This is a genomic window from Mycolicibacterium austroafricanum (genome assembly GCF_000612725.1).
GTDB classification, from domain to species: domain Bacteria; phylum Actinomycetota; class Actinomycetes; order Mycobacteriales; family Mycobacteriaceae; genus Mycobacterium; species Mycobacterium austroafricanum.
In genome coordinates, this window is the sequence record NZ_HG964450.1 from 342,034 (window position 1) to 457,376 (window position 115,343).

Annotated in this window: 101 protein-coding genes, 1 tRNA gene, 1 pseudogene and 1 riboswitch (1 of these 104 running past the window's edge); of the genes and pseudogenes, 40 read left to right on the forward strand and 63 right to left on the reverse strand. The window is 69.2% G+C overall.

Annotation, left to right across the window (positions count from 1 at the left end; translation table 11 throughout):
• Nucleotides 1-901, reverse strand: a 901-nt coding sequence (locus tag BN976_RS01680; RefSeq protein WP_036367423.1) for a DUF7159 family protein, incomplete at its 3' end; no start/stop codon positions are given.
• A 131-nt stretch (nucleotides 902-1,032) separates the two neighbouring features.
• Between BN976_RS01680 and BN976_RS01685 the strand changes: the two genes are divergently transcribed.
• Nucleotides 1,033-1,932 carry an NYN domain-containing protein gene (locus tag BN976_RS01685; RefSeq protein ID WP_011778287.1) on the forward strand — a complete coding sequence of 300 codons (900 nt, stop codon included), beginning with the start codon at nucleotides 1,033-1,035 and terminating at the stop codon, nucleotides 1,930-1,932.
• 7 nt (nucleotides 1,933-1,939) lie between these two features.
• Here BN976_RS01685 and BN976_RS01690 read toward each other — a convergent pair whose 3' ends face one another.
• From BN976_RS01690 to BN976_RS01700, 3 genes are all read right to left on the reverse strand, one after another.
• On the reverse strand, nucleotides 1,940-2,872 hold the full coding sequence (locus tag BN976_RS01690; RefSeq protein WP_413231280.1) for an AraC family transcriptional regulator: 933 nt from the start codon (nucleotides 2,870-2,872) through the stop codon (nucleotides 1,940-1,942).
• A gap of 111 nt (nucleotides 2,873-2,983) precedes the next feature.
• Complete coding sequence (locus BN976_RS01695) at nucleotides 2,984-3,721, reverse strand: SDR family NAD(P)-dependent oxidoreductase (protein ID WP_011778285.1); 738 nt, start codon at nucleotides 3,719-3,721, stop codon at nucleotides 2,984-2,986.
• A 110-nt stretch (nucleotides 3,722-3,831) separates the two neighbouring features.
• Nucleotides 3,832-5,139, reverse strand: a complete 1,308-nt coding sequence (locus tag BN976_RS01700) for a PE-PPE domain-containing protein (RefSeq protein ID WP_036367425.1) — start codon at nucleotides 5,137-5,139, stop codon at nucleotides 3,832-3,834.
• Nucleotides 5,140-5,486: 347 nt separating this feature from the next.
• Here BN976_RS01700 and BN976_RS01705 point away from each other — a divergent pair, with 347 nt between their 5' ends.
• Both BN976_RS01705 and BN976_RS33715 read left to right on the forward strand, forming a co-directional pair.
• A complete protein-coding gene (locus tag BN976_RS01705) occupies nucleotides 5,487-7,283 on the forward strand; it encodes a PQQ-dependent sugar dehydrogenase (RefSeq protein ID WP_036367426.1) in 1,797 nt (598 codons plus the stop codon).
• A gap of 53 nt (nucleotides 7,284-7,336) precedes the next feature.
• Nucleotides 7,337-7,501 carry a hypothetical protein gene (locus tag BN976_RS33715; protein ID WP_158013659.1) on the forward strand — a complete coding sequence of 55 codons (165 nt, stop codon included), beginning with the start codon at nucleotides 7,337-7,339 and terminating at the stop codon, nucleotides 7,499-7,501.
• Nucleotides 7,502-7,534: 33 nt separating this feature from the next.
• Here the strand turns inward: BN976_RS33715 and BN976_RS31920 are convergent, their stop codons facing one another.
• Nucleotides 7,535-9,925, reverse strand: coding sequence for a cadherin-like domain-containing protein (locus BN976_RS31920; RefSeq protein WP_051558249.1), 2,391 nt, complete (start codon nucleotides 9,923-9,925; stop codon nucleotides 7,535-7,537).
• A 187-nt stretch (nucleotides 9,926-10,112) separates the two neighbouring features.
• Here BN976_RS31920 and BN976_RS01715 point away from each other — a divergent pair, with 187 nt between their 5' ends.
• Nucleotides 10,113-10,895: an acyl-CoA thioesterase gene (locus BN976_RS01715; RefSeq protein WP_036367430.1), complete on the forward strand. Its 783-nt coding sequence runs from the start codon at nucleotides 10,113-10,115 to the stop codon at nucleotides 10,893-10,895.
• Here the strand turns inward: BN976_RS01715 and BN976_RS01720 are convergent, their stop codons facing one another.
• The 10 genes and pseudogenes from BN976_RS01720 to BN976_RS01760 all read right to left on the reverse strand — a co-directional run bounded on the left by BN976_RS01720 (nucleotide 10,896) and on the right by BN976_RS01760 (nucleotide 38,101).
• Nucleotides 10,896-11,318, reverse strand: coding sequence for a nitroreductase family deazaflavin-dependent oxidoreductase (locus BN976_RS01720; RefSeq protein ID WP_011778280.1), 423 nt, complete (start codon nucleotides 11,316-11,318; stop codon nucleotides 10,896-10,898).
• Nucleotides 11,319-11,421: 103 nt separating this feature from the next.
• Nucleotides 11,422-12,738: an alpha/beta hydrolase family protein gene (locus BN976_RS01725; RefSeq protein WP_036367432.1), complete on the reverse strand. Its 1,317-nt coding sequence runs from the start codon at nucleotides 12,736-12,738 to the stop codon at nucleotides 11,422-11,424.
• A 15-nt stretch (nucleotides 12,739-12,753) separates the two neighbouring features.
• Nucleotides 12,754-15,237, reverse strand: coding sequence for an ABC transporter permease (locus tag BN976_RS01730; protein WP_036367434.1), 2,484 nt, complete (start codon nucleotides 15,235-15,237; stop codon nucleotides 12,754-12,756).
• On the reverse strand, nucleotides 15,234-15,926 hold the full coding sequence (locus BN976_RS01735) for an ABC transporter ATP-binding protein (RefSeq protein ID WP_036367436.1): 693 nt from the start codon (nucleotides 15,924-15,926) through the stop codon (nucleotides 15,234-15,236). Before BN976_RS01735 ends, BN976_RS01730 begins: the two co-directional genes overlap by 4 nt.
• A 13-nt stretch (nucleotides 15,927-15,939) precedes the next feature.
• On the reverse strand, nucleotides 15,940-27,042 hold the full coding sequence (locus tag BN976_RS01740) for a type I polyketide synthase (RefSeq protein ID WP_036367438.1): 11,103 nt from the start codon (nucleotides 27,040-27,042) through the stop codon (nucleotides 15,940-15,942).
• Nucleotides 27,039-27,374, reverse strand: a complete 336-nt coding sequence (locus tag BN976_RS01745; RefSeq protein ID WP_051558250.1) for an SCP2 sterol-binding domain-containing protein — start codon at nucleotides 27,372-27,374, stop codon at nucleotides 27,039-27,041. The genes BN976_RS01740 and BN976_RS01745 overlap by 4 nt, the downstream gene beginning before the upstream one ends.
• Nucleotides 27,375-27,392: 18 nt before the next feature.
• A complete protein-coding gene (locus BN976_RS01750) occupies nucleotides 27,393-28,535 on the reverse strand; it encodes a Rieske 2Fe-2S domain-containing protein (RefSeq protein WP_036367440.1) in 1,143 nt (380 codons plus the stop codon).
• Between the two features lie 15 nt (nucleotides 28,536-28,550).
• Nucleotides 28,551-32,957 (reverse strand): non-ribosomal peptide synthetase, encoded by a 4,407-nt coding sequence (locus BN976_RS34240; RefSeq protein WP_235621988.1) that lies wholly within the window; start codon nucleotides 32,955-32,957, stop codon nucleotides 28,551-28,553.
• 33 nt (nucleotides 32,958-32,990) lie between these two features.
• Nucleotides 32,991-35,987: pseudogene (locus BN976_RS34245) on the reverse strand (type I polyketide synthase); the annotation flags it as partial.
• On the reverse strand, nucleotides 35,981-38,101 hold the full coding sequence (locus BN976_RS01760) for an AMP-binding protein (RefSeq protein ID WP_051558252.1): 2,121 nt from the start codon (nucleotides 38,099-38,101) through the stop codon (nucleotides 35,981-35,983). The pseudogene BN976_RS34245 and the gene BN976_RS01760, both read right to left, overlap by 7 nt.
• Before the next feature lie 633 nt (nucleotides 38,102-38,734).
• Between BN976_RS01760 and BN976_RS01765 the strand changes: the two genes are divergently transcribed.
• A complete protein-coding gene (locus BN976_RS01765) occupies nucleotides 38,735-39,721 on the forward strand; it encodes a glycerophosphodiester phosphodiesterase (RefSeq protein WP_051558319.1) in 987 nt (328 codons plus the stop codon).
• 82 nt (nucleotides 39,722-39,803) lie between these two features.
• Here the strand turns inward: BN976_RS01765 and BN976_RS01770 are convergent.
• Nucleotides 39,804-39,886, reverse strand: a tRNA-Tyr gene (locus BN976_RS01770).
• Nucleotides 39,887-40,038: 152 nt separating this feature from the next.
• Between BN976_RS01770 and BN976_RS01775 the strand changes: the two genes are divergently transcribed.
• Nucleotides 40,039-40,530: a YajQ family cyclic di-GMP-binding protein gene (locus BN976_RS01775; protein ID WP_011778270.1), complete on the forward strand. Its 492-nt coding sequence runs from the start codon at nucleotides 40,039-40,041 to the stop codon at nucleotides 40,528-40,530.
• Here BN976_RS01775 and BN976_RS01780 read toward each other — a convergent pair.
• On the reverse strand, nucleotides 40,521-41,003 hold the full coding sequence (locus BN976_RS01780) for a WXG100 family type VII secretion target (RefSeq protein ID WP_011778269.1): 483 nt from the start codon (nucleotides 41,001-41,003) through the stop codon (nucleotides 40,521-40,523). The genes BN976_RS01775 and BN976_RS01780 overlap by 10 nt on opposite strands.
• Before the next feature lie 111 nt (nucleotides 41,004-41,114).
• Here BN976_RS01780 and BN976_RS01785 point away from each other — a divergent pair, with 111 nt between their 5' ends.
• Nucleotides 41,115-42,140: an NAD(P)H-dependent glycerol-3-phosphate dehydrogenase gene (locus BN976_RS01785; protein ID WP_036367443.1), complete on the forward strand. Its 1,026-nt coding sequence runs from the start codon at nucleotides 41,115-41,117 to the stop codon at nucleotides 42,138-42,140.
• A 130-nt stretch (nucleotides 42,141-42,270) separates the two neighbouring features.
• On the forward strand, nucleotides 42,271-43,677 hold the full coding sequence (locus tag BN976_RS01790) for an IS1380 family transposase (RefSeq protein ID WP_036367445.1): 1,407 nt from the start codon (nucleotides 42,271-42,273) through the stop codon (nucleotides 43,675-43,677).
• A gap of 166 nt (nucleotides 43,678-43,843) precedes the next feature.
• Here the strand turns inward: BN976_RS01790 and BN976_RS01795 are convergent, their stop codons facing one another.
• The 3 genes from BN976_RS01795 to grcC1 all read right to left on the reverse strand — a co-directional run bounded on the left by BN976_RS01795 (nucleotide 43,844) and on the right by grcC1 (nucleotide 46,397).
• Nucleotides 43,844-44,374, reverse strand: a complete 531-nt coding sequence (locus tag BN976_RS01795; RefSeq protein WP_011778267.1) for a hypothetical protein — start codon at nucleotides 44,372-44,374, stop codon at nucleotides 43,844-43,846.
• A 46-nt stretch (nucleotides 44,375-44,420) separates the two neighbouring features.
• A complete protein-coding gene (htpX, locus tag BN976_RS01800; protein ID WP_011778266.1) occupies nucleotides 44,421-45,311 on the reverse strand; it encodes a zinc metalloprotease HtpX in 891 nt (296 codons plus the stop codon).
• A 78-nt stretch (nucleotides 45,312-45,389) separates the two neighbouring features.
• Nucleotides 45,390-46,397 (reverse strand): nonaprenyl/(2E,6E)-farnesyl/geranylgeranyl diphosphat synthase, encoded by a 1,008-nt coding sequence (grcC1, locus tag BN976_RS01805; protein WP_199558875.1) that lies wholly within the window; start codon nucleotides 46,395-46,397, stop codon nucleotides 45,390-45,392.
• Between the two features lie 21 nt (nucleotides 46,398-46,418).
• Here grcC1 and menJ point away from each other — a divergent pair, with 21 nt between their 5' ends.
• Entirely contained in the window at nucleotides 46,419-47,675 is a 1,257-nt protein-coding gene (gene menJ, locus BN976_RS01810; protein ID WP_051558253.1) for a menaquinone reductase MenJ, read from the forward strand.
• A gap of 127 nt (nucleotides 47,676-47,802) precedes the next feature.
• Nucleotides 47,803-48,231 (forward strand): hypothetical protein, encoded by a 429-nt coding sequence (locus BN976_RS01815; protein ID WP_036367450.1) that lies wholly within the window; start codon nucleotides 47,803-47,805, stop codon nucleotides 48,229-48,231.
• On the opposite strand, the gene BN976_RS01820 is transcribed toward BN976_RS01815, so the two are convergent.
• Nucleotides 48,224-48,823 carry a TetR family transcriptional regulator gene (locus tag BN976_RS01820; RefSeq protein WP_036367452.1) on the reverse strand — a complete coding sequence of 200 codons (600 nt, stop codon included), beginning with the start codon at nucleotides 48,821-48,823 and terminating at the stop codon, nucleotides 48,224-48,226. The two genes, BN976_RS01815 and BN976_RS01820, sit on opposite strands and share 8 nt — an antisense overlap.
• 77 nt (nucleotides 48,824-48,900) lie before the next feature.
• Between BN976_RS01820 and BN976_RS01825 the strand changes: the two genes are divergently transcribed.
• Nucleotides 48,901-50,487: a phytoene desaturase family protein gene (locus BN976_RS01825; RefSeq protein ID WP_036367453.1), complete on the forward strand. Its 1,587-nt coding sequence runs from the start codon at nucleotides 48,901-48,903 to the stop codon at nucleotides 50,485-50,487.
• On the opposite strand, the gene BN976_RS01830 is transcribed toward BN976_RS01825, so the two are convergent.
• Nucleotides 50,459-51,517, reverse strand: coding sequence for an alpha/beta hydrolase fold domain-containing protein (locus BN976_RS01830; protein WP_011778260.1), 1,059 nt, complete (start codon nucleotides 51,515-51,517; stop codon nucleotides 50,459-50,461). The two genes, BN976_RS01825 and BN976_RS01830, sit on opposite strands and share 29 nt — an antisense overlap.
• Before the next feature lie 284 nt (nucleotides 51,518-51,801).
• On the opposite strand from BN976_RS01830, the gene BN976_RS01835 reads away from it, so the two are divergent.
• From BN976_RS01835 to BN976_RS34250, 3 genes are all read left to right on the forward strand, one after another.
• Nucleotides 51,802-53,202, forward strand: coding sequence for a DUF2254 domain-containing protein (locus BN976_RS01835; protein ID WP_036367455.1), 1,401 nt, complete (start codon nucleotides 51,802-51,804; stop codon nucleotides 53,200-53,202).
• Nucleotides 53,203-53,398: 196 nt separating this feature from the next.
• Nucleotides 53,399-53,740 carry a hypothetical protein gene (locus BN976_RS01840; protein ID WP_011778258.1) on the forward strand — a complete coding sequence of 114 codons (342 nt, stop codon included), beginning with the start codon at nucleotides 53,399-53,401 and terminating at the stop codon, nucleotides 53,738-53,740.
• A gap of 104 nt (nucleotides 53,741-53,844) precedes the next feature.
• Complete coding sequence (locus BN976_RS34250) at nucleotides 53,845-54,399, forward strand: hypothetical protein (protein WP_235621948.1); 555 nt, start codon at nucleotides 53,845-53,847, stop codon at nucleotides 54,397-54,399.
• A gap of 77 nt (nucleotides 54,400-54,476) precedes the next feature.
• Here the strand turns inward: BN976_RS34250 and BN976_RS01850 are convergent, their stop codons facing one another.
• Nucleotides 54,477-55,163, reverse strand: a complete 687-nt coding sequence (locus tag BN976_RS01850) for a demethylmenaquinone methyltransferase (protein ID WP_011778256.1) — start codon at nucleotides 55,161-55,163, stop codon at nucleotides 54,477-54,479.
• Nucleotides 55,164-55,255: 92 nt separating this feature from the next.
• Here BN976_RS01850 and BN976_RS01855 point away from each other — a divergent pair, with 92 nt between their 5' ends.
• Together BN976_RS01855 and BN976_RS01860 are read left to right on the forward strand one after the other, a co-directional pair.
• Nucleotides 55,256-56,080 carry an SDR family oxidoreductase gene (locus BN976_RS01855; protein WP_036367456.1) on the forward strand — a complete coding sequence of 275 codons (825 nt, stop codon included), beginning with the start codon at nucleotides 55,256-55,258 and terminating at the stop codon, nucleotides 56,078-56,080.
• A 9-nt stretch (nucleotides 56,081-56,089) separates the two neighbouring features.
• On the forward strand, nucleotides 56,090-56,275 hold the full coding sequence (locus BN976_RS01860) for a hypothetical protein (RefSeq protein WP_011778254.1): 186 nt from the start codon (nucleotides 56,090-56,092) through the stop codon (nucleotides 56,273-56,275).
• Nucleotides 56,276-56,413: 138 nt separating this feature from the next.
• Here the strand turns inward: BN976_RS01860 and BN976_RS01865 are convergent, their stop codons facing one another.
• Both BN976_RS01865 and BN976_RS01870 read right to left on the reverse strand, forming a co-directional pair.
• Entirely contained in the window at nucleotides 56,414-57,247 is an 834-nt protein-coding gene (locus tag BN976_RS01865; RefSeq protein ID WP_036367457.1) for a class I SAM-dependent methyltransferase, read from the reverse strand.
• Nucleotides 57,248-57,333: 86 nt separating this feature from the next.
• Complete coding sequence (locus BN976_RS01870) at nucleotides 57,334-58,461, reverse strand: glycosyltransferase family 4 protein (RefSeq protein ID WP_036367458.1); 1,128 nt, start codon at nucleotides 58,459-58,461, stop codon at nucleotides 57,334-57,336.
• A 118-nt stretch (nucleotides 58,462-58,579) separates the two neighbouring features.
• Here BN976_RS01870 and BN976_RS01875 point away from each other — a divergent pair, with 118 nt between their 5' ends.
• The gene (locus BN976_RS01875) at nucleotides 58,580-59,269 is read left to right on the forward strand and encodes a DsbA family protein (protein WP_036367459.1); all 690 of its coding nucleotides are present in this window, start codon (nucleotides 58,580-58,582) and stop codon (nucleotides 59,267-59,269) included.
• Here the strand turns inward: BN976_RS01875 and BN976_RS01880 are convergent.
• From BN976_RS01880 to BN976_RS01990, 23 genes are all read right to left on the reverse strand, one after another.
• Complete coding sequence (locus BN976_RS01880) at nucleotides 59,266-59,778, reverse strand: DUF3592 domain-containing protein (RefSeq protein WP_036367461.1); 513 nt, start codon at nucleotides 59,776-59,778, stop codon at nucleotides 59,266-59,268. The two genes, BN976_RS01875 and BN976_RS01880, sit on opposite strands and share 4 nt — an antisense overlap.
• Nucleotides 59,775-61,409, reverse strand: a complete 1,635-nt coding sequence (menD, locus tag BN976_RS01885; RefSeq protein ID WP_084182223.1) for a 2-succinyl-5-enolpyruvyl-6-hydroxy-3-cyclohexene-1-carboxylic-acid synthase — start codon at nucleotides 61,407-61,409, stop codon at nucleotides 59,775-59,777. The genes BN976_RS01880 and menD overlap by 4 nt, the downstream gene beginning before the upstream one ends.
• Before the next feature lie 2 nt (nucleotides 61,410-61,411).
• A complete protein-coding gene (locus BN976_RS01890; protein ID WP_036367464.1) occupies nucleotides 61,412-62,194 on the reverse strand; it encodes an alpha/beta fold hydrolase in 783 nt (260 codons plus the stop codon).
• 77 nt (nucleotides 62,195-62,271) lie between these two features.
• On the reverse strand, nucleotides 62,272-63,012 hold the full coding sequence (locus tag BN976_RS01895; protein ID WP_036367466.1) for a DJ-1/PfpI family protein: 741 nt from the start codon (nucleotides 63,010-63,012) through the stop codon (nucleotides 62,272-62,274).
• A 17-nt stretch (nucleotides 63,013-63,029) separates the two neighbouring features.
• Entirely contained in the window at nucleotides 63,030-63,995 is a 966-nt protein-coding gene (locus tag BN976_RS01900; RefSeq protein WP_036367468.1) for a GlxA family transcriptional regulator, read from the reverse strand.
• A gap of 53 nt (nucleotides 63,996-64,048) precedes the next feature.
• Nucleotides 64,049-65,005, reverse strand: coding sequence for an o-succinylbenzoate synthase (locus BN976_RS01905; RefSeq protein WP_036367470.1), 957 nt, complete (start codon nucleotides 65,003-65,005; stop codon nucleotides 64,049-64,051).
• A 14-nt stretch (nucleotides 65,006-65,019) separates the two neighbouring features.
• Entirely contained in the window at nucleotides 65,020-65,400 is a 381-nt protein-coding gene (locus BN976_RS01910; protein ID WP_036367471.1) for a DMT family transporter, read from the reverse strand.
• Nucleotide 65,401: 1 nt separating this feature from the next.
• Nucleotides 65,402-65,716 carry a DMT family transporter gene (locus BN976_RS01915; RefSeq protein ID WP_013470670.1) on the reverse strand — a complete coding sequence of 105 codons (315 nt, stop codon included), beginning with the start codon at nucleotides 65,714-65,716 and terminating at the stop codon, nucleotides 65,402-65,404.
• A gap of 10 nt (nucleotides 65,717-65,726) precedes the next feature.
• Nucleotides 65,727-65,793, reverse strand: a riboswitch (guanidine-III (ykkC-III) riboswitch).
• A 77-nt stretch (nucleotides 65,794-65,870) separates the two neighbouring features.
• On the reverse strand, nucleotides 65,871-67,433 hold the full coding sequence (locus BN976_RS01920) for a long-chain-fatty-acid--CoA ligase (protein WP_036367490.1): 1,563 nt from the start codon (nucleotides 67,431-67,433) through the stop codon (nucleotides 65,871-65,873).
• A gap of 59 nt (nucleotides 67,434-67,492) precedes the next feature.
• Complete coding sequence (locus BN976_RS01925; protein WP_011896092.1) at nucleotides 67,493-68,080, reverse strand: TetR/AcrR family transcriptional regulator; 588 nt, start codon at nucleotides 68,078-68,080, stop codon at nucleotides 67,493-67,495.
• 4 nt (nucleotides 68,081-68,084) lie between these two features.
• Nucleotides 68,085-69,053 (reverse strand): oxygenase MpaB family protein, encoded by a 969-nt coding sequence (locus tag BN976_RS01930; RefSeq protein ID WP_036368982.1) that lies wholly within the window; start codon nucleotides 69,051-69,053, stop codon nucleotides 68,085-68,087.
• Between the two features lie 148 nt (nucleotides 69,054-69,201).
• Nucleotides 69,202-69,804, reverse strand: coding sequence for a hypothetical protein (locus BN976_RS01935; RefSeq protein ID WP_199558876.1), 603 nt, complete (start codon nucleotides 69,802-69,804; stop codon nucleotides 69,202-69,204).
• Nucleotides 69,804-70,613 carry a mannan-binding protein gene (locus tag BN976_RS01940; RefSeq protein ID WP_036367493.1) on the reverse strand — a complete coding sequence of 270 codons (810 nt, stop codon included), beginning with the start codon at nucleotides 70,611-70,613 and terminating at the stop codon, nucleotides 69,804-69,806. The genes BN976_RS01935 and BN976_RS01940 overlap by 1 nt, the downstream gene beginning before the upstream one ends.
• Nucleotides 70,613-71,260 (reverse strand): Rv1363c family protein, encoded by a 648-nt coding sequence (locus tag BN976_RS01945; RefSeq protein WP_036367495.1) that lies wholly within the window; start codon nucleotides 71,258-71,260, stop codon nucleotides 70,613-70,615. Before BN976_RS01945 ends, BN976_RS01940 begins: the two co-directional genes overlap by 1 nt.
• 19 nt (nucleotides 71,261-71,279) lie before the next feature.
• The gene (locus BN976_RS01950) at nucleotides 71,280-72,530 is read right to left on the reverse strand and encodes an MlaD family protein (protein WP_036368988.1); all 1,251 of its coding nucleotides are present in this window, start codon (nucleotides 72,528-72,530) and stop codon (nucleotides 71,280-71,282) included.
• The gene (locus BN976_RS01955) at nucleotides 72,530-73,765 is read right to left on the reverse strand and encodes an MlaD family protein (RefSeq protein ID WP_407939165.1); all 1,236 of its coding nucleotides are present in this window, start codon (nucleotides 73,763-73,765) and stop codon (nucleotides 72,530-72,532) included. The genes BN976_RS01950 and BN976_RS01955 overlap by 1 nt, the downstream gene beginning before the upstream one ends.
• Entirely contained in the window at nucleotides 73,765-74,883 is a 1,119-nt protein-coding gene (locus BN976_RS01960; protein ID WP_036367499.1) for an MCE family protein, read from the reverse strand. The genes BN976_RS01955 and BN976_RS01960 overlap by 1 nt, the downstream gene beginning before the upstream one ends.
• A complete protein-coding gene (locus BN976_RS01965; protein ID WP_036367501.1) occupies nucleotides 74,880-75,917 on the reverse strand; it encodes an MCE family protein in 1,038 nt (345 codons plus the stop codon). Before BN976_RS01965 ends, BN976_RS01960 begins: the two co-directional genes overlap by 4 nt.
• The gene (locus tag BN976_RS01970; RefSeq protein ID WP_036367504.1) at nucleotides 75,910-76,965 is read right to left on the reverse strand and encodes an MlaD family protein; all 1,056 of its coding nucleotides are present in this window, start codon (nucleotides 76,963-76,965) and stop codon (nucleotides 75,910-75,912) included. The genes BN976_RS01965 and BN976_RS01970 overlap by 8 nt, the downstream gene beginning before the upstream one ends.
• On the reverse strand, nucleotides 76,965-78,587 hold the full coding sequence (locus tag BN976_RS01975; RefSeq protein ID WP_036367506.1) for an MlaD family protein: 1,623 nt from the start codon (nucleotides 78,585-78,587) through the stop codon (nucleotides 76,965-76,967). Before BN976_RS01975 ends, BN976_RS01970 begins: the two co-directional genes overlap by 1 nt.
• Complete coding sequence (locus BN976_RS01980; RefSeq protein WP_036367508.1) at nucleotides 78,588-79,445, reverse strand: MlaE family ABC transporter permease; 858 nt, start codon at nucleotides 79,443-79,445, stop codon at nucleotides 78,588-78,590.
• Nucleotides 79,446-80,303, reverse strand: a complete 858-nt coding sequence (locus tag BN976_RS01985; protein WP_036367510.1) for an MlaE family ABC transporter permease — start codon at nucleotides 80,301-80,303, stop codon at nucleotides 79,446-79,448.
• A 268-nt stretch (nucleotides 80,304-80,571) separates the two neighbouring features.
• Nucleotides 80,572-81,783: a TetR/AcrR family transcriptional regulator gene (locus tag BN976_RS01990; RefSeq protein ID WP_036367512.1), complete on the reverse strand. Its 1,212-nt coding sequence runs from the start codon at nucleotides 81,781-81,783 to the stop codon at nucleotides 80,572-80,574.
• Between the two features lie 266 nt (nucleotides 81,784-82,049).
• Here BN976_RS01990 and BN976_RS01995 point away from each other — a divergent pair, with 266 nt between their 5' ends.
• Both BN976_RS01995 and fadD8 read left to right on the forward strand, forming a co-directional pair.
• Nucleotides 82,050-82,379, forward strand: a complete 330-nt coding sequence (locus BN976_RS01995; RefSeq protein ID WP_234935434.1) for a hypothetical protein — start codon at nucleotides 82,050-82,052, stop codon at nucleotides 82,377-82,379.
• 57 nt (nucleotides 82,380-82,436) lie between these two features.
• Nucleotides 82,437-84,080, forward strand: coding sequence for a fatty-acid--CoA ligase FadD8 (gene fadD8 / locus BN976_RS02000; RefSeq protein ID WP_051558254.1), 1,644 nt, complete (start codon nucleotides 82,437-82,439; stop codon nucleotides 84,078-84,080).
• A 55-nt stretch (nucleotides 84,081-84,135) separates the two neighbouring features.
• Here the strand turns inward: fadD8 and BN976_RS02005 are convergent, their stop codons facing one another.
• Nucleotides 84,136-84,813, reverse strand: coding sequence for a FadR/GntR family transcriptional regulator (locus BN976_RS02005; protein ID WP_036367515.1), 678 nt, complete (start codon nucleotides 84,811-84,813; stop codon nucleotides 84,136-84,138).
• Nucleotides 84,814-84,862: 49 nt separating this feature from the next.
• Here BN976_RS02005 and BN976_RS02010 point away from each other — a divergent pair, with 49 nt between their 5' ends.
• The 5 genes from BN976_RS02010 to BN976_RS02030 are packed head-to-tail and all read left to right on the forward strand — an operon-like array spanning nucleotide 84,863 to nucleotide 89,484.
• Nucleotides 84,863-86,083, forward strand: coding sequence for a CynX/NimT family MFS transporter (locus BN976_RS02010; RefSeq protein WP_036367517.1), 1,221 nt, complete (start codon nucleotides 84,863-84,865; stop codon nucleotides 86,081-86,083).
• A 22-nt stretch (nucleotides 86,084-86,105) separates the two neighbouring features.
• The gene (locus BN976_RS02015; protein ID WP_036367519.1) at nucleotides 86,106-87,356 is read left to right on the forward strand and encodes an aminoglycoside phosphotransferase family protein; all 1,251 of its coding nucleotides are present in this window, start codon (nucleotides 86,106-86,108) and stop codon (nucleotides 87,354-87,356) included.
• Nucleotides 87,357-87,380: 24 nt separating this feature from the next.
• Entirely contained in the window at nucleotides 87,381-88,097 is a 717-nt protein-coding gene (locus BN976_RS02020; protein WP_036367521.1) for an HAD family hydrolase, read from the forward strand.
• A gap of 10 nt (nucleotides 88,098-88,107) precedes the next feature.
• Nucleotides 88,108-88,557: a nitroreductase family deazaflavin-dependent oxidoreductase gene (locus BN976_RS02025; protein WP_036367524.1), complete on the forward strand. Its 450-nt coding sequence runs from the start codon at nucleotides 88,108-88,110 to the stop codon at nucleotides 88,555-88,557.
• Nucleotides 88,558-88,560: 3 nt separating this feature from the next.
• Nucleotides 88,561-89,484 carry a 1,4-dihydroxy-2-naphthoyl-CoA synthase gene (locus tag BN976_RS02030; protein ID WP_036367526.1) on the forward strand — a complete coding sequence of 308 codons (924 nt, stop codon included), beginning with the start codon at nucleotides 88,561-88,563 and terminating at the stop codon, nucleotides 89,482-89,484.
• Nucleotides 89,485-89,532: 48 nt separating this feature from the next.
• Here BN976_RS02030 and BN976_RS02035 read toward each other — a convergent pair whose 3' ends face one another.
• The gene (locus BN976_RS02035) at nucleotides 89,533-90,456 is read right to left on the reverse strand and encodes an AraC family transcriptional regulator (RefSeq protein WP_036367527.1); all 924 of its coding nucleotides are present in this window, start codon (nucleotides 90,454-90,456) and stop codon (nucleotides 89,533-89,535) included.
• A 73-nt stretch (nucleotides 90,457-90,529) separates the two neighbouring features.
• Here BN976_RS02035 and BN976_RS02040 point away from each other — a divergent pair, with 73 nt between their 5' ends.
• The 4 genes from BN976_RS02040 (at nucleotide 90,530) to BN976_RS02055 (ending at nucleotide 94,441) form a co-directional block, all read left to right on the forward strand.
• The gene (locus BN976_RS02040) at nucleotides 90,530-91,516 is read left to right on the forward strand and encodes an SDR family NAD(P)-dependent oxidoreductase (RefSeq protein ID WP_036367529.1); all 987 of its coding nucleotides are present in this window, start codon (nucleotides 90,530-90,532) and stop codon (nucleotides 91,514-91,516) included.
• Between the two features lie 89 nt (nucleotides 91,517-91,605).
• Complete coding sequence (locus BN976_RS02045) at nucleotides 91,606-92,490, forward strand: SDR family oxidoreductase (RefSeq protein WP_036367531.1); 885 nt, start codon at nucleotides 91,606-91,608, stop codon at nucleotides 92,488-92,490.
• A gap of 6 nt (nucleotides 92,491-92,496) precedes the next feature.
• A complete protein-coding gene (locus BN976_RS02050) occupies nucleotides 92,497-94,032 on the forward strand; it encodes a long-chain-fatty-acid--CoA ligase (RefSeq protein ID WP_036367533.1) in 1,536 nt (511 codons plus the stop codon).
• A 22-nt stretch (nucleotides 94,033-94,054) separates the two neighbouring features.
• Nucleotides 94,055-94,441 (forward strand): VOC family protein, encoded by a 387-nt coding sequence (locus BN976_RS02055; RefSeq protein WP_036367535.1) that lies wholly within the window; start codon nucleotides 94,055-94,057, stop codon nucleotides 94,439-94,441.
• A gap of 129 nt (nucleotides 94,442-94,570) precedes the next feature.
• Here BN976_RS02055 and BN976_RS02060 read toward each other — a convergent pair.
• The 4 genes from BN976_RS02060 to BN976_RS02080 all read right to left on the reverse strand — a co-directional run bounded on the left by BN976_RS02060 (nucleotide 94,571) and on the right by BN976_RS02080 (nucleotide 97,885).
• Nucleotides 94,571-95,760, reverse strand: a protein-coding gene (locus tag BN976_RS02060; RefSeq protein WP_109489527.1) for an IS3 family transposase whose coding sequence is annotated in 2 segments (ribosomal slippage) — nucleotides 94,571-95,490 and nucleotides 95,490-95,760 — 1,191 coding nt in all. Because the reading frame shifts where the segments join, the coding sequence is not laid out codon by codon here.
• Nucleotides 95,761-95,899: 139 nt separating this feature from the next.
• Nucleotides 95,900-96,199: a DUF3349 domain-containing protein gene (locus BN976_RS02070; RefSeq protein ID WP_036367537.1), complete on the reverse strand. Its 300-nt coding sequence runs from the start codon at nucleotides 96,197-96,199 to the stop codon at nucleotides 95,900-95,902.
• Between the two features lie 10 nt (nucleotides 96,200-96,209).
• Nucleotides 96,210-96,497, reverse strand: coding sequence for a hypothetical protein (locus BN976_RS02075; protein ID WP_036367538.1), 288 nt, complete (start codon nucleotides 96,495-96,497; stop codon nucleotides 96,210-96,212).
• Between the two features lie 14 nt (nucleotides 96,498-96,511).
• Nucleotides 96,512-97,885 (reverse strand): inorganic phosphate transporter, encoded by a 1,374-nt coding sequence (locus BN976_RS02080; RefSeq protein WP_235621949.1) that lies wholly within the window; start codon nucleotides 97,883-97,885, stop codon nucleotides 96,512-96,514.
• A gap of 226 nt (nucleotides 97,886-98,111) precedes the next feature.
• On the opposite strand from BN976_RS02080, the gene BN976_RS02085 reads away from it, so the two are divergent.
• From BN976_RS02085 to BN976_RS02095, 3 genes are all read left to right on the forward strand, one after another.
• The gene (locus BN976_RS02085; protein ID WP_036367540.1) at nucleotides 98,112-98,438 is read left to right on the forward strand and encodes a DUF3349 domain-containing protein; all 327 of its coding nucleotides are present in this window, start codon (nucleotides 98,112-98,114) and stop codon (nucleotides 98,436-98,438) included.
• A 50-nt stretch (nucleotides 98,439-98,488) separates the two neighbouring features.
• Nucleotides 98,489-99,574: an o-succinylbenzoate--CoA ligase gene (gene menE / locus BN976_RS02090; protein ID WP_084182174.1), complete on the forward strand. Its 1,086-nt coding sequence runs from the start codon at nucleotides 98,489-98,491 to the stop codon at nucleotides 99,572-99,574.
• 228 nt (nucleotides 99,575-99,802) lie between these two features.
• Nucleotides 99,803-101,149: a hypothetical protein gene (locus tag BN976_RS02095; protein ID WP_036367543.1), complete on the forward strand. Its 1,347-nt coding sequence runs from the start codon at nucleotides 99,803-99,805 to the stop codon at nucleotides 101,147-101,149.
• Here BN976_RS02095 and BN976_RS32345 read toward each other — a convergent pair.
• The 5 genes from BN976_RS32345 to BN976_RS02115 are packed head-to-tail and all read right to left on the reverse strand — an operon-like array spanning nucleotide 101,075 to nucleotide 104,592.
• Nucleotides 101,075-101,548: a hypothetical protein gene (locus BN976_RS32345; RefSeq protein ID WP_084182175.1), complete on the reverse strand. Its 474-nt coding sequence runs from the start codon at nucleotides 101,546-101,548 to the stop codon at nucleotides 101,075-101,077. The genes BN976_RS02095 and BN976_RS32345 overlap by 75 nt on opposite strands.
• Complete coding sequence (locus BN976_RS02100; protein ID WP_036367544.1) at nucleotides 101,545-102,648, reverse strand: molybdopterin-dependent oxidoreductase; 1,104 nt, start codon at nucleotides 102,646-102,648, stop codon at nucleotides 101,545-101,547. Before BN976_RS02100 ends, BN976_RS32345 begins: the two co-directional genes overlap by 4 nt.
• Nucleotides 102,648-103,274: a methyltransferase domain-containing protein gene (locus BN976_RS02105; RefSeq protein ID WP_036367546.1), complete on the reverse strand. Its 627-nt coding sequence runs from the start codon at nucleotides 103,272-103,274 to the stop codon at nucleotides 102,648-102,650. Before BN976_RS02105 ends, BN976_RS02100 begins: the two co-directional genes overlap by 1 nt.
• Nucleotides 103,274-103,939 carry a TIGR04282 family arsenosugar biosynthesis glycosyltransferase gene (locus tag BN976_RS02110; protein ID WP_036367548.1) on the reverse strand — a complete coding sequence of 222 codons (666 nt, stop codon included), beginning with the start codon at nucleotides 103,937-103,939 and terminating at the stop codon, nucleotides 103,274-103,276. Before BN976_RS02110 ends, BN976_RS02105 begins: the two co-directional genes overlap by 1 nt.
• Nucleotides 103,936-104,592 (reverse strand): glycosyltransferase family 2 protein, encoded by a 657-nt coding sequence (locus BN976_RS02115; protein WP_036367549.1) that lies wholly within the window; start codon nucleotides 104,590-104,592, stop codon nucleotides 103,936-103,938. Before BN976_RS02115 ends, BN976_RS02110 begins: the two co-directional genes overlap by 4 nt.
• A gap of 103 nt (nucleotides 104,593-104,695) precedes the next feature.
• Here BN976_RS02115 and BN976_RS02120 point away from each other — a divergent pair, with 103 nt between their 5' ends.
• A complete protein-coding gene (locus tag BN976_RS02120; RefSeq protein ID WP_036367551.1) occupies nucleotides 104,696-105,379 on the forward strand; it encodes a response regulator transcription factor in 684 nt (227 codons plus the stop codon).
• A complete protein-coding gene (locus BN976_RS02125; protein ID WP_036367553.1) occupies nucleotides 105,366-106,388 on the forward strand; it encodes a sensor histidine kinase in 1,023 nt (340 codons plus the stop codon). Before BN976_RS02120 ends, BN976_RS02125 begins: the two co-directional genes overlap by 14 nt.
• Nucleotides 106,389-106,458: 70 nt before the next feature.
• On the opposite strand, the gene BN976_RS02130 is transcribed toward BN976_RS02125, so the two are convergent.
• The 4 genes from BN976_RS02130 to BN976_RS02145 form a co-directional block, all read right to left on the reverse strand.
• The gene (locus tag BN976_RS02130) at nucleotides 106,459-107,589 is read right to left on the reverse strand and encodes an NAD(P)H-dependent flavin oxidoreductase (RefSeq protein WP_036367555.1); all 1,131 of its coding nucleotides are present in this window, start codon (nucleotides 107,587-107,589) and stop codon (nucleotides 106,459-106,461) included.
• A gap of 83 nt (nucleotides 107,590-107,672) precedes the next feature.
• The gene (locus BN976_RS02135) at nucleotides 107,673-108,719 is read right to left on the reverse strand and encodes an NAD-dependent epimerase/dehydratase family protein (protein WP_011778155.1); all 1,047 of its coding nucleotides are present in this window, start codon (nucleotides 108,717-108,719) and stop codon (nucleotides 107,673-107,675) included.
• Nucleotides 108,716-109,504 (reverse strand): S-methyl-5'-thioadenosine phosphorylase, encoded by a 789-nt coding sequence (locus BN976_RS02140; RefSeq protein WP_199558877.1) that lies wholly within the window; start codon nucleotides 109,502-109,504, stop codon nucleotides 108,716-108,718. Before BN976_RS02140 ends, BN976_RS02135 begins: the two co-directional genes overlap by 4 nt.
• Nucleotides 109,497-109,709, reverse strand: coding sequence for a hypothetical protein (locus BN976_RS02145; protein WP_036367559.1), 213 nt, complete (start codon nucleotides 109,707-109,709; stop codon nucleotides 109,497-109,499). Before BN976_RS02145 ends, BN976_RS02140 begins: the two co-directional genes overlap by 8 nt.
• A gap of 42 nt (nucleotides 109,710-109,751) precedes the next feature.
• Here BN976_RS02145 and BN976_RS02150 point away from each other — a divergent pair, with 42 nt between their 5' ends.
• The 7 genes from BN976_RS02150 to BN976_RS02180 all read left to right on the forward strand — a co-directional run.
• Nucleotides 109,752-110,621 (forward strand): 1,4-dihydroxy-2-naphthoate polyprenyltransferase, encoded by an 870-nt coding sequence (locus tag BN976_RS02150; protein ID WP_036367561.1) that lies wholly within the window; start codon nucleotides 109,752-109,754, stop codon nucleotides 110,619-110,621.
• 114 nt (nucleotides 110,622-110,735) lie between these two features.
• Nucleotides 110,736-111,740, forward strand: a complete 1,005-nt coding sequence (locus BN976_RS02155; protein ID WP_036367562.1) for an AAA family ATPase — start codon at nucleotides 110,736-110,738, stop codon at nucleotides 111,738-111,740.
• Between the two features lie 13 nt (nucleotides 111,741-111,753).
• The gene (locus BN976_RS02160) at nucleotides 111,754-112,614 is read left to right on the forward strand and encodes a DUF58 domain-containing protein (protein WP_036368995.1); all 861 of its coding nucleotides are present in this window, start codon (nucleotides 111,754-111,756) and stop codon (nucleotides 112,612-112,614) included.
• Nucleotides 112,604-113,077, forward strand: a complete 474-nt coding sequence (locus BN976_RS02165; RefSeq protein ID WP_036367564.1) for a hypothetical protein — start codon at nucleotides 112,604-112,606, stop codon at nucleotides 113,075-113,077. The genes BN976_RS02160 and BN976_RS02165 overlap by 11 nt, the downstream gene beginning before the upstream one ends.
• Entirely contained in the window at nucleotides 113,068-114,012 is a 945-nt protein-coding gene (locus BN976_RS02170; RefSeq protein ID WP_036367566.1) for a hypothetical protein, read from the forward strand. Before BN976_RS02165 ends, BN976_RS02170 begins: the two co-directional genes overlap by 10 nt.
• Entirely contained in the window at nucleotides 114,009-114,920 is a 912-nt protein-coding gene (locus BN976_RS02175) for a vWA domain-containing protein (RefSeq protein WP_036367567.1), read from the forward strand. The genes BN976_RS02170 and BN976_RS02175 overlap by 4 nt, the downstream gene beginning before the upstream one ends.
• On the forward strand, nucleotides 114,917-115,343 hold the 5' portion of the coding sequence (locus tag BN976_RS02180; RefSeq protein ID WP_036367569.1) for a hypothetical protein. It continues 293 nt past the right edge of the window; only the first 427 of its 720 coding nucleotides appear in the window; the start codon lies at nucleotides 114,917-114,919; the stop codon falls past the right edge of the window. Before BN976_RS02175 ends, BN976_RS02180 begins: the two co-directional genes overlap by 4 nt.

Below are 115,343 nucleotides of genomic sequence, written 5' to 3' on the forward strand. Positions count from 1 at the left end.
CCGGTGCCGGGATCTCGACGGCGACCGGCTCGGCCACCGGCGGAGCGGCGGGCGGCGGTGGCGCGGCTTCCGGCTCCGGCGGTGCGGCCTTGACCGGCGCCGGCTTCACGACCGGCTTCTCGACCGGTTCGGGGGTCGGCTCCGTCACCGCACGCGCCATCTGCGGGGCCGGGCTGTCGGGTGTCAGCGTCATCCCCAACGCCACCGACAGGGACACGACGAACGTCACGACCGCCGTGGCCAGCACCGAGGCTAGCGTGGCCGTCGGGGACAGCCTGCGCCGGGCGGGTGTGGCCTGGGCGTCGAGGATCGACACCGCGGAGGCCGACGCCAGCGCCGCTCCCCTGGCCAGGGCAAGGTCGGCCTCGTCGGCGGAGACGACGGGGACCGTGCTGCGCTGCTCGAGCGCGGACACCACGCCGGCGACGTCGCCGGAGCCGAGCACGAAGATCGCGTCGGGGTCGAACCCGTCGACGTCGGTGAGGGCGGCGGGATCGACCCGGTCGGCCGTCACCCCGTCGGGTGTCACGGCGGCGATCACCGAGGTGCCGGGCTCGGCGAGCCCGACCACCACCCGTTCGCAGCCCGCCAGGTCGGCGATCCCGCAGGCCAGGGCTTCGGCGGACTCCACGTCGGAGACGGCGATGACGTTCTCGACCCCGCGGTCGGTCAGGCCCTGCCACACCGCGCTGGCGGTGCGCTCAGCCTCGACGGTCCAGGTCAGGCCGATCGCGTGCACCGGCCGGCCGAGCAGCCGGTCCAGCAGGGCGTCGGCCTGGAAGGCGTCGTCGACGGGGACGGAGCCGCGGTCGATGGTGACGCTCTCTTCACCGGTCGCACCGTCGACGAGGACCCAGCGGATCGATGACGCCGTCATCGACAACCCGAGCACTAGGTCCATGAACAACTACCAATCTTCCCTCGACTGGCCCTCGACATTACCGCGACGGGTCGTCACCGCACAGCCAGCCGTCGGGCCCTCCGGCTGCACCGGGGGGTTCACCTGGCCGTTCATCAGCCAGACTGAGGTGCATGACCGATTCCGGTGCCGCCCGCGTTGCCGTGTACCTCGACTTCGACAACATCGTGATCTCCCGGTATGACCAGGTGAACGGTCGCAACTCCTTCCAGCGCGACAAGGCCAAGGGCCCCGACGACTGGGCGGAACGCGTCGCCCGGGCCACCGTCGACGTCGGCGCCATCATCGACTTCGCGTCGTCGTTCGGGACGTTGGTGCTGACCCGCGCCTACGCCGACTGGTCGGTCGAGATCAACGCCGGCTACCGGGGACAACTGGTCCAACGCGCCGTCGACCTGGTGCAGTTGTTCCCGGCTGCCGCCTACGGGAAGAACGGTGCCGACATCCGCCTGGCCGTCGACGCGGTCGAGGACATGTTCCGGTTGCCCGATCTGACCCACGTCGTCATCGTCGGGGGCGACTCCGACTACATCGCGCTGGCACAGCGCTGCAAGCGCCTCGGCCGGTATGTGGTGGGGATCGGGGTGGCCGGGTCGTCGAGCCGGATGCTGGCCGCCGCGTGCGACGAGTTCGTCACCTATGACGCGCTGCCCGGGATCCCGGTGATGGAGCCCCCACCGGTCGCCGACGAGAAGCCGGCGCCGAAGCGCCGCACGAGTCGGGCCAAGGCTGCCGAGGTGGCCGAGACGGCGGAGGAACCCGACTCGCCGGACCCTCAGGTGGCCGCGACCGGTCTGCTGACCCGCGCGCTGCGCATCGGTTTGGAGAAGGAGGACGTGGAGTGGCTGCACAACTCGGCGGTCAAGGCGCAGATGAAGCGCATGGATCCGTCGTTCAGCGAGAAGTCGCTGGGGTTCAAGTCCTTCAGCGATTTCCTGCGGTCCCGCCTGGACGTGGTGGAACTCGACGAGAGTTCGACGACCCGTTTGGTGCGGCTACGGGAGAAGCCGTAGCGCGGCGTCAACCGGTGTCGCCGACGTAGCCCGACGTCCGGGCGAATTCGGTGGGTGAGCATCCCGCCACCCGGGTGAACGCGGTCGTGAACGCCGTCGCCGACTGGTAGCCGACGCGCTGGGCCAGCTGCGCGATCGCCGGCCGCTCCGTGCGCAGCAGCTCCTTGGCCAGCGCCACCCGCCATTCCAGCAGATACTGCATGGGTGGCATTCCCATTGTGCGCGTGAATCTTTGAGCGAACACCGCCCGTGACACCGAGGCGACGCGGGCCAGCTGCTCGACGGTCCAGCCGTGCGTGACGTCGGCGTGCAGTTCCATCAGCGCGGGAGCGAGCACGGGGTCGGCCAGCCCGGCGATCAGCCCGCGCTGCGCGCCGCCGAGGTCGGCGGCGGTGTGCACCCGCATCGCCTCGATCAGGAGCACCTCGACGAGGCGTTGCAGGATGATGTCGCGGCAGGCGCCGTCGGCGTCGGCTTCCCCGGTGATCAACTCGACGAGGCGGTGCAGCCGCTGCGCGCCCGGTTGGTCGGCTCGCACCAGTATGAGCGGGGGCAGCAGCGCGACCAGCAGCGGCGCGTTGGCCGCGTCGAATCTGAAGTAACCGCCGAGCATGCGCATGGTGACCGGCTCGGATTCGCCGCCGTGTCGGGTGTGGCGGGAGTGGTCGAGCCCGGCGAACGTCGGGGCGACGTCCCCGCCGGCGCCGAGGGTGAATTCCGGGGTCTGCGGCAGCAGCAGGAAGTCGCCCTGACGCAGTTCGAGCGGGTCGAGACCGTCGGCGTCGAGGACGCAGCTGCCCTCCAGCATCAGGCAGAAGGCCGGGTCGCCGTAGCGGGGCTTGCGCACGCTCCATCGGCCGCCGCCGGTGATGACCTTCGACAGCACCGCTTCCGGTCGCAGCAGGCTCATCAGCACTTCCATCGGATCTGTGTCGCCCACACCCAGACGCTAATGGGTGTCGAGCTCCTGCGCGTCCTCCCACGCTCCGCCGAAATTGCATTCCAGCAGGCCCGCACTCGAACTTTTGCTGCTGGAATGCAATTTCGGCGACTACTGGGCCAGGGCGACGGCGTCGGCCCCGGCGGCATACCGGAGCCGGTCGGAGGCGTCCGTCGCCGCCAGATAGACGACCTCGGCGACATCGTCCGGGGTGGTCACCGCAGCGGGTGATCCGAACGACTCCATGATCGGCGCGGCGAAATCCTGGTACTCGTCGGGGATCAGGTCGGCCATCCGGTGAGAACCGTTGCTGGCGAACTGCGTCCCCGGACCGTAGCCGGGCTCCACGAGCTTTGCCCGCACCCCGAAGAAGCCGAGTTCCAACGCCAACGAACCGGTGAAGCCTTCGATCGCGGCCTTACTGGCCGTGTAGGCGGCCGCCAGCGGCATCGCCGCCAGGGTGACGCTGGACGTGACGTTGACGACGACGCCCGAGCGCCGCGCCCGCATCTGCGGCACCACGGCCTGCGTCATCGCCATCACCCCGAAGGTGTTGGTGTCGAACAGCTCTCGCACGGTCTGCATCGGCGTCGCCTCGAAGGCGCCCACCGCGCCGATGCCGGCGTTGTTGACGAGCACATCGATCGGCCCGGCGGCCGCCACCGCGGCCGCGATGCTGTCAGGCCGGGTCACGTCGAGCGCGATCACCCGCAGCCGGTCCGAGGGGGGCAGTACATCCTGGCGCGGAGTTCGCATGGTGGCGACGACGTTCCAGCCTTCGTCGAGGAAACGGTGAGCTGTCGCGAGGCCGTAGCCGGACGAACATCCTGTGATGAGCACTGTGGTCATGACGGAAAGTCAACCGGCCGCGCGGCCGGCGATCAACGCCGTGGCGTCCGGAAGTCCTTCGCGATCGTCTTGGCCCGCCCTACTGATCCCGGCGAAATCGGCGGACGTTCTTACGCGCTGTCGGTGGTCTCGTCGGGCGCGGGAGTGTCCTCGCCGGAAGCCTGGACATCGTCCTCGCCGGCGGGTTCGTCGGGAACCTCGAGCTCCTCGGAAACCTCTTCGGCGACGGCGGGTTCGGTCGCCTTGGCGTCCTCGACCTCACTGCCCTCGGCGTCCGCGACCTCACTGTCCTGGGCGTCCGCGACCTCACTGTCTTCAGGCTCAGCGCCTCCGACCTCGACCTCGTCGACGGCAACCTCACCGTCCACGGCGACGTCGTCGGCGCGGCTCAATTGAGCGTCTCCGTCGGCGACGTCGGCCGAGGAGTCGGGGACGACGGTGTCGGACTCGACGGTCTCGGCCTCGTCGGCCGGCACGTCGACCGCGCCGAGAGGCTTGAGCGGCGCGAAGAACTTGGCGCGGGTGGGTTCGCTGTAATCGCTTCGGTCGTAGGCGAGTTCGATGAACCAGCGCAGCGGGGCGTCCAATGCGGCGATGATCGGGTCGGGCAGCCACGCCACCGGCATCAGCAGCGGCACCGGGTAGGTCTTGACCACGTAGTAGTGGGTGTTGGAATCCGCGTCGAACTGGTAGTAGTCCGGATCACCCGTGGCTTTCGCCGCCTCCAGGTCGGCCGCGGTCAGTTCGAACTGAGTGTTGCCGTGTACCAACAGGATTCCCACGACGGCATTCGCGACCGCGATCGGGTTCCACAGGTAGGTCGGGAAGTCGGCCCAGCCGTCGTACTGCCGGACGACGTCATAGGTCAGATCGCCGTTGTCCGGTGTGGCCCCGCTGAAGGTGAAGTCCACGATCGGGACCGTGATGCCCTTGAACCGCTGCATGATTCCACCGTTGGGGCGACTCGGGTTGCCCACCAGGATGTAGGTGTTGCCGGTGTGCGTCGCCTTGTACCGAGAAGCGACGACCGCGCCATGGGAGAAGCCGAAGATCATGTCACCGGCGGCGAGCTGCTCCGCCTCGAGCGACTCGACGCCCTGACTGACAGCCTTGTTGAAGGTCGGATCTGCGAAACCGCCGCGGGAGAACGGCCAGAAGCCGGCGTTGTAGAGGATCTGCTCGTACGGCGAGTCCGGCGGCGTCACCTCCGTGCCGTCGATCACGACGTCGATGAAGTGCTCGAACTCCTGCTCGGTGGGCAGGTAGCCGATGTTGGTGCCGCGGACATAGTGCAGCGAGGCCGTCAACTGAGGACTGACCGACAGGGTCGGCGCGACGCCGATCGCGGCGGCGCCCGCCAGCGCCACTCCCGCGGTCGCCGCCGCGGTGACCGCAGCCTTGATGCCACACTTGCCCATATCGTCCCCCTTCGCTCCCGCGGGGTCCCCCGAATTCCCCCCGCGAGCCACCGCGAGTCTACAGCGGGAGGTTTGCTGAATCCAAGGATGGGATTTTCTGACACCGTCTCGGCAACCGTACGGGTGTGATGTTTGCGCACATGTACTGCGCCACTGACACTGCTCCCTCCGCCGAGCAATCACGCGTGGTCACCAGCGCGAATTCGCTGCACGGTCGGCCGGCCTCAGGGCGGGAAAACGATGACGCCTCGGCGAAAACACCGTGGTCAGTCCATGTGGGGAATAGAGTTCGGCTAGTCGGTGACATCGCGCACACAGCCGACGGTGTCCTTGCCCGAGGAGACGACATGGGGGATTCGGAAGCCATCGCGAACATCCGCGGGCATGCCCGTCACGTGGGGCGCGTCGGTGCACTGGCGTTTGCTCTCGGGGTCGGCGGCGCCGTCCTCACCGGAACCGCCGTGGCCTCGGCGGAGACACCGGAGTCGAGTCCACCGTCGGTGAGTACGTCGGCATCGTCGGAGTCGGAGACCACCGACCCGGGTCCGACGGTGTCGGACGACGAGACCGCCACCGAGGATGAGGCCGAGGAGGCCGCTGAGGCGGCAGAGGAAACTGAGGAGACCGAGGAATCGGAGACAGCAGACGAGTCCGCTCAGGTCGAGGAATCGGACCAGGACACTGCGGCCGACGACGACGCGTCCCGGGACCGCGATACATCCAGCGAGAGCACGCAGGCGGCGGCCGCCGAACCCGAGGAAGTCGGGGAAGCCGCGGAGATCGAGGAAGCCGAGGAAGCCGAGGAACCCAGCTTCTTCGAGAAGCTCTTCGCCAACAAGACGCCGACGTTGGATCACCGGCCTTCCGAGAACACCCTGGTCGCGGGCAGTGTCCTCGGCGACCTGCACCCCGACGATCCCGACTCGACCCGGCTGACATACACCGCGACCACACCCGGGCACGGATCGGTCGTCGTCGACACCGACGGCACGTTCCTCTACACGCCGGGCGAGAGTTACAGCGGGCAGGACAGCTTCCAGGTCACGGTCAGCGACGCGCGCAGCGGCTTCCACATCCACGGCGCAGCAGGCCTGCTCAACCTGTTCACCTTCGGACTGCTCGGCAGTAGCGGACACCGCAGCACCCAGACCGTCTTCATCGGATACGAACGGGCCACGGTCGTGTCCGGCCTCAATTCGCCGGTGGACTTCCGCTTCCTACCCGACGGCCGCATCCTCGTCGCCGAGAAGGCCGGCGCGATCCGTATCGTCGAAGACGGTGTGCTGCACGAGGATCCACTGATCACGCTGGCGGTGCGCACCGAATCCGAGCGCGGTATCGAAGGGCTCGCCGTCGACCCGGCCTTCGGGACCAACGGCCGGATCTACGTGGCCTACATCGATGCCGAGACGACCCGGAACACGTTGTCACGCTTCATCGTCAACGGCAACACGGCCATATTCGACACGGATCTGCTGGTGTCGACGCTGGCCGCGGCGCCCAACCACCACGGCGGCGCGCTCGGATTCGGGCCCGACGGCGCGCTGTACTGGGGCGTCGGCGACAACGCCACCGGCGCGAACGCGCAGAACCTCGGCAACATCCACGGCAAGATCCTGCGGCTGAACACCGACGGCAGTGTCCCGGTCGACAATCCGGTGATCAACGGCGCCCGTACGCACATCTACGCCTACGGTCTGCGCAACCCGTTCCGGCTCACCTTCACCCCCACCGGACAGCTGCTGGTCGCCGACGTGGGCGCCGCGTCCTTCGAGGAAGTCAACCTCGTCACCGCCGGCGGCAACTACGGCTGGCCGAGCTCCGAAGGCCTCTGCACGAGCGCGTGCACCGGCAAGACCGATCCGGTCTTCACCTACACGCGGGGCAGCGGCGCGGCCATCACGTCTGTGGCCGTGTACCAGGGCAAGGTGTTCATCGCCGACTTGGTCCAGGGCTGGATCAAAGTCCTCACGTGCACACCGGACTACACGGCCTGCGGCGACGTACAGACCTTCGATCCCGCCGCGGGCACCACCGTCGTCCTGGCGGCCGGGCCCGACGGAAACCTGTACCAACTGACCTATGCCCCCGGCGAGCTCATCGCCATCAAGCCCGCCGGCGGCGACGCGGATTCGGAGGTTTGACGACCACCGCGGCGGGGAACGTCGGCGTCACGCTCGAGTGGCGGGAGGTAGACATGTCAGGCCCGAGAATGCTGACCAAGGCGCTCGACTTCTGCCGCGCAGGATATCCACCGCCCGGTGTTCCGCCCCGCGGCTTCATCACGCTGCTGGCACTGTACGGGCGGCGCGACACCGGCCGTCCGGTCAGCTCACCCGCACCAACTCCACCACCGGGATGATCCTCGGCGGGGATCCGACGGCACCCTGATCAGTCATTTGACCTGCCAGCCGACGGCGGGGTCGGCGGCGAGGCCCACCACGTCGACGGCCTCGAACCACTGCACCGGGATCGTGCTCAGCTCACGCTGCATCACTTGGAAGTCGGTGCCCTCCCACCCGTTGCTCATGCCCGCGAGATTCAGGCCTTCGCCGCCGGGGCCACTCGAGTCGTAGATGACGGCCCCATGCACCTGGAGCGCGCGCAGCACCGCCTGTGTCGATTCGGCGTACCCGCTGAGGTCGACGTCCTCGCGCAGCCGGAACACCATCCCCATCGGAACACCATCGGCACCGCTCCCGTCCCCCGCGCGCGCCGGCCAGACGTAGCCCGCGCCGAGGTCTTTGGCGATGGTCATGCCCAGCATGTGGTCGACGTATCCCCGTTCGATCTCGTCGGGGCGCAACATCATCGGCACCTGGGGAAGCTGCGAGGCGTTGGCGTATCCGATGGCGGGGTACAGGCCCGAGTTCATGTCGTAGTGCACCCCGCCCTGCGCAATCCACGAAGAGCCCCAGATCGACCGGTAGACGGCGTTGCCGAGGATGTCCAGGATCCCCGCGCCGGGCAGTTCGACGCCGTTGGCGACGTTGATCAACTCCTGCGAGATGCAGGTGCCTTCCTGGAACACGAACAGGTGCCGGTCCCAGGCGGGATACGACGGCATGCCCTCCACCAGCGGGCGATCGGGAATCGCATACGGCCGGTCGTCGATGCCGGGCCCTGTGGTCGAGTAGCCGCGGTTGAACACGACGTCCTCCGTCGGGTGGTCGGCTGCGACGACGTTGACCGGGATGCCGGCAGTGCTTCCCATCCACTCGGAGCCGCCCCAGCGGGCCGCCATGGTGGCGCCGCGACCGCCACCGAGGAGCTCGATCCACGAGTTCGATTCGGAAAGTGTTGGCAGGCCGCGGATGTCGGCATGGAAGATGGTGTCTGCCGGCATCAGCGTGCACCCGCAGAACGTGGACGGCGGCACGGCGGCCGGCGACTGGGTGTCGGGAGCGATCGCGACGCTGACGGTCACGGTGGTGCTGCCGCCGTGCCCGTCGGTCACCGTGACCCCGAAAGTATCGGATCGCGACGCGGGGGTGGAGTACACCGAGGCGGCGATTCGTCGGGCAATCTCGTTGGGCCGGTAGGTGATGGCGCCGTCGGCGGCCACCGCAACCGTCCCCTTGGTGGTGGCGGTCGGGCCGCTGTAGGTCAGGTTGTCGCCGTCGGCGTCGGTTCCGATCACCGTTCCCGTGACCAATCCGGTTGCCACATCGGGGTTCTGCACACCGGCAGTGGCGGTCGGCGCCACGTTGGCCGGGCTGATCGTCACCGTGACCGGGATTTCGGTGACTGCGCCGTAGGCGTCGGCGACCGCGACGCGGAAGGTGTCGGTGCGGTCGGCCGTCGACGCGGCGGTGGCCGCGGCGCTGTGGCGGGCCGCCGCCGTGGGGGTGTAGATGAACGTGCCGTTGCCGTTCACGGTGACACGGCCCCTGGCGGTGTCGACCGTCGACGCCACGAACGTGAGACGATCCCAGTTCGGGTCGGTCGCATTGGCTTTCCCGGTCACCACGCCGGTCGCCTGCACCGGTGTGTTGACCGTGGTGGCGCGGGCCCTCGGTGCGCTGTTGAGCGGCACAATCGTCAGGTTCACCGTCGACGAGGTGACGCCGCCGCGTCCGTCGCTGACCGTCACCGCGAAGCGGTCGGACCGGACGAACGGCACGAACCGCGCCAGCAGCCGAGAGAAGGACGTCGGTGTGTAGGTGAACGCGCCGGTGCCGTCGCCGGTGACGCGTCCGAACGTGGGTCTGGCCGCGGTGTAGCGCAGCTGGTCGCCGTCCGGATCGAGGCCGGTCACCGCGATATTCGTGACGCCGCTGAGCGGGTCGGGCACGCCCACCGACGTTGTCACGCTGGGTGCGGAGTTCGGCACCTCAGCGGCGGCCTCGCCGGGCTCCGAGGATCCGCGCCGCGCGGACGACATCAGCGCCGCGACGGCCTGGGTCTGCGCCGGCGCGGGGTCGCCGCTGTCGGTGCCCTCGCTCTCGGTTTCCTCCGCGGCGGCGGCCTCCTCGTCGGCGTCGGCGATCTCGTCGGTTTCCTCACCCGACGACGCTGACGAGACCGTCTGCCCGGCAACGTCATCGCGTGGGTCTTCGTCATCGCTCGGGTCTTGGTCAGCGTCGACCGACTCAGCCGATGCGGTGACCGCGTCCTGGTCGGTGTCGCCGCGTTCCGCGGCCCCGCTGCTGGGATCCCCGGTGTCCGACGCCGACGAGGGCGCATCTGCGGTCGCTGTACCGGTGCCCCCGAGCAGCACCGCGGCTCCGATGCCCGCCGACACCGCCACACCGGCGACCCACCCGACGCGTTGCTGTGCCGACACGGGACCCCCTCCCACTTCAGCCTGAGGGTAGCCCTGGCGTTAGCCGGACAGTGCCGAATCACCAAATCCCACCGCATCGCGGCGCCGGTTCGAATCGGCTCCGGGTGGACCCTCTACCATGTGTCAGCCGCGTGATCGACGCCCCGTCCGGCCGCGCTGCGCATTCACCTGTCACCGATGGAGGGCCATGCCGAGCTGGATCGCGGATCTCGTAAGCCTCGACGGTGATGGAGAGACCTTTTGTAGCACAGCGTCTTTCGGTGCCGGGAACCGTCTCTTCGGCGGGTTGATCGCCGCGCAGGCCCTGGCCGCTGCCGGGGCGACCGTGGAATCCGCGAGGTTGCCGCAGTCGCTGCACGCGTACTTCATCAAGGGCGGCCGCGTCGGGGTCGACGTGGAGTACGTCGTCGAGCGCACCCGTGACGGTAAGTCGTTCAACACGCGACGGGTGACGGCGAGCCAGGACGGCGTCGCCATCTTCGAGATGCTGGTCTCGTTCCATCGATCCGAGCCGACCGCCGACTGGCAGCGGAGCCGGCAGCCGACCATCGCGCGGTCAGAGGTCACCAAGGCGACCCGGCTACCGGAGCGGTGGGCCGATCACTTCGAGGTGCTCACCGCCCGCGATGGCATGGACGACTGGCCGGTCCAGCCGATGTGGTTCCGCAGCCGCCAGCCGGTCGAGGACGATCCACTGTTGCGGGCGTGCGCGCTGACCTTCATCTCCGACGTGGGCCTGGTGGCGGTGGCCCGCCCTCCGGGTAAGGCGCAACTGCCGGGCCCCGGCGGGGCCGCCAGCCTCGACCACGCGGTGTGGCTACACCGCCCCTTCGACCCGCACCAGTGGCATCTCTACGACGCCGAAGCGGTCAGCCACAACGACGCCCGAGGCCTCGCCCGAGGATCGATCGTCGACGAGCACGGGACGCTGGTGGCCAGCGTCGCGCAGGAGTCGTTGTGGCGGATCTGATCAGCTCGCCCGCACCAATTCGACGACGGGGATGACCCGCGTCGTGCTGCGCTGATAGTCCCCGAACTGCGGTTCGACCGCGACCTGCTTGGCGTAGATCTCATCGCGTTCGGCCCCCTGCAGCGGCCGCGCGGTGGCCCGGAACGTCTCGGTGCCCAGCTCGACGGTGACGTCGGGGTGCGCCACCAGGTTGCGGTACCAGTCCGGATGGGTGTCGGCGCCACCCTTGCTGGCGAAGACGAAGATGCGGCCGTCGTCGAGCAGCGGCACCAGCGGCGCGATGCGCTCGGTGCCCGACTTGGCGCCGAAGTGGTGCACCAGCACCAGCGGCTTGCCCTCGAAGATGCCGCCGGCCTTGCCGCCGGTGGCGCGGAACTCGTCGATCACCGCGCGGTTCATCTCGTCGAACGCCTGTTTGTCCATGACTGCTCCCTCTGTACCCGGCCTACCCCCTAACTACCTCACACGTCGGGCCACCTATTCCCGGGCCGCAGGAGCCGACCGGCGGGAGATCCTCTGTCGAGCTTCACACAGCGCCAAGCTGGTCGGCCAAGAACCGGACGGCCAGATCCCACCACTGCCGTGCGTGTCCCATCGCGCAGTGGTCGTCGCCCGGGTAGAGCTTGAGCAGTGCGTTGGGGGCGTACGTCGCGATGTCGATCGAGTCCCGGGTACTCGCAAGCGTGTCGGAATCGCCGTTGATCACCAACAGCGGTGCGGTCATTCGCGGGTAAAGGTCCTTCAGCGACAGCGCCCGCAGCTTGGTCAGCAGGTCGGCGGTGCTGCGGGCGTGCGTGGTGTTCGCCATCGTCCACATCATGATCTCGGGGGTGCCGAAGGCTCCCGACGGCCGGAACGTGCGGTCCGCCGGCGCCCCGTTGGCGACGACGGCGCGCAGACGCGGATCGGCGGCGGCCATCCGGGCCGCCCAGTATGCGCCGAAACTGAGCCCCAGCATGCCGATCCGGTCTGCGTCGACGCGGGGGTCGGCCGCCAGCCGGTCGATGACCGCGCGATACACGTTCTCCGCGGCGACGGTCAGCGGTTGCCGGTAGGTGTAGGTGCCCGGCATCTCCATGATGAACATCCCCAGGCCGTGCCCGCGGAACTTCAGCCACGGCAGCAGGGTCTCGGCCACGACGCCCTCAAGTCCCTTGGCGCACAACACGGTCGGCGAACCACGGACACCGAGCGGGAACACCGCGGCGCCCTCCACGACGTCACCGCCGGGGACGGGGACCCGTAGGTGCTCGATGCTCAGACCCATCGCCGGGGCCAATGCCTCGGTGAGGACATCGCACAGCCGCCGTGACTGCGCGTGCGCCTTCAGTCGCTGCGGTGTCCAGCCCGGCCACGCCGCCGCGAACTTGTACGTGACCACCTTGATGAGCGCATCCACCGCGATCGCGGCGTCATCGCCCGCGGCGCCGCTGTGCAGTCGGAACGTCGTCACGGCGTCCGGTGACGCCACCGGCCCCCGGTCGGCCAGGATCGACACGGCGGGGGTGAGCAGCTCACCCAGTGCGGACGTGTCGACCGGGCCGGCGAGCATCTGCGCGACGGTGGGCCCGCCGAGCCGGGCCAGGGCCGCGTCGGCGACGCCGGCGTGGTCGGCGGCGATAGCCTGCCAATGCCCCGCCCAGGAGCCGTCACGGAACGAGCGGCACTGCGCCAATTGCTCTGCGAAAAAACGCTTGTCAATCCCACCGAGGTGCGTGACACGGTCTGCGAACAGCGCGGGCAAGAAGTACGCCGTGCCCCATCGCGACGCCGCCCACTCGGTGGTGCGGGTCAGCGCACAACCGCTGGTGACCAATCGGCGGGCGACGGCGTGTCCGGCCATGTACGCATCCCGTCGCTAATCCACCGCCACGGCAGCGACGATGTCGAGTCGCGCCGCACGGACCGCCGGGGGAACCGCCCCCAGCAGGGTCAAACCGAATGCGGCGCAGGCGAACAGCATCGCAAGCGGGCTCGGCCGGTACACCACGTCGATGCTGAGTACATTGCTCAGCGCCGCTGCAGTCAGGTACTGGTTGACCACCCCCAGCACCGCTCCGAGTGCCGCACCGACGACACCGATGCCTGCGGCTTCGGCCAGCACCGTCCGCAACGCGAAGCGGCGCGACGAGCCCATCGCCCGCAGCATCCCGAGTTCACGCCGCCGTTCCAGCACCGACAGCATCAGGGTGTTCAGCAGCGCGACGCCGGCGACGAAAACGACGATCCACGCCATGATGTCGATGAGCGCGGTGCCCTGGGCCATCGAATCACCTACGGCTGCGGCCGCCTCCTGCCCCGGGTACACCAGGACGTCGGCGGGGACGCGCCCTCGGATCGTCGCCGCCACCTGGTCGCGGTCGGCGCCGGCTGTGAAGTTGACCGCGAGGACCGTTGACCCGGGCCGGGCATACCATTCCCGCAGCAGCGTCAGGCTCATCGAGACGACACCGCCCAGCAGCGAGAAGAACGGGACGATCTCCAGCACCCGCACCCGCCTCTGCCCGGTGGGCGTGGGTAGCGTCAATTCGTCTCCCACCCCGATACCGAGGCTGCGCGCGATGTCCCGGGAGACGACTACCCCGTCGCCGGCCAGAACCTGCTCTCGCACTTGATCGTTCATCGCCTGTGACGGCGGCGCCACCGAGCCGCGGGCGAGCCCCTGCATGATGATCCGTTGACCGGCGAGCGTCGCGTACGCCATCTGCCCGGGAACGACCTCGGCCACCCCGGGGATCGATGCGATCGACGCCTCCGCATCCTTCGGGAGGATCGGCGCGGTCGGGTACACACCGGGGCCGGAGACGCTGACGTAGAGTCCGGCGTCGCCGAGCGAGGCGAAGCTCGCGTTCGTCGAGTCGATGGCGTTGGCGTTGGCTCCGGTGCTCTGCACCGTGATCGACACCGCGATCAGTACGGTCATCAACGTGGCCCACACGCGGCGCGGGGACCGTTCGATGGTCGCCGCCGCCAGCGCGCCCGGCGCACCGAAGGCCCGCGCGACCGCGGCGGCACCGGCGACGAGCGGGCCGGCGAAGGCGAAGCACAGCGCGATATCGCCGGCAGCGGCGAGCCCGACGGCCGCCACCGACACCTTGCCCAGATCGCGGGACGCCACGAGCGCCGCGACCGCCACGAGGCCGACCCCGACGACACCCACCACCAGCCGCGCCCTGCGGGGGACGGCATCGGCGGCCGACACCCCCACCGGGGCCAGCGCCTCGACCGGCGCAACCTTGTACACCTGGCGTGCCGCCAGCGTCGCGGCGGCCACACTCACCACGACACACGCCGCCAGCGCGACGGGAATCGCGTATCCGGGCAGGATGTACTCGGTTCGGGTTTCGTATCCCTGCAGCAGGGCCGCGGGAAGGGCACCGATCGAACGCATGCCGATCAGGACGCCCAGCGCGGCCCCCAGCAGCCCACCGACCAACCCCACCGCTGCCGCCTCGGCCAACAGGTCTGCGACGATCTGACGTCTCTTGGCGCCAAGGGCGCGCAGCAGCGAAATCGCCGGTCGCCGTTGGGTGATCGCCATGCTCATCGCGTTGAAGATCAGGAAGCCCGCCACCACCAGCGCACACGACGCCGCCGACAGCAGCAGAGTGCTCATGATCGACACCGCGCCACCGGATTGGGCGGAGCGGAACATCGGGTCGGTGACGACGGCCCGTCCATCCACCGCCTCCGTGACGCCCGCGCGCACGGAAGCCGGGTCGGCGCCGGGCCGATCGACCACGAGCACCGAGTCGATCATCCCGGCACGGCCCATCAGCCGCTGCATCAGCGGCAGCGGGCCGACGATGAAGTTCCCCCCGTTGATCCGTTCCGCGTCGGCACCGGTGATGACCGCCGCGACCCTGACCTCGCCGGTGCCCAGAGCGATCACGTCGTCGACCGCGTGGCCGGTCCGGGCACCCACGGCGACCATGCCGGGTTGGGTCACCAGCGGGCCGATCTGATCCTGCACGGCCCGCTGCAGGTCGCTGAGCATGGCCCTGATGCTGTCGTCGACGCCGAGCACGACCACCCGTTCGCCCGGCGGACCGATCGACGTCCGCAGCATCGGTATCGCCGCAGCCACCCCGGGCACCTTCGCCACGTCCGGCCGCACCGACTCCGGGAACCCGCTGTCGGTGACGCCGGAGACCTCGAGGGTTGCGTTGCCCCCGATACCGGCGGCGAGCCGGTCCGACGATCCCGTGATCGATCCGGTGATACCGAAGACCGCCACCAGCAGGGTCGCCGAGATCGCCACCACCGCCAGTGACATCGCGGTGCGGCCGGGATGTCGCCGCAGTTCGCGCGCGTTCAACACGCGCATGCGGTCGCCGATCATGTCAGCTCGCCACCGGCCAACACGTCGGAGCCGATGCGGCCGTCGATCAGGGTGATCACCCGGTCGGTGGCCGATGCCGCGCCGAGGTTGTGAGTCACCATGACAACTGATCGTTCGTCCTGGTGGGCGATGTCGGTGAGCAGCGCCATGATGGCCGCACCCGTCTTGGTGTCGAGGTTGCCCGTGGGCTCGTCGGCGAGGATCAGCGGTGGGTCCATCATCAGGGCGCGGGCCACCGCCACCCGCTGCATCTGCCCTCCGGACAGCTCCGAGGGCCGGTGCTCCGCGCGATCACCGAGTCCGACGACCGCGAGCAGATCCAGCGCGCGTGACTTGACCTTCGCCATCCGGGACCCGTCGAGCAGCTTGGGCACCGCGACGTTCTCCCACGCCGTCATCGTCGGCAGCAGGTTGAAGAACTGGAACACGAATCCCACGCTGTGTCTGCGGAATTCGGACTGGGCCTCGTCGTCGAGGGCGGCGATCTCCGCGCCCTGGAACCGGATCGACCCGGCGTCCGGCCGGTCCAGCGCACCGAGCAGGTGCAGCAGTGTGCTCTTGCCGGCACCCGACGGGCCGACGACGGACACGAACTCCCCACCGCACAACGACAGGGTGATCCCGTCGAGTGCGCGCACGGTCTGACCACCCACGCGGTAGGTCTTGGTGACGTCGGTCATCTCGAGCATGTGACTGCCCGGGTCACGATGTCTGGAGAACGACATCCGCGTGCCCAACGGTCGCCGGCTGCCCATCCGGGTCTGCGGTCTTCATCTCGGTTCCCTCCTCGGTCGATTCGGGCGTCTGCGCGGCCAGATACTCGGCGAGCGCCCCGATGGTCGGGTAGTCGAACACCGCCGTGGCGGTGATGGTGAACCCGCTCCCGAACTGTCCCACCAACCGGTTTCGGAGCTCGACCGCCATCAGCGAGTCCATGCCCAGTTCCAGGAACCGGCCGGTGGCCGCCGGCGGCTGCGCCAGGCCCAGGATCTGCTGCAGTTCCCGCTGCAGATGTTCGGTGACGAAGCTGCCGCGCTGCGCCTCGGGCACGTCCTGCAGCTGTTTGAGCAGGGCGCTGTCGCCGGGACCGGCCGCGACCGCGCTCGGCAGCACGTGGTCGAGAATCGGTGGACGGGTGGCGCCCAGCAGCTTGGCGGCGCGCTGCCAGTTGGCCTTGAGCACGACCGCCGAAGCGATACCGTGTGCGACGATCTCGCCGAGGGCGTTCAAGGCGGCAGTCGGCTCCAGCGGAATCAGGCCCTGCGCACCGAGATTGGCGCGTGCCGCATCCGAGGTGGCCATCCCGCCCTGGGCCCACGGACCCCAGTTGACACCGGTCGCAGGAAGACCGCGCGCCTTGCGGTGCGCCACCAGCCCGTCGAGCACCGCGTTGGCGGTGGCGTAGTTGGCCTGGCCGGGGGAACCGAGCACGCTCGACCCCGACGAGTACACGATGAAGAATTCGAGCTCGGTGTCGCGGGTGAGCCGATGCAGATGCCAGGCCCCGAACGCCTTCGGCGCCAATGTCGTCCGGAAGCGTTCCGGGCTCTGCTGCGGCAGCAGCGCATCATCGAGCACACCCGCCAGGTGGGCGACACCTCCGAGCGGCGGCAACTCTGTCCGGATCCGCTCCAGCAGATCCCGCACCGCAGACTCGTCGCCGACGTCGGCGGCGAAGGTATGGATCCGGCAGTGGTAGCGCTCCGCGATCTCGCTGATCGCGCGCTCCGTCGCGGCGTCGGGCATCCGGCGGCCGGTCAACACGATGTCCCCCGCGCCGAGTTGGGCCAGGTAGGCCGCGGCGTGCAGGCCGAGGGCGCCGAGCCCACCGGTGATCAGATAGCTCCGATCGCCGTGCGGCTGCAGCGGTTTCGGCATCTGCAGGATGATCTTGCCGGTGTGCCGCGCCTGTTGCATCCGGCGGAACGCCGTTGTGGCCTCGGCCAGCGGGTAGGCCTCGAACGGCAACGGCGCTGTCTCGCCCCGTGCCAGGCTGTCGGCGAGGTCGGCGAGCAGGAGCTGGATCCGGTCGGGATCCTGCTGCATGACGGCGTCCAGCGCCAGGACCTCGTAGTCGATGTCGGGCCGCGCCGCCGCCATCTGCTCGGGCGACCAGATGTCCCGCTTGGCGATCTCGGCGAAGCGGCCGTTCCGGGCGGTCGCCCGCACGGTCGCCGCGACGAACCCGTCGTTGGTCAGGCTGTTGAGCACCACGTCGACGCCCGCACCGTCGGTGTCGGCGAGGATCTGGTCGGCGAAGTCCGTTGTGCGCGAGTCATAGACGTGGTCGACTCCCATCGCCCGTAGCATCGGGCGCTTGTAGCCGCTTGCGGTGGCGAACACGGTCGCACCACGCTGCCGGGCCAGCTGGACGGCGGCCAGGCCCACGCCGCCGCTGGCGGCGTGGATCAGCACGCGGTCACCGGCGCGCAGCGCCGCCCAGTCGAACGCCAGTCCGGCGGTCAGCACCGCAGCGGGTGTGGTCGCCGCGGCGACCGCGGAGATGCCCTCCGGCACCGGCGCCAGGAACTGAACCGGCACGTTGACCCGGCTGGCGAACGCGCCCACCGCGAAGCCGAAAACCTTTTGCCCTACTTCGAATCCGTCGACATCGGGCCCCGGCGCCGTGACCACGCCCGCGAGTTCGCCGCCGATCGGCCCGGGATCCCCCGGGTACAGGCCCAGAGCGTTGAGCACATCGCGGAAGTTGAGACCGGCGGCCTCGACCCGCACCTGGACGTGACCCTCAGGCGGCGCCGTCACCTCGGTCTCGGACACGCGCAGGTTGTCGAGCACACCGCGCTCGGTGGGCGCCAGCACGTAATCGGTGCCACGCGGGATCGCGAGTTGACCGCTGCGCGACCATGGCAACAGCCGCGGCACCAGCAGCCTGCCCTGCCGCAGTGCGAGTTCGGGTTCGTCACCCGGGGCACCGAGCAACCGTGCCAGTGCGGGGCCGGCGTCCTCGGATCCATCGAGGTCGACCAACAGGCAGCGCAGGCCCGGTTCTTCGGCGATGAGGGTGCGACCCAGCCCCCACAGCGCCGACTGCACGGGATCGACGGGTTCGCCGGCTTCGGCGGCGACGGCGCGTTCGGTGACGATCCACAGTCCGGCAGCCGGTTTCGCGCCCAGCGCCGACAGCGAGTGCACCGCCCCGAGCACGTCGCGGATCTGGGCTTCCAGCCGGGCCGCGAAGTCAGCCGACGGTTCCTCCGGCCGTGCCCGCCCGGTGACGCCGAGTACGACGCCCGCCACCGGTGCGCCGCGCTCGTCGGCAAGCGCGAAGAGTCGCCGCCAGTGCTCGTCGTCGGCTGGGTCGAGCAACACGCGGCCGTCGCGGTCGGGATCCCAGATCCGGTCGAAGCCGATCCGGATGCTGCCGGGCACATCGTCGGCCAGCGCGTCGAGTCCGGCGACCAGCCAGGTGCTGCTCGGGCCGAGGGCGCCGTCGTCGCGGACGGGCGGGCTGGTTTCGCGCCAGCCGACACGGTAGATCAGCCGGGTCGCGTCGGCGCCGAGCCCGCGCAGCAGCGCCTCCCGGGGGGCGCGCTTCACCGTGAATTCGCGGATACCGCCGAGGTTTCGGCCATCGTGATCGAGGAAGTCGAGGTCGAATACCTGAGTCTCGCTGTCGATGCCGCCGGTCTGCCACCTGGCCCGGCAGTAGAACCGCCGGGGCATGCGCTCACGCACTTCCACCCGCCCGTACCGCAACGGCAGGAACAGTTCCGGATCGGCGTCGGTCTGTGCGGCCGCCGCCAACAGTGCCGCGCCGGCGATTCCGGTGCACAGATCCAGCAGCACCGGATGGATCGGCTCGCGGCCGAGGTGCTCACCCAGTTCGGCGCCGACCGCGATGTCGCCCACCGCTTCTCCGGTGCCGACCCACAGCGAGCGCAGTGAGCTGCACCAGGCGGGTCCCCAGGCCAGATCGTTGTCGGCGAAGGCGTCGAACAGCTGCTGCGGGCGCGTGCGGGTCAACCGCTCGATCGCGTTGTCGACCGGGTCCGCCGCAGCGTCGGGTGCGGCGTCGGGTGCGGCGTCTCCGACACCGGCGGCGACGGTCCCCGACGCGTTGCGCGACCAGTCGGCGTCGCGATCGCCGTACGGGCGGCTGTGCACTTCGAATGTCCACCCGTCGGCATCGTCGGTCCGGTGCAGCATCAGCTGCACCTCTCGCGAGTCCTTGTCGCCGAGAATGATCGGCTCGTAGAAGAACACCTCCTGCACCCGTGCGGGGGTCGGCATCGCCGCCAGAGCCATCGCCGCATAGGTGGCGCCGGGAACCACCACCGTGCCGTAGATGACGTGGTCGGACAGCCATGGCTGCGTCTTCACCGACAGTCGGCTGGTGTGGACGATGTCGCCTGAGGCGAGGTCCTGCGCCGAGCCCAGCAGTCCGGATCCGCCGCTGCCATCGGAACGGATGCCGGCCGTCTTCGGCCAGTAGGAGCGGTGCTGGAATGGGTAGGTCGGCAGCTGCAACCGGCGATGCGGCCCACCGTCGTGACCGGTGAAATCGAGCCGATGGCCGGCGATATAGGCAGCGGCCACCGCCTCGGCGAGCTGCCGCCGCGCATCGGGCCCCTTACGCAGAGAGGGGATTGCCCGCGGAGTGGCCGCGGACTCCGGCCAGACGCGTAGGGCAGCCGCGATGAGGAACGGTTGCGGCCCGATCTCCATCAACACCGAGCAACCCAGGTCGGCAAGGGTCCGCACACTTTCGGCGAACTGCACCGGCTGGCGGGCGTGGCGTCGCCAGTACTGCGCATCGATCACGCCGGGCCCGGTGACCACCGCGCCGGTGCGGTTGCAGACCAGCGGGCGTGTCGGTGCCGCGTACGCGAGACGTGCTGCGCAGGACTCGAATTCGTCGAGCATCGGGTCGAGCAGCGCGGAGTGGAATGCGTGACTGGTGTCCAACCACGTGGTGCGGATTCCCTCCCCGCTGCAGCCGGCGACGATCTGTTCCAGGTCGGACGCCGGGCCGGCCAGCACGGTGTTCGGCCCGTTGTAGGCGGCCACCGACACCTGGGGGAACTCGTCGGCGAAGTCCTCGACGACCTCGGCGTCGGTGAACACCGCCACCATTCGGCCGCCCTCGGGCAGAGCGCCGAACAGCCGGCCGCGGTCGGCGACCAGACGCGCGCCGTCCTCGAGGCCGAAGACCCCGGCCACGCAGGCAGCGGCGTACTGGCCGACGCTGTGCCCGAGCACCACATCGGGCTCGATTCCCCTTGCCTGCCACAGTCGCGCCAGGCCCATCTCGATCGCGAACAGCGCCGGCTGGGCATACGAGGTGTGCCGCAACGTCTGCCCGTTGTCGCCGTCGGTGTCGAAGAGCACCTCCAGCAGCGGGCGCGGTAGCGTGTCGCCGATCGCCTCGGCACAGCGGGTCACCGTGTCCCGGAACACGGGCTCGGTGTCGAACAGCTCGCGCGCCATCCCCGGGTATTGGCTGCCCTGCCCGGTGAACAGCCAGGCCGTCTTCGGCGGGTCCCCGCACACACCGCGCACCGCACCCGGGCCCAGCCGGTCTTCGGCCAGACCCGCCAGCAGGTCACGCGCTCCGTCCACCGAGTCCACGACCAACGCGGCGCGGTGCTCGAAGTGGGACCGCCCGGCGCCGGCGGTGTAGCACACGTCGGCGATGTCGGCGTCGGGATGCGCGGTCAGCCAGGATTCGTAGCGGCGCGCCAACGCGGTGAGCGCCTCGGGCGACCGCGCCGAGATCGGCAGCACGCAGGCCGGTTCCGGTGCCGTCGCCGACTCGAGCCCGGCGGCGCCATCCTTCCGGTCGGTCGGGGGTTGCCGAAGATCGGCCGACTGCGCCGGCGGCTCCTCGAGGACGACGTGCGCGTTGGTCCCGGAGAATCCGAAGGAACTCACCCCGGCGCGCCTCGGCCGCCCGTCGGCCCGCCACGGGGTCGGCTCGGCCACCACCCGCACCGCAAGCCGGTCCCACGGAATGTGCGGCGACGGCGTCTTGAAATGCAGATGTCTGGGCAGCATCTCGTGCTGCAGCGACAGCACCACCTTGATCAGGCCGGCGACGCCGGACGCCGACTCGAGGTGTCCGACATTGGTTTTCACCGACCCCATCAGCAAGGGCCGGTCAGGGTCCCGGCCGTCGCCCAGTACCGCCCCGGCGGCCTGGACCTCGATCGGGTCGCCGAGCGACGTTCCGGTGCCGTGCGCCTCAAGGTAGTCGATATCGCTGCCGGAGAGGCCTGCGCGGGTCAGCGCTGCGGCGATGACCCGTTGCTGTGCACCGCCGTTGGGCACCGTCAGCCCGCCGGAAGCGCCGTCCTGGTTCACCGCGCTGCCGCGGATCACCGCCTGGATCCGGTCGCCGTCACGCACGGCGTCGCTGAGCCGTTTGAGCACGAGGATGCCGCAGCCTTCTCCGCGCACGTAGCCGTCGGCGGCGGCATCGAAGGTCTTGCACCGGCCGTCGGGCGAGAGCATCCGGGCCCGCGAGGTGGCGATGGTGGTGGCCGGGCTGAGCAACACGTTGACCCCGCCGGCCAGGGCCAGATCGCAGTCGCCGGACTGCAGGCCCTGGCAGGCCTGGTGCACGGCGACCAGCGAGGAACTGCATGCGGTGTCGACTGCGACCGCCGGGCCCTCCAGCCCGAGCGTGAACGACACCCGCCCGGCGATGACGTTCAGTGCGTTGCCGGTGATGAACTGCGCCTCGATGCCATCGAGGGAGCCACCCGACAGTAGGTGCGAGTACTCGTTGGCCCCCACCCCCACATAGACCCCGCTTCGACTGCCACGCAGCGCCGCCGCGGAGTACCCGGCACGTTCGAGTCCCTCCCATGCGGTCTCCAGGACCAGCCGCTGCTGAGGATCGATCCAGACGGCTTCGCGCGGGGAGATTCCGAAGAACTCCGGATCGAATCCGTCCACCCCGTCGAGGAATCCGCCGTAGCGGCTGTAGATCTTGCCCGCCGCCTCCGGATCGGGGTCGTAGAACTCGTTGATGTCGAAGCGGTCGTCGGGGATCTCCCGGATCAGGTCCGCACCCTCGGCCAGCACCGACCAGAACGCGTCCGTGTCGTCTGCGCCCGGAAAGCGGCACGCCATTCCCACGATCGCGATCGGGTCGTCCGTTCGCACCGTCGACGGCGTGTCGGACTGGGCCACGGTGTGTTCCGAGAGGCCGAGGACATCGCCGAGCACGTATTCCGCGGCGTCGCTCAGGTGCGGATGATCCATCGCCAGGGTCACAGGCAACTCCTTGCCGAGTCCCTGCTCGAGGCGGCGGCGCAGTTCGATGGCCATCAGGGAATCCATGCCGAGGTCGAAGAAGCCGGCCTCGTCCCGGATTTCGGCAGCGTCCACGCGCGTCACCTCGGCCACCGCGGCGCGCAGGTACTCCAGAACGAGCTTCCGGCGTTGCTCGACGGGCGCGAGCGTGAGCTCCTCGACGAAACGGGTGGTACCCGACGGCGCCGGCGCCGAGACGTCGGGAACGTCGGGCACCTCACGTTCGAGCTGTGAGAGAAACGCACGTCGCCGCTGCAGTTGGTAGACCGGAAGGAAGGTGGCCCAGTCGATCCGGGCCACCACCGCGTGGGCCGTCGACGCCGCGATGGCGTCGGCCATCCCCGCCAGAGCGTCGGCGGGCGCCAGCGTCTTGACCCCGCGCCGACTCAGCTGTTCCCGTGCTTCCGCATCGGCCATACCGGCCGCCCAGGGACCGAAGTTCACGCTGATGCCGGGAACGCCCCGGGCGCGCAGGCTGTCGGCCAGACCGTCGAGGAAGGCGTTCGCCGCACCGTAGGCGGTCTGACCGTGGCTGCCCCAGACCGAGGCGATCGACGACGTGGACAGGAAGAAGTCCAGCCCCATGTCTGCCACTGCCTCACTCAAATAAGCCGCTCCCCAGACCTTTCCCGCGAACACCCGGTCCACCTCGGCATCGTCGAGGGTGCGCAACGGGCTCGTCCCGATCTCGCCGGCGGCGTGCACGACGCCGGCCAGCGGTGGGAGCTCGGAACGCATGGTGCTCAACAGGCGCGCGACGTCGTCGCGGTCGGCGACGTCCGCTGTGACGACCAGGACCTGGCAGTGGAACCGTTCCCGGATGGCGTCGATGCGCTGCTGTGCGGTGTCACTCGCCGGTCGGCGGCCCGTCAGCACCAGGTGGCCTGCGCCGCGCGAGGCCAGATACTCGGCGATCTCCAGTCCGAGCGCGCCCAGCCCGCCGGTCACCAGATAGGTTGCGTCCCTGCGTAATTCCAGCGCGGTGGGGTTCGGCTTCTCGGTCCGCCGCGTGAGCCTTGCGACATGGATTTCCCGGCCCCGGACGGCGATCTGGTCTTCGCTGGTCGGTGCTGCCACGATGTGGTCGATCAGGGCTGACCACTCCTCGGTGTCACCCGTCGTGACGTCGGCCAGCCCACCCCAGAGTTCGGGGTGCTCGAGGGCGGCTGCGCGACCGAAACCCCAGAGGCTAGTCTGCGCCGGTTCGACGGTGTCGTCGCCGAAGATCCGTTGTGCCCCAGCGGTGATCAGCCAGATGGGGGTACGAGCGTCGGCGGTGGCGGCGAGTTGGAAGAGCTTCCGGGCCGCGGCCAGGACCCGATGCTGCATCCATTCGAGCGTCCCTGCCGCCGACCCACCGGATTCCTCGAGCGCTGCGAGGTACAGGATGTGCGGGCGTGGTTGGCTCACCGTCGCGCGCAGCGCCTCCTCGGCCGGCGCCGCGTCGGCGTCCGACCCCGGTAACCCGACGATGTGGTAGGGATGTCCGCGTCGCTCCAGCACCTCGGCAATGGGCTGGGCCGCTCGGGAATCGTGGGTCACCAGAAGCCAGGTGGTCGCCTCGGTGGTGGGCCGGGCCGCGCCCGGAGCCTCGGATTTCTCCCACCGGATCTGGTAGCGCGCATCGGCGATGGACTGCGCACCGCGCTGCTGCCGGTGCCGTGCGGCCAGCTTGCTGAGCACGTCGACGGTCTGCGCGCTGCCGGTGGGGCCGTCCAGCAGCGCTGCGAGTTCATCGATGCGTTCCTCGTCCAGGAACTGGACGGTCTCGGTGTGCACCGGGTCGGTCGGTGCGGTCCGGGCCTGGCCTTGCGGAAACCAGTAGGCCCGATGCTGAAACGGGTAGGTGGGCAGATCCAGCAGTCGGCCCCGCCCGTGTTGCCGTGCGGCGGTGTCGGGGCGATGTCCGGCGACGTAGGCCTGGGCCAACGCCTCGGTGATCTGACGGCGGTCGGACCCCTTGCGGCGCATCGACGCGGCGACGCGCGGCGCAGTGACGGTCCCCGGCCAGGTCCGCATCGCGGCGGCCGTCAACACCGGTTGCGGGCCGATCTCCATCAGCAGCCGGCAGCCCAGATCCGCGAGGGTGCGCACGCTCTCGGCGAACCGGACCGGCTGCCGCGCATGTCGGCGCCAGTACTGCCCGTCCAACCTCGCGTGCCTGCTCAGAACCTCACCGCTGCGATTGCACACCAATGTCCGCTGCGGCGTGCCGAACTCGAACCGGTCCGCACAGGACTCGAATTCCTCCAGCACCGGGTCCAACAGCGCGGAATGGAAGGCGTGGCTGGTGTCGAGCCAGTCACAGCGGACGCCGGCGGCACTGAAGCCGGCCACTGCCCGCTCCAGATCCCCTGCCGGGCCGGACAATACGGTGTTGTCCCCGTTGTAGGCGGCCACCGACAGCAGCGGAGAGTCAACGGTGCAGCTCTCGACGCGGTCGGCGGGGGCGAACACCGCCGCCATCCGGCCGCCCTCCGGCAGGCTGCCGAACAGGCGTCCACGCTCGGCCAGCAACACCGCGCCGTCCTCAAGACCCATGACGCCCGCGACGCAGGCCGCCGCGTACTGCCCGACGCTGTGGCCGAGCACCACGTCAGGCTCGATCCCCCATGACTGCCACAGCCGCGCCAGGCCCATCTCCACCGCGTACAGCGCCGGCTGAGCGTAGGAGGTGTGCCGCAGGGCCTCCCCGCCGTCCGCGTCGAACATCACGTCCAGCAGTGGGCGTTCGAGGACGTCGGCAGCCGCCTCCGCGCACCGGGTCACGACCTCCCGGTACACGGGTTCGGTGTCGAACAGTTCCCGGCCCATGCCGGGGTACTGACTGCCCTGACCGGTGAACAGCCAGGCGGTTTTCGGCGGGTCCCCGCACTCCCCGCGCGCCAGCCCCGGGCCCGGACGGTCCTCGGCGAGCGCGCCGAGCAACTCATCCACGCTCGACCGGGAGTCGACGACCAGCGCGGCGCGATGGCGTAGATGGGACCGGCCCACCGCGGCGGTGAAGCACAGATCCGGCCATGACGCGTCGGGGTTGGCGGCAAGCCAGGTGCGGAGCCGGTGCGCGGTGGCCGCCAATGCGTCCGGGGTCCGGGCGGACAGCGGCAGCATGCCGAATCCCCCGGGGGCCGCGGGCTGCGGCGCCGCTCCGGCACGGTCTGCGCGCGGTGCCTCCTCGACGAGCACGTGGGCGTTCGTACCGGAGAATCCGAACGAGCTGATGCCGGCGACCCGGGACCGGCCGCTGCGGGTCCACGGGACCGGGTCGTCGACGATCCGCACCGGCAACCGGTTCCACGGGATGTGCGGCGACGGACTGCGGAAGTTCAGGTGCTTGGGCAGCACCTCGTGTTCGAGGGACAGGATCACCTTGAGGAGGCCCGCGATGCCCGACGCCGCTTCGAGGTGACCGATGTTGGTCTTCACCGATCCGATCAGCAGCGGCCGATCCGGCTCGCGTCCCACGCCCAGCACCGCACCGGCGGCCTGGACTTCGATCGGATCACCCAGCGGGGTTCCCGTCCCGTGTGCTTCGAGGTAGTCGACGTCGGCGGCGGTGAGGCCCGCATTGTTCAGTGCGTCGGCGATCACGCGTTGCTGCGCGGCACCATTGGGAACGGTGAGGCCACCGGAGGCGCCGTCCTGGTTCACCGCGGTGCCGCGGATCACCGCCCGGATGCGGTCACCGTGGCGGATCGCGTCGGCGAGTCGCTTCACCACCACGACACCGCAACCCTCGCCGCGGACATAGCCGTCGGCGGAGGCGTCGAACGTCTTGCACCGGCCGTCGGGTGCCAGCATCCGCGCGCGTGAGAAGTTGATCATCGTCGCCGGGCTGAGCAGCACGTTGACGCCTCCGGCCAGCGCGACGTCACACTCGGCCAGCCGCAGCGCCTGGCACGCCTGATGGACCGCCACCAGCGAGGAGCTGCACGCCGTGTCCACCGCGACGGCCGGGCCCTGCAGCCCCAGGCGGTAACTGATCCGGCCGATGGCCGCCGCGGGTGAGGTTCCGGTGCCGAGGTAGGCCTCGATGGCGTCGTGGGTGAGATTGTCGGTGAGCATGCCCAGGTAGTCATGGGTGGACAGACCCATGAACACCCCGGTTCTGGTGCCTGCCAGTGCAGAGGGTGCGGTCCCGGAATGCTCGACCGCCCGCCACGCGGTCTCCAGCAGCAGCCGGTGTTGCGGGTCCATGAACATCGCCTCACGCGCCGACACCCCGAAGAACGGGGCGTCGAAGCCTGCGACGTCCTCGACGAAGCCGGCCCGCCGGGTCACCATCTTGCCCGCGGCCTCCGGGTCGGCGTCGAAGAACTCGTCGGCATCCCAGCGGTCCTGCGGCACCTCCGAGATCGCATCCCGCCCGCCGCGCAGGACATCCCAGAACTCGTCGGCGTCGGCGGCACCCGGGAACCGCAGCGCGTACCCGACTATCGCGTATCCGTCACCGGCGCCTTCCAGTTCACGCACCCGCGCCCGCAGGACCTCGATGGCCTGCAGTGCCCGCTTCTGCAGATCCGTCATTTGCGGTCACCCAACAACTCGTCGAGGCTCTTGAGCTTCATCGCGAGCGCCCAGTCGCCCTCGACGCTCAGCCTGCCCATGAAGAACAGGGCACGCCGGTCCGCTCTCCCCTCCACCAGTGCGATGAAATCCCTTGTCTCCATGCGGATGATGCAGTGCGCGTCACCGTCGCCGTCGATCACCCGGGGGTTGTCGGTCAGGTCGACGAGGAACGTCCGTGCGTCATCGCCGTCCAGTTCGAATTTGTACACTCCGCCGAACTCGCGGGCCGCGTCCGGGTTTTCGTCGATCATCGTCGCCGCGCGGTCCATCAGGTCCTTCACCGTGGTCATGGGTCTGCCTTCCTGCAGTCAGGGTGTTGAGCTGTCGAGCCGGGTGAGCGCCGCGGCGTCGGGTGTCGGGAATTTCGTCAGGGGGTGGCCGGCCTCGATCGCGGCCAGTTCGCGCGCATAGAGTCTGCGCAGCAGGATGATTGCGGCGTCGGAGCTACCGAGCCGGTTGAGCGAGCGGTCGGGCAGGACCCCCTGGCCGAGCAGGACGACACCGTCCTCGATCAGCACCTGGTCCGGGCGGTCCTCGATGTCCTCCCAGCGTTCCCGGCCGCTGAGCACGGCGCGGATGATGTCGTCGACCGGCCGCAGCTGGGACAGGTATTTTCGGCCCTCCCGCACGCCCGCCGCCACCCGGGCGCCGACGTCGGGCGGCAGATGAGCCGCGATGAACAGAAAGAACATCATGTGGTTCTCGTCGTCGATCGGCACGTTCCACAGGAAGCTCTTGAAACCGCGCAGCACTCCGGCGCCCGAGTTGAAGTACAGAGTGTTCGGCATGAGCAGCGCGAGCCGGCGGACGAACCCGTTGCTGAATGTGCTGGTCTGGGTGAGGCCGAAATCGGCGAGTTCAGCGCTCATCTCCGGGATCTGGCCGGCGTTGCCGTCGTCCTGATAGATGCCGGTCTTGTGCACCCAGTACTGGTGTACGTCGTCGACGGTGTTCTCCAGATCGTGGAAGTAGTTCCACTTCCGGTGTTCGATGACGTGGAAGCGGCCGTACTCCTCCAGTTCCGGCCAGCGCGGCAGCTCCGGCACCGGCGACTCACCCAGATAGGTCCAGATGAAGCCGAAGTACTCCTCGACGGGATAGCTCGCGATGCGCACCTTGTCCGCGAAGCTTCGCCGCTCTGCCGGCTGGTCCACGCACTGACCGGCGCCGTCGTACTGCCAGCCGTGGTATCGGCAACGCACGCAGTCGCCTTCCACGGTGCCGACCGCCAGCAGCACCCCGCGATGTGCGCAGCGGCCCGCGACGATGTGGGCGATGCCGTCCTCACCCCGGTACAGGGTCAGTTCCTCGTGCAGGATCTTCAGGGGCACGGCGCGTCCCGCTTCCAGCTCCTCGGAGGCGTAGACCGGCTGCCACCGCTGCCGCAACAGGTGTCCGGCCGGGCGCCCGGGGCCGGTGTGCTCGAAGTCCGGGTCCTTGAGACTGTTCATCTGGTTCTCCTCCCGTCAGGCGCAGTCGACATGCAGCGCGGAGACCGCGCCGATGAAGCCGGCGACGATGCATTCGATCGACCGGGGGTCGAACAGCGTGCTGTCGTAGGTGAGCGTTCCGGTGATCTGCCGGTTGCGCGTGCTCATCGCGGCGGTCAGCTCGCGCCGGGCGATGACCCGCTCGGGCGGCACCCGGGTCAGCCGGAATCCGCCTGCGGCGAACTCGCCCGGCACCGGGTCGTCCATCAGGAACACGGTTTCGCCGATGGCCGCCGCCGACGGTCCGTGCTCAGCCGCGAGCGCTGCGATCACGTGCTGCGAGGGCGCATCCTGGTGTGACAATGCGCCCAGCACAGTCGTTTTCATGTTCTGCACCATCGCCGCCAGGCCGCCTCCTGCCGGGAGGTCGATGCGCAGCGGCACGGTGTTCATGAACGGGCCGAGCATGAGTTGGGTGACGGGATCGTTGCGCCGCGTAACCGGCGAGCCGAGTACCACGGTCCGCCGCCCGGCGTAACCGCCCAGGGCGGCGGCGAATCCGGCGAGCAGCACCGTGTAGAGCGACGCATGCTCGCGAACGGCCAGCGCCCGTGCGGCCGCGGCGACCTCGGCCGGAAACTCGAAGTCCAACTGGCCGGCGGCGCGTCCTGAGCGACCGGTGCGCGGGTGGTCGGTCGGCAGGGCCGGCGGGAGCTCGCCGACAGCGAACTCGCGCCGGAAGTGGTCGATGCGTCGCTGCAGCGCGGCACCGGTCAGCCAGGATCGTTCCCAGATCGCATAGTCGGCGTAGTGCAGGTCACCGTCGAGCAGTGGGAAGTCGGGCAGGCCCGCCGAACTGGCGACCAGCCCGCCGATCTCGCTGAGCAACAACCGCATCGTGTATCCGTCGGCGAGGATGCGGTGCACCCGCAACCGCAGGATGTGGTTGCCGTCGTCGATCCGGCACAGCTCGGCCCGCAGCGGTGGACACGTGGCGAGATCCGGCTGATCCGGCCAGACATCATGCTGCAGCGCGGCGGCACCGTCGAAGATCGGCACCCCGGGGGTGTACGAATCGAGGATCACCTGCGCGGCCGACGCGCCGGACGGACGGAAAACGGTGCGCAGCAACTCGTGTCGATGCGTCGCCGCCTGGATGCCACGCACCACCAGGTCCGGGTCGAGGGGCCCGGTGATGCGGATCGACACGTCGATCCAGTGGGCAGGGGAGCCGGGGTCGTCACATTCGGTGCGCCACATCAGCTCCTGGGCGTAGGAGAGGGGCGACGGCCCGGTGCGCGCGACCGGCCGCAGCAGCGGGGCCTCCGACGTGTCGACCCCGGTGTCGCCCTCGATCCGGTGGGCCAGGTCGGACAGTGTCTGATCTTCGAAGAGGGCCTCGAGGGGCAACTCGACCCCGAGAAGCTGGTGTATCCGGGAGCGCACCTGCGCCGCGAGAAGTGAATGACCGCCGAGCTCGAAGAAGTTGTCCCCTGCCCCGATCTGCTCGAGTTGCAGTGTGTCGCTCCAGATCTCTGCCAGCGACTGTTCGATGCCGGAACGGGGCGGGACGTATTCGATCTCCTGGTCGCGGGTGATGGTGACCTCCGGCAGCGCTGTCCGGTCGAGCTTGCCGTTCGGTGTCAGCGGCAATTGCTCGAGTGCCGTGAACGCCGACGGGACCATGTGGTCGGGCAGCTGCCTGCGCGCGTGAGCGCGCAACTCCCCGACCGGGACGGGGGTGTCGCCGGTGGTGAAATAGGCGACCAGTGCGGCGCCGTCGGCGTTCGCCTCGCGCACGACGGTCACGGCCTCGCGCACGCCGGGATGTTCGAGCAGCACGCGGTCGATCTCGGCGGGTTCGACCCGCAGACCACGGATCTTCACCTGCCGGTCGGCGCGGCCCCGGTACTCGATCGCCCCGTCCCAGCCGAGCCGGACCATGTCGCCGCTGACGTACAGCCGCTCGGCGGGATTCCACGGGGCGGGTACATATTTCTGCGCGGTCAGCGCCGGATCGCCGACGTATTCGCGGGCCAACGCCGGGCCCGCGATGAACAGGGCGCCGCCGACGCCCGGCGGCACCGGCCGCATCAGCCGGTCCAGCACGTACATCCCGACATTGGCGCGCGGCCGTCCGATCGGCACGATGCTCTGGGCGTCCCCGTCGGGCGCGCCGACCGGGTACAGGCTGACGATGCCGGTGGTCTCCGTCTGTCCGTACATGTTGATCCACGAGGCGCCGCCGCCCAGCTGTTCGCGCCAGGCCCGCACGACGCCGGCCCGCAGCGGCTCGCTCGCGGTGAGCAGCAGCCGCAACCGGTTCCGGCGCAGAGCGGCCCTCTGCCCGGCATCGGCTGCCGCCACCACTTCGATGACGCGGCGTACCACGGTCGGGACGAGGTCGGCGACCGTCACCGCCGACTCGCCGATCCGGCGCAGCAGCGCAGCGGGATCGCGGCGTTCCTCGGTCGTGGCGATCACCACCTCGGCTCCGACCGCGAAGGGCACCAGCATCTGCCGGATCGACGACGAGAACGAGATCGAGGCGGTCTCGAGGTAGACGTCCTCACCGGTGATACCGAGCTCGCGGCCCAGGGTTTCGGCGTACTCGACGACGCTGCCGTGGGTGACCGCCACCCCTTTCGGCCGTCCAGTGGAACCGGAGGTGTACATGATGTAGGCCAGATCGTCTGCGGCCGCGAGATTTTCCAGTCGCTCGGCGGAGCACAGCCCGGCCTCGGCGCCGTCGACGTCCCGCTCGTCGAGGAGCAGCGCCACCCCGGCCTCACCCAGCATGTGCTCGATCCGGTCCTGCGGATACGTCGGGTCGACCGGCACGTACACGCCGCCTGCCTTCAGGATGCCGAGCATGCCGACCGCCATCGCGGCGCTCCGCCCGACCCGCAGCCCGACGGCCGCTCCGGCCCCGACGCCGAGCGCACGCAGCCGGCGGGCGAGCCTGTTGGCGGCGGCGTCGAGTTCGCGGTAGGTCAGCGAGCGGTCCGGGGCCCTGACCGCCACCGCATCCGGGGTACGGTCCGCCGTCATCTCGAACAGCTCCGGCACCGACCGCGCCGTCGGGGCCAGGGGCGATCGCGTGACCGCGTAGTGCGCTCGCTCGGCTTCGGTCAGCATCGTCACCTCGGACAGCCGCAGGCGGCGATCGCTCACCAGGGCGTCGACCACCTCGCGGAAGTGGGCGATCAGCCGCTCGATCCGGGCCTCGTCGAACAGCTCGGTGGCGTACTCCACGTGTCCGGCGAGCAGTTCGTCGTCGAAGAACGTCAGCGTGAGATCCCTTTTGGCCGTGTGGGTGTCGATCTCTGCAACGTCGAGGCCTAGACTGCTCAGCTCCGCGGCCCCCGCAGCCGGCTGCACCACGAGCTGCACTCCGAACAGCGGGTTCCGGCTGGCGTCCCGGTCCGGGGCGGTCGCGGTGACGATGAGGTCGAACGGCACGTCCTGGTGTGCCAGTACCTCCGACATGCGCCCGCGGATCCTGTCGATCAACTCCGTCATGTCGGGGTCACCGTCGAGCCGGATCCTGATCGGCAGTGCGTTGACGAAGAGCCCGATGAGGTTCTCGGTTTCGAGCCTGCCGCGATTGGCGGTCAGCGTGCCGATCACCAGATCGTGTTGCCCCGAATAGCGTTCCAGCACGGTGGCGAAGGCCGCCAGCAGCGGCACCGACAGCGTGACGTTGCCGGCCCGGCACAGATCGCGCAATGCGTCGGCACGTTCCCGTCCCAGGTCGAAGCGGATCCGCGCGCCGCGGAAGGTGGGGGACTTCGGCCGCGGCCGGTCGGTGTCGAGCTCCAGCGGCGGTGCGCCCGCCAGATCGGCCTTCCAGAACTCGATGTGGGCGTCGAACTCGGGACCGGTCAACTGCTCGCGTTGCCACCGGGCGTAATCCGCGTACTGGATCGGCAGGTCGTCCAGCGGTGCCGGTTCCCCGCGCTCCAGCGCCTGGTAGGTCCGGCCGAGGTCGCCGAGCAGCACACGGAATGACCAACCGTCGGTGACGATGTGGTGCATCGTCACGACCAGCACGTGCCGCTGGTCCCCGACCCCGAACAGTCGCGCCCGGAGCAGCGGGCCGGCGCCGATGTCGAACGGAACGCTGGCTTCCCGCACTGCGGCGGCAGCGATGTCGGCCTCGTCACCGATCTCCTCGAAGGCCAGCTTGATCGGTTGAGGAGGTGTGAGTATCGCCTGCGGGGCGCCGTGGCGGCTCTGGAACACCGTGCGCAGCGCCTCATGTCGGTCGACGACGGCCTCGAGGCTGCGCTGCAGCACCTCATGATCCAGTGCGCCGCGGATGTCCACTCGGATGGCGACGTTGTATGCACTCGAAGACGGAAGCAGCTGATTGAGGAACCACAGCTGTTCCTGTGCGTGCGACAGCGGCACGTCGCAGGGCAGCGTGCAGCCGTGCGGCACCCGGGGAATGGGCGACTCCCTCCGCGACGGATCCGACGAGGCGTCCAGCCACAGCGCGTGCAGCGCCTCGGCCAGCGTCGACACGGTGGGATTCTCGAAGAACAAAGAGGCGGGCACCGGGGTGCCCAATGCGGCCTGCAGCCGTCCGCGCAGCTCCATCGCGATCATCGAGTCCATACCGATGGCCATGAATTCGGCGGTGGGGTCGATCTCCGCCGGGGCTACCCGCAACGCGTTGCCGAGCTCGGTGCGGGTCAGCTCGATGATGCGGTCGATCCGCTGCTCGTCGGACATCCCGGTGAGCCAGTCGCCGGTGTTCGACTCGGCCGCCGGGGATTCGACGCCGCCCCCGGCCCGCAGCGTGTGCACCTTCGTGGTCGGGAACCAGTAGGCGCGGTGTTCGAACGGGTAGGTGGGCAGGTCGAGTGTCCGGCGTCGTCCGAGGTGACCGGCGAAGTCGAGCCGGTGACCGGTGGTGTACGCGACGCCCAGCGCATCGGTGAAACAGCGGTGGGCGTCGGCATCGCGGCGCAGCGAGGCGATGGCGGTGGGTACGGGCGCGGTCTCGGGCCAGTTGCGCAGCGCCGCCGCGATGAGGACCGGTTGCGGGCCGAGCTCCATGAGCACCGCGCAGCCCAGATCGGCCAGAGTTGCCGCACTGTCGGCGAATCGGACCGGCTCGCGGGCGTGCCGCCGCCAATACGGCGCATCGAGCCGGGTCTGCCGGGTCAGCACCTTGCCGGTGCGGTTGCAGACGAGCGTCAGCTTCGGTGCGCGGTATTCGAATTGCGCTGCGAAGGACTCGAATTCGTCGAGTGCCGGGTCCACGAGAGCGGAGTGGAATGCGTGGCTGGTGTCCAGCCAGTCACAGCGCGACCCCGCGGCGGTCAGCTCGGCGTGGACCTGTTCGAGATCGGGTGCGGGGCCTGACAGCACGGTGTTGGCGCCGTTGTAGGCGGCGACCGACAGGCGGGAGTGCTCGGCGGTACAGCGTTCGACCCGGTCTGGATCGGCGAACACGGCGAGCATCCGCCCACCCGAGGGCAGATTTGCGAAGAGCCGGCCGCGTTCGGCGATCAGCCGGGCGCCCTCGTCGAGGCCGAAGACCCCGGCGACACAGGCCGCCGCGTACTGGCCGACGCTGTGGCCCAGCACCACGTCCGGCTCGACGCCCCAGGACCGCCACAACCGTGCCATCCCCATCTCCACGGCGAACAGGGCCGGTTGGGCGAAGGCGGTGTTCCGCAGATTGTGCTCGGCCTCCGGCCCGTTATCGAAGATCACCTCCAGCAGCGGCCGCGGCAGCAGACCGTCCAGCACCTCGCCGCACCGTCGCAGAGTCTGCGCGAAAACCGGTTCGTGGTCGAACAGTTCCCTTGCCATGCCGGGGAACTGGCTGCCCTGGCCGCCGAACAGCCAGGCCGTCTTCGGTCGGTCACTGCAGACGCCCCGCACCAGTCCGGGAGCCGGACGCTCTTCGTGGATCGCCCGCAACAACCGTCGGGCCCGCGGTCGCGAATCCACCACCAGCGCTGCGCGGTGCTCGAAGTGCGACCTCCCCGCCCCGGCCGCCGCGCAGATGTCGACGATCGTCGCGTCCGGATCGTCCTCCAGGTATGCGAGATGGCGAGATGCCAGCCGCACCAGCGCTTCCGGCGTGCGCGCCGACAGCGGCAGCAGGTGGTACCTGCGGTGGGGCGCCTCGTCGGGTTCCTCGGTCGGTGAGGCGACGGGCGCCTCCTCGAGGAGCACATGTGCGTTCGTGCCTGAGAATCCGAACGAACTCACCCCGGCAATGCGCGGTCTGTCGTTGCGCTGCCACGGCGTCACCTCCGCGACGACACGGACCGGAAGCCGCTCCCACGGGATGTGCGGCGACGGCCGCCGCAGATGCAGATGCCCGGGCAACGTCTCGTGTTCGAGCGACAGCACCACCTTGATCAGCCCGGCGATGCCGGAAGCGGCTTCCAGATGGCCGATGTTGGTCTTCACCGAGCCGATCAGCAGCGGACGGTCGGGGCCGCGGCCGTCACCGAACGCCTCAGCCGCGGCCTGGACCTCGATGGGATCGCCCAGGGATGTCCCCGTCCCGTGCGCCTCCAGATAGTCGACCTCGCCGCCGCCGAGGCCGGCACGGCGCAGCGCTTCGGCGATGACGTGCTGCTGCGCAACGCCGTTCGGAACTGTCAGGCCGCCGGAGGCGCCGTCCTGGTTCACTGCGCTGCCGCGGATCACCGCCCGGATCCGGTCGCCGTCGCGCAGCGCGTCCCCGGTGCGTTTGAGCACCACAACCCCGCACCCTTCGCCGCGCACGTAACCGTCGGCGGCGGCGTCGAAGGTCTTACACCGTCCGTCCGGGGCCAGCATTCGCGCCCGGGTCAGGTTGATCATCGGGACCGGGGTCAGGATGACGTTCACCCCACCGACGAGCGCCGTGTCGCAGTCGCCGTCTCTCAGCGCCTGGCACGCCTGGTGCACCGCCACCAACGACGAGCTGCACGCCGTGTCCACGGCCACCGCCGGCCCCTGCAGTCCCATCCGGAAACTGACGCGCCCGGCCGCGGCGGCGGGCGAAGTGCCGGTGCCGGAATAGATGTCGACGTCTTCGTAGCCGGTGTGCGCGATCAGCATGCCGAGGAACTCGTGGGTGGACAGCCCGAGGAAGACGCCGGTCCGCGTGCCCGCCAGCGCCTCCGGCGCGATGCCCGCGTGCTCCACCGCCGACCACGCGGTCTCCAGCACCAGGCGGTGTTGCGGGTCCATGAACATCGCTTCCCGGGCCGACACCCCGAAGAACGGCGCATCGAAACCCGCGACGTCGTCGACGAACCCCGCTCGGCGGGAGACCATCTTGCCCGCGGCATCGGGGTCGGCGTCGAAGAACTCGTCGACATCCCACCGGTCGGCAGGGACTTCCGAGACGGCGTCGCGGCCTTCGGCCAGCACATCCCAGAACTCGCGCGCATCGGCGGCACCGGGGAAACGGACCGCATACCCGACCACGGCGAAGCCGGACTGCCCGGTCACGATCGTCCACCGTCCAGGATGTCGTCGACGCGCTGCTGCAGTAGATCGACCAGTGCGGCCTCATCGAGTGCGTCGATCTGCCCGGCGCTGTAGACCCCGGCGTCGGGGCGGTTCGAGCCCGACCGGTGCCCGGCGCCCAACTTGGCGTCGCGGATCAGACCGGCCAATGACGCGATGCTCGGATGGTCGAGCATCGACGTGGGCGGAAAGGTGAAGTCAAACGCCGCGGACAGGACGTTCACGAGTTCCACACCCTTGAGCGAGTCGATTCCCAGCTCCGTCAGTGGTGTGCTCCAGGTGAGGTCGGAGATCGACAGCTCCTGCCGCAGCCAGTCCGCCAACTGCCGCTCCAACATGCCGGGCTGGCTGAGTGATTCGAGATCGAAGTCGATCGTCGCCTGGCCCGCCGGCGAGGCCTGCCAGTCGTGTACCACGGGCAGACCGGAGCGGCCGAGTTCGTCTCTGCACCTGGCGCGTTGGATCTTTCCGCTCGATGTCTTGGGCATCCCTCCGGGACGGAGCAGCACCACGCGCTGCAGCGCCAGCTGATGATCGCGGGCCACCGCCCGCCGAATCGCGTCGACGATGTCGTCGCCCACGATCGAATCGACCAGATCCCTACGGATCTCGCTGACCGAGACGAGGTCCACCCGACCGGACCGCTCCACGCCGATGACCGCGCCGGCATCCGGTTGCAGCGCCGGATGGCTGCGCTCGACGGTGTACTCGATGTCGTGCGGGTAGTAGTTGACCCCCCGGATGACGATCACGTCGTTGAGCCGGCCGATGACGAAAAGCTCCCCGTCATCGACGAAGCCGAGATCGCCGGTGCGCAGGTACGGCCCCTCCCCCGTCGTCAGGCACGCGCCGAAGGTCCCGGATGTCTCGCCGGGGTTGTTCCAATAACCCTGTGCCACACTGTCACTGCGCACCCATATCTCGCCGAGCGTGTGCGGCTCGGCGACCCGCCCGTCCGCACGCACGATCTGCACCTCGGTGCCTGCGGCCGGGCGTCCCGATCCGACCAGCCGCTTGACGCCGGGCCCGTCGTCGATACGCGGCCGCACCTGCCCGACGTGCAGCTCGGATTCGTCCACGGTCAACTCGGTGGCCGGCTTCGACCCGTCGCTGCCGCTCACGACCAGCGTCGCTTCGGCCAGACCATAGCCCGGCGACAGACATTCCGAACCGAAACCGTTGAGCGCGAACTGGTCCCGGAACTGGTGCAGGGTGTCGGGGCGGACGGGCTCGGCCCCGTTCCACGCGACCCGCCAGTTCCTCAGGTCGAACGTGGTCGCACCGGCGGCCCTGGCCGCGTCGACGCAGGCCTGATAGCCGAAGTTCGGTGCGCCCTGGTGCGTTCCGCCGTAGCGCGAGATCGCCTCCAGCCAACTCAGCGGGTTCCGGACGAAGGTCGCCGGCGCCATCAGGAACTGCGGACGCGCCGACCAGATCGGAAGCAGGACACCGGCGATCAAACCCATGTCGTGGAATACCGGCAACCAGCTGACCCCCGTGGCGTGGTCGTCGAACGCCAGAATCTCGCGCAGCGAGTTCAGATTGGCGGCGAGGTCGCCGTGGCGGACCATCACACCGCGCGGGGATCGGGTGGAACCGGAGGTGTACTGGAGGAACGCCACCTGATCCGGATCCGGCAGCGCCACACGCCCGTCGCCCGGCCGTGACGGAAGCACATCGGTGGCGATGACATCGACGACGGTCGGGGCCGCGCCGGCGTGTGAGTAGAGCTCGGCGCGGTGAGCAGCCGAGGTCAGCACACACCGCGCTGCGCTGTCCTTGAGCACCGCCGCCAATCGTTCAGCGGTCCGCCGTGACTGCGGCAGGGCTGCGGGCACCGCGATCGCACCGGCGTAGAGGCAGCCGCAGAAGGCGCTGACAAAGTCGAGGCCCGGCGGGTACGAGAGGACAACCGGCACCCCGCCCATCCCGCGGTCGAGCAGGCCGGCCGCAACCGATCGTGCGCGATCGTCGAGCCGGCCGAAGGTCAACGAGTCGGCCACCTCCAGCCGGTCGTCGAGGAACGACAGGATGCGCTCGTCCGGGCATTCGTCAGCGTGCCGGCGGAGGCGGCGGGACAGCAGATCTTCGAGAAACATGGCGCTCAACCTCGGCGGCCGTGGGTTACGTCAGTGTCGACGCCTCGTAACGGGTACGAGTGAGATCCGATCTGGAGCATGTCCACCGGGACACGATCGCGAATCGGCATTGAAGACTTGTTGAGGCTATGTTGAATCCCCTGGACAGCCCGTGAACGAGGGAGCGGCCGCAGTGCTTGTCGGGCACTGGTCTGCCGCCGCATCCGGCGCGTCGACGGCCGGTACGCACCGGTGCATCGACAACAATGGGAGTGATTCCCGGCGCTGAACTGCTCCGGGAGCGAGGCGCGGCCCATCGTCCGCGACAGCTGTGAGCGGGCCGAGGACCCCCCAAGAACGCCAGCTCGGTCACCATGGCGCTCCGGCCAGGCTCACCCGGTCAGACTATCCGCGCCGGGGGCGCGCCGGACGAGTTTGAATGACCGCATCGTAAATTTCTGCGGTCGCCGCGCGGAACTCTTGGCGGCACCCACATCGTGCGGTCGACGATGCGCGGGCGACTCCGCACGCTCGAGGCATGATCGAAAGAGATCAGCGATCCGCGACTTCGGGAGGGCATCGATGCCGTCGAACACCGCCGCGCCCCCGCAAGCGTCGCGCCGTCGCCGTCTCCTCCTGGCGGCCGTCACCGCGATGGTGGTCGGCTCCGTCCCGACGGTGTCCTTCCCGGCCGCCGCCCAGGTCCCGATATTCGACCTTCAGGCCCATCGAGGTGGCCGCGGCGAGACCACCGAAGAATCACTGCGGGCCTTTGCGAAGTCACTCGAACTCGGGGTCAGCACACTGGAATTGGACGTCGTCCTGACCAAGGACGGTCAGCCTCTGGTCTGGCACGATCCTGTGATCCAACCCGAGAAGTGCACCGACACCGGACCCGCGTTCGCCGCCGACGCGCAATACCCGTACGTCGGAAAGCTGGTGCACGACCTCACCTTGGCCCAGATCCGCACGCTCGACTGCGGGAAGCTGCTCGACGGTTTCCCCGACGCCGAGGTCGTGACCGCCAACAAGATCGCGACGCTGCCCGAGGTCTTCGGCCTCACCGATTCGTACGCGGCCGGCGTGCGCTTCAACATCGAGACGAAGATCGAGGCGGACAAACCCGAGACCTCAGCCGGACCGCGCGAGATCGTGGACGCGGTACTCGCCGCGGCCAGGTCGGCGGGCAAGCTGGATCGGGTCGAGATTCAGAGCTTCGACTGGCGCACGCTGCCGTTGGTGCGCCAGCTCGAGCCGGCGATCCCTCTGGTGGCCTTGTGGGACGAGACGACGTGGGTTCCCGGCTCGCCGTGGCTGGCCGGGATCGACCCCGCGGTGGTCGGCGATCCCCTCACCGGCGCCACGATGGTGGGCGCAGGCATCGTGTCTCCCGGCTACTCGATTCCCTATGGCCTGACGCCCGACGACCCGGGCTTCGCGCTCGTCGCCGACAGACCCTTCATCGAACGGGCACATGCGATGGGCTTGAAGGTCATTCCGTGGACAGTCAACGACGAAGACACCATGCGGGCACAGATCGCCGCCGGCGCCGACGGCATCATCACCGACTACCCAGCGCTGCTGCGCGACGTGATGACCGAGTTCGGTCTGCCGTTGCCACCGCCATACCGCCGTCACTGACCCAAGCGGTACGCCGAATTGGCGACCGCGCTGCGGGTCCGCAAACACGTCAGGCCCCCTCGAAAGGGGGCCTGACCCAGCGTGGCAGGTGCAGGATTCGAACCTGCGTAGGCGTTAGCCGACGGATTTACAGTCCGCTCCCATTGGCCGCTCGGGCAACCTGCCGGGTGCTGCATCGCGCTGCAGAGCGCGCACAGCAGGATACAACGAGGACGGTGCCCCGACACAAATCGTCCGGTGGGGGCCGGTGGTCGACAGGCCACGGCCAGCGGCGAAGATGGACCAAGCACCGACACCACGAGGGAGGGACGAGTCCAATGGCGGATTCATCGTTCGACGTCGTCAGCAAGGTCGACCGCCAGGAAGTCGACAACGCGCTCAACCAGGCCGCCAAGGAGCTGTCGACCCGGTTCGACTTCCGCGGCACCGACACCACGATCGCGTGGAAAGGCGAGGAGGCCATCGAGATCGTCTCCTCCACCGAGGAGCGGGTAAAGGCCGCTGTCGACGTGTTCAAGGAGAAACTGGTCCGTCGGGACATCTCGATGAAGGCGTTCGACGCCGGCGACCCGCAGGCCAGCGGCAAGACCTACAAGGTCAGCGGCACCCTCAAGCAGGGCATCTCCAGCGAGGACGCCAAGAAGATCACCAAGCTCATCCGAGACGAGGGCCCCAAGGGCGTCAAGGCGCAGATTCAGGGCGACGAAATCCGTGTCAGCTCGAAGAAGCGTGACGACCTGCAGGCGGTCATCGCGTTGCTCAAGGGCGCCGACCTCGACGTCGCGCTGCAGTTCGTCAACTACCGCTGACGCAGCACACCGCTGATGCCGGCCGCGGTGCCGGCGTCGATCTCGTCGAACAGCCGCAGCAGCCGTCTGATCAACGCGGTGAACCCCGGCTCGAACTGCGTGAGCAGCGGCGGGAACGGCGGAGCGATGGCGTGGCCGGCGTCGGTGACCGTCCAGCCGGAGGCCCGCAGTGCCTCCACCACACCGGTCAGCCCGTCGCGCGTCGCCGTCAGCCGGCTGCCGCCGGTGTCGAGGGTCTCCTGCACGGCGGCCAGCCGGTCACGCAGCTGCACCTGCGCGGCGAGGTTCCGTTCGGCCTGTGTGATCGTCCCCTCGCCCGCTGCGCCCCGCCACGCGGCGCGCAGCCGCCGCACCGATCCGCGCTGCTCGGTGATGAGCGCGTCGAGCTGCCCGATCTTGGCGCGCAGCTCCGTCGCCGCGGCCGTCAGGCTCGCCAGGTTCGATGCCTCGACCCTCGATACCGTGACCGGCAACAGCCACCCCCTCAGCAGTCGAATCCCATTATCGCCGCCGCCGGGTCACGGTCGGTGCACCTCTTCCAAACCCGCCCTCACGCCCGCTCCCCCGTCCTAATGTGATCTCCCATGGCACCAGCGCAGCGTGAACCCAAGGTCGTCGTTCTCGGAGGCGGATCGTGGGGAACCACCGTCGCCTCCATCTGCGCCAGGCGCGGGCCGACACTGCAGTGGGTGCGTTCCGCGGAGACCGCGGCCGACATCAACGAGAACCATCGCAACTCCAAATACCTTGGCGACGAAGTGGAGTTGGCGCACACGCTGCGCGCCACCACCGACTTCACCGAGGCCGCCGAGTGCGCCGACGTGATCGTGATGGGGGTGCCGTCACACGGCTTCCGCGGCGTGCTGACCGAACTGGCGGCGCACCTGCGGCCGTGGGTGCCGGTGGTGTCGCTCGTCAAGGGTCTCGAGCAGGGCACCAACTATCGGATGAGCCAGATCGTCAACGAGATCCTGCCCGGCCATCCGGCCGGGATCCTGGCCGGGCCCAACATCGCCCGCGAGGTCGCCGAGGGCTACGCCGCCGCGGCCGTGCTGGCGATGCCCGATCAGAGTCTGGCCGCCAACCTGGCACAGTTGTTCCGCACCAAGCGCTTTCGCACCTACACCACCGACGACGTGGTCGGCGTCGAGATGGCAGGCGCGCTCAAGAACGTGTACGCGATCGCGGTCGGTATGGGCTACTCGCTGGGCATCGGTGAGAACACCCGGGCCATGGTGATGGCCCGGGCGGTGGCGGAGATGTCGAAGCTCGGCGTCGCGATGGGCGGCAACCGCGACACGTTCGCGGGGCTGGCCGGCATGGGCGATCTGATCGTGACGTGCACGTCGCAGCGCAGCCGCAACCGGCACGTCGGCGAGCAACTCGGCCAGGGCAAGACGGTCGAGGAGATCATCGCGGCGATGAACCAGGTGGCCGAGGGCGTGAAGGCGGCCAGCGTGATCATGGAGTTCGCCGACAAATGCGGCATCTCGATGCCGATCGCGCGCGAGGTCGACGGGGTGGTCAACCACGGCTCGACCGTCGAGCAGGCCTACCGCGGGCTGGTGGCCGAGAAGCCCGGCCACGAGGTGCACGGCTCGGGCTTCTAGTTTGGCCTAACCCGGATTTTTCGTGAAGTGTTGTGATTTTCGGGGTGTAGATACGCGAAAGTGCCTGTCCTGCAAGGAATAATTGGACTTCTCTACGGTTCAATCGTTCCTACGGGAAGGCACCTCGCAGGTGAAGAATATCGTGGCCGCAGCGCGGGTGAAAGTGTCCGCCGATGGGCAGGGCGTGGTGTCGCATGCCGGGATGGGCTTGCTTCGTGAGCTTGCCGATCTGACGGGGTTATCGTCGCAGGTCACCGCCGTGCTGGCTGACACCTACCGGGGCCCGTGGGTGTACGCACCCGGTGAGGTGTTCGCCGATCTGGCCGCAGCGGTCGCCGACGGGGCCGATTGCATCGATGCGGTCGGCCAGTTGTGTGGGGACCGTGAACATGTGTTCGGCGCGAAGGCCTCGACAACCACGATGTGGCGGTTGATCGATGAGCGCATCGACGCCGCCCACCTGCCCGGGGTGCGGGCTGCACGAGCCGGCGCACGGGCCGCAGCATGGGCGGCTGGAGCCGCCCCCACTGGTGAGGGCTGGCTGCACATCGACCTCGATGCCACCCTGGTCATCGATCACTCCGACAACAAGACCGGCGCCACCCCGACCTGGAAGAAAACCTATGGTCACCATCCGTTGCTGGCGTTTCTGGATCGTCCCGAGATCGCCGGTGGGGAAGCGCTGGCCGGGCTGCTGCGCACCGGTAACGCCGGCTCCAACACCGCCAGCGACCACATCATCGTCTTGCACCACGCGCTGGCCTCGCTGCCGCCGCGATGGCGGCCCCGCCCAGGTAGTCCACCAGATTCGGATGCCTGCCGGGTGCTGGTGCGCTGCGATACCGCTGGAGCCACCCACAAGTTCGCCGACGCCTGCCGCACCGCCGGGGTGGGATTTTCCTTCGGATACCCCGTCGATGCGCGGGTCCAGGACGCGGTCGACACCCTCAACCTCGGCCAAGCCTGGTATCCGGCGATCGACACCGACGGCGGCATCCGTGACGGCGCCTGGGTCGCCGAAGCCACCGGCCTGGTCAACCTGAGCAACTGGCCCGCTGGCACCCGGCTGATCCTGCGCAAAGAGAGGCCCCACCCGGGTGCGCAGCTGCGGTTCACCGATGCCGACGGGATGCGGGTCACCGCATTCATCACCGACACCGAACCCGGCGTCATTGCCGGTCAGGTCGCCGGATTGGAGCTGCGGCACCGCCAGCACGCCCGCGTCGAAGACCGCATCCGCGAACTGAAAGCCACCGGGCTACGCAACCTGCCCTGCCAGTCGTTTTGGGCCAACGCCGCCTGGCTGGAAATCGTGCTGGCCGCCGCCGATCTGGTCACCTGGGCCCGGCTGATCGGCTTCGGTGACCACCCCGCACTGGCCCGCGCCGAGATCGCCACCTTCCGCTACCGGATCCTGCACGTCGCTGCCCGTATCACTCGCAGCGCCCGCCAGGTTCGCCTCCGTATCGACGCCACCTGGCGATGGGCATCAGCGATCGCGACCGCCTGGCAACACCTACGCACCGCTTTCGGATAACCAGCAAATCACTCGACCCACCGACCACGAAAGACCAGGCCCTGGGAAAGCCCGCCCCACCCGGCGACACGGGACACCCCACCACGCCCGCCACCCGACAACGACCACCCAGCAACACAATTCAGTGACCGAGCGGACCCGTCATCAACTCGATGCAAAATCGAGGCTAATTGAAGTACGGGTTGGTGCCCTCGGGACGCGCCAGCAGCGGGTTGACCGCGTTGACGATCCACGACGCAGTCGGGCTGACCACGAAACCGGACTGGTTGCGGCTGTCCACGCACGCGGTCAGCGTGCCGTCACCGCCGCAGCTGACCGTGCCGAAGCTCAGCCGGGTGTTCGGCGGCAGCGCGTTGACCGGACCGCCGAAGATCGGCGCCGGCGACGACGCCCATCCGGGCACTCCGCCCGAGACGCCGCTGACCAGGTTCGCGTTCTGGGGCGCGCCCGGCAGCACGCCGTTGCAGCCGTAGCCGCCCGAGCGCTGCAGCATGCAGGTCAACCCGTTGGAGCTGAACGCGTACGCGGAGCCTTCGAGCACCGCGAAGTCTTTCGGGTTGACCGGCGGATACGCGTTGATGTCCGGTGCCGGCGGGGGCGGAGGCGGTGTCGGCTGCGCCGCAGCCAGACCGGACACGTTGAGGACACCGGCCGCGGCAACACACACGGCACCGACGACGAATCTGCTGCGCACCATCACAGCCTAGATGTCGCCACAGGGACCGGCAGTGTTAGCCAGTGGGTCAGTACAGGCCAGGGTGTCGATAGGTGTCCGGACCGGCCATCGCCTCCAGCCGCGCGATCCGGTCGGCGATCGGCGGATGCGTCGCGAACAGCTTGCCGATCTTCTCGCCGGACCGGAACGGGTTGGCGATCATCAGGTGCGCCTGGTCGGCCAGCTGCGGCTCGGGCGGCAGCGGGGCGCGCTCGACGCCGGCGCTGATCTTGCGCAGCGCGCTGGCCAGTGCCAGCGGGTCGCCGGTCAGCTCGGCGCCGGACTGGTCGGCCTGGTACTCGCGGGACCGGGACACCGCCAGCCGGATCACCGTCGCAGCGATCGGTCCGAGCAGCGAAACCAGAAGAATTGCAAGCGGATTCGTGCCGCCGTCACGGTTGCCGCCGAACATGCTGGCGAAGAACGCCAGGTTGGCCAGCGCGGTGATCACCGACGCCATCGCGCCCGCCACACACGAGATCAGGATGTCGCGGTTGTACACATGGGACAGCTCGTGGCCGAGCACCGCGCGCAGTTCCCGCTCGTTGAGCATCTGCAGGATGCCGGTCGTGCAGCACACCGCGGCGTTGCGGGGGTTGCGGCCGGTGGCGAACGCGTTGGGCGCCGCCGTGTCGCTGATGTAGAGCCGCGGCATCGGCTGGCGCGCGGTGGTGGCGAGCTCGCGCACGATCTTGTACATCACCGGCGCCTGCATCTCGTTGACCGGCTGGGCGTGCATCGCCCGCAGCGCCAGCTTGTCGCTGTTGAAGTACACGTAGGCGTTCATGCCGATCGCAAAGAGCACGGCCAGGAACATGATGTTGCGCCCGAACAGGGCGCCGACACCGACGATCAGACCTGAGAACAGCACCAGCAACAGGAACGTCTTTGCCCTGTTGGCGTGCGGATGCCAAGTCATTCGGGTGTCCTCCTCAACAAACCTGCATGAGTCTTCGCGACGTCAACGACCGATCGCCCCACTAAGGTTCCGGGGAGGTCAACCGTGCCGGTTGATCGTGTACTGCACCAGCGTGGCCAGCGCCTGCCGGCCGGGCCCGGCGGGAAGCTGCCCGAGTTCCTGCTCGGCTTCGCGGGCGTACGCGGCCACGGTCTCCTTGGCCTTCGTGATGCCGTCGGAGGCACGCAGCAGCCGCAGCGCCTCGGCGAGGTCACCGTCGTCGGTGACCGGGGTGGCCAGCAGTTCCCGCAGCCGGTCGGCGTCCGGGCCCGTCTCACGCAGCGCATACAGCACCGGCAGGGTGTGCACGCCCTCGCGCAGGTCCGTGCCGGGCACCTTGCCCGACTCGTCGGGGTCGCTGTCGATGTCGATGATGTCGTCGGAGATCTGGAACGCGGTGCCCACGATGCCGCCGAGACGGGCCAACCGCTCGATCTGCTCGTCGTCGGCGCCCGAGAACGTCGCCCCGAACCGGCCCGACGCCGCGATCAGGCACGCCGTCTTCTCGTAGACCACCTTCAGGTAGTGGTCGACCTCGTCGACGTGGTCGGCGGCGCCGCGCGTCTCCCGCATCTGGCCGGTGACCAGCAGCGCGAACGTGTCCGCGATGATCCGCACGGCGTCGGGGCCCAGCCTGCTGACGAGGCGGGACGCGGTGGCGAACAGGTAGTCGCCGGCCAGGATCGCGATGTTGTTGCTCCAGCGGGCGTTGGCGCTGGGCGCACCACGGCGGACCTGCGCCTCGTCCATGACGTCGTCGTGATACAGCGTCGCCAGGTGCACGAGTTCGATGACCGCGCCGGCGACGGTGACCTGCCAGGCGTCCGGCTCCGGACCCAGCTGCGCGGACAGCACGGTGAACAGCGGACGGAACCGCTTACCGCCGGCCTGGAACAGGTGCTGGACCGCCTCGGCCATCAGCACGTCGGCTTTGCCCAGCTCCTCGGACATCAGCGCCTCGATGCGGGCAACTCCGTCGCGGACATCCTGAGCGAATTCGGCGTCGCCGAAGTCCACTCCCGCCACCACGTTCGCCGGTGTCCTCACACAGCCAACATACTGTGAAGCATGACCTCAGCGGCGGGCAGGAGCGCAGCGACCGGGGATTCGACAGCGGTCGATGTGGTCGTCGTCGGAGCCGGACCTGCAGGTTCGTCGGCCGCGGCGTGGGCCGCGCGCGCCGGGCGCGACGTGCTGGTGATCGACTCCGCGCAGTTCCCCCGCGACAAGGCCTGCGGTGACGGGCTGACCCCGCGGGCGATCGCCGAGCTGCGTCGGCTCGGGCTGCAATCGTGGCTGGACGGCCGCATCGCGCACCGCGGACTGCGGATGTCCGGGTTCGGCGCCGACGTCGAGGTGGCCTGGCCCGGACCGTCATTCCCGTCGATCAGCAGCGCGGTGCCGCGCACGGAACTCGACGAGCGGATCCGGCTGGTCGCCGTCGACGACGGCGCGAAGATGAAGCTCGGCGTCAAGGCCGTCTCCGTGGAACGCGGTTCGGGCGGCCGGGTGACCGGCGTGGTGCTCGATACCGGCGAGGTCGTGCGCTGCAGGGATTTGATCGTCGCCGACGGCGCCCGGTCCACGCTGGGGCGCGCGCTGGGACGGGAATGGCACAAGGAGACCGTCTACGGGGTCGCGATCCGCGGCTACATCGCGACCCCGCGCAGCGACGAGCCGTGGATCACCTCGCATCTGGAGCTGCGCTCCCCCGCCGGCGAGGTGCTGCCCGGGTACGGCTGGATCTTCCCGCTCGGCAACGGCGAGGTGAACATCGGCGTCGGCGCGCTGGCCACGGCGAAGCGGCCCGCCGACGCGGCGCTGCGGCCGCTGATGAACTACTACGCCGGGCTGCGGCGCGACGAGTGGGGATTCTCCGGAGATCCGCGGGCCGGGCTGTCGGCGCTGCTGCCGATGGGCGGCGCCGTGTCCGGGGTGGCGGGCCCGAACTGGATGCTGATCGGTGACGCGGCGGCGTGCGTGAACCCGCTCAACGGCGAGGGCATCGACTACGGGCTGGAGACGGGCCGACTGGCGGCGTCATTGCTCGGTTCGGGCTCGTACTCGGCGGCCTGGCCGGCGCTGCTGCACGGGCACTACGCGCGCGGCTTCTCGATCGCACGGCGGTTGGCGCTGCTGCTGACGTTCCCCCGCTTCCTGCCCGCGGCGGGGCAACTGGCGATGCGGTCGTCGGCGTTGATGAAGACCGCGGTCCGGGTGATGGGCAACTTCGTCACCGACGAGGACGAGGATGCCGTGGCGCGGGTGTGGCGGGGCGCGGGCACGCTGTCGCGCCGGATGGACGCCCGCCGCCCGTTCACGTGACGCGGCCGTCTGCACCGCGAGCACCGCGAGCGTGCGTGTCTGCACCCTCCTCACCGCGAGGGTGCGTGTCTGCGGCGGACACGCCGTGTGAATGCACGAGAATCCGCACGCTCGTCGGGCGGCGGACGTGACTTCGGCGTACCGCGCCCCGATGCGCTCACGGCGTGACGACGTCGACCCGCAGCCGGCGCTCGACCGGGCATTTGCGTTGGGGCTCTGCGGATTCGGCGACGACCGTGATGCCGAACGGTTGGAGCGGCGGGTGCGGCGGTTCGCCGCAGTGCCCGACGGGTCGTTCGTGTGGACGCGCGACGGTGAGGGGTGGTACTGGCTCGGCCGTCTCGACGGTCCGTACTTCTACGACGCCGACGGCGAGGTCGTCGACCTCGTCCACGTCCGGAGCTGCCGCTGGCGGCCGGACCCGGTCACCGAATCACGTTGCCCGGCAGCCGTTGTCGCGACATTCGGGCGCGGCGGCCGCAACTTCCAGCAGATCCACGACGCGCGGGTGGGTGAGGAGTCGCTGCGACTGTGGGACGACCGCTCGGTCAGGTGAGCTGGGCGAACCCCGACCGCAGCACCGCCATACTGGCCGAGGTGATCTCACCCAGGTCGTCCATACATCCACTTCGGCCCCAATGCTCCACTGCCACAACGAGAGCCGCGGCCAGCGCGGCGCCGGCGACATCAGCGACGAGGTCGATATCGGCGGTGCCGGCGTAGCGGGTCCGTATATGCCCGGTCAGCACATCGGCGAACGACGACTGCACCACGCGAAGATGGCCCGCAATGCGCTCGGCGCTGATCAGTTCGGATCGGGCCGTCGCGGCCTGACGCACCACTTCGAGGTCGTACGGAAACTCGGCGATCGCCGCGCGGACCGCGTCGAACACCGACTCCGATCCGGGGCGCCGCGCCAATGCCGCAGCTAGCCATTCGACCTGGGTCTCGTAATCCTGGAACAGGACCGCTTCCTTGGTCGGGAAGTGGCGGAAGAAGGTGCGCTCGGTGACCCCGGCCGCGCGGGCCAGTTCGGTCACCGTCACATTCGCGAAACCCCTGGCCGCGAAACTCGCCAGCGCAGCGCGCCGCAACGCCTCCCGGGTGGACCGTCGTCGCTGCTCGTGCAGGGTCGGTGTCGCGGTCACAGGAGCAGAGCCTACGCACCAACGAAGATTTATGTCAGTACTGACACATTTTATGTCAGTACTGACATGATCGGTCCATGAGCGACTACGACGCGATCATCATCGGCGCGGGCCACAACGGACTGACGGCTGCGACGGTGCTGCAGCGGGCCGGTCTGCGCACCGTGCTCCTGGAAGCCAACACCTACGCCGGCGGCATGGCGGCCACCGTCGAGCTCATCGACGGGTTCCGCTACGAGATCGCGGGGTCGGTGCAGTTCCCCACCCCTGCCGTGGTGGCCAAGGAACTCGGCCTGGACCAGCTACCCACCGTCGACACCGAGGTGATGTCGGTCAACCTCGGTGACGACGGCGACGAACCGATGATCTTCTACCGGGACCCGATGCAGTTCATGACCCACCTCGCCGAGAAGCACGGCGAGGACGCGGTGGCAGGGATGGCGGGATTGCTCGGCTGGAGTCACGGGCCGGCGCAGGCGCTGGGCCGCTTCGATGTCTGCACACCACCGAAGACGATCGACGAGATGTACGCGTGCGCCGCCGACGAGGACCAACGCAGAGCGATCCACGACGTGCTGTTCGGCACGGCGATGGACGCCATCGACCGCTACCTGCCCGACAGGCACCGGCACGCGGTGCTGCGCAGCATGCTCGCCTTCCTCGCCGTCAACTCGACCTACCGCGGACCGTATACGCCGGGCAGCGCAACATGTTTGGCGTTCGCCCTCGCCGTGCCCGATGACTCGACCGCGATGATGACGAAACTGCAGGGCGGAATCGGCGCGCTCTGCGACCACCTGCTGGACCAGTACCTGCGCTGCGGCGGCGCCATCAGATACCGGGCGAAGGTCGACGGGATCACCGTCGACGGCGGACGCGTCACCGGCGTGCGGTTGCGGGACGGCTCCCGCATCGACGCTCCTGCCGTGATCTCCACGCTGTCACCGGATCTCACACTGAACACCATGGTGGGCGCCGAGCACCTGCCCGCCGATCTGACCGCCCGCCTCACCGGGCGCGACCACCGGGCGTCTTTCGTGCAGATCCACTTCGCGCTGGACGGACTGCCCGAATTCGCGCCTCCCTACGACTTTCTCAACGAGCCCGGCATGCAGGGATCCATCGGCATGTTCAACTCTCCCGAGGAGCAACAGCGACAGTGGGAGGAGTGCCGGCGGGGCGTCATACCCGACAACCCGTCCATGGGCATGCAGATACCGTCGGTGCACGACCCGGCGATGGCGCCGCCGGGTATGCACGCCGCCAGCGCTTTCGCCTACGCGTTCCCCGTCGAGACCCCCCGGGATCAACACGGCCGCCTCAAGAACGTGATGGCCGAGAAGGTCATCGACAAGATCTGCCGGTACGCCCCGAACTTCCGCGACGTCCAGATCCGCCACATCACATTCGCGCCGTATCACATGGACACGATGTTCGCGGCTCCCGCGGGCGACTTCTGCCACGGCCTGCTGCACCCGGATCTGATGGGGCCCAACAGGCCCGGACCCAAGGGCTTTCTGGACATGCCCGTACCGATCGACGGCCTCTATCTCGGTGGCGCCGGATGTCACGGCGGGCCCGGTATCACATTCATCCCCGGCTACAACGCCGCACACCAGGTGCTCGCCGATCGCGTCAGCGCAGCGAGTGCGCGAACCCGCTGACGTCACGGATGCTGGCGGCGAACACATCCGGCATCGCGGCCCCGAACAGCAGATCCCCGCCGTGACAGGTGCCCGCGACGATGCGACCGACCGCAGGTACACCGGCGCGCAACAGCCTGCGATAGTACTGCAGGCCCTCGTCGCGCAACGGGTCCAGCTCGTTGACCGAGATCACATGCGGCGGAAGGCCTTTCAGCTCGTCGTCGTCGGCGACAGCCGCCCAGCACGCCGCATCGCCCACGTTCGCACCCTCGGGGTCGTACAACGACCCGAGCAGCGCGAGCTGTTCACGACTGACGAAGTAGCCGTCGTTCTCCACCAGCGACGGCAGATCCTCACATGCCTGCAACCACCGATTCGAGATGTAGGGGCACTGCGCGTAGAAACCCGCGATCTCGTCGACCCATCCCTCACGTTTCGCCTTGTGCGCCAACGTCAAAGTCAGGTTCCCGCCACCGGATTCGCCGGAGACGACGATATGGCTGATACCGAGTTCGTCCCGGTTGGCGCTGACCCACCGGGCCCCCGAGGCGCAGTCGTTGAGGCCGGCCGGATACGGGTGCGGACCGAGCTTTCCCCCGGAATTGCGGAATTCGACGCCGACGACGACGAGGCCGGTGGCGGCGAGGTGCTCACGCAGCCGGATATAAGCGAGGTCAGCGGCACTCGCGATCGCCATTCCCCCGCCGTGCAGATGCACGATCCCGGGCAGCGTGCCCGCCGCGTGAGCGGGCCTACTCACGAACACCGTGATGTCGTTGCCGTCGACGCCGGGGATGGTGCAGGTGGTGGTGGCCACCCCGTCGGGCGCGGGTAGTTCCGCGGCCAGCACCTCGAACACCGCGCCCATCCCCTCTTCGCTCATCGCGGCGAAGGCGTGGCGCTCCTCGAGTGGTGAATCCACCGACAGACCGCTGGCGGGCAGTCGGCCTTCCAGGCCGAACCGGGCGAAGACCTCGACCATCCGCGGGTCCGCGCGGGGATCGGTGCCGAGCGTGGAATCGGGATCAGCGTGGCGTCCGAGCAGCATGAGCGTCACGCTAATGCTGTCGCGCAGGCGAAGGGGCACTTTCGAGTGGCGCGAGCGTGCGCGGAATCGAGTTCCACACGCAGGGGATTCCAGCAGAGGGCGCGCACTCACCAGGGTCCACATGAAGTCAAGGAAAATGTGTGCCGGCGCGTGTCTCGGGTACTTGGATGGGATCACGGGTATCGAAACCCGGACTCAGCACTCAGGGGGTGCCCGTCACCGATGGACAACCGCGTAAGCGGCTGCGAGCGCCTGGTACTCGGCGAACCCGATCGTCGATGCCGATGAGCGCCGACGGCAACGGTCGCCACGGGGGCTCCCGCATCCTGGGCACTGTCAAACAGCGCGGCGCCGTGGTCGTCGACGGGTTACGGAGTCGGCTGTGGCCCGTGCCCGCTCTCGGGGTGGTGGCCGCCGTCCTGGCCGGCATCTCGATCCCCGAACTCGACAGCGCCGTCGATGCGCAGCTGCCTCAGACACTGGCTGGCTACCTGTTCGGCGGAGGCGCTGACGCGGCGAGGGAGGTCCTGGGCGCCATCGCGACCTCACTGATCACGGTCACCTCGCTGACCTTCTCCTTGACCCTGGTCACGTTGCAGCTGGCCAGTTCTCAATACACCCCGCGGCTGTTGCGGACATTCGCAGCCGACCGGTTCGTCCAACGAACCCTGGCACTGTTTCTCGCGACTTTCGTCTATGCACTCACGGTTCTGCGCACCGTCCGCAATGACAATGACGGAACCGCGGAGTTCGTTCCGCAGATCGCAGTCACGGTGGCCTACCTGCTGGCCATGGCCAGCGTTCTGGCGCTGGTGCTGTTCCTCGGGCATCTGGTGCGCCAGATACGGATCGAGACGATGCTCGACCATGTCGCCGACGATATCGAGCAGACCGCAGGCCGGCTGCTCGACCGGATCGACGACCACCCCGCTGGCAGCGATGTGCCCGTCCCGCCCGCCGACGCGTCGATCGTCACCGCGCGCTCCTCGGGCTTCCTTGTCTCGGTCGCCGAGCGAGCCCTGCTCGAGGCGGCCGTCGACGCCGACGTGGTGATCTGGGTGGACCGCCCGGTCGGATCGGACATCACCGCGGGTGTCCCGGTGGCGCTCTGCTGGCCCGCACAGAACGGGGACGGACCCCTCCACGGAGACCGGTGGATCTCGGTGCGTGACCGGGTCGCCGGCGCCCTCACCGCGGGTAACGAACGCACCGCGACCCAGGACATCGGCTACGGGTTCCGTCAGCTCACAGATGTGGTGGTCCGTGCGCTGAGCCCGGGCATCAACGACCCCACCACTGCCGTGCACGGCCTGAACTCGAGCAGCGCAGCACTGTGCCGACTCGCCCGATACCGCCTGGGCCGCCGGATTCTGTGCGACGAGAACGGGGCGGCCCGGGTGGTGCTGGCACAACCTGACCTGCCCGACCTGCTCGACCTCGTGGCCGGCCAGCCGTTGCTCTACGGGGCGAGCGACCCGGCGGTACTGACGCGATTGTTGTCGATGCTGCGCGAACTCGCCTGGGTGGTGGTGCTCCCCGAGCACCACCGCGCGATCGCCGACCGGCTCCGCCGTCTGGAGCGGGCCGTAGCCGAGCAGGATTTCGACCCCGTCGAGCGGCAACGGCTGGATCAGCTGGCGCGCAATGTGCGGGAGGCACTCGGTCGTCGCTGGCCTCCCGGTTGAGTCTCGTCAGCTTCAAAGTCTCGTCGGCGCAGCAGTGTCGGCCGATCTCGTCAGCGCCGACGGACCGCCGACCTCGTCGTCGGAGAAGGCGCTGAGAGAACCGTCGCCCCCGGTATCGAGCCGTGCCCCAGCCAACGAAGTCACACGCGGTCGGCCCGGCACGTATCAAAGCGCCTTCTGTGGGTACGGATATGGCATGGTGCGTTTGACAGCTGTCTTCGTGGGAGTGGTGGCCCTGCTGGTCGGGATCCTTGGACTGATCACTCCGGTGTCGGTCTCCCCCTATCGGCAAGTCGTGAGTTGTGGGAGCGCGATCGCCCCGGACCTGTCCGAGGCCCGATCACTCGACGACACCAGTGCCGCGAACGTCCCGGTGGCCGGCGAGGTCGTGGTCGACACGGACTACACGCAACTCTGTCGCATGGAACTGGAGGACCGGAGGCTGTGGACCATCACCGTCGCGGTGGTGGGGGCGCTGGCGATGAGCGCCGCCGGAATCCAGCGCGTTCTGGCGTCGCGAAAGACGCCGGCCCGCTGAGACCTTCATCAGCAGCACCGTGAGCGTGCGGGTCTGCACCGCGACACGCCGTAAAATCTGCGCAATACCGCACGCTCGCGACGGGATTCACCCAAGCTCTCCCCATGGATGCGCCTCTGGAACCGGTCATCATCGCCGAACACGGCGGTCTCGTGGTGGCCGAACGAGGGGCCGAGGTGCTGGTCTTCGACCGTGGTAACGGGCCGTCGGACATCACGCTGTTCGTCCTCGTCGTCATCACGCTGGTGTTCGGCGGTTTCGGTGTCATATCGGTGTTCTCGGATGTGTCGTCGGGAATCACATCCCGGCCAGGGTTGCTCGGCGGCGTCATCCTCGCCGTCGGAATCGTCGCGGCAATCGCGATGTACTTCTGCGCCAAGGGAATCCGTAGCAGAAGGCGACGACCGCTGACCGCGTTCATCCCGGTGGCTGTGTTCGACCGGGCCCAGCAGACCTACCGGGACGGCGGGGGCGCGGTGATCGCCCCGCTGGATCAGGTGCGGTTCGAGCGAAGAATGCAGCTGACCTCCAGCTCGCCGAAGCTGGTTGCAGTAACCCCTTACGGGGAACGGATAATCAAGCGCGGCAACCCGTTCGGCGGCAGCATCGGAGACCTCGACCAAGTGCTCAATGACGTCGTTCACGGCCACCGCGGTTGACGAGCGTGCGCGATGTCGGGGTTTCCCGCGGCGAGTCGGCCGCAGACACGCACGCTCGCGGGTAATCTCGCGGGTAATTAGGCCTTGGTGGCGGCGTGCAGCGCGACGATGCCGCCCGTGAGATTCCGCCAGCGCACGTCCGACCAGCCGGCCGCCTCGATGCGGGCCGCGAGCTCGGCCTGATCCGGCCAGGCCCGGATGGACTCCGCCAGATACACGTAGGCGTCCGGATTGGACGACACCGCCGACGCCATCGCCGGCAGCGCCCGCATCAGGTACTCCTTGTACACCGTGGCGAACAGCTTGTTCGTCGGTGTGGAGAACTCACACACCACCAGCCGCCCGCCCGGCCGCGTCACCCGCGCCATCTCCCGCAGCCCCGCCGAATGGTCGACGACGTTGCGCAGACCGAAGCTGATCGTCACCGCGTCGAACACCCCATCGGCGAACGGCAGCCGCGTCGCATCCCCGGCCACCTTCGGCACGTCGCGCGCCGCGCCGGCCGCCAGCATGCCCACCGAGAAGTCCGCGGCCACACACCACGCCCCGGAGCCGGCCAGCTCGACGGTCGACACCGCCGTCCCGGCCGCCAGGTCCAGCACCTTGTCCGACGGACTCAGCTGCAGCGCCTCACGGGTGGCACGCCGCCAGAACCGGTCCTGTCCCAGCGAGAGCACCGTGTTGGTCAGGTCGTAGCGCCGCGCGACCCCGTCGAACATCGACGCCACTTCATGCGGGTCCTTCTCCAGCGAGGCGCGGTTCACGAAGCCGAACGTATCAGGCAGGAGGCTGGCAGTCGGCTGTGCGCTCGGTGTGACAGGGAATGCCAGGCCACCCGACGGGCATTGATCCGGGCATGACCGAAAAAGTCTGGTTCATCACCGGTGCGTCCCGGGGGTTCGGCCGCGAATGGGCGATCGCGGCGCTCGACCGCGGCGACAAAGTGGCCGCCACCGCGCGCGACCTGTCCACCCTCGACGATCTGACCGCAAAGTACGGCGACGCGCTGCTGCCGCTGACGCTTGACGTGACCGACCGCGACGCCGATTTCGCCGCGGTCACACAGGTCCACGACCACTTCGGCCGGCTCGACATCGTCGTCAACAACGCCGGCTACGGGCAGTTCGGCTTCGTCGAGGAACTCTCCGAGCAGGAGGCGCGCGCACAGATCGACACCAACGTGTTCGGCGCGTTGTGGATCACCCAGGCCGCACTGCCCTATCTGCGGGCGCAGCGCAGCGGCCACCTCATCCAGGTGTCGTCGATCGGCGGAATCGTGGCATTTCCGAACCTGGGCATCTACCACGCGTCCAAGTGGGCACTGGAGGGCTTCTCTCAGGCGTTGGCGCAGGAGGTCGCCGAGTTCGGGATCCACGTCACGCTGATCGAGCCGGGCGGCTTCTCCACCGACTGGGCGGGGGCCTCGGCCAAACGTGCGACGGCGCTGCCCGCCTACGCCGAGGCACACGCCGCCACCGAACGCACCCGACAGGCACGGACCGCCCGGCCCGGTGACCCGCAGGCCTCGGCCCGCGCACTGCTCACGGTCGTCGACGCGCCGGAGCCGCCGCTGCGGGTGTTCTTCGGCGAGCTTCCCCTGGAACTGGCCAGGGCCGACTACGAAAGCCGGCTGGCCAACTGGGAGAAGTGGCAGCCGGTGGCGATCGAAGCCCAGGGCTGAGGGCCGGCCATGACCCGTGGTGACCACCGCCGCCCGCACCCGTTCTACGGGGTGGCCCTGTCGGCGGCCGCGCTCCCGTCGTGCTGGGCGGCGTCGCTGATCACCGCGACGTGGCTGGCGGCGTCGATCTACGTCGGCGCGGCGTGCGCGGCCGCGGTCGGTTTCGTCATGACGCTGCGCGACCTGCCGACGTAGCCGCAAGCGCGGCTCATCGCACCCTGATCTCGACCATCGGCACCTCGGTACCAGGCGGAGCGACCCGCCCGTGCAGTGCGCCCTCGATGACCGTCCGCAGCGACTCCCAAGCCCGCGGATGCCGTTCGATGTAGCGGCTCAGCCGAATTCGAGCAGCGTGTAGGCGCCGCGGTAGTTCCTGGTCGGCTTGAACTGCCAGAACGCGGGGAACACCCGCTCGAAGAGGAACCCCCGGCCGCGCGGCATCGGCAGGTCGTGCACGGCGGCGATACCCGGCACCGTGTGGACCAACTCCGCCAGTTGCGCCGGCGACAGGCTGAACGGCATCGGCGGCACCCGGTAGCGCGCCGACGAGCGCATCCCCTTCGGCGCGATCTTCTTCACCATCGTCGGCGGCAGGTCGAAGATCATCTGCCCGCCCGGGAACCGGCTGGCGCAGGCGGTGATCAGGTCCATCGCCTCGTCGGGCTGCAGGTACATCAGCAGGCCCTCGGCGGTGATGAACACACCGTCAGTGGTGTCGACCGCATCCATCCAGCTGTAGTCGAGCGCGGACTGCGCGAGGGTGGTGATGCGGGGTGAGTCCGGCAGCAGTCGTCGCCGCAACGCGATCACCGGTTCGAGGTCGATGCTGACCCAGCGGAACCGGGAATCCGGAATCGCCGCGTCGAGCCGCCAGAAGCTGGTCTGCAGACCTTCGGCCAGCGCGACCACCGTGGCGGCGGGATGCCGGGACAGGTAGCGGGTGGCGGCGCGGTCGAACGCCAGTGAGCGCAGCGCCATCTCCTGGCCCTTGCGGCGGCCGAACTTGTCGAAGTCGAAGTCGATCGCATCGACCAGCCGGATGGCCATCGGGTCGTCGATGATGGCGTTCGGGTGCCGCGCCTGGTAGGCGCGCCCGTTCAGCGTCAGCAGCGCCGTCTCCGAGACGCCGGCCAACGCACCGGCGTCGATCTTGCCGTCCTGGTCCACGCCGACGAACCTACCCGCCGGTGCTGTCAGACCAGGTAGATCGGATCCGCCGTGGACAGCAGACCCAGCCGGGTGTCCACGGACCGCTAAGCGGCACGCAGCCGACGGGCACCCATCACGGCCTCGTAGTGGCCGAGCAACTCGTCGCAGATCACCGGCCAGGTGCGGCCCAGCACGCTCCTGCGGGCGGCCACCGAGTAGCGGCGACGCTCGGCGACCAGATGATCGACGGATTCGGCGAGCCGACTCTCGAACTCGGCGACCGGCAACAGCAGCCCGGTGCGGTAGGGCGCGACCAGGTCACGCGGGCCGCCGGCGTCGGGGGCGATGACCGGCAGGCCGGAGGCCATCGCCTCCTGGACGGCCTGGCAGAACGTCTCGTGCTCGCCGGGATGGACGAACACGTCCATGCTCGCGTACGCGGCGGCCAGTTCGTCCCCGTACAGGGCGCCGGTGAAAACCGCCCGGGGCAACTCGGATTCGAGCTTGGCACGGTCGACACCGTCACCGACGACGACGATCTGCAGATCGTCGCGGGCGTGCAGTGCGGCCAACCTCTCGACGTGCTTCTCCGGCGCCAGCCGGCCGACGAATCCGATGATCGGCCTGCCGTCCGGTGACCAGGAACGGCGCAGCCGCTCATCGCGCGCCGACGGCGCGAAACCCGTCACATCGACCCCGCGCGCCCACTTGTGGACCCGGGGAATGCGATGCGCGGCAAGGTTTTCCATCGCCGACGTGGACGGAGCCAGGGTGCGGTCGGCTTTGCTGTGCAGGCGGCGGGTCCACGCCCACGAGGCATGCGAGAGCATGCCGATGCCGTAGCTCTGGGCAAATCCGGCGACGTCGGTCTGGAACACGGCCACCGTCGGGATGCCGAGGCGGCGCGCGGCGTGCACTCCGCCCCAGCCGAGCAGCGCCGGCGACGCCAAGTGCACGACGTCGGGATCGAATCCGCGCAGCACGCCGACCATCCGGGGGCGTGGCACACCCAGCGGCAGAGACGTGATCTTGGGGAACATCATCGACGGCACCCGGTGCACGCGCACCCCGTCGTACACCTTGTCGGCCGCCGGTTGACCGCGCGGGGTGTCCGGGGCGATGACGAGAACTTCGTGACCGGTGCGGCGCAGGTGCTCGATCACCCGGAGCACCGAGTTGGTGACACCGTTGACATTCGGCAGGAACGATTCGGCGACGATGGCTACGCGCACACCAGTGACGGTGACAGCACCACCTGTCGGCGAGGTTGCGGCCAGGGATATGTCACACGAATTGCCGGTGCGGCGGCAATAACGTGCCTGCAGCCGCCACACCAGCCAGGATGGACCCATGCACTGGATCCGCCCCCTGGCCGCGCTGTCGGCGTTCGGGCTGCTGCTGACCGCCGTCGGATGCGCCGAGCAGGTCACCGGCTCGGCCCAGGTCGATGCCACCGGGGCGCCGCTGGCGGTCACCGAGGACGGCTTCGGCATCGTCGCCGGCTTCGACGACGCCCCCGCCAAGATCGAGATCTACACCGAGCCGCAGTGCACCCACTGCAGCGATCTGCAGCGCGAATTCGGGGAACAGATCGCCGACAGCATCACCGTGGGCACCCTGCAGGTCACCTACCGCCCGATGACCTTCCTCGACGACGACTATGACGGCTACTCCGCGAAGGTGGCCAACGCGCTGTTCCTGGCCACCGAGGCCGTCGACAACTCCGCGGCCACCGGAACCCAGCTGCAGCGCTTCGTCGAGGAACTATGGATCAACCAGGACCCAGGCGGCGTCGTCTTCACCGGCGACGAACTGCGCGACATGGCGATCAGCGCAGGCCTTCCGGAGGCGGTCGCCGACCACGTCGCCGCCGACAGCGAGGCCGTCGACGTCGCCGAGATGGACGACACCAACTTCGGCCTGCTGTTCGACATCGACCGCGTGGACACCGGCACCCCGACGGTGTTCGATCTCGACTCCGGGGAGAAGCTCGACATCTTCGACGACGAATGGTTGAGCAGCCTGCTGCGGACCTATTAGACGGCGGCGCGGCGCCTGCCACGGCGTTCGATGAGCGCGGTGCCGCCCAGCGCGGCACCGGCCACCAGCCAGCCGACCACCGCGATCGAGCCGGCCGGGATGATCGCCAGCGCGGCGTTGCGGTGCTGCACCCGCACCAGATCCGGGTTGTTGGTGTCGTATTCGACGTAGATGCGCATGCCGTCTTCGAGCTCGGACGGATAGAGCACCCCGAGTTCCGGGCGGTAGGTGATCCGGTCGGGGGTGACGAACTCGATGGTCGAGCGGCGCTGACCCGCATCCAGCACGGTGGCCTCGGCCACCCCGAGGTGGCGTTCGATCTGCCGGTCGTTGCGCCAGGCGCCGAGCACCAGCAGCACCGACTGCAGGGTCACCAGACACGCCGCGACGACGATGCCGATCCGGATCCGACGCCACACCCGCGCGCTGCGGGACTCCCCCGGTTCGCCGTACAGGTGCGGAACAGCGTACTGCCACAACGCTTTCAGGCGTCGCAGGAGCTCGGTCACAGGTTGGCCCTGATCGACGCGTGCAGCGCCCGCAGCGACGACCTGTCGGCCTTGACCTCCAGCACCCGCATACCGTCGAAGTCCTCGTCGAGCGCACCCGCGAGTTCACCGACCTCGATCTGGCGGCTCTCCACGTGATATGCGCGGCACAGCGCACCGACGTCGACGTCGTGGGGCGTGCCGAAGATGCGCGACGACACGTCCGAGAACCGCGGGTCACCCTGCTCCAGCAGCTCGAAGATGCCGCCGCCGTTGTCGTTGGAGACCACGATCGTCAGCTTGCGCGGAGTCGGCTCCGTCGGCCCGATCAGCAGACCGGAGCTGTCGTGCACGAACGTCAGATCCCCGATCAGCGCGACGGTGCGGCCGCCGCTCCGTTCGTGCGCCAGCGCCGCCCCGATGGCCGTCGACACCGTCCCGTCGATACCGGCGACGCCGCGGTTGGAGCGCACCTTGACGTCGGCGGTGTGGAACCCCACCAGCGCGATGTCGCGGACCGGGTTGGACGCCCCGAGCACCAGCTGGTCACCGGGGCGCAGAGCGTCGGCCACGGCCGCCGCCACATGCAGCCCCGTCGTCAACGGATGCGCGGCGAGCTGGCCGCGCACCGCGTCGACCGCGTGACGGTTGACCTCGGCGCACCTCCGAAGCCACGCCTGTGCCGGCGCACCGGCGGTGACCGCGCGGGTACCGGTGGCCTGCGAGTTGCCCGACACGTCCGGCCAGCGCGGGCCGGTGGTGAGCGCAAACACCGGAACCGCCGGGTCGGCCAACAGCGCCGAGACCGGGCGGTGCAGCGTGGGCCGGCCAAGCATGATCACCTGCTCGGGCCGAATCATCCTCAGTGCCAACGGATGCAGCGGGGTCTGCGCAGCGGGTGCGGTGGGTTCTGCGACCGTGGGCAGATGGGCCAGATTCGGGTGCACACCCGCCCCGTGCCCGGCGATGACGACCGTGTCCGGCGTCAGGTCGAGGTCCAGCGGCTGGTCGAACGTCACCGGCGGGGTGTACGTCCACGGCCTTCCGTCGGGGCGGCCGTCCGGCGCGTAGGGCACCGCGGGTTCCTGCGCGTCGGGGACCAGCGGCTCGCGCAGCGGGATGTCGAACTGCACCGGGCCCGCGTTCGCCGACCGGGCCCCCGTGGCGGCCACCACCACCCGGCATGTCGCCGAGCGCCACTGGCCGTTTAGAGACGCCATGTCGGCGTGTTCCTCTGCCAGGCCCAAGCTGATGTTGGCGCGTACCTGGGTGCCGAAATAGCCGAGTTGCTCGAAGGTCTGGTTGGCGCCGGTTCCGAGCAACTCGTAGGGCCGGTTGGCCGACAGCACGATCAACGGCACCCGGGCGTAGTTCGCCTCCACCACCGCCGGCCCCAGGTTGGCGACCGCGGTGCCCGACGTCATCGCCACGCACACCGGGGCCCGCTCGGCCACCGCCAGCCCGATCGCCAGGAAGCCCGCGGTGCGCTCGTCGATGCGCACGTGCAGCCGCAGCCGGCCGGCGCGGTCGGCGTCGTGCAGCGCGAAGGCCAGCGGAGCGTTGCGTGACCCCGGGCACAGCACAACGTCGCGGACGCCGCCGCGGATCAGTTCGTCGACGACCACCCGGGCCTGCGCCGTCGAGGGGTTCACCACTACAGGGTATCGGCGAAGAAATTGAGGATCGCGGTGTTGACGACCTGCGGCTTCTCGATGAAGCCCAGGTGGCCCGTGCCCGGGATCTCCAGGAACCGGCCGTTGGGCAGCGCGTTGGCGACCTCGCGGCCGAGGTAGGACGGCAGCACCACGTCGTCGGCGAACCCGATGACCAGGACCGGGGTGGTGACACTCTGGTAGGCCGACAGCCGGCTGCCCTGCGGCGCGATGTCCAGCTGGGTGCGCATCCCCGGCGTCGGCTTCTGCGGCCACATCGTGAACATCTCGATCCAGTCCCGTACGGCGTTGTCGTCGTTCAGCGTGTTGGGTGAGAAGCTTTCCAGCAGACGGACTTTCGCCTCGAATTCGATGGGGAGCTCGATGCCGGACTCTGCCAGTGCACGCTCGCCCCGCCAGAAGAAGTCGCGGGTGCGGTCGTGGCGTCCGCGGGTGGCCATCAGCACCGCCGACTTCACCAGCTCGGGGCGCGCCACCATCAGCTCCTGGGCGATGTAGGAGCCCATCGACAGCGCGACGATACGCACCGGGGCCAGCCCGAGGTGCTCGATCAGCGCGGCGGTGTCGCCGACCATGGTCTCGGTGGTGAAGCCCGACGCGTTCTCGGTGGCGCCGATCCCGCGGTTGTCGAACGTCACACACCGGTAACCGGCGCGGGTGAAGACCGGCACCTGATGCAGGTGCCACGTGCGCCCGGCGCCGCCACGACCTGCGATGAAGAGCACCGGATCCCCGGAGCCGCGATCGTCGAATGCCAAATTCACCCCGACGACGGTACTGGAAGCGTCGGTAAGCGCCGAGATTGTGCTCGCGGTCGCTCAACGCGCAGTGGTCACGACCCTCAGCGCAATCTCGCCGGCTCCCGGCGGGAGCGCCGCGCACGGATCCGTTTGAGGGCGGCGTCCCAGAGCAGGCCGGTCGAGGCGGCCAGCGCGGCCGGCCTGGCCATTTCCCGGCCCATCATCGCGGTGGCCAGCGCCTTCGTCGACGCCGACGCCTTCGACATGTGCCCGGAATCGAACGGCGGCTGCGGGTCGTACTCGATCGACAGCTGGATGGCCTTGGCCTTGGACTCCCCGGCGATCTGGCCGGCCAGCCACAGACCCAGGTCGATACCCGCCGACACCCCGGCCGCGGTGACCGTCTTGTCGTCGGCGACCACCACCCGCTCGTCGCCGACCGGCTGCACGCCGAACGTCTTGAGCACCGGCAGCGCCGCCCAGTGCGAGGTGGCCCGCTTCCCGTCGAGCACGCCGGACGCGGCCAGGATCACCGAGCCCGAGCAGACCGACGTGGTCCAGGTCGACGTCTGGTGGGCCCGGCGCACCCAGTCGAGCACCTTCTCGTCGCGGGCGTGCTCCATGGTGGCGAACCCGCCGGGGATCAGGATGATGTCGGGTGACGGGGTCTCGTCGAAGCTGTGCGTGGCGCCGACGAGCAGCACGTGCGAGTCGGCGGCGATCGGGCCCGGCTCGTGCCACACGAACCGCACCTCGACGTCGGGCAGCCAGCGCAGGCTCTCGTAGGGCCCGATGAAATCCAGAGCGGTGAACCCCGGATAGAGCATGATGGCGACCTGCACGGTGCACTCCTCTGTCGTTAGGCGAATGTTCTGCGGTATTGGTCCGGGGAGACGCCGAGACGCCGAACGAAGTTGCGGCGCAACGTTTCCGCCGAGCCGAAGCCGCAGCGGGCGGCGATCACCGTGACGGTGTCGTCGGTCTCCTCCAGTTGCCTGCGGGCCGCTTCGGTGCGGACCCGCTCGACATAGGCGCCCGGCGCCTCACCGACTTCCTCGGTGAAGACGCGGGTGAAGTGGCGCGGGCTCATCGCGGCGAGCCGGGCCAGCTCGGCGATGCTGTGCGCGCCGCCGGGCTCGGCCTCGACCGCCTCCTGGACGTCACGGATCGGGGTCCGCCGGGCGCGCGGCATCCATACCGGCGCGGCGAACTGCGTCTGCCCGCCCGGCCTGCGCAGATACATGACCAGGTGGCGCGCCACGATCTGCGCGGTCTCGGTGCCGTGGTCGTCCTCGACGAGAGCCAGCGCCAGGTCGATGCCGGCGGTGACACCCGCGGCGGTCCACACCTTCTCCGAGCTGCGCACGAAGATCGGGTCGGGATCGACTGTCACCGAAGGGAATTCCGCGGCCAACTGGGGCGCGTAGGCCCAGTGCGTGGTGGCCACGCAGCCGTCGAGCAGCCCGGCCTGCGCGGCCAGCACCGCACCGTTGCACACGCTGACCACCCGGCGTGCCCGCGCCGCGGCGGCGGTGATCCAGTCGATCAGGACCTGGTCCTGCCGGGCGGTGTCGGCGCCCCAGCCGCCGGGCAGCACGACGGTGTCCACCGCCTCGTCGGGACCGGGCAGCGGGTCGGCCGCCAGCGTGAGACCGGTGCCGGTGCTGACCGGCGCGCCGTCGACCGCCACGACGCGCACGTCGTATCCGTCACCGAGGCCGCGGGCACCGACCGACAGCGAGGCGCCCGTGAACACATCGAATGGTCCGACGACGTCGAGCGCCTGGACGCCGGCGAAGCCGACGATGACCACGGTGCGCACCATGGGTTCAGTGTTGGCCAGTGCGGCGACGGCGTCCAGGCCATGCCCCCCACAGATCAGGACACGAGGGGGAAGCACTCCCGGACCCGCGCGATCCACCACTGCCTGCGGTCCGGCGGGGCCGCCAGGGCGGCGATCCGGTCGGGGTCGGGGGTGACCGGCGCCGCGGGCAGATACCCGTCGACGGGAACGACGGGAGCGGCGACGTCGTCGACGAACAATCCCCCGGTGCCCAGGCCGCAGGCGTGGTCCAGCCTGGGCAGGCTTCCGGCGGCGACCAAGCCGATCCCGATGCCGACCGCGGAGTCCAGCGCGCTGGACACCACCACGGGGATGTCGATCTGCGCGGCGATGTCCAGCATCGCGTGGACGCCCCCGAGCGGGGCGACCTTGAGGACAGCGACGTCGGCGGCGCCGCTGCGGACGACGTGCAGCGGGTCCTCGGCCTTGCGGATGCTCTCGTCGGCAGCGACGGGGACCTCGACGCGTCGGCGCACCTCGGCCAGCTCGGGCACGGTCCGGCAGGGTTGTTCGAGGTATTCGATCGGCCCGTCGGCGGTCAGTGCCCGCGCAGCGGCAACCGCCTCGTCGACGGTCCATCCGCCGTTGGCGTCCACCCGGACGGTCGGCACCGCGGCGCGCACCGCGTTGACGCGCGCGACGTCGTCGGCGAGTGTCTGACCGGGCTCGGCGACCTTGACCTTGGCGGTGCGCACGCCGGGGAACCGGGCCAGCACCGCGGGGACGTCCTCGGCGGCGATCGCGGGCACCGTCGCGTTGATCGGGATGCGCGGGCGCCGCACCTCGGGCAGCGGGCGGTAGGCCGCCTCGATCCCGGCGGCCAGCCAGTGCGCGGCTTCGGCGGGCCGGTACTCGACGAACGCGCCGAACTCACCCCAGCCGGCGGGGCCGTCGATCAGTGCGAGCTCGCGGGTGGTGATGCCGCGGAACCGGACCCGCATCGGCAGCGCCACCACGTGAAGCCGGTCGAGGACGTCGGCGAGGTCGGCCACCGCTTCATCGTGCCTCAGCGGCCGGAACGCGCCGGCACCGGTGCGGCCGCGGCGTCGGACCCGGCGACGGGGTCGGCGGCCGGGGGCAGCAGCTTGAGCCCGACGACGGTGGCGATGATGCCGGTGAGGAACACGGCCTTGCCCAGCGAGGCGTGCTCGTCGCCGCTGAGCATCGCGTAGCCCACCGTCAGCGCGGCGCCGAGCCCGGTCCACACGGCGTACGCCGTGCCGATCGGGATGTGCTTGGTCGCCCAGCCGAGACCGCCGAGGCTCGCCAGCATCGCGACGAGGAACACCACCGTCGGGCCCGGCGCGGTGAAGCCGTCGGCTCTGCCGAGCGCCGTCGCCCACACCGCTTCGAGCACCGCACTCACGATCAGCACGAACCACGCCACGTCAACTCACCGCCTTCAGTCCGACGACGCTGCCGACCAACAGGCACAGCAGCAGAACCCTCGCCGTGGTGGCGGCTTCCTTCTTGGTGACGATCGCCCACACCACCGTCAGCGTGGCGCCGATGCCGACCCACACCGCGTAGGCCGTGCCGGTCGGCACCTCGGTCATCGCGTACGCCAGACCGGCGAGACTGGCGGGCATCGCGACGGCGAACACCACCGTCGGGCGCCAGCGCCGGAAACCGTTCGACATGCCGAGCGCGGTCGCCCAGACGGCCTCGAGGAAGCCACTGGCGACGAGTATCAGCCACGCCACAAGACCCTCCTGCGAGTCAGTCTTGTCTGTGCGGGTACTGCTCCCTCGTCCGCCGGCATCCGGAAATGGACGCCGCACCAGCCACGTTACACACGGGTTTCGGGATGGTCATGTCCTGGAAACACGGGGTGACGAGGGTCTCCGGCACGCCGATCTAGACCGTGGCGCGGTCGCGGCCGTCCCAGTGCGGCTTGCGCAGCTCCTTCTTGAGGATCTTGCCGGTGGGGTTGCGCGGCAGCTCGTCGGTGATGTCGACGGTCTTGGGGCACTTGTAGGCGGCCAGCCGCTCCCGGGCGAACGCGATGATGTCGGCTTCGGAGGCCTCGCCCTCGACGACCACGACAGCCTTGACCACCTCACCCCACTTCTCGTCGGGCACACCGATCACCGCGACCTCGACCACGGCATCGTGCTCGGCGAGCACCCGCTCCACCTCGATGGAGTAGATGTTCTCCCCGCCGGAGATGATCATGTCCTTGAGCCGGTCCTCGACGAAGATGTAGCCGCCGTCGTCGACGCGGCCCACATCGCCGGTGCGGAACCACCCGTCCTCGGTGATCGACTCCGCGGTCGCCTCCGGCTTATTGTGATACCCCTTCATCACTTGCGGTGAGCGGAACCACAATTCGCCCTGCTCACCGGTCGGGACGTCCTCGAGGGTGTCCGGGTCGACCACCCGCACCTCGGCGTTGGGCACCAGGGTGCCCGCGCTGGACAGCCGTTCCTCCCGGCCCGGGTCGCGGTGCGCCTCGGGTAGCAGGTGGCTGATCACCCCGCAGAGCTCGGTCAGACCGTAGGCCTGCATGAAATCGGTGTTGGGCCAGGCCTCCAGCGCCTGACGCAGCAACGGCAGCGGCATCGGCGAAGCCCCGTAGGCGAAGGTCTTGAGCGACCCGAACAGCTTGACGGCGTCCTCGCCGGCGTCGAGCACCTTGGCCAGCACCGCCGGCACCAGGAACGTGCGGTTGGCGCCCTTGAGGATCGCGCCCGCCAGCGTCATGCCGTCGACGTCGCGGGTCATCACGCTCGGGAATCCGTCGTGAATCCCGAACTGTACGTAGGACGATCCGCCGACGTGGAACAGCGGCATCGACACCATGTTCTTGTCGCCCTCGTCGAATTCGAAGCCTTCGTGGGCGTTGACGGTGTGGGCGATGATGTTGGCCTGGGTGAGCTCCACGCCCTTGGGCCGGCCGGTGGTGCCCGACGAGTACATGATGATGCAGACGTCGCCGGGTTCGACGTCGTCGGCCCGGTCGACCGGCGAGGACGCCTCCAGCATCGCCTCGTACTCGTCGTCGCCGTCGGGTTTGACCGAGATGACGTGCTCGACCTGGGTCAGCTTGTCGCGGATCTTGTCGATCGACCCCGTGAACTCCTCACCGACGATGAGCAGCTTGGCCCCTGAGTCGTTGAGCACGTAGTCCAGTTCGTCGGGCGCCAGACGGCAGTTCACGATCGCGGTCGCCGCACCCAGCGACGCCGCGGCGAACGTGAGCTCGACACACGCGGGGTGGTTCTTGTCGAGGAACGCGACGACGTCCCCGCGCGAGATCCCGCGTTCGGTCAGCGCTCCGGCCAGCCGGCGGACGCGGTCGTTCCACTGCGACCACGTCCAGGACCGCTCGAGGTAGTCCATCGCTTCACCGTCGGGATTGACGGTCGCCCAGTGGGCAAGTCGTTCGTCCAGGAATCGGGGTTCGGTCAGCTCGGCCATGCCCAGAAGCGTGCCACGCGAGCCGCTGCCGCTTGCCGGATTCGCTGGTTTGCCCCGGCTCACCGCACCAGCGGCGCGAGGTAGGTCCGGGCGTATCGCGCGACGGCCTCGTCGTCGGTCACGTCGAGCACGTCGGTGTTCACTTGCACCAGCGACGCCGCGAGCCGGATGTGGACCTCGGCGACCGCCAGCAGCTCGCTGTCGGGCATCGTCGCGCCGGCGGCGCGCAGCGCCTTGGCCATCGCCGTCGCGGCGCTGACCAGGAAGAGCCGGGCCTCGGCGACCATCTCCGTCGTCGCGGTGAACTCGCCGTCGAGCTGCAGGAAGCGGCGCATCACCGGTTCGCCGGTGAGCAGCCGGACGCCTTCGCGGAACGCGGCGACCGCGGCCTGCTGTGGACCGTCGTCGATCGCGACGGTCTGCAGCCGCGCCATCGCGAACTCGAACGTCTGGCGGCCCAGTTCGGTGATCAGCGCGTCTCGGCTGGGAAAGCGCCGGTACAGCGTGCTGCGGCTGACGCCCGCCTGGCGTGCGACGACGTCCATGCTGAGCCGGCCGACCCCGACCAGCGCGACCTCCTCGGCGGCGGCCTTCAGGATCGCCGACTCCTGCTCGGTGGGGCTGTCGGTGTTGCGTGCCCGTCGCATCGGCCTAGCCCACCGGGCACCGGCCGGCCGGCGGCGCGAACGAATCCAGCGCCACCGACCGATGCAGCCGGACCAGCTTCTCGTATTCGATCCGGTTGCGCGCCAACGGGATCAGCAAGACGCGGTCGGGAAGCGTGCGCCATGCCAGCTGCAGCAGGCGCGTGTACACCGCGAACTCGCGGTCGTGGCGGGACTCCCACCGGAAGCCGGTCATCTCCCGTATGCCGGGGTGCAGAATTCCGAATGAGCACACCTTGACCACCCGACCGGCCAACGGCCGCAGCGCCATCCAGCCCGGCGTCAGCGCCACCCGCAGCGCGGGCGGCAGCACCAGCGTGGGCAACGGCAGCTTGGTCAGATCTTGGGTGACGCGGCGCAGGAACGGATTCGACGCGAGCTCGCCGTCGACCATGTCGTCGTAGTAGGCGACGGCCTCGGCGTAGCTGGCGGGAAACTTCGCGCTCTTACCGGGCAACTCCAGGGACCGGAAGCCCTCCAGGAGTTGCTGATAGGCGACCTCACGCTCGTCGTCGTTCAGCGTGTGCCCGGTACACGGGGTGAACGAGTTCATCACGAGAAGCAGCCCGCTGACCGCGATCCAGTTCCACAGCCGGGGATCCAGCGCGCTGTAGCGGACATCGGAGAACTCACCTGTGCCGTGGCCATGGACCTCGCGGTGCATGGTCTTGAGGCGCTGCCCCTCCGCTTCGCGGTCGGTCGCGTCACCCCAGATCGCCAGCAGCGCCGAAAATCCGCTGCGCACACCGCGATCGGCGAAGTTGGAGGCGAACCGGCCGGTCTTGTCGACGGCCGCCGCGACCGGCACCAGGGCCACCTCGTCGAACGCGGCGGCACCGAACAGCCCACCCAGCACGCTGCCGGAATGCTTGCGGAATTCGTGGATCATCTTCGGGCGGACATTGCTCTTGGAGCTGAGCGTGGAGTCGACGGACTCCGTGGCGATCGCGACCATGGCGCCTCCCGGCATTGTCGTTGACACAAAGACTAGCGATTTGTGTCAACATGTCAACGGTTGCGGCGGTCGCGGGGTGCGAGCGCGCGCGAAATGCACGGGTTCGGCGGAGTGTCGGCGTGCAGACACGCGCGCTCGGCAGGCTAGGTCAGGCGCCGGTGCAGACGCCGGAATCGCGGATCGCCGTGCCGTAGACGTTGGCGGTCGCGTTGTTGGCGTTGATCTGGCCTGCGGGCACCTGCTTCTTGATCTTGTCGCTGATCTGGGTGAACTGGTACCACAACCGATAGATCGAATCCCCGTGGAACAGCGGCGAATACTCGCTCTGATCCGGATAGTTGACGATGAACAGCGTGTCGGCCCGCGGCGCGAGGAAGGCCGCGGACTGATCGAGGTTGGCCGCGACCGTCGCGCCGGCCCGCTGCACGCCGGGGTCGGACCAGTCGTCGCGGCGGTCGCCCAGGAAACGCTGGAAGCCGAACGCCTGCGCCATCAGCGTGTCGTACTGCGCGTTGAACCACTGGCAGGACTCACGTTGTGCGGTGATCTGTTCGGGCGTGACGCGGTTCTGCCACAGGTTGTACGGAAACAGTGAATAGTCCGGCATCCACGCCGAGGGGTACGGCGTGAACACCGGCAGCGTCGGGGGAACCGCATCGGAATCCGGTTGCGCGGTCGCGGTCGCCGGCACCGCGCACACCACGATGCCTGGCACCACGATGCCCACCAGCAGCAGCGCGATTCGCCGCATCACGGTGATCCGCCGAACTCCGGACGCAGGACAGGAGCCAGCGCGGCGAGCGGGATCCGCGCCTGCACGGTCCCGCCGTCCATCGACCACTGCATCAGGCCCGGGGTGAAGTTCGTCGGGGTGTCCCGTCCGACCGGATAGTCCGGCATGTAGAGGATCAACTCGTCACCCGAGATCGCCCACGCCTTGTACCCGCCGGAGTACACCTTGTCCGGGGTCCAGCGGTCCGGGGTGAACGGATAGGTGCCGGGCTGGTGCGGCGGCGGCGCGGCGTCGAGGGCAGCCACGATGAACGGCGCACCCAGGCGCGGGATCTCGGCCAGGTGGTCGACGCCGGGTTTGAACAGATCGGCCAGCTGCACCTGCCGCCCGCCGACGAACGTGAAGGTGCGATACGCATCACTGACGATGGGGGCGTTCGGATGCGCCAGGGCGTCGGTACCGACCGTGCCCGAGTACATCTCGTGGAAGACGGCCGTCATCGCCTCACCCCGGTGAAGGATCTGGAAGTGCTGCTCTCCGAAGCTGTTCTGCACCATCTTCGTCGCCGCGTTGCGCCAGTTGTTCATCAGGGTGGTGAGGTACGCCCGGATCACGGGGTTCTCCACGAGATCACCGGGCAGCGCAATCCTGATGTCTCGGGTCGCTTTGCGCTCCGACACCACCGATGTCGTACAGAACTGCCCGTCCCACTGACCGCCGAGTTCGTCACAGAACGACGCAGCTGACGCCGACGCGGGCGACGCGGTGGCCATCACGACCGACGCCAGCACAGCGGCAACACCACTGCACGTCAACCGGCGTACCATTACGCCAACTCGACTTTGGCTGCGCGCCAACGCCCGTCGACGTACTCCATCGTCATCTTGATGCGGCTGCGGTCGATGCGAGGGTCCGGGACCGCGGAATTGGTCACCGACTGATCCACGAACAGCAACACCACCACCCGGCCCTCTTCCACCGACTGGATCGCCGACTCGACGACCACGCCGCGCGATGCGGCCTTGTTGTCGATCAGCAACTGCCGCAGCTGCATACTGGATTCGGAGTACATGTCCTTGAACTCACCGGTGGCACCGTCGAGGACCTGGTTGAAGTTCTCGTCGACCTTCGCCGAATCGATACTCGTCAACACCTGCGCGTAGGTCACCGCGGCCTGGCGCGCCTGCTCGCCGGCCTGCGTCAGCTGGTGCTGTTTCCATGTCATCCAGCCGAGCACACCCGACACCGCCAGCAGCGCGGCGAACACCAGCGCGACGACGCCGAGCAGGACCCGGCGCCGCCATCCGCGGGCGGTCATCGGCTCATCCGGGTCCGAATCGTCGTCTGCAGGCTCGGTTTCGGTGTGCGCGTCGTCGACGTCGGCATCCCCGGGACCGGCGCCCTCGGGCGTCTGTTCGTCGTCGGCGCTCGTGTCGGGTTCGTCGTCGCGGGTGCTCTGCGTGGTGACCGTCATGTGTCAGTTCCTCGATATCTCAGCGGGGCGGCTCGATCGGAAGGGTGGGGCCGCCGTAGGGCGTCGGGATCGTGTAGCGGCCGCGCGGCGTCGGGTCGGTCTGGCGGCCCAGATCGGCGCCGGGCGGCGGCCCGGCGGTGTCGTCGCCGGCCGGCCGCGGCGCATTCTTGGCGCCGCGCACCAGAACTCCCGGATGGTCGTCGCGGCAGTAGTTGTACATGAACGGCTCCGGGAAATCGGCCGAGGACGGCGGCCGGCGCGGAGTTCCGTAATCACACGTGTACCGCGGGTAGATCTCACCGGTCGCCCACAGTCCGTTGTCGTGCATCGCGCTGCCGATCGCGTCGAGCAGCGAGGTCCGGTAGTCCGGGAACAGCGCGTGCAGCGCGGGCACCCGAAGATAGAGCAGTTGCGAGGTGGTGGTCAGATTGCCGAGCAACTGCACCATGGTGTCGGAGTTGTCGGCGAACAGGTTGTCGACGCTGTTCAGCGTGCCGGGGGCCCGATCGGTCAGCCGGCGGAAGCCGTCCCGCATCCGGTTGACACCGTCGAACGTCTGCGCCAGGTTGTCCGAGGCCACCTCGATGCCGGCATTCTTGTCGGCCGCCAGCGTGAACACCACACGACTGGTGCGCAGCATGCTCGAGGTCTCGGGGAGCACCGAATCCAGCGTCGTCAGAAGGAAGGTGCCGCCGTCGATGATGTCGGCGAGCTTCTGCGGTCCGGCCTCGGTCATGCTCAGCTCGTGCTTGATCACCTCGAGCTTGCCGGGATCGACCTGGGACAGGGCCCCGTCGGCATTGGCGAGCAGATCCGCCAGGCTCACCGGCACGGTGGTGTTGTCCTGGGCGATGACACTGCCGTTCTCCAGATACGGGCCGGCGTCGGAGTCGGCGACGAAGTCGATGTACTGCTCACCGGCCGGCGACAGACCCGACACCCGCACCGCGCTCGACATCGGTACCGCCACAGACGAATCCATCGACACGACGGCGTTCACTCCGGCCGGGGTGATGTCGAGGCGTTCCACCCGGCCGATCGGCACACCGCGCAACGTCACATTCTGGTTCGGCAGCAGGCCCGCCGACTCCGGCAGCTGCACCGTGACCCGGTAGCTCTTCGCGAGCGGATTGACCTGCAGCGCACCGACGAACAGATAGGCCGCGGCGACGACCAGGATGAAGACCAGCGCCCCGGCGGACAGCCACGCCCGGCCGCGGTGGACCGTCCGGACCACCCGGACGACGGAGTCGGCGAGTGCGTTGATCATCACGGCACCCCCGGTGCCGGCGGCGCGACAGCCGGCGCAGGTCCGGGCGGTACCGGCCCGGGCGGCGCGAGCTCCCACTGCCCCGGCTCGGTGGGACTCGGGATCACCGGCATCTGGGGCACTTCCGGCCCCTTGCCCACCACCCGCTCCTGCAGCCGCAGCAACGTGTAGCGCAACGAGCCGACCAACTGGTGCCAGTTGTAGCGTTTGGGGCCGTGCAGACCGGGATCGCCGGCGAAGCCGATGTCGGGGATCGAGCCGAGGACGAGGCGGTCGATGCTGGCGCGCACGGCGATGGCATTGCTCGTCGTGGATTTGATGAACGGCGGCATCAACCGGTTCAACGAGTAGAGATCCGCACCCGGGGCCAGCACGACGTCGTTCCAGGCGCCGGCGATCCTGCTCGCGTCCGCGATCACGCTGCGCCCACTGGTGTCGGTCCCGGCGATCGACGGAAATTTCCTGAGCTGTTCGGTGGTCGCGCCGACGGTCAGGACCAGGTCGGCGATGCCGTTCGTCTGGGCGGCCAGCGTACTGGTGGCGGGCGCCGCGGCGTCCATCACCTCGGCCAGGGACTGGTTCTTGGCCTCCAGTTGCGCTGCCAACTGCGAGGTCTCGGTCAGCGCGGTCTTGATCTCCTCGGAGCGGCCGTTCAGGGTGCCCAGGGTGTGGTTGGTCTTGCGGATGAGCTCACCGAACGCCTGACCCTGGTCGCCGGTGGCCTTCCCGAGACCGTTGATGATGTTGGTGAAGTTGCGGACGGCTCCGCCGTTGACCAGGATCGCCGCCGAACTCAGCACGGACTCGACGGTGGCCGCCGCGGTGGTCGACTCGAGGCCGATGGTGTCGCCGTCGGTGAGCAGCGGCGTGCCCTGCCCTGCCGACGGAGGTGGCTTGATGGAGACGAAGACGTCGCCCAGCGGTGTCGCCGAACGCAATTCGGCGGTACTGCCCACCGGCAGCAACACCCCTTCCCTGATCCGCAGGGTCGTCACCGCCGTGTAGTCGCGGGCCTGCATCGATTCCAGTTGACCGATGTCGGCGCCGGCGAGTTTGACCTTGGCCATCGCCGGCAGGTTCAGAGCGTTGGAGAACACGGCGGTGAGCGTGTAGCCGCCCGAACCGCCGCCGGGGGCAGGCAGCGGCAGACTCGACAAACCCTCTGTCGCACAGGAGGTCACCGACAGGCAGGTGGTCATCGCTACCGCCAGTGCCGAAGCCGCTCGGCGCGTCATCATTTCTGCCCCATCGCCGTCAGACCGTCGAGCACGTAGCTCAACCCGAAGTCCGGGCCGAAATCCTGCAGTGTGCCGGTGCTGCAGCCGAGTTGACGCAACCCCATCATGTTGCACATCTCCTTGACCGTCTGGGTGTCGAACAGCACCTTGTCGGTCAGCACATGCATGCGGACGGCCCCGTTGGTCCGGTCGATCGCGTTGTAGATGTTGTCCAGCGTCATCGGTGTGACGTCCAGGAACTCGGCCAGGTCGCGTTGATGGTCGACGGTCGTGGTGACCGCGGTGTTGCCGTTGGTGACGATCTGCCTGATCGCCTCCCGGTGGGTGTCGAGCACCTCGCCGAACTGGACGATCACCTCGTTGAGCTTCTTGCCGGTGGTTCCGGTGCCGAAGTTCTCGTCGGCCAGGACCTGGCTGAGCTGCCGCACACTGGAACCGAACTCGCGCAGCGTCGCGTCGTTGTCGGCAGCGGCCTGCGACAGCGTGCTGACGTTGCGGATGATGGTGGTCAGCTGGTCGCGGGTCACCTGACCGTGATCGGCGCTCAGCCGCAGCGCGGTGGACAGTTCCCCGAGCGCGTCCTTCATCTGCTGACCGTTGCCGTCGGCGATCGCGGCGGATGCGTTCACCACGTCGGCGACGGGACCGCCGCCCCGGCCGTCCCCGCGCAGCGAGGTCGACAGCTTGTCCAGAACGTCGAGCACACGGGCGAATTCGACGGGCGTCCTAGTGCGGTTCAAACCGATGGTGTCGTGATCGCGCAGGGTCGGGCCGTCGCCGCGATACGGCGGCGTCAGCTCGATCTGCCGGTCGGTGAGGATCGAGTTCGAGATCGTCACCGCCTGGACATCCGCGGGCACCTGCACGTCGCCGTCCACGGTGAACTCGACCTCGACGTAGCCGCCCTTGGGCTCGATCCGGACGACCTTGCCGACCGGCATGCCCAGCACGGCGACCGTGTTGCCCTCGTAAAGTCCTGCCGCACTGTCGAACTGGGCGGTGACCGTGATCGCGTCCAGACGGTCCGACAGAAAGGACCACCCGATCGCGGCGACGGCGACGACCGCGACCAGACCGGCGACCACCAGCGCCGTCACCTTCGCCCGGCCGCTCACTTGCAGTCCTGGAAGTACTGGATCATCCCGAACTGTTTGGCCCTGCCGCTGATCGCGCACATCCAGGAATCCACCAGCAACCCGTTGGCCGCGTTGAACTCGACGGCGTTACCCATCCCGGTGGCATTGGCCAGGCCGCGCAGCGCGGGCGGGCCGGACTGCAGGATGCTGCGGAGCAGATCGTCGTTCTGCCCGAGCATGTCGGAGAGTTCGCGCACGTTGACCAACAGGGCCTCCAGTTCCGGGCGGTCCTCGATGACGATGTCGCCGAGCGTCTGGACGAGGTTGGTGATCGCGTTCATCATCGCCTGGAACGATGCCCGTCGGAGCACGAATTCGCCGACGAGATCGTTGCCCTGCCGAACCAGGCTCCCGATGTTCGCCTGCTGGCGGCGCAGTGTGTTGCTGACGACTTCGGTTGTCTCCAACAGTGATCCGAGCTGGTCCCGGCGGTCGGCGATGATCGTCGACAGTGTGTAGGTGTTCTCCAGCGCCTGCGGCAGGATCTCCGGCATGCCCTGCAGCTGGCGGCCGAGAATGCTGAGCGTCTCGGCGAACTTGTCGGAGTCGACCTGCTCGAAGGTGGTGGTGACGTCGGTCAGCGCCTCCTGCAGGTCGTAGGGCACCTCGGTGTGGGACAGGTCGAAGTGGCGGTCGGGTAATGCGCCCGTGCCTTCGGGCTCCAGGGACAGATACCGCGAACCCAGGATGGTGGTTACCTTGATGACGGCGCGGGAATCCTCGCCGAGGTCCACGTCGTTGCGCACCGTGAAGCGCGCCTCGACGTGGTCGCCGGCGAGCTTCATGTCGGTCACCTCTCCGACCGGAATACCGGCCACGCTCACCGGATTTCCCGGCTGCAGCGCTGCGGCCTGCAGGAACTGCGCGGTGAACGTGCGGTATCCGACGTCGGCGGCCTTGATCAGCAGGAGCGCACCGACCAGCACGGCGACCACGACGACCGCGACGGTCCCCAGCCACGCCTTGTGATAGCTCTCCAGCCGCCGGCGGCGGCGCTTCGTCTGCTCAGCCATTGGCCATGTTCCTGCACTTCGGGGAGTACTGGGCGTCGTTACCCGGGGTGGCCGCGTCGACGATGATCGGCGTCACGTCGTTGAGGCCCGGGAAGAATCCGGTGGTGTTGAGGTCACACGCGTAGGCGTTGGCGTAGGCACCCTCACTGGTGATCCGCGCAAACCCCTTGAGCAGCAACGGGAGATTCGCCCCGGTGAAGGCGAGCTGAGGCTCGATACTCACCAGGTGTTGGGCGAAACCCGGCTCCCGCTCGATGAGTTCGTTCAGCGACGGGTACACGTCGTCGCTGACGGTGGACAGCCGACTGACGACCCGCGAGATCGATCCGGTCGAGTCCACCAGTTCCTGCCGCTGGGCATCGAAGATCGACACCGCGGCCTGTGTCTCGGTCAGCACCTGGTCCATGCTGTCGTTGTGCTTGGCCAGATTCGACATCACCGTGTTCAGGTCGGTGATCACCGCGCCGAGTTCTTCGTCGTGGCCGGCGAACGATTCGGTCAGCTGGGAGGTCTGATCCACCAGCGCGACCAGTGACGCCTCGTCACCCTGCAGCGACTGGATCACCCCCTGGGTCAGATCGTCCGCGGCCTGCGGGTCGAGCAGGCTGAACAACGGCTCGTATCCGTTGAGCAGCGTGGTCACGTCGAACGACGGATCGGACCGCTCGAGAGGCAGCACGCTGCCGGCCGGCAGCGGCACCGGCTCCCCCTGGCTGCCCAGGGTGAGACCGAGATAGCGCTGCCCGACGATGTTCTGGTAGGTCACCGACGCCACGGTCGTGCCGAGGACCTGCTGGTCGCTCTGCACCACGAACGAGACCTTCGCGAGTTTGCCGTCCAGCTCGATCTTTTCGACCCTGCCGACGCGAACACCGGCCATCCGGACGTCGTCACCCTCACGCAACCCGAAGACGTCGGTGAACATCGCCGAATACGGCACCTTCTCCCCGGCCACATCCCGGCGCAGGGTCACATACACCAGCCACGTCAACGTGATCGCGACGACCATGAACAACGACAGGCCTATCAACGGACCGCGGTACTTCATCAGGGCTCCCCGTCGATCGACACCGTGGTCCCGCGCGCCAGAGGCCCGAGCAGCAACTGGGTCGCCGGGGTCGCGTGCCGGCCCGTGATCAGGCTGAGTTGGCGTTGCTCCTGTTGGCTACCAACGGGTCCCACGTTGCCTCCATAGGACGCCGGTGCGAACGGGGCTTCCGCGGACCCAGGCCCGGGCGCCGCCGGTGCGGGTGCGGGTGCGGGTGCCGCCGGTGCGGGAGCGGCGGGACGCGGAGGTGGGTCGCCCGGCTTCGGCGCCACCGGCGCCGGCGGTGACAGTGGAGCGGGGAGCTGAGGCGGGGGCACCAGCGCCGGGTTCGCGGTCAGCGGTACCGGCGGGGACGGCGGCATCCACGGTGGCAGCGGCGGATTCGGGTCGGCGAGGCTGGGATTCGGATTCACCAGCGGCGGACCGACCGCGATCAGGTTTCCGCTGGGGCCGATCTCGGTGCCGGGCGGCGGTTGCAGATCCTTCGGCGGCTGATAGTTCTGCGGCAGCAACACATCCGGCAGCGCCGCGCGGGTCGGCACCAGCGGCGCGGTGTAGCAGCTGGGCCCCTTCAGACCGGCGTACTGCGGGCAATCCGCCCGTGTGTAGGAGTAGGTCGGCGTGAAGGACAGGTTGATCCGTATGTTGCCGATGTCGTGCTCGTGTATCCACACCTCGTCGAAGAACTTGCGCGACAACTCGTTCAGCTTCACGAACGCCGGAACCCAGTGCCGGGACGTGTCGGCGAGGCTGCCGATGACGGGGGTCATCTCGGTGGTGATCCGCACCAGGCGGTCGGCGTGGTTGTCGAACGCGGTGCGGGTGGTCTCGGAGGTCCGGATGCCGCCGTTGACCAGAGAGGTCAGCTGCGCGCTCTGTTCCACCAACGTCTGCATCGGCTGCACCGCCTGGTGCAGCGCATCGACGAGTTCGGGGGCGGTCTGCTGCAGACCGCGCGTCGCATCGACGAGCGCGGAGACCGTCGTCGGCCCGGGCTCGGTCGCCACGATCCGATCGAGTTCGTCGACCATGCGGTTGAGTTGGGCACCGGAGGTGAGCAGTTCGGTGCGACGGTCCTCGGTCGCCGCGTGGACCGCGGCGAGGATGCCGACGGTGTCGTCCTCGCGACCGCGGCCCGTCGCGGCGAGGATGTCGCGCAGCTTGCTGATCGTCGTCTGGAACAGCACGGTCGGCAGCTCGGTGTCCTCGGGGATCTCGGCGCCGGGCTGAATCGGGGGCCCACCGGAGCCGACGAGCTGGACCGACGACACCGCGAACACATTGCTCGGCACCACCCGCGCGGTGACGTTCGCCGGGATCGACCTGGCGTATTCGGGTTTGAGATCGATGTGGACGAAGTTGGGTTCACCGTTCTCGGCGGGGGTGACGTCGTCGACCGCGCCGACCAGCACGCCGTGGTACTTCACGTCGGAGCGCTGCGGAAGACCGTCGCCGACGTTGACCATCGCGGCGACGACGCGCACCCGCGGGTCGAGCCGGCCCGTCGACTTGACCAGCAGCACCGCGGTCACGATCGACACGATCGCCAGCACGGCCACACCGCAGACCAGCAGCTGGCGGTCGGAGGGTCCGCGCCCGTCGAATTCGAACGAGTTCGCCATCTAGCCGCCGAACCTCGCTCCCGCGTCGACCGACCACAGCGCCATGGTCAGCAGCATGTTCACCATGATCACCACCGTGATGCTCGCCCGCATCGCGTGACCGGCGGCGACGCCCACCCCGACCGGACCGCCGCTGGCGTAGAAGCCGTAGTAGCACTGCACCGTGGAGGCGATCCACACGAAGATGACGGTCTTGAGTACCGAGTAGAGGATGTCCTGCCCCGACAGCATCAGCGTGAAGTAGTGCATGTACGAGCCGGTGGATCCGCCGCTGATGACCATCACGACGGCCTGGGTGGTCAGGTAACTGACCGCCAGGCAGACGACATAGAGCGGGATGACCGCGATCACCGAGGCCATCAACCTGGTTGTGACGAGGTACGGAATCGGCCTGATGCCAAGGGATTTGAGGGCGTCGATCTCCTCGGCGATCCGCATCGACCCCAGCTGCGCGGTGAACCGGCACCCTGCCTGGGTGGCGAACGCGAGCGACGCGGCGATGGGCGCGAGTTCGCGTGTGTTGACCAGTGAGGAGATGATTCCGGTCGCGGGCCCCAGACCGAGCATGTCCAGGAAGTTGTATCCCTCGATGCCGACCAGGGCGCCGACGGTGATGCCCAGCACGATCGCCACCCCGGCGGTCCCGCCGCCGACGACCAAAGAGCCGTTGCCCCAGGCGATGTCGGAGAGCAGCCGGACGAACTCCTTGCGGTAGTGGCTGATCGCCACCGGGATCCCGAGGAGTGCCCGGACGAAGAACACCAGCATGTGCCCGAGCCGGATGATCGGCGTGGCGAGCATCCGGTAGGCCTTTTTGGCCGGCCGCACAACGGCCGGTGAGAACGTCGACGCGGACATCTACAGGCCCACCCGCGGGAACATCAGAATGTAGAGCTGGCTGATCGCGACGTTGACGACCATGAGCACCAGGATGGATTCGACGACGGCGGCGTTGACCGAGTTCGCGACCCCGGTCGGCCCGCCCTGGGTGGACAGCCCCTTCTGACAGGACACGATCGCCACGATGGCGCCGAAGATGACCGCCTTGACCAGTGCCACGATCATGTCGCCGGTGGTCGCGAACGACGCGAACGTCGCCACGAAGCTGCCCGGTGCGCCGTTCTGGAAGTACACGTTGAACAGATAGCTGGCCAGGAAGCCGACGAAGCACACCACGCCGGTCAGCGCGACGCCGATCATGATCGCCGCGGCGAAACGCGGCACCACGAGGCGGCGGATCACCGACACGCCCATGACCTCCATGGCGTCGGTCTCCTCGCGCATCTTGCGGGAACCGAGGTCCGCGGTGATCGCCGAGCCGACCGCCGCGGCCATCAGGATCGCGGCGGTCAACGACGCGGCCTGCCGGATCACGGCCAGCCCGCTGGCCGCACCGGCCAGCGACGTCGCGCCGACCTGACCGGCGAGCAACGCGAACTGGATCGACAGCGTCACCCCGATCGGCAGCGCGACCAGGACGGTGGGCAGCACAGCGGTGCCGGCCATGAACGCACCCTGGCGCACGAACTCCTGAAACTGGAAACGCCCGGTGAACAGGTCGACGAAGAACCACTGCAGGGTGCGGACACCCAGGACGAACTGGTCTCCGACCGTGGCCAGCGACGCCAGCGGATGGCGGCGCACATAGCCCCCGACCCAGTCCTGCACGGCATGGACGGAGTCATCGCGGCGAACCGGCTGATCCGCCGTCGTCATGCCTGAAGTCCGTTCCGCCGCAGTGCATTCTGACCGACGATGCCGACGGCCGCACCGCGTGCATGGACCGGGGAGGCGCATGAGCGATTCACGTTCCACGCCTCCCGATTTCGATGACCCACCCGTCTGAAGCAACCTAGGTAACCAGGTTCTGGATGGTCGTCACCGTATGGCCGCAGCGCTGATCGCGTCAAGGTTTCGGAAATCTTTCATTAACTTATTAGGCGGAGCAGGAGGTGCGCCCCGGGGATTGACGGGGCTGCAGATTTCAGGCGTGCTCCGCGAGCAGCAGCACCCGCAGCAGCCCGCCGACGAGCTGACGCGACGAGTCGGTGTCGGCAAAGCGCTCCAGCCTGCCGATGTCGACGACGAGACCGAGGCCGGCGTGCACAGCGAACCTGGCCTCTCGCAGTGACAGATCGGGGCGTGCGACCACCACCTGCCCGGCCCAGCCCTCGACGATCGACCGCTGGATGTTGTGCAGCGCGGCCCGGTCCTCGGCGGGCACGTTGAGCTGTTCGGCGTAGTAGACGTAGGCCAGCTCCGGCTCGGCGAACGTCCGCCACACATACGCGTCGATCAGCTGGCCGACGGCGGTACGTTCGTCGGGCGCCATCGCCAGGATCGCGCCCATGTCGCTGGAGACCCGGTCGGCGGCGCGCCGGTAGATGGTGCTGAGCACTGCGGACTTGCCGCTGAAGTACCGGTAGATCGTCGAGGCGGGCAGGCCGATCGCCGAGGCGATGTCGTCCATTCCGGTCTCGCGGAATCCGTGCTCGTGGAACAGCCGCAGCGCTGCGGCAAGGATGGCTTCGTACTCGCCGGCGGGACCGATCGACGGGGCCGGACGCCGTCCGGGCTTTTCGCGGGCGGGTACCGCCGGCAGCTCGGCGTCGCGGAGCCGGCGCGCCAGGCTCACCAGCAATCGCCGCATGTCGTTGACGGGAAGCTTGGCGCGGTGGTCACAGATGCTGCCGATGGCGCTGAGCACCGACGCGGTCACCGTCCACCGCTGCCTGCTGTCGAGTTCGGGCCGCAGCGCCGACAGCGGCCGCTGCAGGCGGCGGTTGACCACCTTGATCTGCTCGTTCGAGATGGCCTGATCGGGCTCCTGCAGATACCGCGCCTCCCACCGGTACAGGCCGCCGCTGGCGCGGGTCTTGATCGCCGCGTCGGCCAGCGCAGCAACGATGCGCTCCCACAACTCCTCCGGGGAGTCGCCGGATTCGTCGTCGGCGAAGGCCGTCGCCGAGACCAGCTGCTCGCCGAGATTCAGCACGGCCGCCCGGAACAGGTCGTACTTGCCGGAGTAGTGGCGGTACAGCGATGCGGCCGTGACGCCCACGCGCGACGCGATGTCCTCCATGCTGACCGCGTGGTACCCGAGTTCGCTGAACGCTTCTGCCGATGCTCGGGCGATCTGTTGCTTACGATCTTTGGGCCGCCTGCGCGCGTCGCGGACGCCCACAGAGGCTGCCATACGGCACACCCTAACGCTGCGCCCCGCGCCGCGGGCCCGAGTCGGTTTCTTGCGAACGGCCATTAACTTCGAGCGGCTCTCCCGCGCCGCGCTTCGGCGGGCGCGGTCGGTCGCGCCGACATCGGGTCCGAGCCGTGGACGCCGCCGGGAGGCGGACCCGTCGGCGCGGATGCCACGGATGCCGAAACGCTTGCGCACCAACGGCGCACGCCGCCGATGGTGACCGGGCACCGCCGGTACGGGCTTTGATGTGCCACCATCGCCTGATGGCCTCCCGAGACGGTCGAGCGCATCCACCGACCGGGCCCGACGACGAACCCGAGGGTCGCGGACGGCGGTTCCTACGCCCGTACCGGAAAGACGACGGTGCCGCGTCCTTCATGGACCGTGCGCTGCTCGTCGCGCTGGCCTACACCGCGATCGGGGTCGTGTACCTCGGATTCCACGTGCCCGTCCTCGATCGACTCGAGGCGTTGTTCAGCGCGCAATTCACCGTCTTCGCCGATCTTGTCGCCATCGTCGCGGCCGTGGTGCTGTGGCCGCTGCTGCTCCTCAGCTCGTGGGCCTGCGGGACGGTCGGGTGCGGCGTGCTGTAAAAAACGATTTCCGTCGGACCCTTCTGCGGGAATTGGAACACGTTCTAGTCTGTAGCCATGACCGCAGTCGATGTCTCCTCGGGCGAGCGCTCGTCGGACCCTCAGCTCCGTCCTTTCCTGCATTCCGGCCACCTCACCGTCGGCGCGCTGAAGCGCCACAAGGACCGGCCCGTGCTGTTTCTCGGCGACACCACGTTGACCGGTGGCGAACTCGCCGATCGCATCAGCCAGTACATCCAGGCGTTCGAGGCGCTCGGGGCCGGTACCGGTGCCGCCGTCGGCCTGCTGTCGCTGAACCGGCCCGAGGTGCTGATGATCATCGGCGCGGGCCAGACCCAGGGCTACCGCCGCACGGCACTACACCCTCTAGGCTCGCTCGACGATCACGCCTACGTGCTCACCGACGCCGAGGTGACGTCGCTGATCATCGATCCCAACCCGATGTTCGTCGAACGTGCGCTCGGACTGGTCGAGAAGGTGCCGACCCTCACGCAGGTGCTGACCATCGGCCCGGTTCCCGAGGAGTTCGCCAAGGCCGGGGTGAAGGCGGTGGACCTCAGCGCCGAGGCGGCGAAGTACTCCCCCAGGCCGCTGACGGCTGCGGCCCTGCCCCCGGACCACATCGGCGGGTTGACCTACACCGGCGGCACCACCGGTAAGCCCAAGGGCGTCATCGGCACCACGCAGTCGATCACCACGATGACGACCGTGCAGCTCGCGGAATGGGAATGGCCGGAGAACCCGCGCTTCCTGATGTGCACGCCGCTCTCGCACGCCGGCGCGGCGTTCTTCACCCCCGTCATCGTCAAGGGCGGTGAGCTGATCGTGCTGACGAAGTTCGATCCGGCCGAGGTGCTGCGCGTGATCGAGGAGCAGAAGATCACCGCGACGATGCTCGTGCCGTCGATGATCTACGCGCTGATGGACCATCCCGATTCCCACACCCGCGATCTGTCGTCGCTGGAGACCGTTTACTACGGCGCGTCGGCGATGAATCCGGTGCGGCTCAAAGAGGCGATCCGCCGGTTCGGGCCGATCTTCGCGCAGTATTACGGCCAGTCCGAGGCGCCGATGGTGATCACCTACCTGTCCAAGAAGGAGCACGACGACAAGAGGCTGACGTCGTGTGGCCGGCCGACGCTGTTCGCGAAGGTCGCACTGCTCGGCGAGGACGGGCAGCCCGTCCCGCAGGGTGAGGTCGGGGAGATCTGCGTGTCGGGTCCGCTGCTGTCGGGCGGGTACTGGAACCTGCCGGAGGCGACGGCCGAGACGTTCCGGGACGGCTGGATGCACACCGGCGATCTGGCCCGCGAGGACGAGGACGGCTTCTATTTCATCGTCGACCGCACCAAGGACATGATCGTCACCGGCGGGTTCAACGTCTTCCCCCGCGAGGTGGAAGACGTTGTCGCCGAGCATCCGTCGATCGCGCAGGTGTGCGTGATCGGCACCCCCGACGAGAAGTGGGGGGAGGCGGTGACGGCCGTGGTGGTCCTGCGGCCCGACGCCGACCGCTCCGAGGCGGCCGTCGAGACGATGACGGTGGAGATCCAGGCGTCGGTCAAGGAACGCAAGGGGTCGGTGCATGCCCCCAAGCAGGTGATCGTCGTGGACTCGGTACCGGTGACCGCGCTCGGCAAGCCGGACAAGAAGGCGGTGCGGGCGCGGTTCTGGGAAGGCGCGGGGCGTTCCATCGGCTGAGCCGATGATCAAGCAGGAGCCGGCTGAGCCAATGATCAGGCAGGGGTCGGCTGAGTCAGCAGGGGTCGGCTGAGTCGACTCCCGCCAGGATCCGGTCCAGCAGTTCACCGGCGGTACGGGCCGCCTGCTCGACGTCGCCTGCGGCGATCTGGTCTACGAGCACGCCGTGGTCGACCATCTCCACCGGCACATGGCGCGTCGTCGCCACGCTGGCCGTGACCACCTCGATCAGACCGCGGTAGAGCTCGGTGAGGGTGCGGTTGCCCGAGCCGCGCACCACGGCGTGGTGGAATTCGGCGTCGGCGCGGGCGAACGCGTCGGTGTCGTCGGCTGCCGCGCATGCGTCGCGGCGGGCCAGCAGCGTGCGCATCTCCGCGATGTCGGCGGGCGTGCAGTGGGCCGCGGCCAGGCGCGCGCCTTCGACCTCGAGCGCGCGGCGCACTTGCAGCACCTCACGCAGCTCGGCGCCGCACAGTCGGCGCAGCGCGCCGGACACCTCGCTGGTGGCCCGCACGTAGGTGCCGTCGCCCTGGCGGACTTCGAGGATCCCCGCATGCGCGAGCGCACGAACCGCTTCGCGCACGGTGTTGCGCCCCACCCCGAGCGACTCGACCAGCACCGTCTCGTTGGGTATGCGTTCGCCGACGCGCCACTCGCCGCCGGCGACGGCACGCCGGAGTTGCTCGATGACCTGGTCGACCAGACCGGTACGCCGGGCAGTACTCAGTGGCACCCTGTAAAACCTTTTCGTCCAATCATGGGATGTATGGCACCGTAGCAAGGTGCGGACCGAACGGCAGGAAATCACCACGGACCCGGCGCTCGACCCGGCGAGTCGCGTCCCGACGGTGGCCGGAGGTGCGCTCCTGGCGGTGGCCGTCGTGCTCACCGCGCTGAACCTGCGTCCCGCCGTCACCAGCATCGCGACGCTGCTCGAGGACATCCGCGCCGAACTGTCGGTGTCGGCCACCTGGGCCGGACTGCTGATGACGCTGCCCGCGCTGTGTTTCGCCGGCGCCGGCTTCGCCGCCCCGTGGCTGGCCGCCCGGATCGGTCTTGGCCGCACCATCTCGGCAGCGATGGTCGCGCTCACCGCAGGGCTCGCGGTGCGCGGGGCCGCCGGACCGCACGTCGTCATCGGCGCCACGCTCGTCGCCTGCGCCGGAATCGCGCTCGCCAACGTGCTGATCCCGGTCGTCATCAAGGGGTCCTTCCCCGCGCGGATCGGGCTGATGACGGGGATCTACACCGCGGCCCTGCAGGGCGGTGGGGCGCTGGGGTCCGCGGTGACGCCCGGTTTGGAGGAGCCGCTGGGCGGCTGGCGTGCGGCGGTGGCAGTGTGGGCGGTGGTCTCCCTGTTGGCCCTGATGGTGTGGGTTCCGGCGACGGGGCGCCACCGCGGCACGTGGGCCGCGCACAGCCTGCCCGCCGGCCGGCGTTCACTGCTGGGCAGCCCGCTGGCCTGGACGATCACGCTGTTCTTCGGCAGCCAGGCGTTCATGGCATACATCGTGATGGGCTGGCTGCCGCAGGTGCTGGTCGACAACGGCGTGGACCAGGTGCAGGCCGGCCTTCTGGTCGGCCTGACGTCACTGATCGGCGTGCCGCTGTCGTTGTTGATCGCGCCGATGGCCGCGCGCAGACCCAGCCAGAGCGGGTGGATCGTCGCGGTGGGCATATTCGGCTTCGCCGGCGCCATCGGGTTGATGGTGGCACCCGCGGCGCAGCCGCTGCTGTGGAGTGTGCTGATCGGGATCGGCATGAGCGCGTTCTCCATGGCGCTCGCGGTGCTCGGGCTGCGGGCCCGCTCAGCGGCGGACACCGCGCAACTCTCCGGCATGGTGCAGGGGTTCGGTTATCTGATCGCCGGCGCCGGACCCTTCCTCTTCGGCCTGCTCCATGACATGTCGGATGGGTGGACGGTGCCCTGGATGATGTTCCTCGCCGTCTACGCGGTGCAGATCATCACCGGGGCGCTGGCCGGGCGGGCCCGCTACGTCTGAGCGCCCAGGGCACAATCACGGCATGCGGACCTGCCCCGGGGACCACCTCGGCCTGGACTTTCCCACCGACGCTGCGTCATTGGGCGCGGCGGGTCCCGACTTCCTCACCGCGGCGTTGCGCCGGTCGGGCGTACTGGCCGGGGACGACGCCGTGGTCGCCGTCGACGAGTTGACCGAGTTTCGCGGCGGCAGCACCGGCCGCAAGGCGCTGCTGACGGTGTCCTACCGCAGTACCGGCCGGCTCCCGCGTGAGTTGTTCGTCAAGTTCTCCCGCGATTTCGACGATCCGGCCCGCGATCTCGGGCGCAGTCAGATGGCGCTGGAGGTCCGCTTCGCGTTGCTCACCCGGGCCCCGGGTTTTCCGATCGCCGTGCCGCGCTGCGTGTTCGCCGACTACCACGGCGCCTCGGGCAGCGGTGTTCTGATCACGGAACGGATTCCATTTGGAGACAACGGAATAGAGCGCCAATACGACAAGTGCGCCGACCATGCGATGCCCGAGCCGGTGCAGCACTACACGGCGTTGTTCAGTGCGCTGGGCCGTCTCGCCGGTGCCCACAAGGCCGGCCGCCTCGGCAACGACGAGGACTTCGCGGTCGACATGCGCCTGCTGTCGGTCGGCCGGCGTGCGCCCTACACCGCCGATCAACTGCGGCGCCGCGTCGACCTGCTCGCCCAACTCGGCGCCCGTCACCCCGGCCTGGTACCGGCCAATGTCGTTTCACCGTCCTTTGTTTCACGGCTTCACGACGACGTCGGCGTCATCGCGGGGCGGGTCGACGCGCTGTGGGACCGGCTGGCCGCCGACGCGGACCACCTCGCGCTGTGCCACTGGAACGCCAACGTCGACAACGCGTGGTTCTGGCGCGACGGGGACCGGCTCAGCTGCGGGTTGCTGGACTGGGGGTGCGTCGGCCAGATGAACCTCGCGATGGCGATCTGGGGCGCACTGTGCAGCGCGGAAACTGCTATGTGGGACAACCACTTCGACGATCTGGTGAATCACTTCGTCGCCGAGTATTCCGCCGCGGGAGGACCGGAACTGGACGCGGCGACACTGCGTGAGCACGTGATCGCCTACGTCGCGATCATGGGTACCGCCTGGCTGCTCGACGTGCCGGGGTATCTGCTGAAACTGCTGCCCGAGACGGTGACCGACCGGTTCGACCCGCGGATCGCCGGCGATGAGCAGGCCCGTAGCCGGCTGCTGATGATGACGAATTTTCTGAATCTGTGGGAGAAGTCGGACGTCCGCGCGGTGCTTGAGGGCTGACCACTCATCGCGCGCCCTGGCAGGATGGGTGGGGTGAGCGACCTGCAAGCGGTGCTGTTCGACTACTCCGGCACGCTGTTCCGGCTCGAGGAAGACGAGAGCTGGTTCGCCGAGATGGAACTCGACAGCCCGATGACCCCCGAGGGCAGTCGCGAGGTCGACGGCCATGTGCAGGCTGAGTTGATGCGGCGGCTCACCGCGCCCACCGGCCGCTCGGTGTCGATGACGCCCGCGGCGCTGGACGCGTGGATGAACCGGGACCTGGCTCCGCACCTGCACCGCGAGGCCTATCTGCACGTGCTGCGCGAATCCGGGCTGGCCCATCACCACGCCGAGTCGCTGTACGGCAAGGTGATCGACCCGGCCTGCTGGACCCCTTACCCCGACACCCCGACCGTGCTCCACGGTCTGCACCGGCGCGGCATCAAGACCGCCGTGGTGTCCAACATCGCGTTCGACGTGCGTCCGGCGTTCGACGTGCTCGGGGCAGCAGGCCACGTCGACGAGTTCGTGCTGTCGTTCGAGGTCGGCGCCGTCAAACCCGATCCGGCGATCTTCCAGACCGCGTTGGACCGGCTCGGCGTGGCCGCCGGCCGCGCGCTGATGGTCGGCGACAGCGACGAGGCCGACGGTGGCGCACGCACGCTGGGATGCGCGTTCGCACTCGTCGACCCGCTGCCCACGGGTGAACGCACGGACGGCCTGGTCGCCGCGCTGTGGGCCAACGGCATCCAGCTGTAACTTCGATTCCATGCCGAGCAGCGAACGCATCCGGCCGCCGTGGTGGCTGAAGTACGTCAACAAGGTGATGATCGTCCTCAACCGGACGGGACTGTTCAGCGACGGGCCCGTTGTACTGACCGTGACCGGACGCAAGTCCGGCAAGCCCAGGTCGACGCCGATCACGCCGTTCGAGGTCGACGGCCGGCGCTACGTCGTCGGCGGTCTGCCGGGATCGGACTGGGTGCGCAACGCGCAGGCCAATCCCGAAGCCCTGCTGGTACGCGGCAGGACGCGGGAAGCGGTGCGGATGGTGGAGCTGCCGACGCAGCAGGCCCGCCCGCTGCTGAGGCAGTTCCCGGTGCTGGTGCCCACCGGTGTCGGGTTCATGAAGAACGCCGGGCTCGTCAGCGGACCGCACCCCGACGAGTTCGAAGCGCTGGCCGGGCGCTGCCCGGTATTCCGCTTCGATACCGTTTGAGGCGTGAGCGCCCCTGGGACCAATCCGTTCGACGCCAGCCTGTGGGAGCCGGTGGCCGGCTTCGAGGACCTGACCGACATCACCTACCACCGCCACGTCGTCGGCGGCGCACGCAAGCCGACGGTACGCATCGCGTTCGACCGCCCCGAGGTGCGCAACGCGTTTCGGCCGCACACCGTCGACGAGCTCTACCGCGTCCTCGACCACGCCAGGATGTCCTCGGACGTCGGCGTGGTGCTGCTGACGGGCAACGGCCCGTCGGCCAAGGACGGCGGCTGGGCGTTCTGCTCGGGTGGCGACCAGCGCATCCGCGGCCGCAGCGGTTACCAGTACGCGTCCGGGGAGACCGCCGAGACGGTGGATCCGGCCCGTGCGGGGCGGCTGCACATCCTCGAGGTGCAGCGGCTGATCCGGTTCATGCCCAAGCCGGTGATCTGCCTGGTGAACGGTTGGGCCGCCGGCGGCGGGCACTCGTTGCACGTGGTGTGCGACCTGACGCTGGCCTCACGTGAGCACGCTCGCTTCAAGCAGACCGACGCCGACGTCGGCTCCTTCGACGGCGGGTACGGGTCGGCGTATCTGGCCCGCCAGGCCGGGCAGAAGTTCGCCCGCGAGATCTTCTTCCTCGGTCGCGCCTACACCGCCGAGCAGATGCACGCGATGGGCGCGGTGAACGAGGTCGTCGACCATGCTGATCTGGAAAATGTTGCGCTGCAATGGGCTTCGGAGATCAACGGCAAGTCGCCGCAGGCCATCCGGATGCTCAAGTACGCGTTCAATCTGCTCGACGACGGTCTGGTGGGCCAGCAACTGTTCGCCGGTGAGGCGACACGGCTGGCGTACATGACCGACGAGGCCGTCGAGGGCCGCGACGCGTTCCTGGAGAAACGCGACCCGGACTGGTCGCCGTTCCCCCGCTACTTCTAGGGATTTCGGCGTGCTGAGTCGCGCTGGGCGCGACCAGCCACGCCGAAATCACACGGTCTGGACGCTGGCGCGGTAGCGCAGCGGCGAGAGCCCCACCTCGCGCTTGAATGCATTGCTGAATGCGCTCTCCGAGGTGTACCCCAGCCGGAGCGCCAAGGGCCCCACTCGGGTGTCGCTGTCGCGCAGCGCGTGCCGGGCGAGCTGCATGCGCCAGGCGTTGAGGTAGGTCAGCGGCGGCACTCCGGCAACCGCACGGAAGCGCTCAGCGAACGACGTGCGCGACATCGCCGCGGCTCGCGCGAGTTCCTCAAGCCGCCAAGGCTTTCCGGGTTCGTCGTGCATCGACGTGACGGCGGGGCGCAGCCGCTCGTCGGTGAGCAGTCGCAGCCATCCCGGCGGCAGGTCGTCCGCCTGTGCGAGGTAGGCCCGCAGTACCTCCAGGAGCAGGAGTTGGCCCTGCTGCTGCACGGCGAACGCCGAGCCGATGCGATTGCCGGTCACCTCGTCGAGCACGCGGTTGAGGATCGCGTGCAGGTTGGTGGCCTCGTCGGCCGACGCCCGCACCAGCCCCACCCGCGGCAGGGCCTGCGCCAGCAGCGCCGCCCCGGTCGGGTTCACGTCGACATGGCCACCGATGATGACGTCGGCCTCACCGCATTCGGCGCCGTCGACCCGCACGAAGGCATCCCCGGACTGCTCGACGTCGAGCTTCGTCGCGGGCGCCGCACCTGGACCGCCCTCGAGCACCACCTGCGTGCAGCCGTTGAGAATCGCGACGTCACCCGGTTCGAGGTCGATCGGGCCGTATCCGTCGGTGGCAAGCCGGACGCGGCCGCAGACCACCCCGATCATCTTGACCGGATCCTTGATCTCCAGCCTGCAGAACCAGTCCCCGCGCACCGAGAACCCGCCGGACACCATCCCCGCCACCTCGATGAGGTCGAAGACGTCCGACAGCTGATCACGCTTCATATTCGTACTATCACGCAGAAAATCCGAACTTTCAACCATTCAGAGTACGACCCCCTGGTTGCAGAGTGGCGTCATGACCAATAAACAACGTCCTCTCGGATCCGGCTTCACCGCCGCGTCCACCGCCGCCGACGTTCTCGCCGGCACCGACCTGACGGGTCGCAACGCCATCGTCACCGCAGGCCACGTCGGCCTCGGCCTCGAGACCACCCGCGCCCTTGCCGATGCCGGTGCCAACGTCGTAGTGGCCAGCCGTAATCCCGAGACGGCAGCGGCGGCGCTCGTCGGTGTCGAGCGGGTGCGGGTCGAGCAGTTGGACCTGATGGACCCCGCATCGATCGGCCGGTTCGTGGCCGGATACGGCGAGGCCGCACTGCACATCCTGATCAACAACGCCGGCATCATGGGCGGCGCTCTCGTTCGGGACGCGCGCGGCTACGAAGTCCAGTTCGCGACCAACCACCTCGGCCATTTCCAGCTGACCAACGGGTTGCTGCCCGCGCTGCGAGCGGCCGACGGCGCGCGCGTCGTCGAGGTGTCGTCGTGGGGCCACCACCTCTCCGACATCCGTTGGGAAGATCCACATTTCGAGGCCGACTACGACGGCATGGTGGCCTACGGCCAGTCCAAGACCGCCAATGTGCTGTTCGCCGTGGAACTGGACCGGCGGTGGTCCGGAGACGGTATCCGCGGCTATTCGCTGCACCCGGGCGGGATCGTCTCGACCAACCTCGGCCCGTCGTTCACCGTCGACGACTGGCGGGCGATGGGGCTGATCGACGACGACGGCCGGCCGATCGTCGATCCGGACCGCGACATGAAGACCCCGCAGCAGGGTGCCTCGACCCAGGTGTTCGCCGCGACCAGCCCGCTGTTGGCCGACATCGGCGGCGTCTACCTGGCGAACAATGACGTCGCCCCGCTGGAGGCCGACGCCACACCCGTCACCGTCGACATGGGCGCGGGCCCGCTTCAGACCACGCCGGGTGTCACCGGCTACGCGGTCGATCCCGAGTCGGCCGAGAGGCTGTGGGAGCTCAGCGAGAAACTGCTCGCCTGACCGAACCGCCGAGATCGCATTCCACGCGGCAGAAGCGCGAGAGCGGCCCGCGCGGAATGCGGTTTCGGCGCTGGAAATAGACTCGCGCCGTGACTCGTAGGAACCCGCTGCGGCGGCTGGCCGACCAGGTTGTGCTGACCAGCATGCGGCCGCCGATCCTTCCGGCGCTTCTGAACCGGCCCAACCGCGAGACCATCGACCTCGAGGGCAAGCGCGTCCTGCTGACCGGGGCGTCGTCGGGCATCGGGGAGGCCGCCGCCGAGAAGCTGGCCCGCCGCGGAGCCACCGTGGTCGCGGTGGCCCGGCGTGGCGACCTGCTCGACGACCTCGTCGCACGCATCACCGACGCCGGCGGCCGGGCCCGCGCCCACGCCTGCGACCTGTCCGACCTCGACGCCATCGACGCACTCGTCGCCACGGTCGAGAACGAGCTGGGCGGTGTCGACATCCTGGTCAACAACGCCGGCCGCTCGATCCGGCGGCCGCTGGAGGAGTCGCTGGACCGCTGGCACGACGTCGAGCGCACCATGACGCTGAACTACTACGGGCCGCTGCGACTGATCCGCGGCCTGGCCCCCGGCATGCTCGACCGCGGCGACGGACACGTCATCAACGTGTCGACCTGGGGCGTGAAGACCGAATCCCCGCCACTGTTCGGCGTCTACAACGCGTCGAAGGCCGCGCTGTCCTCGATCAGCCGCATCATCGAAACCGAATGGGCCGACCGCGGTGTGCATTCCACGACGCTGTACTACCCGCTGGTGAAGACACCGATGATCGCGCCGACGCGCGCCTACGACGGCCTGCCCGGGCTGTCGGCCGAGGAGGCTGCGGGCTGGATCATCACCGCCGCCCGGCACCGCCCGGTCAGCATCGCACCCCGGATCGCGGTCACCGCGCACGCGATCAACAGCATCGCCCCGGCGGCGGTGGACACCATCATGAAGCGCCAGCGGATGCAGCCCAAGGACTGAAAATCCTTGATACACAACCTCGCCGACATCATCCGGGTTCACGGCCGGCAACGCCCGGGCGCGCCGGCACTGGTGGTGGGTGACCGCACGATCACCTACGGCGAGCTCGACGACCGTTCCAGCCGGGCCGCGCAGGCGTTCGCGCAGGCCGGCGTCGGGGTCGGCGACCGGGTCGCGTTCGTCGACAAGAACGGCGCCGAATTCTTCGATGTCACTTTCGGGCTGGCGAAGCTCGGCGCGGTCGGGGTGCCGGTCAACTGGCGGCTGGCGGCGCCCGAGATGCGCCACATCATCGCCGACTCCGCGGCGAAAATCGTTGTGGTCGGCCAAGACTTCGCCGGCCATCTCGAAGCGATCGAGGACGACCTCGACACCGACATCGTGGTGATCGGCAACCACCCGCGCTGGCCGGCTTTCGACGACTGGGTCGCGTCGCATCCGCCCGTCGACCCGGGCGTCGTCACCGGACCCGACGACGTGGTGCTGCTGATGTACACCTCGGGCACCACGGGCGCACCCAAGGGCGTCATGCTCAGCAACACCAACTACGTGTGCAAGACCGGTGGGGTGGCCGGACCGTGGAAGTTCGACGCCGACGCCGTCAGCCTCGCGGTCATGCCGCTGTTCCACATGGCCGGCTCCGGGTGGGCGCTGGCCGGGCTGTGGCAGGGCGCGACGACGGTGGTGCTGCGTGACGTCGAGCCGGACGCGATCCTCGACGCGATCGCCCGTCACCGGATCACCAACATGCTGCTGGTGCCCGCCGTCATCCAATTCCTGCTCGATACCGATCGGGTCGAGGAGGTCGACTTCTCAACCCTGCGGGTGATCGTCTACGGCGCGTCACCGATCAGCGACGACGTCCTGGTCCGCGGCATCGAACGGTTCGGCGGCATCTTCGCCCAGGTGTACGGCATGACCGAGACGACGGGCTCGATCACCCAACTCGACGGCCCCGACCATGTGCCCGGACTGCTGCGCTCGTGCGGCAGGCCCTACCCGTGGGTGCAGATCCGCATTGTCGGGGACGACGGCGGCGACGCCGCTTCCGGCACGGTCGGCGAAGTGTGGACCCGATCCGAGCAGAACATGCTGGGCTACTGGAACAACCCCGACGCGACGGCGGGGACGCTGACACCGGACGGCTGGCTCAAGACGGGTGACGCCGGCTACCTCGACGACGACGGCTACCTGTTTCTGCACGACCGGATCAAGGACATGATCGTCTCCGGCGGAGAGAACGTGTACCCCGCCGAGGTCGAGAACGTGCTGATGACGCACCCCGCCGTCGCCGACGCCGCCGTCATCGGCGTACCCGACCGCCGGTGGGGTGAGGCGGTCAAGGCCGTCGTCGTCGCGGCCCGCGGTGCCCAGCTCACCGAGTCCGAACTGATCGCGTTCGCCCGGGACCGGCTCGGCGGGTTCAAACTGCCCAAGAGCGTCGACTTCGTCGACGTTCTGCCCCGCAACCCGAGCGGCAAGCTCCTCAAACGCGCACTGCGCGAGCCGTACTGGGACGGCGCGGACCGCCACATCGGCTGAACGGCGTGGTAGACACGCAGGCATGGAGATCCTGGCCAGCCGCGTGCTCTTCCGCCCCAAGGACTATGCGCGTTCGGTGGCCTTCTACCGCGACGGCCTCGGCCTCGCGATCGCCAGGGAGTACGGCGGCGGGACGGTCTTCTACGCCGGGCAGACGCTGATCGAGCTCGCCGGGCACGGCGCACCGGCCGACGGCGCGCCACCGTTCCCGGGCGCGCTGTGGCTGCAGGTACGTGACATCGCCGCGGCCCAGGAGCAGTTGCGGGAACGTGGCGTCCCGATCGCCCGGGATGCCCGGCAGGAGCCGTGGGGTCTGCACGAGATGCACGTCACCGACCCGGATGGGGTCACGCTGATCTTTGTCGAGGTGCCCGAGGATCATCCATTGCGCCGCGACAGCCGGGGTTAGCGGGACGACGATCAAGCGGCGAGGCACGAGCCGCGTTGAGGAGTCCCGCAATCAGACTTAGCGGGACGACGATCAAGCGGCGAGGCACGAGCCGCGTTGTGGGCTTGACCCCGTTTGGTGGACACAGGGTCAGGCGGCTTGTGCCGTCTGAGTGATCCGGTTCTCGTAGTCGACCGGTGAGGTCATTCCGAGGGCCGAGTGGCGCCGGCGGCGGTTGTAAACCCGTTCGATCCAGTCGCCGACGGCGAGCTTAGCGGCTGCCTTGGTGGGCCACAAGTAGCGGTCATAGAACTCGACTTTCATTGTGCCCCAGAATGATTCCTGCTGGGCGTTGTCCCAGCACACTCCGGTACGGCCCACTGAGCGGGCCAGGTTGTGATCGCGGGCGAACCGGGCCAGCTGCGCGCTGGTGAATTGGCAGCCGCGGTCAGCGTGCAGCACGACCTGCTCGGCCAACTCGCCGCGCATCGCCACCGCCATCGCCACGGCCGCCTCGACCAGGTCGGTGCGCATGTGCTCATCGATGGCCCAGCCGATCACCCGCCGGCTGCAGCCGTCGCGGACCGCGCACAGGTACAGCCAGCCCTCACCGGTGCGCAAATACGTGATGTCCGACGTCCAGACCCGGTCGAGTTCGCCGACGTCGAACCGGCGTTTGACCAGGTCTTTGGGCACCGGGGCATCCAGATCGACGATCGTGGTCGCCGGCGCGAAGGTACGTGGGCTGATCCCGGCCAGGCCCTGGCGACGCAGCGAGGCGGCCACCGTCTTGCGCGACACCGTCTCACCGCCATCGCGCAGGTCGGCCAGGATCCGTGGAGCGCCGTACACGCCGTCAGAGGCCTTGTGGAAGGCCGCGACCTTGGCGTCGAGCTCGGCACGCCGCTGCGCCGCCAGCGAGGGTCCCGCGGCCTGGGTTTTGCGCCATTTGTAGAACCCTGAGCGAGAGACTTCCAGCAGTTCGCACATCCGGGTGATCGCGTAGGTGGCCTTCTCCGCTTCGATCAGAACGTAGGCGTCTACGGGTTCTGTTCGGAGGCGAAGAAGGCCGCGGCTTTTTTCAAAAACTGCCGGTCCAAACGCAATTCGGCGTTCTCCTTGCGTAACCGCTCCAACTCGGCCCGCTCATCAGCATCAAGCACCGCGCCATTATCCCCGGCGCAGGCGGCGCGCCGAGCCTGGTGCACCCAGCGGCCCAGCAATTGCTCACCGACACCGATCTCGGCGGCCACATGAGCGATCGGACGACCCGTCTCGATCACCAGGCGGGCAGCCTGCTCCCGAAACTCCGGGGTGTACTTCTTACGCTTGCCCGACATACGGACATCCTTCCCGTGAGACCAGCAGTCCCACCAGTCAGGTGTCCACCATCAGGGGTCAACCCCAGTTGAGGAGTCCCGCAATCAGACTCAGCGGGACGACGATCAAGCGGCGAGGCACGAGCCGCGTTGAGGAGACTCAGCCGGTGGGGGTGGCCAGCGGCCAGCCGACGGAGGCCAACCGCGCCGCGACCTGATTCATCTCTTCGGGCGTGGGTTCCTTGTCGGTGACGACGTGGATCGCCGCGCGGATCTCCTCGGGAGTCACGGTGTCGGACCGGCTGCCCTTGAGCACGGTCTGGGCGATCTTGACCACCTCGTCCTCACTCAAGGTCCGGGCCAGCAGGGCCAGCAGCGCGAAGTAGTCCGTCTGCGGGACGCCCTGCGGGTAACCCTGGTGCAGCCAGCCCAGGATGTTGTTGAACGCGCTCTCGGCCATTGCCTTCAGCTCACTTCTTGGGCAGGAACGGGAACAGGTCGACGCCGGTGTGATGGAAGAGCGTCATCCGGGTGATCCACAGGACGGCGGTCAGGATCACCCAGCCGACGAACACGAAAAGCAGGACCCCGAGGTACTTCAGCGCGGCGTTGGGCGTCGCCGCGGCGGTGCCGTCGGTGCCGTCGGACCCAGTGCCGCGCGAGAACGCCACCAGGCCGAGCGCGAAGATCGCCGGCAGGCCCGCACCGAGAAACATCCCGATGCCGAGCACCTTCAGGATGCTCTCGACATAGTTCATTTCGGGAATCCCTTTCAGACCGCTGCCGCGGGCTTGGAGTCGGTAGGGGGCTTGGTGTCGGTAGGGGGCTTGGAGTCGGTGGGGGGTGTGGTGTCGGTAGGGGGCTTGGCGTCGGTAGGGGGCTTGGCGTCGGTAGGGGGCTTGGCGTCGGTAGGGGGCATGCCGTTGGTGATGGCCTCACGGAGCGCGGTCGGCACGACCGAGTTGGTGGACACGTCCCAGTCGGCGTTGACGTTGCTGTGATCCACCTTCTGCTGCTGGGCGCGCCACCACAGGTAGAGGGACAGCCCGCACAGCAGCAGGAAAATCAGGCCGTCGCCGACCAACGACGATCCGGTCAGCGACTCGACGCCGTGGGAGAGCCAGAAGGACAGGGCGCCGACGATGCCGGCTGCGGGCAGCGTGATCAACCAGGCGACGGCCATCCGGCCGGCGACCGCCCACCGCACCTCGGCGCCCGGCTTGCCGACACCGCTGCCCAGGATCGAGCCGGTGGCGACGTGGGTGGTCGACAGGGCCATGCCCGCGGCACTGGAGCTCAGGATGATCGCCGCAGAGGAGGCCTCTGCGGCAAAGCCCTGCGGGGACTCGATCTCGACGAGGCCCTTGCCGAGGGTGCGGATCACGCGCCACCCGCCGAGGTAGGTGCCCAGACCGATGGCCAGCGCGCAGGAAGCGATGATCCAGAACGGCAGACCCTGTTCCTTGACGTCTCCGGTCAGGTGGCCGGTGGTGATGAGGGCCAGCGCGATGACACCCATGGTCTTCTGCGCGTCGTTGGTGCCGTGCGACAACGCGACCAGCGACGCGGTAGCGATCTGGCCCCAGCGGAAGCCCTGCTCGCGGCGGTTCCTCATCACGTTGCGGGTGATGCGGTACACCAGCCAGGTGCCGCAGCCGGCAACCAGGCAAGCGATCAACGGCGCCGCGACGGCCGGGATGAGCACCTTCTGTGTCACACCGGACCAGTTGACGCCCGCGAGGCCGACCGCGGCGAGGCCGGCACCGATGAGACCGCCGAACAGCGCGTGCGAGGAACTCGACGGGATACCGAACAGCCAGGTGAGCAGGTTCCACAGGATGCCGCCGACCAGGCCGGCGAAGATGATCGTCAGTCCAGTCGAGGCGTCGATCGACGGGATGAGCTGACCGGTCTTGCTGTCCTGGATCTTGAGTACCGAGGTGGTCACCGTGACCGCGACCTCGACGGACAGGAACGCGCCGACGAGGTTCAGCACGCCGGCGAGGATGACGGCCGTCTTGGGCTTGAGCGCGCCGGTCGCGATGGATGTCGCCATCGCGTTTCCGGTGTCGTGAAAGCCGTTGGTGAAGTCGAAAGCCAACGCTGTGGCGATCAACAGCACCAAGATGATCAGCTCTGCGCCCATGGCGCTAATTCTGCGTCCCGGTCGGCGACTCTGACGAAGTTTCGCCACGGAATGTCGACGGCGTGACATGGCCCTTCTGCCGGCGACGCGATGGCGTTCATCAAACATTCATTTCCCGTCGGACGATCGTTCCTCGACCGCAAGCTCGCGGCACGGCTGTCGGGGCCGACCGCGACTAATATCGGACTGCCCGGAGGCAATTGGCGCCCGGGCGGAGAGTGAACTCGTGACCAGATTTCTCGCCCGGATCGTGGCGTGGATCGCGGCCGGATATCCGGAAGGTGTGCCGGGCGCGGACCGCATACCGCTGCTGGCGCTGCTGCGACGACGCTTGACCGACGACGAGGTGAAGGCCGTGGTCGCCGAGCTCATCGCGCGTGCCGAGTTCCGTGAGCGGGGCTCCGTCGACATCGACCCCATCGACATCGGGGTGCTGATCACGCAGATCACCGACGAACTCCCGTCACCCGACGATGTCGAGCGGGTCCGGGCCCGGCTGGCGGCCCAGGGCTGGCCGCTCGACGATCCGCGCGACGCGGAGGAGGACCGATAGCCGTCCTGCACCCCGTCGGCTTCGGCGCGGACGACGCCGCACCGACCACCCTGAGCGTCGTCCGTGACGTCCTCGACGGTCACGCCAGCATTCTGCCGGTGCCAGCCCACGACCCCGCCCAGGCCGCCGCACTGACAACGGCGTTGCGTGCCGGCGAGCCCATCGACGACGCGATCGGCGTGGTGCTGTCCACGTCGGGCACCACGGGCACGCCCAAGGGCGCGATGCTGACCGTCGCGGCGCTGACGGCCAGTGCGGAGGCGACGCACGCGCGCCTCGGCGGGCCCGGTCGCTGGCTGCTGGCGCTGCCCGCCTACCACGTGGCCGGATTCCAGGTGCTGGTGCGCAGCGTGATCGCCGGCGTCACGCCGGCGGCCGTGCCGGCCTCTTTCGAGCCCTCCGCGCTGGCGGCGGCGATCGACGCGATGGGCTCCGGCAGACGCTATGCGTCACTGGTGGCCGCCCAGCTGGACAAGGCCCTCCGCGACCCACAAGCGACGAAGGCACTCGCCGGGCTGGACGCCGTGCTGATCGGCGGCGGCCCGATGCCCGCCAATGTGGCCGAAACAGCCTCGGCAGCAGGTGTTTCCGTTGTCCGAACGTACGGGATGAGCGAGACGGCGGGTGGCTGCGTCTACGACGGGGTGCCGCTCGACGGTGTCGGTGTGCGGGTGGACGACGACGGCAGGATCTGGCTGGGCGGCCCGACGGTCGCGGCCGGATACCGCAATCCCGTGACGCCGGATCCGTTCGCCGAGCCGGGCTGGTTCCGCACCGACGATATTGGTGTGCTTGATGATTCCGGTGCACTGAGGGTGCTCGGAAGGGTGGACGACGCGATCAGCACCGGCGGCCTCACCGTGCTGCCCGGTCTCGTCGAGACCGCCCTGTCGACCCATCCGGCGGTGGCCGATTGCGCGGTGTTCGGGGTACCCGACGAGCGGCTAGGACAGCGGGTGATCGCCGCGGTCGTCGTCGCCGCTGGCGCTTCGGTGACATTGGCACAGTTGCGGTCTCACGTCGCCGACACCCTGCCTGCGACGGCGGCGCCGCGCCAGCTGCACCTGGTCGACAAGCTTCCGCGCCGCGGAATCGGCAAGGTGGACCGCCGGGAGCTGGCACGCCGGTTCGCGTGAGGGTGCGCCCCGCGATGGCGCCGTGAAGTGACCTCCGTGCGGGGAGGGGCGCCCAGCGATGTGGTCGTTGACGAAGTCGAGAACCACGGCAATGCTCATCTCGATGCAACGCGGGCGCCCATGTCTGTACCGATGGACTGAGGACGGGCTCGCGAGCGTGCGTGTAGTGCCGGCATTTGCGGCGTGCCGCAGTGCAGACACGCACACTCGCGCAGGAAGGATGGGGGGATGCGTAGAGAGGCGGTCGCCGTCGCGGTCGGGTCTGTTCTGGTCGTCGCGGCGTTCGTCATCCCCCACCTCGACCTCGGCATCGTCACCCCGCTGATCAACGCCACCCCCGAGCGTCTTCGCAGCTTCGCCGACACCGCACCGATCTTCGGGTGGTGGAATACCCACGTCGGCGCGGGCACCATCCCGGCGTTCGCGATCGGCGCCGCGGCCGTGCTGTGGGGGCCGCCGCTCGCGCAGCGCCTGCCCTGGCGGTGGCTGCCCTGGCTGTCCTGGACGGTGTCCTGCGCGTGGGCCTTCAGCCTGGCCATGGTCGACGGCTGGCAACGCGGCTTCGCCGGCCGCCTCACCGCCCGCCACGAGTATCTGCGACAGGTTCCGACGGTCACCGACATCCCCGAGGCGCTACGCACCTTTGCCGGCAGGATCCTTGATTACCAGCCTGATTCGTGGATCACCCACGTCTCCGGTCATCCGCCCGGAGCTCTTCTGACATTCGTGTGGCTGGACCGCATCGGGCTCGGCGGCGGCGCCTGGGCCGGCCTGCTGTGCCTGCTGGCCGGCTCCAGCATCGCGGCCGCGATCGTGGTGACCGTGCGTGCGCTGGCGGACGAGGACACCGCCCGCGCCGCCGCGCCGTTCGTGGCGGTGGCACCGACCGCGATCTGGATCGCGGTGTCTGCCGACGGCTACTTCGCGGGCGTCGCGGCCTGGGGCATCACGCTGCTGGCGCTGGCGGTGCGCGGGTCGGTTCGCCGGCCCGTAGCTGCGGCCATCGGTTCCGGATTGCTGTTGGGCTGGGCCGTCTTCCTCAACTATGGCCTGGTGTTGATGGCCTTTCCCGCGGTGGCCGTGCTGCTCGGCGCCGCGACGTGGCGGGCCGCGGTGCGCACGCTGGTTCCTGCGGTGGTCGCGGCGCTGGCGGTGGTCGCGGTGTTCGCTGCGGCCGGGTTCTGGTGGTTCGACGGTTATCTGCTGGTGCAGGAACGCTATTGGCAGGGCATCGCCAACGACCGGCCGTTCCAGTACTGGGGCTGGGCGAATTTCGCGTCGGTGGTGTGCGCCATCGGCCTCGGCAGCGTGGCAGGCCTGGGCCGGGTGTTCGACATCGCCGCCATCAAGCGGCGTTCCGGTCTGCACCTGCTGGTGCTCGGCGCGCTGTTGGCGATCGTGGTCGCCGACCTGTCGCAGCTGAGCAAGGCCGAGACCGAACGGATCTGGTTGCCCTTCACGGTGTGGCTGGTGGCCTCCGCCGCGCTGTTGCCGCCGCGATCAGCGCGATGGTGGCTGGAGCTCAACGTCATCGGCGCGCTCGCGATCAACCACCTGATCCTGACCAACTGGTAGCAGGCGCACCAGCAGGTGATACGCCGGTACGCACGCCCACACCAGCGCGATCGAGATCCACAGGCCCGCCGGATAGTCGCGGTCCAGCACGGTCGGATTGTCGGGCCGTGCCCCGGGCCTGCCGTACACCGGAATCGCAAGAATCACCAACACCACGCTGCACAACGCCGCCACGGCGACCGCCGACCGCCAACTGCCAACTGCCGGGATGACGGTCCGCCACGCCACGCCTGCCGCGGCACACAACGGCGCGAACACGAAGTCGTGCACCACGACACCGACCAGTGCCCACACGGCTATCCGGACGAGCACCGTCGACGAGGTGTCCCACAGCAGCACCCCACCGTACAAACCCGCGGCCACACCCGCCACCACCAGCAGGACCCGCGCTGCGGTCACGGCACGACCTCGATGCGGGAAAGCCATTTGGTCTGCAGCACACCGGGTCTCGATGGTGCGATCAGGCGGCACGGGTAGCCGTGGTCGAGGTCGAGTGGCTCACCGTTGAGGTCGAGTGCCACAAGCGTCATGTCGTCTCGCGCATGGCGGGCAGGCAGCACCGTACGAGAATAGGGACCCGGCGGTTCCAGCGAGATCATCCGCACGTCGGAATCCGGCGACGCTCCGACCAGCGCCACCAGGTGGGCCAGCACCACACCCGACCACTGGCCCTCGGCACTCCAGCCCTCGACACAGGCGATGGGCAGCCGGTGGGTCGCCTGTGGCATCGCCCGCAGTTCGTCGACGGTGAACTCCTGGGCGCGATCGCCGTTGATCACCGTCAGCCGGTAGTCGGCGGAACGCGCCGACCCGAGCACCCCCGCGGCCACCGCCGTGCGGTTCACCGGAACACCCTGCGGCCCTTCGCCAGTACGAGGAGCCAGCACCGAGACCCGGCGCAGCAGCGGCACCGTCTGCCCGGCGGTGACCAGCGTCGCCAACCCCACGGCCAACCACGTGCCACGCAGGACGGTACGCCGTGACGGACCAAGCGACCCACTTCGAGCGACGTCGTCGAGCGGTTCCCCCAACGCCCGCCGGATGACCGGCAGCTTGACCCCGATGTGCACGACCACCGCGCCGAAGGCGACATAGGCCATCGCGTAGTGGGCCGTGGTGAAGAAGAACCCGAACACATACCACTGGGCGATGTTGAGCAGCCCGGTGCTCAGCTGGAAGAGCACCGACGCCACCAGCACCAGAATCGACATGCGCTCCAGCGCGCGAACCGGACCACCGATCACCGGCCGGTCGAACAGCTTCGGCCACACCGACCACAGCTTGACGACGACCAGCGGAATCGCCACGATGCCCGAGGCGACATGCAGGCCCTGGGTGAACCGGTAGAGCCAGACCGGGCGCGTGGGCCAGTCGAACCACGGCTGCGGGTGCTGGATGAGATGGCTGATCAGCCCGGTGACCAGACACACCGCGATCGCCACTCCGAGCGCCACACCGACTCGGGCGGTGATCGCGGTGCCGCGCACCGAGGCAGCCATCAGGCGACCAGATCCGCGACGACCCGGGTGCCGATCCGATGGATGCCGGCCACGGCGAGCCCGGCCTCGGCCGCCAGCGACGGCACACAGTCGATCCCGACCGAGGCCCAGCGGAACCACGGGCCGATCATGCGGTGAGATTCGAGGCGGACCCATCCGACGTCGACTCCCGATGTCGTGCCGTCGAGTTCGGCGAGGCACCGACCGCCACGACGCAGCAGCTCGGTTGCCCTGCCCAGGACCCGGCGCGGGTCACCGCCGAGACCCACGTTGCCATCGGCCAACAGCACCGTCTGCCAGCGGCCGGTGCCCGGCAGGGGTTCGAAGACGTCCCGCCGCAGGGCCGGCGCGCCGCTGCGGCGGGCCAGTTCCACCGCCGTCGCCGACAGGTCCACGCCGAGCGCGGGCACACCGCGCTGCACCAGATGCGCGACCAGCCGGCCCGGACCGCAACCGAGGTCGATCGTCGGACCGCGGCACAGGCCGACCACCGCATGGTCGAATGTGGCGTCGCCGCCGCTGCCACCGAGCCACCTGCGCACCGGAAGCTTCTTCACGCGCCCGTCGTCGTGGCGGACCCAACACCGCTCGCCGTCGAGTGCGCGGTCGTAAAGCTGCCCGAACATCAGGGCCCCACACCCGCCGTGGCCCGGCTGAACCGGGAGCCGGGCCCACAGCCGGCGCGCACCGCACCGACATCGTCGATGGTGTCGACGTCGACGAGCTCACACACGAGTTCCACATGGATGCCGGTGTCCTGCAGCGCCGCCAGCGTTACAGCACCGGTGTCCGGCGTAGACATCGGCACATTGCGCAGGCACTCGGCGAACGCGGCGTCGCGCACACCCAGCACCCACCAACCGCCGTCGCGCGCCAGCCCCAGGACGGCGTCGCTGCCGAGAAGGGACTGCGCGCACCGCTCGAGCAGTTCGGGGCTCACCTGCGGGGTGTCCATCCCGATCTGAACAATCGGCAGCCCGCCGGTAGCCGCGGCGGCATCGCGATGCGCATTGACCAACCGCTCGGCGAGATCTGCGCCGCGCTGCCCGATCACAATGAAATTGTCGAGGCGCGAACGGATCTCGTCGGCGCACCGCGCGTCGTCCAGGTTTCCCGTCAGCGCCACCACCTTCGCGGCCGCCGGGCAGTCGGCCACCGCGTCCAGGGTGTCCAACAGCGCGGCCGCCGCGATGTCGGCGGCCACGTCGGCACCGAGCGCAGCGGCCAGGCGGGTTTTCGCCAGCCCGGGCACCGGGGCCTTGGCGACCACCAGAACGCCGACCGGGATCACGAGATGGCCCTCCAGAAGTCCCAGGCCGCAGTCGCCGATCCGCGCACCGATCCGCTGACCTTCGACGTGCCACCGGTGCGGGGACCGTAGGCCACGTCGCGCTCGGTGACCGACCAGCCCGCCGCGGCCGCCCGCACCAGCAGCTCGAGCGGGTAGCCCGAGCGCCGATCCGTCACCCCGAGCGACAGCAGCGCGTCCCGGCGCGCCACCCGCATCGGGGCGATGTCGTGCACCTGCAGGCCGTGGCGGCGCCGCAGCCGCCAGCACACCGCCGCGGTCCCCAGCCGCGCATGCCACGGCCACCTCAGGCCCGGCTGTGGGCGGCGCCGCCCGATCGCCATGTCGGCGCCCCGTTCGACGTCACCGACGAGAGCAGGCAGCTCCTGCGGATCCAGTGAGCCGTCGGCGTCGAGCACAGCCACGATCGGCGTCGTCGCCGCCACCACACCGGCGTGCACGGCCGAGCCGTACCCCGGCCTGTGCTCGGTCACGACCTCGGCGCCGTGCCTGCGCGCCACGGCAGCGGTGCCGTCGCTGCTGGCGTTGTCCACCACCAGCGCGACATACCCACGAGGAATGGCCTCGAGCACGCCCGGCAGAGACGCCGCCTCGTCGCGACAAGGCAGCACCACGGTGACGGCGCAGTCGGGCATGTTTGTTCACGCTAAGTCAGCGGCGCAGGTCAGTCGAGGGGCGAGCCTGACGAAACCGTGACATCCACGCTGGTCGTGGCATTACCGCGCTACCCTCGGTGAGATGACCAGGGTGCTCATCGCCGACGACGACGACGTGGTACGCGACGTCGTGCGCCGTTACCTCGAGCGCGACGGGCTCGAAGTGTGCACCGCACCCAACGGTTCAGAGGCGCTGCGGCTGCTCGGCTCCCGGCGCATCGACGTCGCGGTGCTCGACGTGATGATGCCGGGTCCCGACGGTATTGCGCTGTGCCGCAACCTTCGTAAAGGCGGCGACTACTCCGTCCCGGTGATCCTGCTGACCGCCCTCGGAGAGGAGCAGGACCGCATCGCCGGGCTGGAGGCCGGCGCCGACGACTACCTCACCAAACCGTTCAGCCCCCGCGAACTGGCGCTGCGGGTGAGGTCGGTGTTGCGGCGCTCGCCGGCCACGGGCGGTGTGCTGCCCGTCGACATCAGGTCCGGGGACCTGACCGTGACGACCGCGTCGCGCACCGTGACCATGGCCGGGACACCCGTGAGCCTCACCAACCGCGAATTCGACCTGCTGCTGTTCTTCCTCACCCATCCCGACACCGTCTTCACTCGGGAGGATCTGCTCAAGCAGGTGTGGCTTTGGGACTTCGGTGACCTGTCGACGGTCACGGTGCACGTGAAGCGTCTGCGCTCGAAGCTCGGCGACCGGCATCGGGTGCAGACGGTGTGGGGTCGCGGCTACATGTGGACCTCCGGTGCCGCCGGCTGACTTCTGGGAGATCGTGGGGTGGGCGCTGGCCTGTTCGGTGCCGGTGGTTCTGGTCGGCGCGGCGGTCGTCCGGTTGGCGCGCGCCTGGTCGCTGGCGGTGAGCATGGTCGCGCTGGTGCTGATCCCGGTGCTGGCCACCCTGGCCGGGGTGCTGGGCGCCAGCGGGTTCATGATCACCGAGACCTTCGAGCGCACCGCCGTGGTCCTGCTCATCGTGTCGATCGTGACGATCCCGGCGGCGGTGATGCTGGCCCGGTACCAGGCGCGACGCATGGTGTGGGAGGCCGAGATCCGCGACTCCGAGGCCGCCGCCGAGCAGTCGCGGCGGCGGCTGGTCGCGTTCGTCAGCCACGACCTGCGCACCCCGCTGGCCGGCATCCGCGCGCTCTCGGAGGCCATCGCCGACGGCGTCGTACCCGACGACGAGATTCGGGTGAGCGCCAAACACATTGAACACGAATCGATTCGACTCTCCGAGATGGTCGACGACCTGTTCGAGATGTCGAAGATCAACGCGGGCGCGCTGACGCCGTCGTTCGACAAGGTGGCGCTCGACGAGGTCGTCGACGACGTGCTCGCCGCGCACCGCATCACGGCTGAACGCGCCGGGGTTCACCTGCGTGCCGTGCTGCCCGAGCAGCCGGTGCGGGTGGTGGGCAGCGACCGCGCGCTGGTGCGGGTGCTGTCCAATCTGGTGGCCAACGCGATCGCGCACACACCGGCGGGCGGCAGCGTCGAGTTGTCGCTGGGCGCCGACGCGACGGGTGCATGGGCGCGGGTCGACGACACCGGTGTCGGCATCGACGAAGCCGACCTGCCGCGGGTGTTCGATGTCGCGTACCGCGGTTCGAACAGCCGTGTGCCGCGGGCGGATTCGTCGCTGCCGAGCGGGTCGGGGCTGGGGCTGGCGATTGCGGCCGGGCTGGTGCAGGCCCACCGCGGCACGCTGTCGGCACACAATCTGCCGACGGGAGCACGCTTCGAGGTCCGGCTGCCGCCGGCCGACTAGATTCCGCGAACGTGCATCCCCGGTAGTGAATGCACCGCGGCAACTACCGCAGACGCACGTTCGCGGGAAGTCAGTCGGGCAGTGAGTTACTGAGGCGTTCGGCGGCGGCCAGGTAGTCCTCGATGAACTCGCGCACCACCTCGCGGGCGGGCTTCACCTTGTTCATCAGGCCGACACCCTGCCCGACGAAATACGTCGCGAGCGCCTGCGCGCCCTCGTGCCCCTGCGAGGCCAGCACGTCGATCCGGCGGATCACCGGCTCGCACAGCATCGACTGCAGCGGCAAGCCCAACGGCTGGTGGCCGTCCTTGGCCGGCACCCAGGCGTTCGTCCAGTCCGAGACCAGCTGCCGCGACGGCTTACCCGTGCGACCCGCCGAGCGGACGGTGTCGCGTGAGGTGGCGGCCAGCATCTTGGCCACCGTGTGCGGCGCCGTCTCGGCCTCCTCCGTCGTCAGCCACACCGAACCCGTCCACGCGCCGGCCGCACCCATCGCGACCATGCCCGCCATCTGCCGTCCGGTGACGATGCCACCGGCCGCCAGCACCGGCGTGGAACTGCCGATGCCGGCCAGAGCTTCGAGCACCTCGGGCACCACCACCAACGTGCTCACCTCGCCGCAGTGGCCGCCGGCCTCGGTGCCCTGCGCGACGATCAGGTCCACGCCCGCAGCGGCCTGCTTGACCGCGTGCTCCTTCGCGCCGACCAGCGCCGCGACCGGGATACCGCGTTCCTTGCCCGCCGCGATCATGTAATCCGGCGGTACGCCAAGGGCATTGGCAATCAGCTTGACCGGATGGGTCAAGGCGACGTCGAGCAGTTCGCGGCCGGTGTTGCCCGACAGCGACGAGCCACCGAGGCGCCGGTTCGGCTCGGGCTCGATGTCGTGGGCGCGCAGCAGGTCATCGACCAGGTCGCGGTAGGCCTGCGGGATCCGGGCGGCCAGGTCGGAGCTGGACAGCTTCTCGCCCTTGCCCTCGAACTTGGCGGGCACGATCAGGTCGACGCCGTAGGGCTTACCGCCCACCGCGTCGTCGATCCAGGCCAGCTCCTGATCCAGCTGCTCGGGGGTGTAGGCGGTGGCGCCGAGCACGCCGAAACCGCCGGCGTTGGTCACCGCGGCCACCACGTCGCGGCAGTGGCTGAACGCAAAGAGCGGGAAGTCGATACCGAACTGTTCACACAGCGCTGTGGACGTCATCGGCCCAGTATGGCTTGACGGGTGTCAAGAGGGGAGTGCGGGCCCCCGTAACAGCACGCTTGCGCGAGGAGCGACCTCGGGCGTCAAGACGGGAGTGCGGGCCCCCGCAGCGGGGCGGTCGCGAACTCACACAACCCGTCGGCAGGGTCGACGACCGCGCGAAAGCCCAGGACGTCGGCGGCCCTGGCCGGGTCGGCGACGATATGGCGGACATCGCCGCTGCGGTACTGGCCGGTGACCAGCGGCGAGACGTCGCCGCGCGCCTCACACAGCGCGGTGGCGACATCCAGGATCGACACCGGCTTGCCCGAGCACACGTTGAACGCGTTGAAACCCTCGGTTCCGGCTTCGACGGCGGCCACGTTCGCCGCGGCGACGTCGTCGACGTGGACGAAATCGCGCATCTGCCCGCCGTCCTCGAAAACCCTTGGCACATCGCCGGCTTCGAGAGCCGACCGGAAAATCGCGGCCACCCCGGAGTACGGGGTGTCGCGCGGCATGCCGGGGCCGTAGACGTTGTGGTAGCGCAGCGCGACCACCGACCCGCCCGTCGACTCACTCCACGCCAGCGCGTAATGCTCCTGGGCCACCTTGCTCGCCGCGTACAGGCTGCGCGGCCGCAGCGGTGCGCCCTCCCCGACCAGCGCCCAGTCCACCGGCTCACCGCAGATCGGGCAGCGGTGGTCGAAGGCGCCGGCGTCGAGGTCTGAACGCGTGCGCGGGACGGGGTCGACATCGCCGTGACCCGGGCAGACATAACGGCCCTGGCCGTAGACCACCATCGACGAGGCCAGCACCAGCCGCCGGCAGCCTGCGCCGAACATCTGCGCGAGCAGCACGGCGGTGGCGAAGTCGTTGTGCGCGGCATAGGACGGCGCGTCGGCGGCGTCCACGCCCGCCCCCACCACAGCCGCCTGGTGGCAGACCACGTCGACCCCGGCGACCGCGTCGGCGACGGCCGCCGCGTCACGCACGTCAACCCGCGCGACGTCGTCGGGCGGCGCGGCGTCCTCACCGTGCGCGGCGGGCAGCATCGCGTCGACGGCGACGACGTCGTGACCCCCGTCGATGAGCCGCTCCCGGATGCGGGTGCCGATGAATCCGGCCGCACCGGTGAGCAGCACCCTCATGGCAGATCGAACGGCAACTGCACACCCTCGTGCGGCATGCAGTGAGTGCACGTACGCTCGGCGTCGACCTGCTCGATGGCCTCGTGCACCAGCTGCTTGAACGGCACCAGGTTGCGTTCGAACTCGGCGAACACGTCCACCGCCCGCACCCCCTGCCCGTGCTCGACGCCCGCATCCACATCGGTCACCAATGCGATTGCGGCGTAACACATCTCAAGTTCCCGCGCCAGCACCGACTCGGGGTAGCCGGTCATGTTGACCAGCCGGAAACCCTGGTCGGCGAACCACCGGCTCTCGGCGCGCGTCGAGAACCGCGGACCCTGGATCACCACCATCGCCCCACCGTCGACCACGCCGGGCAGCCCCGTCACCGCGGCGCGCAGCGACGGGCAGTACGGATCGGCGAACCCGACGTGGATGCCGCCGGAGTCGAAGTACGTGTCGGGCCGGCCCGACGTCCGGTCGACGAGCTGGTCGGGCACCACCATCGCGCCTGGCCCCAGCTGCGGGTCGAGGCTGCCGACCGCACAGGGGCCGAAGACGCGTCGCACACCGAGCGCGCGCAACGCCCACATGTTGGCCCGGTAGGGCACGGTGTGGGGCGAATACTCGTGCCGGACACCGTGTCTGGGCAGGAACGCCACCTCGTGCGCACCGACGCTGCCGACGGTGATCGCCGCGCTGGGCGGGCCGTACGGCGTGTCGACGGTTACCGACCGGGCGTCGGAACCGAAGAACGAATAGAAGCCGCTGCCGCCGATGACCCCAAGCACCGGGCTACGCATCCTCCTCGTCGGCCTGCTGCGAGGCACGCCGGGCGCCGTCGCGGATCTCGAACACGTCGGTGGCGAATCCCCCGATGGCGTTCGCGACGTCCTTGACCGCCGTCGTGATGATCGTGGTGACCTCGCCGACCGCCGATGCCCCGGCCGCGACGATCTCCTGAACCGCGTCCTTACCGATCTCTGTCTTGCTCAGCCGGTCGTCCATGCGCTCAGTCTGCCACGGTCGCGACCTGCAAGACTTACCGTCGTGGCCAGTCTTGCCCAGTGGGTCGAGGGGGCGCGTCCCCGCACGCTGCCCAACGCCGTCGCGCCCGTCATCGCCGGCACCGGCGCCGCGGCGTGGCTGGAGGCCGCATCGTGGTGGAAGGCACTGCTCGCGCTGGTGGTGGCCGTCGCCCTGATCATCGGGGTCAACTACGCCAACGACTACTCCGACGGAATCCGCGGCACCGACGACGTCCGGTCCGGGCCGCTGCGCCTGGTCGGCTCCAGACTCGCGTCGCCGAAGTCGGTGCTGACGGCCGCGGTGGCGAGCCTGGCCGTCGGCGCCGCCGCCGGACTGGTGCTGGCGTGGTTCTCGGCGCCGTGGCTGATCGCGGTCGGCGCGGTGTGCATCGCGGGGGCGTGGTTGTACACCGGCGGGTCGAAGCCGTACGGGTATTCGGGCCTGGGCGAGGTCGCGGTGTTCGTGTTCTTCGGCCTGGTCGCGGTGCTGGGCACCCAGTACACCCAGGCCCTGCGCGTCGACTGGGTGGGCGTGACGCTCGCGGTCGCGACGGGCTGCCTGTCCTCGGCGGTGCTGGTGGCCAACAACCTGCGCGACATCCCCACCGACGCGCAGTCCGGCAAGATCACGCTGGCCGTGCGGCTCGGGGACACGAAGACCCGTGCGCTGTTCCAGACGCTGATGGTGGTCGCGTTCGCGCTGACGCTGCTGCTGATGCTCGCCACGCCGTGGTGCGCGGTGGGTCTGGTGGCGCTGCCGCTGGCGGTGCGCGCGGCCAAGCCGGTGCGCAACGGATCGGCCGGCAAGGATCTGATTCCGGTGTTGAAGCACACCGGGCTGACGATGCTGGTCTGGGCGGTGGCGGTGGCCGTCGCGCTGGCCTTCGGCTGAAACTGCTTCACCTGCGCGAGCAGCGCGGCCGGTTCGCCCCGCGCGGTGATCCGGCGCGTTTGAGCACCCTGAGCGACGGTTTGCGCGCCCGATCCGCGTGGTACATGCAGCGGGATGAACGCTGCGCCGCTCCCCCGCGACTCCACCGACGACGCCCGTGAGGCGCAGCGTGTCGTCGCGGCGCTGGCCGACGCGTTCTCGGCCAAGGTGGTCGGCCAGGAGCATCTGCGCGAGACGCTGCTGATCGGGCTGCTGACCGGCGGTCACATCCTGCTGGAAAGCGTGCCCGGGCTGGCCAAGACGACGGCGGCGCGAGTCGTCGCCGAGGCGATCGACGGGCAGTTCCGGCGTATCCAATGCACACCCGATCTGCTGCCGAGCGACATCATCGGAACCCAGGTCTATGACGCGGCCACCACGTCGTTCGTCACCCAGCTCGGGCCGGTGCACGCCAACGTGGTGTTGCTCGACGAGATCAACCGCTCCAGCGCCAAGACCCAGAGCGCGATGCTCGAAGCGATGGAGGAACGCCAGACCACGATCGCGGGCGTGGTCTACCCGATCCCGGAGCCGTTCCTGGTGATCGCCACGCAGAACCCGGTCGATCAGGAGGGCACCTACGCGCTGTCGGAGGCGCAGACCGACCGGTTCCTGCTCAAGGAGATCGTGCGCTACCCGTCGCCCGAGCAGGAGGTCGAGGTGCTCGCCCGCCTCGACGCCGGGCTCTTCGACAAGGCGCATCCCGTCAGGCCGGTGGCGACCCTCGACGACATCCGCCGCCTGCAGCGGGTCACCCGCGACGTGTACATGAGCCGGGACCTGATGCTGTACGCCAGCAGGCTGGTCGGCGTCACCCGGGAACCGGGCAACTACCTGCCCGGGCAGGTCGCCCGGCTCATCGAGTACGGCGCCAGCCCGCGCGCCACCATCGCGTTGTGCACCGCGGCCCGCGCGCTGGCGTTGCTGTCGGGCCGCAACCACGTGGTGCCCGGTGACATCGCCGACCTGGCGCACCGCGTGCTGCAGCACCGGCTGATCCTCGGCTTCGAAGCGGCCAGCGCGGGCATCACCCCCGGTGTGGTGGTCGACGCCGTGCTGCGCGCGGTCCGGGTTCCCTGAGCGGCGGCACCTTGTGGGCACGCACCTCAACAGAGCCAGGGCTCGCTTCGGGACCGACACCCGCGGTCTGCTCGAAGGCGGCAGGCACGCGCTGTTACACACCCGCACAATGGAGTTCGACGAACTCCGGCCCTACGTGCCCGGTGACGACGTGCGCGACATCGACTGGAAGGCCTCGGCCCGCTCCGGTTCGGTACTGATCAAGCGGTTCGTCTCGGAGAAACACCACAAGATCCTGCTGGTCGCCGACTCCGGCCGGAACATGCGCGGACTGGCCCCCGATGGCGAACGCAAATGCGCTGTCGCCCTGAACGTCCTGGGCGCCCTTGGGCTCATCACTCTCGGCCGCGCCGACGAGATCGGCATGGTGTACGGCGACGCCCGAGGCAGCCTGCGCGCCCGCCAGCGCCGTGGCGAGAACCACATCGAGAGCATGCTGGCCGGCTACCACACTCACACCGCGACACCGGGGCCGAGCGACATCGTGCGCCAGTTGAGCTATGTGGCAACGCATTACCGTCATCCGCTGTTGATCGTCGTGGTGTCCGACGAACCCGAGCCCGACGACCGGCTCGGCGACGCCCTCGACCGGCTGACGGCCCGTCACGACGTGATGTGGGCGATGATCGCCGACATGCCCGCGGTCGAGGCCGGGAGCGGGGGCTACGACGTCGCCTCCGGCCGGCCGGTACTCGGCCCGGCCGCCGTCGACCCGCGCGTGGTCGCCGCGTACCGGCGCGCCGAGGACCGGCGCACCCAGCATCTCGCGGAGTTCATGGCGGGCCGTGGGATTTCGCACGCGACGATCGCAGGGTCCGACGAAATCCGGCGCCGCATCACCGCGATGACGAGGGTGTGGTCGCGTGCCGGATGACCTGCTGGAGTTCGTCAGCGGACCGCCGTCCTACTCAACGGTGTGGCTGTGGCTCGGACTCGGCCTTCTGCTACTCGTCCTGCTCTGGTATGCAACGGTTTTCGTCGCGACCATGCGGCCGCGCAGTCTTCGCAGTGCGCCCGCGCTACGAAGGCTGCACGGCCGGCTGCTGCGCTACCGGTACGCCAGGACCGCCGGTGACGTCACGCGCCGCTACCGCGACGGGGAGCTCGGTGCGGTCCGGGCCGGAGCGGAGTTGAGCCACACGCTGCGCAGCTTCCTGCACCAGGCCACCGGCGCTCCGGCGCAGTACATGCAGCTGCGCACGCTCGCGGCCGGTGATCTGGCGGCCGCCGCCCCGGTCCTGGAAGCCCTGGGCACCGCGCAGTTCGACAGGTCCTCGACCGTCGATGTCGGCGGGCTGGGCGACCGGACGGCAGAACTGATCCGATCGTGGAGCTGACATGGTGGCCGGTGGCGGCCGTCGGGGTCGGCGCCCTGGTCCTTGCGGTGGCGGTGGCACTACTCCTGCCCGCACGCGGGGACAGCGGTCTGCCGCTGGCCAACACCGCACGCCTGACCGCGCTGCCGGAGTACCGAGCCGTGGTGCGGAGGCGGACGCGAGCCGCCGTCGTGGCCCTGACCCTGTTGATCCTGCTGTTCGCGACGTCGGTGCTGGCCACCGCCCGCCCCGGTGGAACGTTCTGGGACGCCGACGCTTCCGAGCCCCGCGACGACCTCATGCTGTGCGTGGGGGCGCCGGCCGACGACGGGGCGACCGGCCGCTTCCTCGGATACTTCGCGCGGCAGGCCACCACATACGGTTCCGAACGCATCGGGCTGACCTCGGCGAACCGCCGACTGGTGCCGCTGACCCGCGACTACCAGTTCGCCGCGGGACGCCTCGCCGAATTCTCCCGCGGCGGCCCCGCGGTGCCTCAGTTCACGGTGCCGGTGGAGTACGACGACTACGCCCCGACCGTCGCCGACATCCTCGCGCTGTGCCTGACCGGGTTCCCGGGGCCGGGCGACACCCGTCGTTCCCTGATCTACCTCGGTCCCGGCACCCTGCGCGCCCCCGGCGACGACCGGCCGTCGCTGTTCACCGACGCCCAGGTCACCGAGATGGCGCGGCACGCCGGGGTGCAGATCAACGCCGTCGCGACCGCGGGCCGCGACACCGGCGCGCTCAGCGCGGCCACCGAGGCCACCGGCGGACAGTTCTTCCGGTTCGACGCCGCCGAGGTCGACGGTCAGCTCGACGCGGTCCGCGCCGAGGCTCCGCCCGCGCCGAGCCAGGGCCTCGACACCCGGGAGGATTCCCCCGCCGCCGTGCTGGTGGCCGCGCTGGCGCTGGCGGCGCTGCTCGGGGTGGCGCTGCCGGCGGTGCGGCGATGACGTTCGACCCGGTGTTGCCGCCCGCGGTGCTGGCGGTGGTCGCGGTGGTGCTGGCCGGATTGCGTGCGGTGGCGCTGCGGCGGATCGCCGGGGCCGGTCACCGCGCGGCGCTGCGGTGGACCACCACGACCGTCACGATGCTTCTGCTGCTGGTCGCCGCGGCACGCCCGGGCAGCGGTGCCGCGCTCGAACCGGGATCCGGGCAGCCCCGCCACGCCGGTGCCAACGTGTACTTCGTGGTGGACCGGTCCGCGGACTCCGCCGTCACGGATTCCGACGGCACACCGCGGATGTCGAAAATGCGTGAGGACATCGACGAAGTGGTCACCGCCCATCCGGATGCGCGTTTCGCGATCATCGCGTTCGCGTCCCGCCCTGCCATCGAGTGGCCGCTGTCCGCAGATACCTGGAGCCTGACACCGGCCGTCGACGCGCTCACCCCGTACGCCGGTCCGACCGCGGCCTCCGCCAACGTCAACGCCGGCGCGGCGGCGAATGTGTTGCGCTACCAGCTGATCGCCGCCGGCCAGCAATACCCGCACGCTCCCAACCTGGTGTACTACCTCGGATCCGGGGCGCCCGAATCGACGGTCCCGCAGGGCACGTTCGACACCGGCCCGGTGGACGGCGGTGCCGTACTCGGGTACGGCACCGGGGAACCGGCGCTGCGCGCCATCGCCGATCAACTCGGTCTGCCCTATGTGCAGCGCGGCGCCGGGGAAGCGCTGCCGCGGCCCGATTCCGCACAGACGTCCGCCGTGCCGGGTGACCCGGCCGCCACCGACGGACGCGTCGAGTACTACTGGGCGTTCACTCTGCTGGCCGCGCTGCTGCTGCTCCTCGAGATCTTCCTGACCACCCGGGATCTGCTGCGGGCCCGGACCACCCGGCGGGAGGTGCCGACGTGACACGGCCTGCGGCCCGGATCCGGTTGCGGCGGCGGCTGCTGTTGGCGTCCACGCCGCCGGCACTCGTCGCGGTGATCGTCGCGGTCAAGCTGATTTCCGTTGTCGTGGTAGGCAATTCGGCGCACGCACACTACGCGTCCGGCGATGTCGGCGCGCTGAACGACGATGTGTCGCTGCTGCAGATCCTCAATGTGGTCGAACCGGCCAACGCCGCCTCCGCGGCGGGCGGACTCGCAGTACTTCAGGACCGGCTCAAGGAGGCGGACGCGCAGTTCGCGAACGCGCTCACCCGCACCGGGGCCGACAGGTCGTGTCCGGTGCGGGTGAACCTGGCACTGGTCCGGGAAACGGAAGGAGACATCGACGCCTGGGAGGCGCGGCCGGAGCCGGCCCGTCACCGCTATGAGAGCGCCCTGGCGGTGA

Excerpts from the sequence above, each read along its gene's own strand:
- BN976_RS01855 (WP_036367456.1), top strand. The coding sequence starts at position 55,256 with ATGACCGAAAAAGTCTGGTTCATCACCGGTGCGTCCCGGGGGTTCGGC.
- BN976_RS02130 (WP_036367555.1), bottom strand. The coding sequence starts at position 107,589 with ATGACGTCCACAGCGCTGTGTGAACAGTTCGGTATCGACTTCCCGCTC.
- BN976_RS02015 (WP_036367519.1), top strand. The coding sequence starts at position 86,106 with ATGCGGACCTGCCCCGGGGACCACCTCGGCCTGGACTTTCCCACCGAC.
- BN976_RS02075 (WP_036367538.1), bottom strand. The coding sequence starts at position 96,497 with ATGAACTATGTCGAGAGCATCCTGAAGGTGCTCGGCATCGGGATGTTT.
- BN976_RS02020 (WP_036367521.1), top strand. The coding sequence starts at position 87,381 with ATGGGTGGGGTGAGCGACCTGCAAGCGGTGCTGTTCGACTACTCCGGC.
- BN976_RS01900 (WP_036367468.1), bottom strand. The coding sequence starts at position 63,995 with ATGGTGCGCACCGTGGTCATCGTCGGCTTCGCCGGCGTCCAGGCGCTC.
- fadD8 (WP_051558254.1), top strand. The coding sequence starts at position 82,437 with ATGACCGCAGTCGATGTCTCCTCGGGCGAGCGCTCGTCGGACCCTCAG.
- BN976_RS01730 (WP_036367434.1), bottom strand. The coding sequence starts at position 15,237 with ATGATCGGCGACCGCATGCGCGTGTTGAACGCGCGCGAACTGCGGCGA.
- BN976_RS01945 (WP_036367495.1), bottom strand. The coding sequence starts at position 71,260 with ATGACGGTCACCACGCAGAGCACCCGCGACGACGAACCCGACACGAGC.
- BN976_RS02135 (WP_011778155.1), bottom strand. The coding sequence starts at position 108,719 with ATGAGGGTGCTGCTCACCGGTGCGGCCGGATTCATCGGCACCCGCATC.
- BN976_RS01825 (WP_036367453.1), top strand. The coding sequence starts at position 48,901 with ATGAGCGACTACGACGCGATCATCATCGGCGCGGGCCACAACGGACTG.
- BN976_RS02100 (WP_036367544.1), bottom strand. The coding sequence starts at position 102,648 with ATGGCTGCCTCGGTGCGCGGCACCGCGATCACCGCCCGAGTCGGTGTG.
- BN976_RS01835 (WP_036367455.1), top strand. The coding sequence starts at position 51,802 with ATGAGCGCCGACGGCAACGGTCGCCACGGGGGCTCCCGCATCCTGGGC.
- BN976_RS01695 (WP_011778285.1), bottom strand. The coding sequence starts at position 3,721 with ATGACCACAGTGCTCATCACAGGATGTTCGTCCGGCTACGGCCTCGCG.
- BN976_RS01965 (WP_036367501.1), bottom strand. The coding sequence starts at position 75,917 with ATGGCTGAGCAGACGAAGCGCCGCCGCCGGCGGCTGGAGAGCTATCAC.
- BN976_RS33715 (WP_158013659.1), top strand. The coding sequence starts at position 7,337 with ATGTCAGGCCCGAGAATGCTGACCAAGGCGCTCGACTTCTGCCGCGCA.
- BN976_RS01990 (WP_036367512.1), bottom strand. The coding sequence starts at position 81,783 with ATGGCAGCCTCTGTGGGCGTCCGCGACGCGCGCAGGCGGCCCAAAGAT.
- BN976_RS01685 (WP_011778287.1), top strand. The coding sequence starts at position 1,033 with ATGACCGATTCCGGTGCCGCCCGCGTTGCCGTGTACCTCGACTTCGAC.
- BN976_RS02070 (WP_036367537.1), bottom strand. The coding sequence starts at position 96,199 with ATGGCCGAGAGCGCGTTCAACAACATCCTGGGCTGGCTGCACCAGGGT.
- BN976_RS02080 (WP_235621949.1), bottom strand. The coding sequence starts at position 97,885 with ATGGGCGCAGAGCTGATCATCTTGGTGCTGTTGATCGCCACAGCGTTG.
- BN976_RS01705 (WP_036367426.1), top strand. The coding sequence starts at position 5,487 with ATGGGGGATTCGGAAGCCATCGCGAACATCCGCGGGCATGCCCGTCAC.
- BN976_RS01860 (WP_011778254.1), top strand. The coding sequence starts at position 56,090 with ATGACCCGTGGTGACCACCGCCGCCCGCACCCGTTCTACGGGGTGGCC.
- menJ (WP_051558253.1), top strand. The coding sequence starts at position 46,419 with ATGACCTCAGCGGCGGGCAGGAGCGCAGCGACCGGGGATTCGACAGCG.
- BN976_RS01925 (WP_011896092.1), bottom strand. The coding sequence starts at position 68,080 with ATGCGACGGGCACGCAACACCGACAGCCCCACCGAGCAGGAGTCGGCG.
- BN976_RS01955 (WP_407939165.1), bottom strand. The coding sequence starts at position 73,765 with ATGACGCGCCGAGCGGCTTCGGCACTGGCGGTAGCGATGACCACCTGC.
- BN976_RS01750 (WP_036367440.1), bottom strand. The coding sequence starts at position 28,535 with ATGAACAGTCTCAAGGACCCGGACTTCGAGCACACCGGCCCCGGGCGC.
- BN976_RS01735 (WP_036367436.1), bottom strand. The coding sequence starts at position 15,926 with ATGCTCGAGATGACCGACGTCACCAAGACCTACCGCGTGGGTGGTCAG.
- BN976_RS01765 (WP_051558319.1), top strand. The coding sequence starts at position 38,735 with ATGGTGGTCGGCTCCGTCCCGACGGTGTCCTTCCCGGCCGCCGCCCAG.
- BN976_RS34250 (WP_235621948.1), top strand. The coding sequence starts at position 53,845 with ATGGATGCGCCTCTGGAACCGGTCATCATCGCCGAACACGGCGGTCTC.
- BN976_RS01725 (WP_036367432.1), bottom strand. The coding sequence starts at position 12,738 with ATGGCCGGACACGCCGTCGCCCGCCGATTGGTCACCAGCGGTTGTGCG.
- BN976_RS02155 (WP_036367562.1), top strand. The coding sequence starts at position 110,736 with ATGAACGCTGCGCCGCTCCCCCGCGACTCCACCGACGACGCCCGTGAG.
- BN976_RS02175 (WP_036367567.1), top strand. The coding sequence starts at position 114,009 with ATGACGTTCGACCCGGTGTTGCCGCCCGCGGTGCTGGCGGTGGTCGCG.
- BN976_RS02145 (WP_036367559.1), bottom strand. The coding sequence starts at position 109,709 with ATGGACGACCGGCTGAGCAAGACAGAGATCGGTAAGGACGCGGTTCAG.
- BN976_RS02035 (WP_036367527.1), bottom strand. The coding sequence starts at position 90,456 with ATGAAGCGTGATCAGCTGTCGGACGTCTTCGACCTCATCGAGGTGGCG.
- BN976_RS01970 (WP_036367504.1), bottom strand. The coding sequence starts at position 76,965 with ATGAAGTACCGCGGTCCGTTGATAGGCCTGTCGTTGTTCATGGTCGTC.
- BN976_RS02115 (WP_036367549.1), bottom strand. The coding sequence starts at position 104,592 with ATGCCCGACTGCGCCGTCACCGTGGTGCTGCCTTGTCGCGACGAGGCG.
- BN976_RS01745 (WP_051558250.1), bottom strand. The coding sequence starts at position 27,374 with ATGACCACGGTGAAGGACCTGATGGACCGCGCGGCGACGATGATCGAC.
- BN976_RS01980 (WP_036367508.1), bottom strand. The coding sequence starts at position 79,445 with ATGTCCGCGTCGACGTTCTCACCGGCCGTTGTGCGGCCGGCCAAAAAG.
- BN976_RS02120 (WP_036367551.1), top strand. The coding sequence starts at position 104,696 with ATGACCAGGGTGCTCATCGCCGACGACGACGACGTGGTACGCGACGTC.
- BN976_RS02140 (WP_199558877.1), bottom strand. The coding sequence starts at position 109,504 with ATGCGTAGCCCGGTGCTTGGGGTCATCGGCGGCAGCGGCTTCTATTCG.
- BN976_RS02095 (WP_036367543.1), top strand. The coding sequence starts at position 99,803 with ATGCGTAGAGAGGCGGTCGCCGTCGCGGTCGGGTCTGTTCTGGTCGTC.
- BN976_RS01840 (WP_011778258.1), top strand. The coding sequence starts at position 53,399 with ATGGTGCGTTTGACAGCTGTCTTCGTGGGAGTGGTGGCCCTGCTGGTC.
- BN976_RS01930 (WP_036368982.1), bottom strand. The coding sequence starts at position 69,053 with ATGGTCGCGATCGCCACGGAGTCCGTCGACTCCACGCTCAGCTCCAAG.
- BN976_RS01795 (WP_011778267.1), bottom strand. The coding sequence starts at position 44,374 with ATGGTGCGCAGCAGATTCGTCGTCGGTGCCGTGTGTGTTGCCGCGGCC.
- BN976_RS02105 (WP_036367546.1), bottom strand. The coding sequence starts at position 103,274 with ATGTTCGGGCAGCTTTACGACCGCGCACTCGACGGCGAGCGGTGTTGG.
- BN976_RS01920 (WP_036367490.1), bottom strand. The coding sequence starts at position 67,433 with ATGGCCGAGCTGACCGAACCCCGATTCCTGGACGAACGACTTGCCCAC.
- BN976_RS01950 (WP_036368988.1), bottom strand. The coding sequence starts at position 72,530 with ATGATCAACGCACTCGCCGACTCCGTCGTCCGGGTGGTCCGGACGGTC.
- BN976_RS01875 (WP_036367459.1), top strand. The coding sequence starts at position 58,580 with ATGCACTGGATCCGCCCCCTGGCCGCGCTGTCGGCGTTCGGGCTGCTG.
- htpX (WP_011778266.1), bottom strand. The coding sequence starts at position 45,311 with ATGACTTGGCATCCGCACGCCAACAGGGCAAAGACGTTCCTGTTGCTG.
- BN976_RS01775 (WP_011778270.1), top strand. The coding sequence starts at position 40,039 with ATGGCGGATTCATCGTTCGACGTCGTCAGCAAGGTCGACCGCCAGGAA.
- BN976_RS01760 (WP_051558252.1), bottom strand. The coding sequence starts at position 38,101 with ATGTTTCTCGAAGATCTGCTGTCCCGCCGCCTCCGCCGGCACGCTGAC.
- BN976_RS01740 (WP_036367438.1), bottom strand. The coding sequence starts at position 27,042 with ATGACGGATCTGCAGAAGCGGGCACTGCAGGCCATCGAGGTCCTGCGG.
- BN976_RS02055 (WP_036367535.1), top strand. The coding sequence starts at position 94,055 with ATGGAGATCCTGGCCAGCCGCGTGCTCTTCCGCCCCAAGGACTATGCG.
- BN976_RS01935 (WP_199558876.1), bottom strand. The coding sequence starts at position 69,804 with ATGCGGCGAATCGCGCTGCTGCTGGTGGGCATCGTGGTGCCAGGCATC.
- BN976_RS01830 (WP_011778260.1), bottom strand. The coding sequence starts at position 51,517 with ATGCTGCTCGGACGCCACGCTGATCCCGATTCCACGCTCGGCACCGAT.
- BN976_RS02040 (WP_036367529.1), top strand. The coding sequence starts at position 90,530 with ATGACCAATAAACAACGTCCTCTCGGATCCGGCTTCACCGCCGCGTCC.
- BN976_RS01700 (WP_036367425.1), bottom strand. The coding sequence starts at position 5,139 with ATGGGCAAGTGTGGCATCAAGGCTGCGGTCACCGCGGCGGCGACCGCG.
- BN976_RS02025 (WP_036367524.1), top strand. The coding sequence starts at position 88,108 with ATGCCGAGCAGCGAACGCATCCGGCCGCCGTGGTGGCTGAAGTACGTC.
- BN976_RS01975 (WP_036367506.1), bottom strand. The coding sequence starts at position 78,587 with ATGGCGAACTCGTTCGAATTCGACGGGCGCGGACCCTCCGACCGCCAG.
- BN976_RS01720 (WP_011778280.1), bottom strand. The coding sequence starts at position 11,318 with ATGGACAAACAGGCGTTCGACGAGATGAACCGCGCGGTGATCGACGAG.
- BN976_RS01995 (WP_234935434.1), top strand. The coding sequence starts at position 82,050 with ATGGCCTCCCGAGACGGTCGAGCGCATCCACCGACCGGGCCCGACGAC.
- BN976_RS01715 (WP_036367430.1), top strand. The coding sequence starts at position 10,113 with ATGCCGAGCTGGATCGCGGATCTCGTAAGCCTCGACGGTGATGGAGAG.
- BN976_RS01785 (WP_036367443.1), top strand. The coding sequence starts at position 41,115 with ATGGCACCAGCGCAGCGTGAACCCAAGGTCGTCGTTCTCGGAGGCGGA.
- BN976_RS01940 (WP_036367493.1), bottom strand. The coding sequence starts at position 70,613 with ATGGTACGCCGGTTGACGTGCAGTGGTGTTGCCGCTGTGCTGGCGTCG.
- BN976_RS01985 (WP_036367510.1), bottom strand. The coding sequence starts at position 80,303 with ATGACGACGGCGGATCAGCCGGTTCGCCGCGATGACTCCGTCCATGCC.